Annotated in this window: 102 protein-coding genes (2 of these 102 running past the window's edge); 70 read left to right on the top strand and 32 right to left on the bottom strand. The window is 39.2% G+C overall.

The features are described 5' to 3' along the window. A protein-coding gene (locus IV512_RS04895; RefSeq protein ID WP_209401226.1) for a gliding motility-associated C-terminal domain-containing protein crosses the window boundary here: on the bottom strand, positions 1-2,003 show its 5' portion. The gene continues 256 nt to the left of window position 1, outside the view; 2,003 of the gene's 2,259 nt are visible here — the first part of the coding sequence; it begins with the start codon at positions 2,001-2,003; the stop codon falls past the left edge of the window. Between the two features lie 217 nt (positions 2,004-2,220). On the opposite strand from IV512_RS04895, the gene IV512_RS04890 reads away from it, so the two are divergent. The 4 genes from IV512_RS04890 to IV512_RS19855 all read left to right on the top strand — a co-directional run bounded on the left by IV512_RS04890 (position 2,221) and on the right by IV512_RS19855 (position 5,134). Then, on the top strand, positions 2,221-3,903 hold the full coding sequence (locus IV512_RS04890) for a glutamine--tRNA ligase/YqeY domain fusion protein (RefSeq protein WP_209401225.1): 1,683 nt from the start codon (positions 2,221-2,223) through the stop codon (positions 3,901-3,903). Between the two features lie 332 nt (positions 3,904-4,235). After that, positions 4,236-4,568: a YtxH domain-containing protein gene (locus IV512_RS04885; RefSeq protein WP_209401224.1), complete on the top strand. Its 333-nt coding sequence runs from the start codon at positions 4,236-4,238 to the stop codon at positions 4,566-4,568. Positions 4,569-4,571: 3 nt separating this feature from the next. Further along, a complete protein-coding gene (locus tag IV512_RS04880; RefSeq protein WP_209401223.1) occupies positions 4,572-4,922 on the top strand; it encodes a phage holin family protein in 351 nt (116 codons plus the stop codon). Continuing rightward, on the top strand, positions 4,919-5,134 hold the full coding sequence (locus IV512_RS19855; RefSeq protein WP_245224677.1) for a DUF6327 family protein: 216 nt from the start codon (positions 4,919-4,921) through the stop codon (positions 5,132-5,134). Before IV512_RS04880 ends, IV512_RS19855 begins: the two co-directional genes overlap by 4 nt. A 55-nt stretch (positions 5,135-5,189) precedes the next feature. Here IV512_RS19855 and IV512_RS04875 read toward each other — a convergent pair whose 3' ends face one another. Together IV512_RS04875 and gltX are read right to left on the bottom strand one after the other, a co-directional pair. Beyond that, a complete protein-coding gene (locus IV512_RS04875; protein ID WP_209401222.1) occupies positions 5,190-6,125 on the bottom strand; it encodes an SPFH domain-containing protein in 936 nt (311 codons plus the stop codon). Positions 6,126-6,265: 140 nt separating this feature from the next. Continuing rightward, positions 6,266-7,765, bottom strand: coding sequence for a glutamate--tRNA ligase (gltX, locus tag IV512_RS04870; RefSeq protein WP_209401220.1), 1,500 nt, complete (start codon positions 7,763-7,765; stop codon positions 6,266-6,268). 157 nt (positions 7,766-7,922) lie between these two features. Between gltX and IV512_RS04865 the strand changes: the two genes are divergently transcribed. From IV512_RS04865 to IV512_RS04835, 7 genes are all read left to right on the top strand, one after another. Then, the gene (locus tag IV512_RS04865) at positions 7,923-11,375 is read left to right on the top strand and encodes a hypothetical protein (RefSeq protein ID WP_209401218.1); all 3,453 of its coding nucleotides are present in this window, start codon (positions 7,923-7,925) and stop codon (positions 11,373-11,375) included. Next, on the top strand, positions 11,368-11,787 hold the full coding sequence (gene ybeY / locus IV512_RS04860; protein ID WP_209401216.1) for an rRNA maturation RNase YbeY: 420 nt from the start codon (positions 11,368-11,370) through the stop codon (positions 11,785-11,787). Before IV512_RS04865 ends, ybeY begins: the two co-directional genes overlap by 8 nt. A 19-nt stretch (positions 11,788-11,806) precedes the next feature. Continuing rightward, positions 11,807-13,675 carry a tRNA uridine-5-carboxymethylaminomethyl(34) synthesis enzyme MnmG gene (gene mnmG, locus IV512_RS04855; protein WP_209401214.1) on the top strand — a complete coding sequence of 623 codons (1,869 nt, stop codon included), beginning with the start codon at positions 11,807-11,809 and terminating at the stop codon, positions 13,673-13,675. Between the two features lie 35 nt (positions 13,676-13,710). After that, positions 13,711-14,148, top strand: a complete 438-nt coding sequence (locus IV512_RS04850) for a hypothetical protein (protein WP_209401212.1) — start codon at positions 13,711-13,713, stop codon at positions 14,146-14,148. A gap of 214 nt (positions 14,149-14,362) precedes the next feature. Then, positions 14,363-14,851, top strand: coding sequence for a hypothetical protein (locus IV512_RS04845; RefSeq protein ID WP_209401210.1), 489 nt, complete (start codon positions 14,363-14,365; stop codon positions 14,849-14,851). Beyond that, positions 14,829-15,659, top strand: coding sequence for a class I SAM-dependent methyltransferase (locus IV512_RS04840; RefSeq protein ID WP_209401208.1), 831 nt, complete (start codon positions 14,829-14,831; stop codon positions 15,657-15,659). Before IV512_RS04845 ends, IV512_RS04840 begins: the two co-directional genes overlap by 23 nt. A gap of 293 nt (positions 15,660-15,952) precedes the next feature. Continuing rightward, on the top strand, positions 15,953-16,459 hold the full coding sequence (locus IV512_RS04835; protein ID WP_209401206.1) for an OmpH family outer membrane protein: 507 nt from the start codon (positions 15,953-15,955) through the stop codon (positions 16,457-16,459). A gap of 54 nt (positions 16,460-16,513) precedes the next feature. Here the strand turns inward: IV512_RS04835 and IV512_RS04830 are convergent, their stop codons facing one another. Both IV512_RS04830 and IV512_RS04825 read right to left on the bottom strand, forming a co-directional pair. Then, complete coding sequence (locus tag IV512_RS04830) at positions 16,514-16,909, bottom strand: DoxX family membrane protein (RefSeq protein ID WP_209401205.1); 396 nt, start codon at positions 16,907-16,909, stop codon at positions 16,514-16,516. A 63-nt stretch (positions 16,910-16,972) separates the two neighbouring features. Continuing rightward, entirely contained in the window at positions 16,973-18,124 is a 1,152-nt protein-coding gene (locus IV512_RS04825) for an ATP-binding protein (RefSeq protein ID WP_100870322.1), read from the bottom strand. 192 nt (positions 18,125-18,316) lie between these two features. Here IV512_RS04825 and pgk point away from each other — a divergent pair, with 192 nt between their 5' ends. The 3 genes from pgk (at position 18,317) to IV512_RS04810 (ending at position 22,324) form a co-directional block, all read left to right on the top strand. Beyond that, entirely contained in the window at positions 18,317-19,507 is a 1,191-nt protein-coding gene (pgk, locus tag IV512_RS04820) for a phosphoglycerate kinase (RefSeq protein ID WP_209401203.1), read from the top strand. Positions 19,508-19,662: 155 nt separating this feature from the next. Beyond that, positions 19,663-21,315: a LysM peptidoglycan-binding domain-containing protein gene (locus IV512_RS04815; protein ID WP_209401201.1), complete on the top strand. Its 1,653-nt coding sequence runs from the start codon at positions 19,663-19,665 to the stop codon at positions 21,313-21,315. A gap of 13 nt (positions 21,316-21,328) precedes the next feature. Further along, a complete protein-coding gene (locus tag IV512_RS04810; RefSeq protein WP_209401199.1) occupies positions 21,329-22,324 on the top strand; it encodes a DUF4837 family protein in 996 nt (331 codons plus the stop codon). A 79-nt stretch (positions 22,325-22,403) separates the two neighbouring features. On the opposite strand, the gene IV512_RS20015 is transcribed toward IV512_RS04810, so the two are convergent. The 5 genes from IV512_RS20015 to tatA form a co-directional block, all read right to left on the bottom strand. Next, complete coding sequence (locus IV512_RS20015; RefSeq protein WP_371743258.1) at positions 22,404-22,571, bottom strand: DUF6747 family protein; 168 nt, start codon at positions 22,569-22,571, stop codon at positions 22,404-22,406. 259 nt (positions 22,572-22,830) lie between these two features. After that, positions 22,831-25,332, bottom strand: coding sequence for an OmpA family protein (locus tag IV512_RS04805; RefSeq protein ID WP_245224676.1), 2,502 nt, complete (start codon positions 25,330-25,332; stop codon positions 22,831-22,833). An 11-nt stretch (positions 25,333-25,343) separates the two neighbouring features. Then, positions 25,344-26,267: a type IX secretion system membrane protein PorP/SprF gene (locus IV512_RS04800; RefSeq protein WP_209401198.1), complete on the bottom strand. Its 924-nt coding sequence runs from the start codon at positions 26,265-26,267 to the stop codon at positions 25,344-25,346. A gap of 10 nt (positions 26,268-26,277) precedes the next feature. Then, complete coding sequence (locus IV512_RS04795) at positions 26,278-34,671, bottom strand: gliding motility-associated C-terminal domain-containing protein (protein ID WP_209401197.1); 8,394 nt, start codon at positions 34,669-34,671, stop codon at positions 26,278-26,280. Between the two features lie 329 nt (positions 34,672-35,000). Continuing rightward, a complete protein-coding gene (tatA, locus tag IV512_RS04790; RefSeq protein ID WP_100872276.1) occupies positions 35,001-35,183 on the bottom strand; it encodes a twin-arginine translocase TatA/TatE family subunit in 183 nt (60 codons plus the stop codon). Between the two features lie 175 nt (positions 35,184-35,358). On the opposite strand from tatA, the gene IV512_RS04785 reads away from it, so the two are divergent. The 15 genes from IV512_RS04785 to IV512_RS04715 all read left to right on the top strand — a co-directional run bounded on the left by IV512_RS04785 (position 35,359) and on the right by IV512_RS04715 (position 50,908). Further along, on the top strand, positions 35,359-36,225 hold the full coding sequence (locus IV512_RS04785; protein ID WP_209401196.1) for a M23 family metallopeptidase: 867 nt from the start codon (positions 35,359-35,361) through the stop codon (positions 36,223-36,225). Positions 36,226-36,302: 77 nt separating this feature from the next. Next, positions 36,303-37,799, top strand: a complete 1,497-nt coding sequence (locus IV512_RS04780) for a GH3 auxin-responsive promoter family protein (protein WP_209401195.1) — start codon at positions 36,303-36,305, stop codon at positions 37,797-37,799. 136 nt (positions 37,800-37,935) lie between these two features. Further along, positions 37,936-39,618, top strand: a complete 1,683-nt coding sequence (locus IV512_RS04775) for a hypothetical protein (protein WP_209401194.1) — start codon at positions 37,936-37,938, stop codon at positions 39,616-39,618. A 4-nt stretch (positions 39,619-39,622) separates the two neighbouring features. After that, on the top strand, positions 39,623-40,624 hold the full coding sequence (locus tag IV512_RS04770; protein WP_209401193.1) for a hypothetical protein: 1,002 nt from the start codon (positions 39,623-39,625) through the stop codon (positions 40,622-40,624). Positions 40,625-40,632: 8 nt separating this feature from the next. Further along, positions 40,633-41,661: a dTDP-glucose 4,6-dehydratase gene (gene rfbB / locus IV512_RS04765; protein ID WP_209401192.1), complete on the top strand. Its 1,029-nt coding sequence runs from the start codon at positions 40,633-40,635 to the stop codon at positions 41,659-41,661. 7 nt (positions 41,662-41,668) lie between these two features. After that, a complete protein-coding gene (gene rfbA / locus IV512_RS04760) occupies positions 41,669-42,523 on the top strand; it encodes a glucose-1-phosphate thymidylyltransferase RfbA (RefSeq protein ID WP_209401191.1) in 855 nt (284 codons plus the stop codon). Positions 42,524-42,535: 12 nt separating this feature from the next. Then, positions 42,536-43,105, top strand: a complete 570-nt coding sequence (rfbC, locus tag IV512_RS04755) for a dTDP-4-dehydrorhamnose 3,5-epimerase (RefSeq protein WP_209401189.1) — start codon at positions 42,536-42,538, stop codon at positions 43,103-43,105. Next, complete coding sequence (rfbD, locus tag IV512_RS04750; protein ID WP_209401187.1) at positions 43,077-43,871, top strand: dTDP-4-dehydrorhamnose reductase; 795 nt, start codon at positions 43,077-43,079, stop codon at positions 43,869-43,871. The genes rfbC and rfbD overlap by 29 nt, the downstream gene beginning before the upstream one ends. A 1-nt stretch (position 43,872) precedes the next feature. Beyond that, positions 43,873-44,454: an acyltransferase gene (locus IV512_RS04745; RefSeq protein ID WP_209401185.1), complete on the top strand. Its 582-nt coding sequence runs from the start codon at positions 43,873-43,875 to the stop codon at positions 44,452-44,454. Continuing rightward, positions 44,454-45,548, top strand: coding sequence for a DegT/DnrJ/EryC1/StrS aminotransferase family protein (locus IV512_RS04740; protein ID WP_209401183.1), 1,095 nt, complete (start codon positions 44,454-44,456; stop codon positions 45,546-45,548). The genes IV512_RS04745 and IV512_RS04740 overlap by 1 nt, the downstream gene beginning before the upstream one ends. Next, positions 45,548-46,486: a Gfo/Idh/MocA family protein gene (locus IV512_RS04735; RefSeq protein ID WP_209401182.1), complete on the top strand. Its 939-nt coding sequence runs from the start codon at positions 45,548-45,550 to the stop codon at positions 46,484-46,486. The genes IV512_RS04740 and IV512_RS04735 overlap by 1 nt, the downstream gene beginning before the upstream one ends. 48 nt (positions 46,487-46,534) lie before the next feature. After that, on the top strand, positions 46,535-47,809 hold the full coding sequence (locus IV512_RS04730) for a lipopolysaccharide biosynthesis protein (protein WP_209401180.1): 1,275 nt from the start codon (positions 46,535-46,537) through the stop codon (positions 47,807-47,809). Further along, complete coding sequence (locus tag IV512_RS04725) at positions 47,796-49,046, top strand: O-antigen ligase (protein WP_209401178.1); 1,251 nt, start codon at positions 47,796-47,798, stop codon at positions 49,044-49,046. The genes IV512_RS04730 and IV512_RS04725 overlap by 14 nt, the downstream gene beginning before the upstream one ends. Beyond that, positions 49,015-50,292 (top strand): hypothetical protein, encoded by a 1,278-nt coding sequence (locus IV512_RS04720; RefSeq protein ID WP_209401176.1) that lies wholly within the window; start codon positions 49,015-49,017, stop codon positions 50,290-50,292. The genes IV512_RS04725 and IV512_RS04720 overlap by 32 nt, the downstream gene beginning before the upstream one ends. 289 nt (positions 50,293-50,581) lie before the next feature. Further along, on the top strand, positions 50,582-50,908 hold the full coding sequence (locus IV512_RS04715) for a D-glucuronyl C5-epimerase family protein (protein ID WP_209401174.1): 327 nt from the start codon (positions 50,582-50,584) through the stop codon (positions 50,906-50,908). 264 nt (positions 50,909-51,172) lie between these two features. On the opposite strand, the gene IV512_RS04710 is transcribed toward IV512_RS04715, so the two are convergent. Genes IV512_RS04710 through IV512_RS04695 form a run of 4 tightly spaced genes read right to left on the bottom strand, consistent with a single transcriptional unit; the run spans position 51,173 to position 56,244 of the window. Continuing rightward, complete coding sequence (locus tag IV512_RS04710; RefSeq protein WP_209401172.1) at positions 51,173-51,787, bottom strand: inorganic diphosphatase; 615 nt, start codon at positions 51,785-51,787, stop codon at positions 51,173-51,175. Between the two features lie 33 nt (positions 51,788-51,820). After that, the gene (locus tag IV512_RS04705; RefSeq protein ID WP_209401171.1) at positions 51,821-52,546 is read right to left on the bottom strand and encodes a VTC domain-containing protein; all 726 of its coding nucleotides are present in this window, start codon (positions 52,544-52,546) and stop codon (positions 51,821-51,823) included. Continuing rightward, on the bottom strand, positions 52,527-55,529 hold the full coding sequence (locus IV512_RS04700; RefSeq protein ID WP_209401169.1) for a hypothetical protein: 3,003 nt from the start codon (positions 55,527-55,529) through the stop codon (positions 52,527-52,529). The genes IV512_RS04705 and IV512_RS04700 overlap by 20 nt, the downstream gene beginning before the upstream one ends. A 25-nt stretch (positions 55,530-55,554) precedes the next feature. Next, positions 55,555-56,244 carry a DUF4956 domain-containing protein gene (locus IV512_RS04695; protein ID WP_209401167.1) on the bottom strand — a complete coding sequence of 230 codons (690 nt, stop codon included), beginning with the start codon at positions 56,242-56,244 and terminating at the stop codon, positions 55,555-55,557. 365 nt (positions 56,245-56,609) lie between these two features. On the opposite strand from IV512_RS04695, the gene IV512_RS04690 reads away from it, so the two are divergent. From IV512_RS04690 to purD, 5 genes are all read left to right on the top strand, one after another. Continuing rightward, positions 56,610-57,728 carry a glycosyltransferase family 4 protein gene (locus tag IV512_RS04690; RefSeq protein ID WP_209401166.1) on the top strand — a complete coding sequence of 373 codons (1,119 nt, stop codon included), beginning with the start codon at positions 56,610-56,612 and terminating at the stop codon, positions 57,726-57,728. Beyond that, entirely contained in the window at positions 57,729-58,817 is a 1,089-nt protein-coding gene (wecB, locus tag IV512_RS04685) for a non-hydrolyzing UDP-N-acetylglucosamine 2-epimerase (protein ID WP_209401164.1), read from the top strand. Continuing rightward, entirely contained in the window at positions 58,817-60,013 is a 1,197-nt protein-coding gene (locus IV512_RS04680) for a glycosyltransferase family 4 protein (RefSeq protein ID WP_209401162.1), read from the top strand. The genes wecB and IV512_RS04680 overlap by 1 nt, the downstream gene beginning before the upstream one ends. Positions 60,014-60,123: 110 nt before the next feature. Beyond that, the gene (locus tag IV512_RS04675; RefSeq protein ID WP_209401160.1) at positions 60,124-61,383 is read left to right on the top strand and encodes a glycosyltransferase family 4 protein; all 1,260 of its coding nucleotides are present in this window, start codon (positions 60,124-60,126) and stop codon (positions 61,381-61,383) included. 136 nt (positions 61,384-61,519) lie between these two features. Next, on the top strand, positions 61,520-62,791 hold the full coding sequence (gene purD, locus IV512_RS04670) for a phosphoribosylamine--glycine ligase (RefSeq protein ID WP_209401158.1): 1,272 nt from the start codon (positions 61,520-61,522) through the stop codon (positions 62,789-62,791). A gap of 54 nt (positions 62,792-62,845) precedes the next feature. Here purD and IV512_RS04665 read toward each other — a convergent pair whose 3' ends face one another. After that, on the bottom strand, positions 62,846-63,067 hold the full coding sequence (locus IV512_RS04665; RefSeq protein WP_209401157.1) for a uracil phosphoribosyltransferase: 222 nt from the start codon (positions 63,065-63,067) through the stop codon (positions 62,846-62,848). A gap of 41 nt (positions 63,068-63,108) precedes the next feature. Here IV512_RS04665 and IV512_RS04660 point away from each other — a divergent pair, with 41 nt between their 5' ends. The 3 genes from IV512_RS04660 to IV512_RS04650 are packed head-to-tail and all read left to right on the top strand — an operon-like array spanning position 63,109 to position 65,742. Next, positions 63,109-64,047, top strand: coding sequence for a hypothetical protein (locus tag IV512_RS04660; RefSeq protein WP_209401155.1), 939 nt, complete (start codon positions 63,109-63,111; stop codon positions 64,045-64,047). A 59-nt stretch (positions 64,048-64,106) separates the two neighbouring features. Further along, positions 64,107-64,709, top strand: a complete 603-nt coding sequence (locus tag IV512_RS04655; RefSeq protein WP_209401153.1) for a DUF4254 domain-containing protein — start codon at positions 64,107-64,109, stop codon at positions 64,707-64,709. Continuing rightward, the gene (locus IV512_RS04650; protein ID WP_371743256.1) at positions 64,696-65,742 is read left to right on the top strand and encodes a glycosyltransferase family 9 protein; all 1,047 of its coding nucleotides are present in this window, start codon (positions 64,696-64,698) and stop codon (positions 65,740-65,742) included. Before IV512_RS04655 ends, IV512_RS04650 begins: the two co-directional genes overlap by 14 nt. 5 nt (positions 65,743-65,747) lie before the next feature. On the opposite strand, the gene IV512_RS04645 is transcribed toward IV512_RS04650, so the two are convergent. Then, positions 65,748-66,398, bottom strand: a complete 651-nt coding sequence (locus IV512_RS04645) for a TetR/AcrR family transcriptional regulator (RefSeq protein ID WP_209401151.1) — start codon at positions 66,396-66,398, stop codon at positions 65,748-65,750. 682 nt (positions 66,399-67,080) lie between these two features. Between IV512_RS04645 and IV512_RS04640 the strand changes: the two genes are divergently transcribed. Together IV512_RS04640 and IV512_RS04635 are read left to right on the top strand one after the other, a co-directional pair. Continuing rightward, positions 67,081-68,601 (top strand): Do family serine endopeptidase, encoded by a 1,521-nt coding sequence (locus IV512_RS04640; RefSeq protein WP_209401149.1) that lies wholly within the window; start codon positions 67,081-67,083, stop codon positions 68,599-68,601. A 73-nt stretch (positions 68,602-68,674) separates the two neighbouring features. Next, entirely contained in the window at positions 68,675-69,451 is a 777-nt protein-coding gene (locus IV512_RS04635; protein WP_209401147.1) for a patatin-like phospholipase family protein, read from the top strand. A 3-nt stretch (positions 69,452-69,454) separates the two neighbouring features. Here the strand turns inward: IV512_RS04635 and IV512_RS04630 are convergent, their stop codons facing one another. Further along, positions 69,455-71,317 (bottom strand): SLC13 family permease, encoded by a 1,863-nt coding sequence (locus IV512_RS04630; protein WP_209401145.1) that lies wholly within the window; start codon positions 71,315-71,317, stop codon positions 69,455-69,457. Positions 71,318-71,456: 139 nt separating this feature from the next. Next, complete coding sequence (locus tag IV512_RS04625; RefSeq protein WP_209401143.1) at positions 71,457-72,506, bottom strand: ferredoxin--NADP reductase; 1,050 nt, start codon at positions 72,504-72,506, stop codon at positions 71,457-71,459. A gap of 142 nt (positions 72,507-72,648) precedes the next feature. Between IV512_RS04625 and IV512_RS04620 the strand changes: the two genes are divergently transcribed. From IV512_RS04620 to atpG, 15 genes are all read left to right on the top strand, one after another. After that, the gene (locus IV512_RS04620; protein WP_209401142.1) at positions 72,649-72,987 is read left to right on the top strand and encodes a PadR family transcriptional regulator; all 339 of its coding nucleotides are present in this window, start codon (positions 72,649-72,651) and stop codon (positions 72,985-72,987) included. Positions 72,988-72,989: 2 nt separating this feature from the next. Continuing rightward, positions 72,990-73,700: a hypothetical protein gene (locus IV512_RS04615; protein ID WP_209401141.1), complete on the top strand. Its 711-nt coding sequence runs from the start codon at positions 72,990-72,992 to the stop codon at positions 73,698-73,700. Further along, a complete protein-coding gene (locus IV512_RS04610; protein ID WP_209401140.1) occupies positions 73,697-74,407 on the top strand; it encodes a hypothetical protein in 711 nt (236 codons plus the stop codon). The genes IV512_RS04615 and IV512_RS04610 overlap by 4 nt, the downstream gene beginning before the upstream one ends. Before the next feature lie 56 nt (positions 74,408-74,463). Continuing rightward, on the top strand, positions 74,464-75,933 hold the full coding sequence (locus tag IV512_RS04605) for a DUF5687 family protein (protein WP_209401139.1): 1,470 nt from the start codon (positions 74,464-74,466) through the stop codon (positions 75,931-75,933). A 37-nt stretch (positions 75,934-75,970) separates the two neighbouring features. Beyond that, on the top strand, positions 75,971-76,684 hold the full coding sequence (locus IV512_RS04600; RefSeq protein WP_209401138.1) for an ABC transporter ATP-binding protein: 714 nt from the start codon (positions 75,971-75,973) through the stop codon (positions 76,682-76,684). A gap of 424 nt (positions 76,685-77,108) precedes the next feature. Then, on the top strand, positions 77,109-79,664 hold the full coding sequence (locus IV512_RS04595; RefSeq protein WP_209401137.1) for a hypothetical protein: 2,556 nt from the start codon (positions 77,109-77,111) through the stop codon (positions 79,662-79,664). Between the two features lie 3 nt (positions 79,665-79,667). Beyond that, positions 79,668-80,123 carry a polymer-forming cytoskeletal protein gene (locus IV512_RS04590; RefSeq protein WP_100870362.1) on the top strand — a complete coding sequence of 152 codons (456 nt, stop codon included), beginning with the start codon at positions 79,668-79,670 and terminating at the stop codon, positions 80,121-80,123. Beyond that, the gene (locus IV512_RS04585; RefSeq protein ID WP_209401134.1) at positions 80,101-80,325 is read left to right on the top strand and encodes an AtpZ/AtpI family protein; all 225 of its coding nucleotides are present in this window, start codon (positions 80,101-80,103) and stop codon (positions 80,323-80,325) included. The genes IV512_RS04590 and IV512_RS04585 overlap by 23 nt, the downstream gene beginning before the upstream one ends. Then, positions 80,326-80,724: a DUF6168 family protein gene (locus tag IV512_RS04580; protein ID WP_209401130.1), complete on the top strand. Its 399-nt coding sequence runs from the start codon at positions 80,326-80,328 to the stop codon at positions 80,722-80,724. Positions 80,725-80,814: 90 nt separating this feature from the next. Then, positions 80,815-81,999 carry a F0F1 ATP synthase subunit A gene (gene atpB / locus IV512_RS04575; RefSeq protein WP_209401127.1) on the top strand — a complete coding sequence of 395 codons (1,185 nt, stop codon included), beginning with the start codon at positions 80,815-80,817 and terminating at the stop codon, positions 81,997-81,999. Positions 82,000-82,037: 38 nt separating this feature from the next. Then, positions 82,038-82,226 carry an ATP synthase F0 subunit C gene (gene atpE / locus IV512_RS04570; RefSeq protein WP_013993139.1) on the top strand — a complete coding sequence of 63 codons (189 nt, stop codon included), beginning with the start codon at positions 82,038-82,040 and terminating at the stop codon, positions 82,224-82,226. Positions 82,227-82,312: 86 nt separating this feature from the next. After that, entirely contained in the window at positions 82,313-82,813 is a 501-nt protein-coding gene (locus IV512_RS04565) for a F0F1 ATP synthase subunit B (RefSeq protein ID WP_209401124.1), read from the top strand. 44 nt (positions 82,814-82,857) lie between these two features. Next, the gene (atpH, locus tag IV512_RS04560) at positions 82,858-83,397 is read left to right on the top strand and encodes an ATP synthase F1 subunit delta (protein ID WP_209401120.1); all 540 of its coding nucleotides are present in this window, start codon (positions 82,858-82,860) and stop codon (positions 83,395-83,397) included. A gap of 63 nt (positions 83,398-83,460) precedes the next feature. Next, positions 83,461-85,041, top strand: coding sequence for a F0F1 ATP synthase subunit alpha (gene atpA, locus IV512_RS04555; protein WP_209401117.1), 1,581 nt, complete (start codon positions 83,461-83,463; stop codon positions 85,039-85,041). Between the two features lie 67 nt (positions 85,042-85,108). Then, the gene (gene atpG / locus IV512_RS04550) at positions 85,109-85,969 is read left to right on the top strand and encodes an ATP synthase F1 subunit gamma (protein WP_209401114.1); all 861 of its coding nucleotides are present in this window, start codon (positions 85,109-85,111) and stop codon (positions 85,967-85,969) included. Between the two features lie 169 nt (positions 85,970-86,138). Here the strand turns inward: atpG and IV512_RS04545 are convergent, their stop codons facing one another. The 4 genes from IV512_RS04545 to IV512_RS04530 all read right to left on the bottom strand — a co-directional run bounded on the left by IV512_RS04545 (position 86,139) and on the right by IV512_RS04530 (position 89,483). Continuing rightward, positions 86,139-87,302, bottom strand: a complete 1,164-nt coding sequence (locus tag IV512_RS04545; protein ID WP_209401111.1) for a hypothetical protein — start codon at positions 87,300-87,302, stop codon at positions 86,139-86,141. Positions 87,303-87,611: 309 nt separating this feature from the next. Further along, positions 87,612-88,211: a hypothetical protein gene (locus IV512_RS04540; protein WP_209401107.1), complete on the bottom strand. Its 600-nt coding sequence runs from the start codon at positions 88,209-88,211 to the stop codon at positions 87,612-87,614. Between the two features lie 4 nt (positions 88,212-88,215). Continuing rightward, entirely contained in the window at positions 88,216-89,193 is a 978-nt protein-coding gene (locus IV512_RS04535; protein WP_209401103.1) for a VWA domain-containing protein, read from the bottom strand. A 146-nt stretch (positions 89,194-89,339) separates the two neighbouring features. After that, positions 89,340-89,483: a hypothetical protein gene (locus IV512_RS04530; RefSeq protein ID WP_209401099.1), complete on the bottom strand. Its 144-nt coding sequence runs from the start codon at positions 89,481-89,483 to the stop codon at positions 89,340-89,342. A gap of 157 nt (positions 89,484-89,640) precedes the next feature. Here IV512_RS04530 and IV512_RS04525 point away from each other — a divergent pair, with 157 nt between their 5' ends. The 7 genes from IV512_RS04525 to IV512_RS04495 all read left to right on the top strand — a co-directional run bounded on the left by IV512_RS04525 (position 89,641) and on the right by IV512_RS04495 (position 96,166). Beyond that, the gene (locus IV512_RS04525; RefSeq protein WP_209401096.1) at positions 89,641-90,105 is read left to right on the top strand and encodes a hypothetical protein; all 465 of its coding nucleotides are present in this window, start codon (positions 89,641-89,643) and stop codon (positions 90,103-90,105) included. A gap of 79 nt (positions 90,106-90,184) precedes the next feature. Further along, entirely contained in the window at positions 90,185-91,654 is a 1,470-nt protein-coding gene (locus tag IV512_RS04520) for a lipopolysaccharide biosynthesis protein (protein WP_209401093.1), read from the top strand. A gap of 61 nt (positions 91,655-91,715) precedes the next feature. Next, positions 91,716-92,150, top strand: coding sequence for a dUTP diphosphatase (dut, locus tag IV512_RS04515; protein WP_209401089.1), 435 nt, complete (start codon positions 91,716-91,718; stop codon positions 92,148-92,150). 42 nt (positions 92,151-92,192) lie between these two features. Beyond that, a complete protein-coding gene (locus IV512_RS04510; protein WP_209401086.1) occupies positions 92,193-93,137 on the top strand; it encodes a lipopolysaccharide assembly protein LapB in 945 nt (314 codons plus the stop codon). Continuing rightward, positions 93,134-93,976, top strand: coding sequence for a DUF4292 domain-containing protein (locus IV512_RS04505; protein ID WP_245224675.1), 843 nt, complete (start codon positions 93,134-93,136; stop codon positions 93,974-93,976). The genes IV512_RS04510 and IV512_RS04505 overlap by 4 nt, the downstream gene beginning before the upstream one ends. 103 nt (positions 93,977-94,079) lie before the next feature. Beyond that, positions 94,080-95,195: a murein hydrolase activator EnvC gene (locus IV512_RS04500; protein ID WP_371743255.1), complete on the top strand. Its 1,116-nt coding sequence runs from the start codon at positions 94,080-94,082 to the stop codon at positions 95,193-95,195. Between the two features lie 134 nt (positions 95,196-95,329). Next, a complete protein-coding gene (locus tag IV512_RS04495; RefSeq protein ID WP_209401083.1) occupies positions 95,330-96,166 on the top strand; it encodes an aldo/keto reductase in 837 nt (278 codons plus the stop codon). Between the two features lie 2 nt (positions 96,167-96,168). Here IV512_RS04495 and IV512_RS04490 read toward each other — a convergent pair whose 3' ends face one another. Both IV512_RS04490 and IV512_RS04485 read right to left on the bottom strand, forming a co-directional pair. Next, positions 96,169-96,684 (bottom strand): acyl-CoA thioesterase, encoded by a 516-nt coding sequence (locus IV512_RS04490; RefSeq protein ID WP_209401079.1) that lies wholly within the window; start codon positions 96,682-96,684, stop codon positions 96,169-96,171. A 90-nt stretch (positions 96,685-96,774) separates the two neighbouring features. Continuing rightward, on the bottom strand, positions 96,775-97,740 hold the full coding sequence (locus tag IV512_RS04485) for an SPOR domain-containing protein (RefSeq protein ID WP_209401075.1): 966 nt from the start codon (positions 97,738-97,740) through the stop codon (positions 96,775-96,777). Positions 97,741-97,845: 105 nt separating this feature from the next. Between IV512_RS04485 and dprA the strand changes: the two genes are divergently transcribed. The 3 genes from dprA (at position 97,846) to IV512_RS04470 (ending at position 100,512) form a co-directional block, all read left to right on the top strand. Then, positions 97,846-98,949 (top strand): DNA-processing protein DprA, encoded by a 1,104-nt coding sequence (gene dprA, locus IV512_RS04480; RefSeq protein ID WP_100870380.1) that lies wholly within the window; start codon positions 97,846-97,848, stop codon positions 98,947-98,949. 208 nt (positions 98,950-99,157) lie between these two features. Then, a complete protein-coding gene (locus IV512_RS04475; RefSeq protein WP_209401072.1) occupies positions 99,158-99,973 on the top strand; it encodes a helix-turn-helix domain-containing protein in 816 nt (271 codons plus the stop codon). Between the two features lie 158 nt (positions 99,974-100,131). After that, positions 100,132-100,512: a VOC family protein gene (locus tag IV512_RS04470; protein ID WP_209401888.1), complete on the top strand. Its 381-nt coding sequence runs from the start codon at positions 100,132-100,134 to the stop codon at positions 100,510-100,512. A gap of 93 nt (positions 100,513-100,605) precedes the next feature. Here the strand turns inward: IV512_RS04470 and IV512_RS04465 are convergent, their stop codons facing one another. Together IV512_RS04465 and IV512_RS04460 are read right to left on the bottom strand one after the other, a co-directional pair. Beyond that, positions 100,606-103,056 (bottom strand): outer membrane beta-barrel family protein, encoded by a 2,451-nt coding sequence (locus IV512_RS04465; RefSeq protein WP_209401068.1) that lies wholly within the window; start codon positions 103,054-103,056, stop codon positions 100,606-100,608. A 79-nt stretch (positions 103,057-103,135) separates the two neighbouring features. Continuing rightward, positions 103,136-103,480: a DUF6249 domain-containing protein gene (locus IV512_RS04460; RefSeq protein WP_371743268.1), complete on the bottom strand. Its 345-nt coding sequence runs from the start codon at positions 103,478-103,480 to the stop codon at positions 103,136-103,138. A 195-nt stretch (positions 103,481-103,675) separates the two neighbouring features. Between IV512_RS04460 and IV512_RS04455 the strand changes: the two genes are divergently transcribed. After that, positions 103,676-104,239, top strand: coding sequence for an RNA polymerase sigma factor (locus IV512_RS04455; protein WP_209401061.1), 564 nt, complete (start codon positions 103,676-103,678; stop codon positions 104,237-104,239). Then, entirely contained in the window at positions 104,226-104,645 is a 420-nt protein-coding gene (locus IV512_RS04450; protein ID WP_209401058.1) for a hypothetical protein, read from the top strand. Before IV512_RS04455 ends, IV512_RS04450 begins: the two co-directional genes overlap by 14 nt. A 38-nt stretch (positions 104,646-104,683) precedes the next feature. On the opposite strand, the gene IV512_RS04445 is transcribed toward IV512_RS04450, so the two are convergent. Together IV512_RS04445 and trpS are read right to left on the bottom strand one after the other, a co-directional pair. Continuing rightward, the gene (locus tag IV512_RS04445) at positions 104,684-105,640 is read right to left on the bottom strand and encodes a M28 family metallopeptidase (RefSeq protein WP_209401055.1); all 957 of its coding nucleotides are present in this window, start codon (positions 105,638-105,640) and stop codon (positions 104,684-104,686) included. Next, positions 105,640-106,608 carry a tryptophan--tRNA ligase gene (trpS, locus tag IV512_RS04440; RefSeq protein WP_209401052.1) on the bottom strand — a complete coding sequence of 323 codons (969 nt, stop codon included), beginning with the start codon at positions 106,606-106,608 and terminating at the stop codon, positions 105,640-105,642. Before trpS ends, IV512_RS04445 begins: the two co-directional genes overlap by 1 nt. A 71-nt stretch (positions 106,609-106,679) precedes the next feature. On the opposite strand from trpS, the gene IV512_RS04435 reads away from it, so the two are divergent. Beyond that, positions 106,680-107,420: a 1-acyl-sn-glycerol-3-phosphate acyltransferase gene (locus tag IV512_RS04435; protein ID WP_209401049.1), complete on the top strand. Its 741-nt coding sequence runs from the start codon at positions 106,680-106,682 to the stop codon at positions 107,418-107,420. Positions 107,421-107,579: 159 nt separating this feature from the next. After that, the gene (katG, locus tag IV512_RS04430; RefSeq protein ID WP_209401047.1) at positions 107,580-109,826 is read left to right on the top strand and encodes a catalase/peroxidase HPI; all 2,247 of its coding nucleotides are present in this window, start codon (positions 107,580-107,582) and stop codon (positions 109,824-109,826) included. A gap of 97 nt (positions 109,827-109,923) precedes the next feature. Here the strand turns inward: katG and IV512_RS04425 are convergent, their stop codons facing one another. The 4 genes from IV512_RS04425 to recA form a co-directional block, all read right to left on the bottom strand. Next, positions 109,924-111,492, bottom strand: a complete 1,569-nt coding sequence (locus IV512_RS04425; protein WP_209401045.1) for an outer membrane beta-barrel protein — start codon at positions 111,490-111,492, stop codon at positions 109,924-109,926. Positions 111,493-111,552: 60 nt separating this feature from the next. Beyond that, positions 111,553-112,119 (bottom strand): RNA polymerase sigma factor, encoded by a 567-nt coding sequence (locus IV512_RS04420; protein WP_209401024.1) that lies wholly within the window; start codon positions 112,117-112,119, stop codon positions 111,553-111,555. Between the two features lie 38 nt (positions 112,120-112,157). Next, positions 112,158-112,583 carry a hypothetical protein gene (locus IV512_RS04415; protein ID WP_209401022.1) on the bottom strand — a complete coding sequence of 142 codons (426 nt, stop codon included), beginning with the start codon at positions 112,581-112,583 and terminating at the stop codon, positions 112,158-112,160. Positions 112,584-112,754: 171 nt separating this feature from the next. Continuing rightward, positions 112,755-113,762: a recombinase RecA gene (gene recA, locus IV512_RS04410; RefSeq protein WP_209401019.1), complete on the bottom strand. Its 1,008-nt coding sequence runs from the start codon at positions 113,760-113,762 to the stop codon at positions 112,755-112,757. Positions 113,763-114,165: 403 nt separating this feature from the next. Here recA and IV512_RS04405 point away from each other — a divergent pair, with 403 nt between their 5' ends. Together IV512_RS04405 and IV512_RS04400 are read left to right on the top strand one after the other, a co-directional pair. Further along, a complete protein-coding gene (locus tag IV512_RS04405; protein ID WP_209401017.1) occupies positions 114,166-115,197 on the top strand; it encodes a rhodanese-related sulfurtransferase in 1,032 nt (343 codons plus the stop codon). A 120-nt stretch (positions 115,198-115,317) separates the two neighbouring features. Continuing rightward, positions 115,318-115,343 carry the beginning of a regulatory iron-sulfur-containing complex subunit RicT gene (locus tag IV512_RS04400; RefSeq protein ID WP_209401014.1) on the top strand. It continues 1,231 nt past the right edge of the window, so the window shows 26 of its 1,257 coding nt (coding positions 1-26); it begins with the start codon at positions 115,318-115,320; its stop codon lies off the right edge, out of view.

The following is a 115,343-nucleotide window of genomic DNA, read 5'->3' as shown; positions in this document are numbered from 1 at the left end:
TTAAAAAGATCTAAGTAAGCCACCGTAATGGGTTTCGCAACTTGACAATCATCTACATTGGCAACCAAAGTATAGCTGCCCTCGGTTGTAAACGTAAGAGAGTTGGTGCTTCCTATTTCGATATTGTTCGCATCAAACCATCTGTATGATGTACCACCGTTAGCAGTCACTGTTTTTGAGCTGCCTTCTGGGAAAATCACATCTCCATCAACATCTAATGTGATTAGTTCAGGATCTAGCGGCGCAACGGTTATTTCATTGGAGATAAGTTGGCATGAGCCTTTTCTTACTACTAAACGATAAGTTCCTGGTTCCGATACGTTCAATGATATATCAGTAGTACTTATGATATTACCATCTTTTTCCCACTCGAAGTCCTCGCCGGTCAAATCAATGGAGGCTTCTATGGTAATTGCATCTTCAGCACTACAATATACGGTACTTGTACTAGTAATGGTTAGGCTTGCGTTACTAGATAATTGAACGGGCAAGGTGTTCGAAGTACTCGCCATTGAGGCAAAAGTGCCCTCAACAGAATATGTTCCGTTTTCATCACTGCTGGTCAAACTGATAGATTTTGCAGACTCTCCACTTACCGCTACCCCATCTTTATGCCACTGATAGCTGAAAGAAGTTGCAACATCGTTCGTAACGTCAATTTCGCTAGAGTCGGCAAGAATGGCGTAAATATTTGCGGTTTCAAGTACAATGCTTGATTCTGTACATTCGCTATACGGGGTAGCATAATCTAGTTCTAATCTAAATTCTGTAGGGCTTACGGCTATGGTGTTTTCTGAGTTTATTGTAGTTGAAGAACACGTACCGCCTGTTTGTGTTACAGAAACATAATATGTTCCTGCTTGTGATATGTCTAGCGAGGCTGCATTGGTAGACGGTATTGCTGTTCCGTTTCTATACCATTGGTAAGTTGGGCTATTTGCATCTGTAGTTACGCTTAAGGTTTGTGTTTGACTTGGTAAGACTACCAAATTTTCGCTATTGTTTCTATTTACTGTAAATGCACCCGCATTAGTTATGGTAACTGCTTGCGATGTTTCGGTACAAATACCCGACCCTTTTACCTCAACCGTATAATCACCGATAAATGATGGATTATTTGTGTCAATCGTATAGGTAAATGCACCCGCCTGTTCTGCTTGAACAATTTCACCATTTTTGTACCAGGTATATGAATATGAACCGTTTTGAACATTGGCTTCTAACGCCGGTGCAGATTCACCAGCACATAATGAGGTTGATGCAGGGTTGTTAATCGCTATACCACTACTAGTTCCTGAGTTGATTATAATGTGATTTGATTCCGTATTGGCGGAACCGGTACAATCACCATAATCAATGTAGACAAAATACTCTCCATCTCCACTAGTTTCTATTGAGGGTCCGGTACCAATTGGTGTTCCGCTCCTAAACCATGAATACTGATAGGTATTTAAATCTGATGACGGCACATTGTCTACGCTTAAAGTTACATTGGCCCCTCCACAAACTTGTAGGGTGCCGGGTGTCGAACCATCACCATCAGGACTCATATGTAAGTTGTTCGTAAAACCTAAGTAGTACATGGAGTAGGCTGATGAAGCAGGGCTAATTGTTGCTGGATTCGTACTCCTGACTCTCATACGATATCCTGTACCTTGTATGTCTGTTCCAAGGGCAAAACTTGTCAGAAATTCTGAGTTACTATTTTGATCCGTTATCGTGGAAAGTACCGTGGGCGAACTAAACGAACCTGAAGCGTTTGATAGCTCTAGAATAAATTGATTGTCAGAGTTTGCACTACCCGCCCATTTGATGGTCACGAAATATTCGTTGAACGTTGATGAGCCGCATGCCTTATCCCAAGGGGAGTTGCCTCCGATATTGGGATTGTCGGCAGGCTCTGGGGCTTGTAATGCTATGGCCTGAGCGTTAGTAGAGAAGCTTGATAATAGCATTAATGCCACGACAAGCGTTGTTCCAGTTGTAAAGAGTGCTTTTTTCATAAGTAGTGGTAGTTTTGGGTTTACTACACGTTCGAGGCTAGATTTGGGGTTCAGCAACTAACGATAAACAAATATGCTACTTTAGATACGCGTAAGGAATTTTATGTTGTATCGGACGGTAAATGTGTTGTGAAAAGCCACAATTTGATAGGAAAGAATTTTCATTCGACGGCTATTAATGCATTTTAACTACCTTTGTGCCTTTAAAAAAACATCTATGGGCGAGGCGTCAGAATCCCTGAATTTTATTGAACACATTGTTGAAGAAGACCTTAAAAATGGCTTTTCTAAAGATGATTTGCGTTTTCGTTTTCCACCGGAACCTAACGGCTATTTGCATATTGGGCATGCGAGTTCAATATGTCTAAATTTTGGACTTGGATTGAGGTACCAAGCACCGGTTAATTTGAGGTTTGATGATACTAACCCGGCAAAAGAGGAGCAGGAGTACGTAGACGCTATAAAAAGAGACGTAGAATGGTTAGGTTTTAAATGGGATACCGAAAGGTATGCTTCCGACTATTTTCAACAGTTATATGATTGGGCGCTTCTCTTAATTGAGCAAGGTAAGGCGTATGTTGATAGTCAATCTTCTGAGGATATGGCCAATCAAAAAGGAACACCTACACAAGCCGGAATCGACAGTCCATTCAGAAATCGTTCTATTGAAGAGAATCTTGCTATTTTCAAGGAAATGAAAGAGGGTAAACATGATTCGGGCACTCATGTATTAAGGGCAAAAATAGATATGTCTTCTTCCAATATGTTGATGCGAGATCCCATAATGTACCGAGTGTTACATAAAGCGCATCACCGCACAAATACCGAATGGTGTATTTATCCGATGTATGATTGGACCCATGGTGAAAGCGACTATATAGAGCAAGTTTCCCATTCTCTGTGCACACTTGAATTTGCTATGCATAGGGAGCTTTATGATTGGTTTTTAGACCAGGTTATTGACGAGCAAAAGGTGCGTCCGAAACAGCGTGAATTTGCCCGAAGAAATTTGAGCCATACCGTTGTAAGTAAAAGAAAATTGTTACAATTGGTCGAGAATAATGTCGTTGACGGATGGGATGACCCCAGAATGCCTACCATTTCTGGCCTGAGAAGAAGAGGGTACACTCCTAATGCTGTTCGAAACTTTGCCGATACAATAGGGATAGCGAAAAGGGAAAATTTAATTGACGTGTCTCTTCTAGAATTTTGTGCTAGGGAAGATTTGAATAAAACAGCGCCAAGGGTAATGGGTGTTCTAGACCCATTGAAAGTCGTAATAACAAACTTTCCTGAAGGTGAAGAAGAGTGGCTAGAGATTGAAAATAATCCTGAAGATGAAAATGCGGGCACTCGTCAAATTCCTCTTTCCAGAGAAATTTTTATTGAAAAGGCCGATTTTAGAGAAGAAGCTAATCGCAAGTTTTTTCGATTAAAATTGGGTGGGGAAGTCCGATTGAAGGCCGGTTATATTATAAAGGCAGAAAGTTGCACTAAAGATAGTGAGGGTAATGTAGTTGAGGTACAATGTACCTATGACCCTAAGAGCAAGAGTGGTAGCGGTACAGAAGAGAGTCTTCGTAAGGTAAAAGGCACATTACATTGGGTTTCCTGCAAACACGCCAGAAGTGCTGAGGTAAGGCTTTATGATAGATTGTTTACACATGAGAGTCCAGATACCCAAAAGGACAAAGATTTTATGGAGTTCGTCAATCCGAATTCTTTAGAAGTAATCACTGCCTATGTAGAACCTAGTCTTGAAGACGCTAAAGTTGGGGATAGGTTTCAGTTTCAGAGGATGGGGTATTTTTGTGTTGACCCCGATTCAAACGATGATAAATTAGTATTTAACAAAACCGTTGGACTCAGAGATACTTGGGCAAAACTCCAATCGAAATAATTTTGAGTAGTTTCTACTTTTCATTGGATTTTAGGAAACACACTCCCATAAGAAATAATTATTAATCTTTCTTTTTACATCATTTTTTTTGATTAAAAACGAATGATTTTCTTGCTGTATATGGCCATTTCAAATTAGGGCAGGGTCAATCTATTCCGTTTAGATAAATATGCCATTACATCGGCTTAAACGGTTAAATCTGTCTTAAATTCGTAGGAAAGTCAATTTTTACTTGGATTGGGGCAACTACTCGGTAAGCGTGAGCATAATTTTGTATTTGTAGAGGAGATAAAACCATCTTCTGAAATTAGTTATTAATTAAAACAACAATTATGTCAAACGATAATAGTGGAAATATTCTAATCGCCATTTTAACAGGGGCGATTATCGGAGCAGGAGCAGGAATTCTTTATGCACCAGAGAAAGGTATTAAAACCAGAAAAAAAATCAAGAAGGGCGCATTAAAGACCAAAGAAGATATTACCCATAGAATTAGTCAAGCGGCTGATGAGCTTACTAAAACCGCCGAAGAGAAAAAAGTTGATTTTGAGCAGAAGTTAGAAGATACAATTTCTAATATGAGCTATAAAGCCGATGATATTATCTTGACCTTAGAAAAGAAACTTGAGGATTTGCGACAAAAGAATGCTCAATTACAAAAGTAATCTATGGCTTTTGAAGAAATAAAAGAGAATTTCTCTGAGGCAGAGGCAAGTGCCAAATCTTATGTAGACAGTAGTGCTCAGTTTTATAAGCTAAAAGGGTTTAAAGTGATGATGAAGGCCATCGTCATTTTTGCCAAAATAGCTTTGGTCTCTGTTATGCTGTTACTTGCTTTGTTATTTTTATCTGCCAGTACTGCCTTTTGGGTCGGCGAAGCCTTAGATAGTAATGCACTCGGGTTTTTAGTTGTAGGTGGGTTTTATATACTGGTAGGTCTAATTTTGTTTTTACTCAGACAACGACTGAACAAACCTCTTTTAAAGAAATTTTCTGAATTTTATTTTGATGAAATATGATTCCCAAACAATATACATCTTTTGAACAAATTGACCAGGATCTTAAGATTCTAAAACTACAACAAGATATAGATCGAGAGAATCTCAAGTTGAAATTCAATGAGACAAAGACCAGTTTATATCCCACCAATTTGCTGGGAGGAGTAGGTGGGGTAATTCAAAAACTAGTTATATCACTCATTGCTAGTAAGTTTATGAAGAAATTCCATTAATAAAAATGCCCGCATCGATGCGGGCATTTTTATTTTAAAATCTAAGCTACATAAGCTACGTCTTATCTTTATCTTTTTTGTTGCTGGCTTCCTTCATCTTTTCACCGATCATGTTACTCGCGGTAAAAGAGGCGACCATGTTGTTAAGCATATCACTACCGGCCTGAGGTGAGTTAGGTAACAGAATCAGGTTGGTGTTGGTTTCTTCACCAATCGATTGTAGGGTATCATAGTGTTGTGTTACTACTATTAGCGCAGATGCCTCTTGAGAGTTGATACCTACTTTATTCAAAACTTCTACGGATTCCTCTAGGCCACGGGCAATTTCCCTTCTTTGGTCGGCAATACCTTGACCTTGTAGACGTTTGCTTTCTGCTTCCGCCTTGGCTTTTTCAACTATTAGTATCCTCGCGGCATCACCTTCGAACTGAGCTGCTATTTTCTCTCTTTCAGAGGCGTTGATACGGTTCATGGCATTCTTTACTTGGGCATCGGGATCAATATCTGTCACCAGGGTTTTAATGATATCAAATCCGTAATCGAACATAGCTTCTTGCAGTTCGGTCTTTACGGCTATAGCGATATCATCTTTCTTCACGAAAACATCGTCTAGCTTCATTTTAGGAACCTCTGCACGCACTACATCGAATACGTAGGAGGTAATCTGCTCGTGAGGGTATTCTAGCTTGTAGAAGGCTTCGTAGACCTTATCCTTTAAGACCACATATTGAACCGATATTTTAAGCTTTACAAATACGTCGTCTAAGGTTTTGGTTTCAACAATCACATCTAACTGCTGAATTTTGAGGCTTAAACGACCGGCGATACGGTCAACAATCGGAATTTTCATTTGCAAGCCTGAACTGCGTATGCTCTGAAATTTACCGAATCGCTCTATGGCAACGGCTGTTTGCTGCTTAACGATAAAGAAGGAAGAGAAAAGAATAACGAGTCCGAAGAAAATAATCGGTATCAATAGAAATTGTCCCATATGATTTAGTTTTAAGTTGCACGGCTGAATATACTCAGACTTTGGTATATCTGTAGCTATTTACTTATAATTGTTACAGAATCGTGTATAAAAGTACACTTTGAGCATCTGCACGTGACTACAATGGGTTATCCGACATCTTAATCTAAGGCTTGAATGGCTTTCTCTATTCTCTTAATACTTTCTTCTTTACCGATCATGCTCATAATATCAAAAAGATGTGGCCCTTTCATATCGCCTACGATAACTAGTCGAAGAGGGGGCATTACCTTGCCAAATGAAAGTTCTTTCTCGCCGATCCAACTTTTAATTTGGGTTTCTACGTGTTCTGAAGAGAAATCGTCGAATTGTTTTAATAATGATACCACTTGGTTCAAAATATCTGACGTGCCTTCTTTCCATTGCTTTTTCACCGCTTTTTCACCGTAAGATTCCGGTGCTTTGAAAAAGTAGTCAGAAAGTTCCCAAAAGTCTGAAACAAAGGTTGCACGCTCTTTAATGAGCGCCACTACTTGTTGAATATAATCTAAAGTGGAGTTAACGCCTTTATTCTTTAGCTTTTCAGCGAATAGTGTGGCTAAAAATATATTATCGGCCTCTTGAAGATAATGTTGATTATACCATTTGGTTTTGTCTGGGTCAAATCGGGCGCCCGATTTGTTTACACGTTCCAATGAAAAGTTTTCGATTAGCTCTGGTAGACTAAACAATTCTTGTTCCGTTCCCGGATTCCAACCCAATAGGGCAAGAAAGTTAACTACCGCCTCTGGAAAGTAGCCCGCTTCTTTATAGCCTTCAGATTCTTTCCATGACAATGGAAATACGGGGAAACCCATTTTTTCACCGTCACGTTTGCTAAGTTTGCCTTTGCCGACCGGCTTCATGATTAAGGGCAGGTGGGCAAATTTTGGGGCATTCCATCCAAAGGCATCATATAACTGTTGGTGCAGAGCCAAAGAGGGCAACCATTCTTCACCGCGAATTACGTGTGAAATTTCCATAAGATGGTCATCTACTATATTGGCCAAGTGATAAGTGGGCATACCATCACTTTTGAACAAGACCTTATCATCTAGGGTATTGGTGTCTATTTCGATGTGGCCCCTTACAATATCTTTCAGTTGCAATTTTTCATCTGGCGGGGTTAAAAAGCGAATAACATAATCTTCTCCGGCATCGATTCTCTTTTGTACTTCTTCCGGCATCAAGGAAAGCGAATTGTCTAATTTTAGACGGTTATGCCAATTATAGATAAACGTTTTGCCCTTTGCCTCATGATCTTTACGATGAAAATCTAATTTTTCCGAAGTGTCGAAAGCATAATACGCTTTGCCATTCGCGATAAGTTCAAGTGCATACTCTTTGTACAGGCTTTTACGCTCACTTTGTCTATAGGGCCCATATTTGCCCTCTTTTCCTGGCCCTTCATCGAAGGGAATATTACACCAATTTAACGATTTAACGATATAGTCTTCCGCACCTTCAACATAACGATTCTGGTCGGTATCTTCAATACGTAAGATAAAGTCGCCACCTTGGGCTTTAGCAAATAGATAGTTGAACAATGCGGTGCGAACACCCCCTATATGCAAGGGCCCTGTAGGGCTAGGAGCAAAACGAACACGAGTTTTAGTGGCCATAGCAGTAATTTTTCTGGGCCAAAGATACACATATGTTGATTTAAATGTCATGACTATTGCCACCTACATTTTTATGGAATTACATATTGTTCACTTCAACCGTCACTGTTCTAGTTAAAACATTGATGGTCTAGTTTTTGACTATCTTTGTTAGTGCATGAATAGCTATCAAAACATACTGGCCAAGCTCAAAGCTTTTACAACGAAATACTACACCAAGATGCTGATTAAAGGCACTTTGCTGTTTATTGCTTTAGCTACGCTATTCGTTTTGACGGTTTTAGCGATAGAGTATTTCTTTTGGCTAAGCTCTACTTGGAGGCTAATGCTTTTGATACTGTTTACTGTGGTATCGGGCTTGTTGGCTTTTGTGTATATTCTAACTCCCATTTTTTACTTGATTAAGTTAAAACAAGGGATTAGCGAACGTGACGCCTCAAAATTGATTGGAAAACACTTTCCGGAAGTAGGGGATAAGCTATATAATTTATTGGAATTGGCTGATAACGAGAAGCGCTCAGATCTTGTTTTGGCGAGCATAGAACAACGTTCCGCAAGGTTAGGCCCTGTGCCGTTCAGTCGCGCTATTGATTACCGCGACAATTTAAAATATACCAAGTACCTCTTTTTTCCTATTGTTATTTTACTCTTGATTTGGCTGAGCGGCAATCTTTCTCCATTTTTTGGTTCGGCGGATCGGGTTGTCAACTACAAACTGGCTTATGAGCCCCCGGCACCATTTAGGTTTCAATTGGTTTCTGATAATTTGGAAGTTTTAGATAACCAAGCTTTAACGGTAGCGGTGACAACAATAGGAGATGTTAAACCTAATGAGGTTTTTATTGCGGTGGAAGGGAAGAACTACATTTTACAAAAGATTAACGGAAGGTATGAACATACCTTTTCTAGTCCATTTGATGGTCAAGAGTTTTACTTTAACGCTAACAATGTTCGATCTCGCACCTATTCCCTGGATGTTAAGAAGACTCCGGTTATTGAAGATTTTAAACTTCATTTAACTTACCCTAATTATTTAAATAAAAGTCCTGAAACCGTAGATGGTACGGGTAATGCGACGTTCCCGGAAGGCACTCGGGTTTCGTTGCAAATTGAGGGTTTAAATACAAGCGCGGTTAGCTTTATTACTAAAGATACCATAAGGTCTTTTGAGAAGAAAGAAGACAGTTTCAATTTTGTTAAACGTATTTATTACAGTTTAGATTACGAGATAGCTACATCAAACAAAAATGTTGATAATTTTGAGAGATTGGCTTATCGGTTTGAAATTATTAAGGACCAGTACCCGACAATTAAGGTAGAGCAGCTGAAAGATACGCTTAACCCCAATATTTCTTATTATACCGGCCAAGCTACTGATGATTATAAACTGAATAGTATAAAACTGGTTTGTTATGAAGAGGGCACTCCAATGAACAAACAGGTGATTGATATAGCGCAACCCGCTTCTAACTTTAATCAGTTCTATTATACATTTCCATCAGGGTTAGATTTAAAAGAGAATGGCATGTATAGTTTCTACTTTACGGCGACCGATAATGATGGTAACCATGGAGGAAAACAGGTCAAAAGTCAAATATTTTCAATGTCTGTGCTTAACGAGAGCCAATTGCGAAATGAAGACTTGAAGTCTCAACAATCATTGATTCTCAATCTTGACCGCTCTTTAGAAACTTTCAAAGAGCAGAAGAATTCACTTAATGAAATCAACCAAAATCAAAAGGAGAAGGGGGAGCTTAATTTTAACGATCAAAGTGAGGTAAATGATTTTCTTCAACGTCAACAGCAACAAGAGCAGCAGATGGAAAAGTTTAGCAAGCAACTAAGCGAAAACCTGAATAAGGGAGATAAGAACGACCCCTTGAACAAAATGTTGCAAGAGCGCCTAGAGCGACAAGAGATTGAGGCCAAGAAGAATCAGAAGCTATTGGAAGAGCTCGATAAAATAGCAAAGAAGATTGATAAGAACGAGTTAGCGCAGCGTTTGGAAGAGTTAGGTAAAAAACAACAGAACAGCGAGCGTAATTTAGAACAGCTACTTGAACTCACTAAGCGCTATTATGTTCAGGAAAAGGTGGAACAATTGGCGAACGACCTCGATTCTGAAAGTAAAAGACAAGAAGTGTTGTCAAAATTGAAATTGGGTGAAGAGTTCTCTACTGAAGAACAAAAGAAGCTGAACGAAGCGTTCGATAAGATTGCGAATGAACTCGACGAACTAAAAAAGGACAACTTAGCCCTTAAGAAGCCTCTTAAGCTTGATTTTTCTAAAGAAGATGCTGACGCTATAAAGAATGACCAAAAAGACGCCTTAGAGGAGATAAATAAGCATCAGGGTGAGGATCAGTCCTCCGATAGCCAAAACAGAGAGAAAATAGCTCAAAATGCATCTAAGAAGCAAAAATCTGCAGCTCAGAAAATGCAAGAGATGAGTAAAAGCCTTTCACAGTCTGCCTCCTCTGCCAGTACCGGGTCAAGCGATACTGAAGATGCCGAGATGTTACGACAGGTGCTAGATAACTTGATTACGTTTTCTTTTAAGCAAGAAGCGCTCTACGATAAGCTAGAGGGTTCAGATAAGGACAATGCACAATTTTCGAGCACCATTCGTGAGCAACAAAATTTGCGTGATTTATTTGAGCATGTTGACGACAGTATTTTTGCCTTGTCTTTGCGCAGGGCCGAACTGTCAGAATTCGTTAATGAACAAATCACAGAAGTTTATTATAATATCGATAAATCTTTGGAGAGCATAGCGGAAAACCAAGTATATCAAGGCGCGTCTTATCAGAAATATGTGCTGACCGCTTCGAATAGTTTAGCAGATTTTCTGGCTCGAATTTTAGATAATATGCAACAGAGCATGATGCCCGGCCAAGGACAAGGACAGGGGGAAGGTTTCCAATTACCGGATATCATCAAGGGCCAAGGTGAATTAAAAGATAAGATGGAGGGTATGGGCCAATCAGGAAAAGGTAAATCTGAAGAGGGCCAGGGTGAAGGTGAAAGTGGTAAAGGGGAAGAAAAAGGAAAAGGGGAGTTTGGCTCGGAAGAAGGAAATCGAGGTTCTAGTAGTAAGGGAGAAGGCCAACAAGGCAATAAAAGCGGAAAAGGCAATAACGGAAAGGGTGGAGAAAATGGTCAGCAAGGTGGTCAGGGCCAACCAAGTGAAAGCGAACTCAGAGAGATTTATGAAATCTATAAAGAGCAGCAGATGCTCCGTCAAAAATTGGAAGCCCAACTAAATGATTTGATAAATTCCAATGACAGAAAATTGGGCGAGAAATTGGCAAAGCAGATGGAGGATTTTGAGAATGATCTTCTGGAAAATGGGATTACAAAAAGGGCTCTCGATAAAATCAATCGAATTCAGCACGAGTTGATGAAACTTGAAAATGCTTCTTTAAAGCAGGGAGAGCAATCAAAACGTGAAAGTAACACAAACAAAGCCTCGTTTGTAAACCCAATTACTACTAAACCTTCAGTATTAGACAATTATCGTAATGAGGTTGAGATTTTAAATAGACAAGCCTTACCTTTGCGCCAAAATTACCAAAACAAGGTGAAAGAGTATTTTAAAGGCGATGATTGAATTACACTATGAGACCGATTTTAAGGTAGATGATGAAACCAAGTTTTCCGATTGGATAAGTAGGATAATAGACTCCGAAGATAAGTTGACGGGAGATATCAATTATATTTTTTGTACCGATAGTTACCTTTTAAATCTGAATCAAAAATATTTATCCCACGACACCCTGACCGATATTATAACCTTCGATTATTCAGAGGGAAATATTCTTTCTGGGGATATTTATATTTCGATTGAACGCGTGAAAGATAATAGTAATCTATTCAATGTCGATTTTTTTGAGGAGGTGTTAAGGGTTACAGCACATGGTGTTTTGCATTTGGCGGGGTATAAAGATAAATCGGATGCTGAAGCTTCGGAAATGCGTAACAAGGAAGATGATAAAATTGAAATGTTCCACGTGGAACATTAAATGCTAAGAAGAGAAATATATGTTTCAAGAGAAGTATGATGTTATAGTTGTCGGAGGTGGTCACGCAGGCGCAGAGGCCGCTGCCGCTGCCGCGAATATGGGTTCGAAAACATTATTGATTACAATGAATCTTCAAACGATCGGACAAATGTCTTGTAACCCTGCCATGGGTGGTATAGCTAAGGGTCAAATAGTTCGCGAGATTGATGCACTTGGTGGTTATAGCGGTATTGTTTCCGACAAGTCAGCTATTCAGTTCAAGATGTTGAATAAGTCAAAAGGCCCTGCGATGTGGAGTCCGCGTGCGCAGAATGACCGTATGCGATTTGCTGAGGAATGGAGGTTGGCTTTAGAGAATATTCCTAACCTTGATTTTTATCAAGAGATGGTGGGCGGACTACTGATTGAAAATAATACTATTGTTGGTGTTAAAACCTCTTTGGGTATTGAGGTAAAGGCTCGGGCTGTCGTGCTGACCAATGGAACCTTTTTAAATGGATTAATTCATATTGGAGAAAAACAATTCGGTGGTGGCAGGGCAGGAGAAAGGGCTGCTACCGGCATTACCGAAGAATTAACTTCATTGGGCTTTGAATCAGGCCGAATGAAGACGGGTACACCCCCGAGAGTAGATGGGCGTTCTTTAGATTATACGGTTATGATTCCGCAACCCGGTGATGAAAACCCTGAAAAATTTTCTTATTTAAACACGCCAAAGCTAACTACCCAGCGTGATTGCTTTATGACCCATACTAGCGCAGAAGTACATGATTTACTGCGCGAGGGTTTTGACCGTTCGCCAATGTTCAATGGCAGAATTAAAAGCATTGGCCCCAGATATTGTCCTTCTATAGAAGATAAAATAAATAGGTTCGCCGATAAAGATAGCCATCAGATTTTTGTTGAGCCTGAAGGGTGGGATACCGTAGAAATTTATGTAAACGGGTTTTCTACCTCCCTTCCAGAAGATGTTCAGTTTAAGGCCTTGCGCTCCGTCAAGGGTTTTGAAAAGGTTAAATTTTTTAGACCGGGCTATGCAATTGAATATGATTATTTTCCGCCTACCCAGCTCAAACATACGCTTGAAACCAAGTTGGTTGAAAATTTATACTTTGCGGGTCAAATTAATGGTACCACGGGTTATGAAGAGGCTGCTTCACAAGGCTTGATGGCAGGAATAAACGCGCATTTAAAACTGCAGGAAAAAGATGCTTTTATTCTCAAACGTGACGAAGCTTATATTGGAGTTTTAATCGATGACTTGATTACAAAGGGGACCGAAGAGCCCTATAGAATGTTTACTTCTAGGGCCGAATATAGAACTTTGTTAAGGCAAGATAACGCTGATTTAAGACTGACGCCTATGAGTTTTGAGCTTGGGTTGGCTGGTGAAGAACGAATGAAAAGAATGGAAGAAAAGAACGGTAAATCCCAGTCTTTTTTACAATTTTTTAAAGAAACCAGTTTTCAGCCTAAGGAAATTAATCCCATTCTTGAAGAGATTAATTCCTCATTGGTAAAGCAACCGGATAAGATGTTTAAAGTGTTGTCAAGGCCCCAAGTTACCATGGACCATATGATGCAATTAGACACCGTTTCAAGTTTTGTTGATGATAATAATCTGGATAGGGAAGTGTTAGAACAAACCGAAATTCAGGTAAAATATTCAGGATATATAGAGAAAGAGAAAGTAAATGCTGATAAGATGCACCGTCTTGAGAATGTTCGTATTCCTGATAACTTTGACTACTCCAAATTGAAGTCACTTTCATACGAGGCAAGAGAAAAACTTAAGGCTATACAACCCGTGACGATTGCTCAAGCTGCTAGGGTTAGCGGAGTGAATCCTTCAGATATCAGTGTTCTTTTGGTTTATTTGGGCAGGTAATGAACAGTGTTTCTTTTACTCAGAAAAAACCAATTGTGGCAAATATCCTCGGCGCGTTTCTTCTTATATTATTCATTCATAATACTTGGAGAGGTTTAGGTGGACTAAATCAAACGATTGGTTTAGTCGCATTCTCCGCTTTATTATTAAGCTATTCTATAGTTTATGAGGTCGACTCCCAAGGTCATTTTTATACGCTCTATTGTTTTTTGAAAGTGCCAGTCTACCGGAAAAAGTTAAATATTTTCTATCCTGAATACGTATCTGTATTCCCGATGCGTTCCGGAAAAAATTCTGATTGGGGCCCGGTTTCGGCAATGGGAAAAAGGAGTAATAATGATGAATTTTGTGTTCGAATTTTTGATGACAAAGAGAAGTTTACCCTAATAAGAACTTCAAATTCTAAGCTTGCCCTGCATAAAGCCAAGGCGCTTTCAGTCCTTTTGAAAATAGAACTCATCAATAAAATTTAGATGGTGTTCCACGTGGAACACCATCTAGGTAATAGCCGTGCAAAGTTGGCATTTTGCTTAAGGCCCTAATTTAATAGAGTTCATCTACGAGTATAATGTTACCGAATTGGCGTAATTTTTGATACATAATTTTTTGTTGAATCTCAAGATTATGCGGGCTGTTTTTCTTTCTATCTTTTTATTGTTGTGTTGCATTTCATGCATTCCGATTAGGGTGGCGCCAAATATCGAGAACTATAAAATCTCAAAGGGCAAAAAGTTCAAGCGTGAACTTTCAAAAAGGAAGTTTTTCATCTTTGAAGACCCAAAAGAAGCTCAACATTTTTACAATTTTGTAAATACAAAATTTCAGTTGAATCACTCGAATGTATATGATGATGTTCCTTTTCAAATAGATGGCCATCATTTCTTTTTTGTTTTTTATGAGATATCCATTCCAGACAAAACACTGAATTTTTTACCTGCTATTTTGAATGCTTCGATGAACCGCGTTTTAAAAAGTGAAGATGAGGAGTATATTGATGGTTCAGATATATTAAGAAAAGATAATTGGTATGTGGCAATCGAAGTTTATAGCGATATAGAAAAAGATTGTTTAGACCAAAATTCACTTTCTAGAGATGCAGTTTTAATGTACCTTCGAAATCTCAAGAAGGAATACCTGACCACTCACAATTACAATGAAACTGTTTTTAGAAACTAAAGATTTTTCTGTTAGCGGAGAAGATTTTAAATTACTTCACGACCCGGAAATGGATATGTTGGTTACAGATCCACAACCAAAAAATTTATCTCCCTATTATCAGAGCAGTTCTTATATTTCGCACACCGATTCAAATAAATCTTTGACCGATAAATTATATCAAGGGGTAAAGCGCTTCAGTCTTCTTTCTAAAACTATGTTGATTAATAAATATGTGAATGGTAATAAGACGCTTCTTGATGTTGGTGCCGGTACGGGAGATTTTTTATTGACGGCAAGAAACAACGGATTTCAAGTGATGGGTGTAGAACCTAATTTGGATGCAAGACTTCGTTCTAGAGAAAAGAAAATGGAATTGCTGTCAAACTTAGATGATTTGCCAAAGTCTAAGTACAAGGTTATTACCATGTGGCATGTACTTGAGCATCTTCCCGATTTAGATGATCAGATCAAAAAGCTCAAATCATTTTTAGAGGAAGACGGGGCCCTGGTGGTTGCAGTTCCTAATTTTAAATCTTTCGATGCAGAGCATTATAAAGAGTTTTGGGCCGCTTATGATGTGCCGCGCCATTTATGGCATTTTTCTGCAAAGGCTATTGAAAGCATTTTTGCCAAGCACGATATGCAATTAGTAAAGAAGAAACCAATGTGGTTCGATTCGTTTTATGTTTCGTTGTTGTCAGAGAAATATAAGACAGGTCAGCAAAATTTTCTTAAGGCCTTTTATATTGGTTTACGATCTAACCTTATGGGGCTGCTTACTCGTGAGTTCTCATCTTGCATTTATGTGCTTAAAAGAAATAACTAGCGTATTTTGCCTCTAAACGATTTTAAAAGGCTTTAAGCAACTTAAAGCCAGATAAAGACTTTTGGTTCGCTTTTGTAAAAGTAATTCGTCAGAACTCGTCTGTGAGCTTTGTTGTTGATAAACTTTGTTGATTCATAAAGAGCTTCTTAATAAAGAACATCTATAATCTGTTTTTAACAATATTTACGGTTGATGCACAATTCGAAATTTAAATATTAGGGATTACAAAAAGCTTTCCTATTTTTGCGCATCATCAAAAATTGGGATGAATAAATTTTAGAAAATAGTTACTTATGAAAAATATAGTTTGGGCAGTTTTGGTTTTGGCATTTGTTTCCTGTAAACAAGAAAAAATCGGATTCGTTGATAATGTAAGGTTGATGGAGGAGTATCAAGAAAAAATTGATATTGAAGCTGACTTCAAGACTAAAGTCGATGCCTTGGCAAAAAAGAGAGATAGTATTTCTCAAACTTTCCAGATGGAGGCACAGGCATTTCAAGAAAAGGCTCAAAAAATGTCTCAACAAAAAGCACAAGAAGAATATGGCCAAATGCAGCAGAAGGGTCAGTTAATCGGTCAACAGCTTCAGCAAGAAGATCAACAATTGCAGGCTTTGGGCCAAACGGAAATGGATAGTGTGGTGAGCAAGGTGAAAAAAGAGATAAAAGCTTATGGAGAAGCTAACGGGTATACTTATATACTAGGTGGTGGTGATGGCGGTAGTGTTCTTTACGGTACAGATGCCAATGACCTTACCGATGAAATTGTAAAACTACTTAACGATAAGTACAAGAAATAGTCTACTTCACTGTAGAGATCGAATCCCGATAAGAAAAATCTTGTCGGGATTTTTTTATTGAAGCAAGTAGACTAGAAAAATAGCAGGTATAAAGTACACGGCTATAGTCTTCGCTCCCTCATAATCTTTTGCCATGCGTTGGCCAAACAACAGCATTAAGAGCGTAATACAAGAAAATATCGCCCCATATAATGCAAAGGTGGTTTTTCCTAAAACTATAATTTCATAAAGGCCCACGGCACAAAACACACCGGAAACCACTTCGATTAGTAAAATAGTAGTTAGAAGAAAGGGTACCAAAGTTTGCAACGGTGTATTTGCAAAATGTTCTTTAAGCCATGAAACGTTTCCTTTCCAATCGAAAATTTTATCGATTCCACTTTGAATAAAGGTGATGATTAAAAAAAGAAGGAGAAGAATTTGTGCTGCAAAATCGGTTAAATTTTCCATGGTCAAGGTTTTGTTTAAAATTAAGTAAACCTAAAGCAATGTTCACAACACTTTCTAGGGGGGTCAGGCTGCTTTTTTGTGCAATAGGCGCGTCAATCGAATAGAAAGATCGGTCAATATTATTTTAGAATTGCCATTACGCTCGATGTGGTATATAGCGTCTTCCAGTTCTTGTACAATAGTAACGATGTTGTTCTCATGTATAAACGGAGCAAACTTTTGCAGTTGAAAACCTTCGACATGAATTCTCATAAAGGCCAATTGATCTACATTGTAATTGATAAGTAGTGCTTGTCTCATAACGGCAAGGCAATAATTCAAAAACTTCTTCTGTGTTTCTCGGCCCGTTTTTGAGACTTCATCGCTCCATAAAATTAGTTCGTGAATGGCACTTTTATTTCCCTTGGCCTTGAATGCGCTTCTTACCCACTGAACGAACCATTTCTCGAAAACCAAATCTTCAGAATCGTTGTTCATTAGGTCTAAAGCCTTATTAAAGTTTCCATCGGCTTCATGGGCTATGCGCATGGCTTCTTCTCGAGAGAGTCCCTTTGCTATTAAAGCGTCGGCCATGGCGTCTTCCGCCAAAGGCGGAAAGTGTAATACTTGACATCGCGAACGAATCGTTTGTATTATTTGTTCTTCATCTTCGGCAATAAGTAGAAAAACAGTTTTGTTGGGAGGTTCCTCAATAAGCTTTAATAACTTATTCGCCGCTGCATTGTTCATCTTATCGGCCATCCAAATAAGCATTACCTTATAACCGCCCTCATAAGATTTTAAACTCAATTTTTTAACGACATCCAAAGCTTCGTCAACACCGATCTGACCTTGCTTTTTTTCAATTCCTATGAGTCGGTACCAGTCGAAGAGGTTGCCGTAAGGCTGCTCTTTAAAAAACTGCCGCCACTCTTCCATATAATGGTCGCTAACGGCATGGCTTTTTACCTTGTCAGAGTTCGAAACAGGAAATGCGAAATGCATATCGGGGTGAGAGAGCGAGCCGAACTTCATGTTGCACGATTGATTGTCACCTGTATTTTCGCCGCCATGGTTTCCACAGATAATGTATTGCGCATACGCCATGGCCATAGGTAGGGTGCCACAACCTTCAGGGCCAACAAACAATTGAGCATGGGGTATGCGTCCGGCATCGGCGCTCGTGGCGAGATGATTTTTGATATGATTTAATCCTAAAATATCCTTGAACAACATGCTTCAAAGATAGTTTTTTTAGGCAAGTCGGTGGAGATGGTCTATTCTTAAAAGCCCTACAACTTCAGTTTTCAAAACAAATTTTAACACGATAACGCAACAGAGTCTTGCTTTCTGGTTCAAAAGTCTTATTCATACGACCTTACTCTTGCGCCTTTTTATTTACATTTGCGATTCTCAAAAACCTTATTCATGAAAACAATCGACGATTTTGATTTTGAAAATAAAAAGGCACTTATACGCGTAGACTTCAATGTTCCGCTGAATGAAACATTCGAGGTTACTGATGCCAATAGAATAGAGGCGGCAAAGCCGACGATTATAAAAGTATTGGAAGACGGTGGAAGCGCTGTTTTAATGAGCCATTTGGGAAGACCCAAAGGCCAAAAAAACGCTGACCTATCGCTACAGCATATCGCTAAAAAGGTGTCTGATGTAATTGGCGTAAGCGTTAAGTTTATCGAAGATTGTGTTGGTCAGGTTGCCGAAGATGCCGTTGCGGCCTTAAAGCGGGGTGAAGTTTTATTACTTGAAAATCTTAGGTTTCATGCAGAAGAAGAAAAAGGCGATGAAGCTTTTGCCGAACAGTTATCAAAATTAGGAGATGTTTATGTAAACGATGCTTTCGGTACTGCTCATAGAGCCCACGCTTCGACCACGATAGTCGCTCAATTTTTTCCGGACAATAAATGTTTCGGATATCTGTTGGCCAAAGAGATTGAAGCTATCGAGAAAGTGATGCGCACAGGTGAAAAGCCCGTATTGGCAATTTTGGGCGGAGCTAAAGTTTCTTCTAAGATCACCATTATCGAAAACATTCTTGACAAAGTAGACCACTTGATTGTTGGTGGGGGAATGACCTATACGTTTATTAAAGCGCAAGGTGGCAAAGTCGGTGATTCAATTTGCGAAGACGATAAAATGGACCTGGCCATGAATATTTTAAAACAAGCGAAAGAAAAAGGGGTGCAGGTACATATACCTGTAGATGTTTTGGCAGCCAATGATTTCGCCAATGATGCCGAGACCAAAGTGGTAGATGTAAATGAAATACCTGATGGATGGCAAGGATTGGATGCAGGCCCAAAGACCTTGGAGAACTTTAAAGAAGTAATTTTAAAGGCCAAGACTATTTTGTGGAACGGCCCTGTGGGCGTTTTCGAAATGGAAAGTTTTGCCAAGGGCACAATTGCAGTTGGAAATTTTATTGATGAGGCCACTCAAAACGGTGCATTTTCACTGGTAGGTGGAGGAGATTCCGTAGCTGCTGTAAAGCAGTTCGGTTTTGAGAAAAAGGTTAGTTACGTTTCAACAGGTGGTGGCGCAATGTTAGAAAGTTTAGAGGGCAAGACCCTTCCGGGTATTGCTGCAATAATCGGATAATAAGCCCGTTATCGATAAACGGAGGTAATTATAATAAAGTGTTTTAACTGGTCAAAATTTTATTTTCCCAGAAAAATATGCGATTTTAGTGGGTATGCGGTTGGCCGCCCTACTAGAATCGCATTAATGTTATTTCCTGTTACACACGAATATCTATGATTAGAAAACGATATGATTTTTTCGTACTGCTCGCAGGCGCTTTTTTCTTTTTACCACTGGCGGCCCAGCAGAAAGACTCTTTACTTACGGTACAGAAAGATTCTTTATTGGCCTTAAAGCAAGAGGTTGGTAACGACACCTTGGCGATGGACATGAACGGCGTAGAACAGATGGAGCAAATGGTTTCAGACTCTACGGAGCTTGCAGATATGAGCCTGTCACTTATAATCGATAAGGTTAGTAGTAAATACAATTTACTTGACCATAGCGATGCCGCGCGTTACGATAGCCTTTGGATGAAAGAGCTGGCTAAGAACGCTTCTTTGTCAGATGAAATGTTCCGGGAAGTGGAAGGGTTGGACTATCAAAAAACATATCCCACATCATTACCGACAGATACTTTAAAAGCCAGATTGGCGAGGCTCAACGCGAAGACCCCGTTTAATGTGGAATATAATCCTTCGTTAGAAAATGTTATCAAGTCATTTCTTTTTAGAAAGCGCGATTTGATGGAAAAAATGTTGACGGCAAGTCAGTTCTACTTTCCTCTATTTGAACAAGAGCTTGACAATTACGACATTCCGCTCGAAATGAAATACCTCTCAATCGTGGAGTCGGCACTCAACCCTCGGGCACGTTCAAGGGTGGGGGCAACAGGTCTTTGGCAATTTATGTACGGTACGGGCAAGCAATATAAACTTAGCGTTTCTAGTTATGTAGATGAACGTAGCGACCCTATCAAATCGACAACTGCGGCATGTCAGTTTCTTTCAAAACTTTATGAAATTTATGGCGATTGGGATTTGGCCTTGGCGGCATATAACTCAGGCCCCGGTAATGTGAACAAAGCTATCAGGAGGTCTGGGGGGCAAAAAAATTACTGGAATCTTCGACGATTTTTACCTCGGGAAACCGCAGGTTATGTTCCTGCATTTTTGGCGACCATGTACCTGTTTGAATATGCTGAAGAGCACGGTATCAAAGGTAAGAAAATCGAGCGGCCATATTTCGAAACCGACACGGTTCATGTAAAGGCGCTCATAACATTTGATCAGATTGCCGAATTGGTGCAAGTAAGTAAAGAAGAACTTAGGTTGTTGAATCCTTCTTATAAATTGAATGTGGTACCTTTTGTGGAAGGAAAAACGCATGCCTTAAGACTGCCAAAAGATGCAGTCGGAAAGTTTGTAGCGAACGAGGAGGCTATTTACAACCATGTTAAAAAAGAGCTGGAGAGCAAAGAAAGTCCTTTACCGCAATTGGTAAAGGAGGCAGAGCAAGATAGAATTCGTTATAAAGTTAGAAGTGGAGATTTTTTGGGTAAAATCGCCGAGCGATATGGGGTAGGCGTAAGTCAGATTAAAAGATGGAACGGTCTAAGCAGTAATGATCTTCGCATCGGGCAGAGGCTAACTATTTTTCCTAGAAAAAGACCTAGTACAGATGTGGCAAGCGCTTCTAAGTCGGTCGCGCAGCAATCTTTTCCTCCCGGCACAAAGACCCATACCGTAAGGAGTGGAGACTCTTTATGGACCATCTCTAAAAAATATCCTGGAATTACTGTGGATAATTTACGAAAATGGAACGGTATTAGTGGTAAAAACCTAAAACCAGGCACAAAACTTAAATTGTGCGAATGTTCATCGTAAACCAATTACCACAATGAAACACACAGGAACACTTTTTTTACTGCTCACATTACTATTCTCATCTTGTAAAGAATCTAAAGAACAAAGCTATTTACCTTCTTCTGTAGGCGCCATCAACTCTCTGGTAGTAGTTACGGAAAACGCTTTGTGGCAAGGGCACATTGGCGACAGCATACGCAAGCATTTTGCCGCACCTATCGTCGGTATGCCTATGGACGAGCCCCTGTTCAGTATCGACCAGATCGACCCTAAATTTTTTACCGGATCTATTCGAAATACAAGATCTCTACTGTATGTAATGAAAGACAGTTTGAATATCGCTCATGTAAAGAAAGATATGTACGCATCACCGCAAAGGGTAGGCGTTATCAAGGGCACTACCGAAGATGAGATATTACAGAATATTGACGAGAAGGCAGATGAAATAATCACATCTTTTAGAGATATGGAAATTGAAGCCGCTCAGCGGCGTTTTGAGCGCTCTTTAAACAAAGAGAGTGTCTTGGGCGATAAATTCGGGATAACGCTTAAAATACCCTCTATATATAAGGTAGGCAAGCAAGAAGATAACTTTGTTTGGATCGATAGAGAAATTCAAAAGGGAACGGCGAATATTATAGTATATGCAATGCCGGGCAATAGTTTCGATGATGAAGAAACTTTAGTAAAAGATATAGTTGCCATGCGTGATTCTATTGGTGAAAAATATATTCCCGGAACAACTGTGCCAGGTAAAGTGACGCATATGCGTACAGAGCCTGCCTATGCGCCAGCTATTTTTCCGACCGAGATTTCCGGATTGAAGGGGGTAGAAGTTCGTGGTATTTGGGACATTAAGAACTATCCCATGGCAGGGCCATTTTTGACCTATATACTTAACGATAAAGAGAACGATAGAAAATTGGTACTGGAAGGCTTCGTATTTGCCCCTGCAACAGAAAAGCGAAACGATATGTTCGAGCTTGAGGCCATTCTTAAAACCTTACGGTTCGGCCAAGTGGAGAATTAATCAAAGAACTATACAACAGTAATAAAATAAAGGCGCCCATCGATATCGATGGGCGCCTTAGTTTGGTTGGAGATTGACTTTAAAACGCAAAGCCTGTAGAGACTCTATAAATGAACGCGTACATAACTATTAATAGTAAAGCAAAACAAAACCATGAATAGACTTTAAAATACTTCTTTAATAATCTATAGGTCCAATCTTTAAAAGCCTCAAAATAAATCTCCTTAACAAGTAAAACTTTCCTCATACCTTCAATTTTAATATCCAAGACAAAGTTGCGAACTCTTAAGGGAAGCCACACATATTTTGGATGAAGTGCACGTGATTCTAGATGGAGGAGATGTCTTATTGTCAACTTTCGACAATCAGTTTGTTTTCTTCGATATATCGCTCATTGAGCTGACACTCTCTCAATAACTCAAACCTTCGATTGATAAATTCTTATAAAAATCAAAAAACCGCTACTTATAAAGCAGCGGTTTCAAATTATGTTGGTTTTATTAGACTTACATTTTTACGATTATAAATTCAGAACGCCTGTTAAGTACATGTTCGGTTTCTGTACAACTTACTGTACCATTACACTTGTTGATCAATCTACTTTCACCGTATCCTGTGGCACTTTCGATTCTATCGGCTTCAATACCCTGTGAAATAATATAATCTCTTGTTGATTTAGCTCGTTTATCAGAGAGGTATTCATTGTAAACCCTACTACCCCTTGAGTCGGTATGGGATTCTATTTTAATGACCATACCAGGGTACTCTTTCATTACGCTGACCAATTTATCTAACTCTTTAGAAGCATCGGTACGTATGTACGATTTATCAAAGTCGAAATAAATCATTTCGGTCTTAATTTTCTTGATGCCATATTCAAGGGCAATCATTTCTTCAAGACGTTTTAGGGCGATATCAACTTCAATACGCTCATTTTCGGTTGTCGCTATAGGCATTTCATTTTCTACAAACTTGTCTTTAACTGTCCTAAGCGTGTATTTAGTAGAACTATCTAAATCTTCGAAAACAAAGCTACCGTCATCTTCGGTCACCATTTCTTTAAGCTTTATGCCGTTTTCATCAAGTAATTGAACCAGAGCTTGTGGCATTATATCACCAGATGTCAATTCGGTAACCACACCCGCAATGGCATTTTCAATAACAGGTATTTCTTCTATCGTTAACCTTTTAAATGAATATATATCGTCATCCCCTTTTCCTCCTTCTCGGTTAGAAGCGAAAAACCCTTGCTGATTCTCTTCGTTGACAATATATGAGAAGTCATCTTTATTACTATTGATCGGTTTGCCCAAGTTTTTCACTTCTTGAAACCCTAGTTCTTCGTCATACTCGGAAGCATAAACATCTAAGCCCCCTATCCCGGCATGTCCATCCGAAGAAAAGTATAATTTTTTTCCGTTAAAGAATGGAAACATTTCTCTGTGCTCGGTATTTATTTCTTTACCCAAGTTTCGCGGTTCGGAAAAACTACCATCTTCCAGAACATCGACAACGAATAGATCGGTTTGGCCCAAACTGCCCGGCATATCTGAGACAAAATACAATTGTTTGCCATCAGGACTCAAAGCCGGGTGGCCCGTAGAATAATTATCACTATTAAATGATACTTCAACAGCTTCCGTCCACTCATCACCTTCTTTAACAGATTTATATATTTTCAAATGATTTACCCCCTTCTTATCTCGCTTGAGCTTTTTGCCGTAATTGTTTCGGGTAAAATACATGGTCTTGTTATCGGGTGAAAAACTGACCGATGCCTCATGATACTTGGTGTTTATTTCTTTTGAGAATTTAATAGCATTCTTTAAATCTTCAGATTCTTCATTAATTTTTGCCACATATAAATCAAGAAAGGGCTGGTTGTTCCACTTATATTTTCGAGTAGTCAAAAATGACGAATCTTTGGCCGATGCAAAAACTACTTGACTAGAGTCTAAGAACATGGGCGAGAAATCGGAATATTTTGTGTTGATAGCCAAATTCTTAAGTTCATACTCTTGGTCTGAGGTAAGAATATTATCAAGGGCGATCTCATTGCGAGGGCGAACATTTTCAGAGCTGACATTATCTTTCATCTTTTTATTATAAAGCTTCATCAACCTTTTGGAGCGGGCATATTTACCTGTTCCCTTTAGAGAATGTGAGTATTTGAAAATATTGTCGGTAGACATATCTTTTCCATAATTTTCATAAAGAACGTTATACCATTCGTAGGCCTTTTCCATATTGGTATTGAAGTAATAGGCATCAGCAGCTTTTTGAATAATATCTTTAGAGTAAAATTTATCACCTTTAGACAAGGCTTGCTCATAGAGCTCGGCAGCTTCTACGTACCACATTTTATCAAAATAATGATCCGCTTTTTGAATCAGTTTACTTTTGTTAGTGGTTTCATTGATAGTGCGTTTGATAATCGGTTCTTCAACCTCGTCATCCTCGAACATATTTGAGGGCTCTAATGGCTCTTCTTTATTTGAATCGGTAGATTCGATAGCCTCGAGTGCGATGTCATTTCCCCCAATATCCATGCTATTCTCGACCTCGAGAATCCACATATCTCCCGAATATTTTCCATCTAGTTTTGAAACGCAGGCGTCGACCGCTTCAAGACCGAAAGGATAATAATCTAAATAGATATAATTAAGTCCGTTATTCTTGTTGGTTATTGAGCCCGCATTGTCAAACCCTTGACGATTCAATTTTTTAATGGTTCGCTTAAGGTTTTTAGACTTGCTGAACACCCCTGTAACGATATAATAACCATTTTCTACACCTTCTAACCCACTGAAACTTCGGTAAGCTATTTCATTTTTTTCCGCAGCCTCTTCAAAAGTGTCGCTAATAGCAACAGGCGGGGAATCATAAGATGTAATCATAGATGCGCTAGGAGAATCTGTTTGCTCCGATTCAAAACTAAGGTCTTGAAAATCTTGCGCATAGAGCCCTAAACAAAAGAGCAAGATGTAAGTGGTAAAGAGTTTTTTCATGATTTGGGGTGTTAGAAAAATCTAGGGGATTTCAATCTGTTAAGCCTCGATATGAATTGATATCGAAGAAATATTTCATGGGTTCCTGAATTATAATTATTTAGGTCGCTTGTGGTGTAATCGTAGGCATAGCCAATATTAAATTGGGGCGAAATCTGAAGACCAAAAATGCCAGCGACAGAATCGTTCCATCTATAATTAACGCCTAGATTTAGCTTTTCGTATAAAAGGAAATTACCAGAGACATCAACGGAAACGGGTGCTCCGATAACTTGTTTTACGTAAAAAGAGGGTTTGAATTTTAATGATTCGTTCAAATCAATAACATAACCACCAATCACGTTAAAATGTACTTCTTCATCGGCCCTTCTTTCAATTTCACTGTCAAAATGCTCTGATGGAAATAGATTAGGCACGGAAAGACCAAAATACGCCTTGTCGGAATAGAAAAATGCACCTACACCCACTGAAGGCAATACTTTGCCATTTATATTTTCATTAAAAGCAATATCATCTTGCTCACGTCTTATACCTTTTGAGAAATCAAGACTGAACAAACGCACTCCTGCTTTTAAACCTAGACTCAAACGATGACCCTTTCTATTCAACACCAACTGGTGGGCATAATTTCCATCAATATAAGTTTCAGTGGCAGGCCCCAATTCATCTTGAATAATGGAGAGTCCTAGTCCATCAAACTTGCCGACAGGAGTGTCCATACCGAACGTTATGGTTTGAGGCGATCCTTCTATACCCTGCCACTGGCTTCGATAGAGGGTGAGCATTGTCAAATGGCCTCGCGAACCTGCGTAACCGGGGTTTACGGTAAGTGGGTTGTATTGGTATTGAGTGTACTGTGGGTCTTGTTGACCAAATGAGGCCGTCGACGCAAAAAGCACACAGGCTAAAATTTTATATATACTAAATGGTTTCATGCCAATTTTCTTATCTACTGATGTACAGCCAACCTGATTTAGGTGTTGTGCTACCGTCGCCTGGATCTAGTGTATAGTAATATGTACCGACCGGTAGTTTTTCAGTCGAGTTCAATGTTGATTTATTAATCGACTTACCATCCCAACTGTTATCATATCCATTCATTGAGAATACCATGGCACCCCATCTGTTGTAAACCGAAATTGTGTTGTTCGGAAATTGTTCGATACATTCGATATAGAAAATATCGTTGGTGCCGTCATCATTCGGTGAAAATTCATTGTAAACGGTCAAACATTGTGACTGAGTAATTTCGGGAGTTGCTTCGGCTCTGTCATTCGAAGTGTTGGGGTCAATCTGATCAACATACATTAATTCTGCAATGTTCGTGTATTGCCCATTTTCATTGACTGTCACGGTCATCTCTAAAGTTGCAGTCTGATCAATCTCGATTGCAGGAATATCCCAAGAGAAAATACTTTCGTCATATTGACCTAAATCGGAAGTATGAGACACTAGAGTATATCCGCTCGGCAAAACATCTTCTATACCAACATTGGTTGCCACATATTCGCTATTATTGGTCACCGTTACAGTAAACACAACGGTATCACCATAAAAAGTCTGATCTTTGTTCACTATTTTGGCAACTTCTAAGTCTACCGTAGGAGCGTCAATCGTATAGTTTGTTTCATCATCTTCACTTTGGTCGCCATCATCATTGTTTGGCGTAGAATCAGGATCAAATTGGTCCATCGCCATAACTTGGGCGGTGTTATCATATTCGCCAATTGCATTCGTCGGTGCATTCAACGTTACTTCATAACTCACGGTTTGGCTTCCCACTGCTAATGTAGCGATAGGCCAGGTAATGGTATTTCCGGAAACGACCCCAAAGTTATTTACCGTACCCAATGTATAACCAACGGGCAACACATCTTCTATGGAGACATTGGTAGCGATGCCAGGACCGTCATTGGTTACCGTCACTTCAAATGTGACCGTATCGCCTGCATTTGGTGTTGGGTTTGATGCCGCACTTAAATTTTTCGACAAGCTTAAATCCGCTGGAATCAATACAATTTCAGCATTGTCTTCGTCATCTTCGCTTTGATCACCATCGTCATTATCCGGACTAGAATCCGGGTCTAATTGGTCAACTGCCGTAACTTGTACCGAGTTGAAATATTCGCCATCGGTATTCGTAGGCACATTGATAGTCACTTCAAAAGTTACCGTTTCGCTCGTACCACTAGGTACTGTAAGTCCGTTCCAGCTGATGGTATTTCCAGTTTGGATTCCTCCATTGTTAATGGTCGTTACCGTAAATCCGGAAGGCACATAGTTTTCAAGTGCAATGCCCGTAGCATCATCGGTGCTGTTATTGATAATCTCAATGGAGAAAGTTAACGTATCACCAGGGTTTCCAGAATCTGGGTTTACCGTATTCACAATTTCCAAATCCGAAGATTGTAAACGCATGGAAACCGCATCCTCATCATCTTCACTCTGATCACCATCGTCATTATTCGGTGCAGAATCTGGGTCATACTGATCAACAGTTGTCACCTGAACCGTATTTAAATATTCGTCTGCTACGTTCGTGGGATTATTTACCGTAGCTTCATAAGTTAATGTCGTTGTTGTACCATTGGGAATAGTCAACCCTGACCAGGTGATGTTATTTCCACTTTGCGTACCCGCATCGTTTACCGTAGTTACGGTAAAACCAACCGGAACTATATTTTCTAGGGAAACGTTCGTAGCATCGTCCGGACCACTGTTTTGAACGGTTACCGTTAACACCACTGTGTCGCCTGGGTTTCCGCTAGATTGAGAGATGGTATTCGTTACTTCTAGATCTGCCACTTGTGGAACCACTTCAGCAGAAGCCTCATCATCTTCACTTTGGTCGCCATCATCGTTATTTGGCGTAGAATCAGGATCGTAATTGGTTGCCGAAGTCACCTGCGCGATATTCAAATATTCGTTAGGTGTAGCTGTTGGGGCATTTACCGAAGCAGAAATATCGACAGCTACTGAACTTCCATTGGTCAATGCGGGCAACGTCCAATCTCCCGAAACCGCATCATACGTTCCATTACCGGCGCCACTGGTATCACCTGTATAAGTGTATCCCGAAGGAAGCAGATCATTTATAACCGTTCCGCCGATATCATCACTGGGCCCGTCATTATAAGCCGTCAACGTAAATGTTACCGTATCGCCCACATTAGGCGCAGCATCATCTACTATTTTTTCAATCCGAATATCGGAAGTCGCATTCACCGTAATCGTAACGCTGTCTGTATTTTCACAACTGTTGCCATCGGTACCGATTACGGTATATGTTGTTGTTGCCAACGGATACACCGTATCACCATCGGTTACGCCATTATCCCACACATACGAAGTAGCTCCTGAACCCGTCAAAGTAACCGGTTCTCCTGCGTTTATAGTTGTGTTAGTCGCATTTGCCACTACATTTGGCAACGGATGGATCGTTAAGGAAACCGCTGTTCTATTGAAACTTGTACAAGCCGAAGTATCGTCACTGCTTTCTGCATAATAAGTGACATTGCCCACCGTATCAAGAATTGGGGTGGCTACAATAGTACCGCCAGTTGGGGCATTGTACCAAACTATACTTGATCCCGCAGGCGCAGTTGCCGTAGCGGTCAAAGTCTGTGTCGGGTTGGCATCACATTCAACCTGATCACCTCCGCTAATAGGGTCTGCCGGAGTTGCTTCAATGGTCAAAGAAACAGCTGTTCTGGTGCTACTGATACAGTTGGTTACGTTTTCTACACTTTCCGCATAGAAAATAATTGTGCCTACAATAGATAAAGAGGGGTCACCAACAACACTGCCGCCTGTTGGCGCATCGTACCAAACTACAGTGGCATCTGTGGGAGGCGTGGCCGTTGCGGTCAATGTTTGAATCGGATTTTGCTCACATTCCGTTTGATCACCTCCGCTGATTGGTGCATCGACAACAGGACAACTACAATCTGGAGCCGTAACAGCTAATGTTTGCGTACAGGCATTTGGTGCCGTGACCGTTAGCGTAATATTGTTTCCGGCAGTAACTCCTGAAATCGTCCAGTTATTTCCACCATTGTCTACTACTGTACCTTCGGTAGAAGTCACTGTGCCTTCACTCACATCAACAGAAACCGAATAGGTCAATAGATCAGGAGCACAGGTTGCCGCAGTTGAAACCGTAATATCCGGTGTATCTTCAATGGTTAAGCTCACCGGTGTTCTGGAAAAACTGGCACAAGAAGTTGAATTATTTTCACTCTCAGCAAAGTACGTAACAGAACCTACCATGTTCAATGTTGGGCTGGCTACAACGTTTCCACCAGTAGCCGCATCATACCAAACTATACTTGAACCGGTAGGTGCAGTTGCGGTAGCGGTCAAGGTCTGAATAGGGCTCTGCTCACATTCCGTTTGGTCTCCTCCGCTAACGGGCACACTTGGTGCAGGCTCAATAGTTAGGGAAACTGCCGTTCTCGTCAAACTCGTACAAGAAGTCGTACTGTTTTCACTCTGTGCATAGTAGGTCGAAGTTCCAACAGTGTTATGGGTTGGGCTAGCAACAATATTTCCTCCCGTAGGAGCGTCATACCATATCAAGGTTGAACCTGCTGGTGCAGTTGCCGTAGCGGTCAATGTTTGAATCGGGTTTTGTTCACATTCCGTTTGGTCACCTCCACTTGTTGGGGCAGTTGGCGCTGCATCGATAGTTAAAACAACCGCCGTTCTAGTGCCACTCACACAGTTGGTCACGTTATCACGACTCTCCGCATAATAGGTTGCTGACCCCGTTGTACTCAAAGAAGGGTCCGTAACTACGCTGCCACCGGTTGGCGCATCGTACCATACCACAGTTGCATCTGCAGGTGGAGTTGCCGTAGCGGTCAATGTTTGAATAGGATTTTGTTCGCATTCCGTTTGGTCGCCTCCACTTGTAGGAGCGGCAACTATCGGGCAACTACAGTCGGGTGCCGTAATATCCAAAGTTTGGGTACATGCATTTGGTGCCGTAACCGTTAATGTAATATCGTTACCTGAAGTAATACCCGAAATGGTCCAGTTATTACCTCCATTGTCTACTACCATACCTTCGGTAGATGTCACCATGCCTTCGCTGACATCAACAGAAACCGAATAGGTCAATAGATCAGGAGCACAGCTTGCCGCAGTTGAAACCGTAATATCCGGTGTATTTTGAATGGTTAAGCTCACCGGAGTTCTAGTGAAACTAGCGCAAGAACTACTATTATCACTACTTTCCGCGAAATAGGTCACCGTTCCAACTGAATTTAAGTTTGGACTAGCAACGATATTACCACCCGAAGCAGCATCGTACCAGACCACACTAGAGCCAGATGGCGCCGTGGCTGTAGCGGTTAGCGTTTGAATTGGGTTCTGCTCACATTCTGTTTGGTCACCCCCACTTGTTGGCGCGGTTGGTGCGGCATCAATGGTTAAATTCACAGCAGTTCTTGAGTGGCTTACACAATTGGTACTATTATTTTCACTTTCCGCATAATAGGTTACAGTGCCGACGGTATTTAAAGTCGGACTGGCCACAATGTTTCCGCCAGTAGCCGAATCGTACCAAGTAACAGAAGTTCCTGGTGCGCTAGAGGCAGTGGCGATCAAGGTTTGAATCGGATTCTGTTCGCACTCTGTTTGGTCGCCTGCACTGGTAGGAGCCGTTGGAGCCGGTTGAATCGTTAGGTTAACAGCTGTTCTTGTTGTACTTGTACAACCATTTACATCATCAACACTTTCGGCATAATAGGTGGTTGATCCAACTGTATTCCATGTCGGGCTCGAAACCACATTTCCACCTGTTGGTGTATCGTACCATACCACACTTGCTCCTGCAGGAGCAGTTGCCGTCGCCGTCAAAGTTTGAATCGGGTTCTGCTCACATTCTGTCTGGTCGCCTCCACTTGTGGGAGCATTTACCGTTGGGCAAGCACAATTTGGCGCATTGATGTTGATAACATCCGTACACGAATTTGCATCTGTAACGGTCACCGTTATATCATTTCCGGAAGGTATTGCAGAAATCGTCCAGTTATTTCCTCCGTTATCGGTTACCGTACCTTCGCTTGAAGTTACCGTACCTCTATCCACATCTACGGAAACCGAATAGGTCGTAAGGTCAGCGGAACAGGTTTGCGAACTAGGTGTAACCGCAATTGTTGGGTTGGGGTTCATGGTTAGAGTCACAGGCGTTCTCGTTTCGCTCACACAACCACTACTAGTAGTTCTGCTTTCCGCATAGTAGGTTACGGTTCCGATGGTATTCAAGGTCGGACTTCCCACCATACTGCCGCCCGTGACAGTTGTATACCATACTACGGTAGAACCGGATGGTGCGGTTGCGGTGGCGGTCATGGTTTGTGTAGGGTTTTGCTCGCATTCCGTTTGATCTCCACCACTTGTTGGCGCCACCGGAATAGCATCTATAGTTAAGGTTACCGGAGTTCTTGAAAATGAAGGACAGGAGGTAGTGTTGTTTTGACTTTCGGCATAATAAGTAATTGAGCCTACAGTGCTCCAATCAGGGCTGGCCACAATATTACCTGCTGTAGGAGCGTCATACCAAACAAGGGTTGAACCACCGGGAGCTGTTGCTGTGGCGGTCAAGGTTTGAATCGGATTCTGTTCGCATTCTGTTTGGTCACCTCCACTTATCGGAGCCGTTGGCGCGGCCTGAATTGTAAGTGAGACGGCTGTTCTGGTTAAACTGGGGCAACCTGTTGCAGTATCTTGACTTTCGGCATAATAAATTTCAGTTCCCAAAGAACTCCAATCCGGATTGGCCACCAAATTACCACCGGTTGGCGCATCGTACCATACCAAAGTTGAACCAGAAGGCACCGTTGCTGTTGCCGTTAAGGTCTGAATGGGATTTTCTTCACATTCGGTTTGGTCGCCACCACTTATCGGAGCAGCTGGTGCAGATTGAATCGTTAGGGTAATCGCGGTTCTACCAGTACTTCGGCATCCGTTTACGGTATCACTACTTTCTGCATAATACGTTTCAGTACCAACAGTATTTAATGAGGGGTCAGTAACGACATTACCTCCTGTGAGAGCATCATACCAAATAACGCTTGCCCCTGAAGGTGGTGTGGCGGTAGCTGTTAAGGTTTGAATCGGATTTTGCTCACATTCTGTTTGATCACCTCCACTTGTAGGAGTCGCAGGGGCAGGGTTTACTGTAAGCGAAGCTGTGTTCGATATAGCATTTGCGCAACCACCCCCAAACCCTTGGGCAACCAATCGATATTGGTTTCGCGGGGGGTTACCTGTAATTGTCAAGGTGTTGGTATTTGCATTGCTATAAATAGCGTCATCTGTAATGTTGTCCCAACTAGACCCATTGAAATACTGCCACTGAAAACCAGAAGTATTTGAGGCATCTGCAGTAAAAGTAGCCGTACCTCCATCACACATCTCTTGATTTGTAGGTTGAGTCGTGATTACAGGCGGATTATGTACTATTATAGTCAACCTTCTTCTCGGCCCCTCACAGTTTGCGGAAGATGTGGTTTGAGAAACCCAATATGAGGTGGTGCCTGCAGAAGAAGTACTAGGTACGGTTGTACCAGGCACTATGTTGCCACCTGTTTCCGCATCATACCACGTGGGGTTAGAACCTGATTGAATATAATCGTCAAGTTGTTGTGCCGAATCACCTATACAGTAATTTACGGTATCTTGAACTAGGGTCGGTGCAGTCGGCAGGTCATAAACTACAACGTCTATCTGGGTTCTTTCGCTCTCACAACCTGTACTATCATCAATTTGACTTACATAATATGCAGTTGTACCTGCGGCGGACGTACTTGGAGTAGGTGCGGTATTACTTGCAGTGCCACCCGATGCCGCAGTATACCATTGTAAGGTATGATTTGATAATTCAGATGCAGTTAAGGGGCCTGCTGTTTCACCGATGCAATACTCTACTGGAGAATCTGCGGCGGGAGGAGCTGGTCTTGGTATTTGGTATAAGTTTATAGATAGAAAGTCTTCACTAGAACAACCATTGGAATTTTGAGAATAAACTAAGAAATTCCGAAAAAAATCTGGACTGGCCGGCGGAGTGTACGTTGTTGTATTTGATGCAACTAAATCCCCATCATTATTATACCAATTGGCCGATTCGCCCGCAGCGGTGTCGACTGTTACGGTCATGGTAGGTACTGCTTCACCTTCGCAATAAATATACTCGTCTGAACCAGACGGGGGGTCTACGTCGTTTTCAACTGTTATATTAAATGACCTATCCGTAAAATTACCTGCGGCATCTCTTACGGTATACTCTATTGTGGTAGTGCCCACATCAAATTGGTCACCGCTATTTAGCCCTGTTCCATCACTTCGGAACATAACATATTCCGCTAAATCGCAATCTGTATTGTTTACATTGGTTACAATAGTACCTGGTATTAGCAAATCATCTAGATAAGCCTCTAGACCGGTTCCAAAAGGCCTGGTAGCTGAATAGCTAATCTCTAGCTGATAATTACCGGTAAGATTAAATGGAATAATTTCTTGCTGAACACCAGTGTCTGTATAGACCTCAGTATAATAATCAGAAACGACGACATTTCCATTTTCGTCTAAGACGTCTAGATGGATGGAAGGATTGTCATTTAGTGCATTGATACTATGAAAGAATGTAATTTCTCCAAAACCGTTGAAATAGAATACGGGAGTAGTCAAATAACTTGTAAAACCTGGAATACTGGATATTGAAGTAGTTCTCAGGTTTCTGGTCCCGTTGATTTCACCATTGTTGCTAATAGTGCTTCGTGTAAATGTGTAGCACTGATTGATGGCAGATTCAAAATCTTGCAAAACAGGTGCTTCGCCCTCTCCAGCGGGGCAGTTATCAGAGACAGTTGGCTCTGCCCATGAATGGGGTGCCGTACAAGTATTAGGGTCAGCAGTTAAGGTTACATCACTAGGAAAAGTGTCAAAAACAGGATTTTCGCTATCTTCTACCGTTACATTAAATGAACAGGTAGCAATATTACCCGATGCATCTTCCGCCCGGTAAACTACTGCGGTTGTTCCTGGCAAGAAAGAATCACCTGGGCTATAATTACTGGTTACATTAATAGCATCAGCAGAAGCAGTTGGAGGCGTCCAAGTTACTGTGGCCCCACAAACCCCTGGGGTATAAGAAGCGTTAACATCGCTAGGAGGACAATTCGAAAAACTTGGAGGTAAGGCCGGTAAGGCAATATCTAACACCGACTCAGTATCGAAATGCGAGAGTGAGACTTCATGGTTCTCATTTGGGGAGAAACTTGTAAAGCTTGCCATTATTGAAAACCCAATAAGCAGTTTGAGTAAGCTTTGCATAGGCGTATTAGAACTTTCGATAGACCAATGTTTCTTCCAAGAAGAGTTTGATACTACCTTAATTATTGTATTAGCTAACGCAAAGGTTGCCAAAACTATATGCGAGCTAAGATTTTATGTTGTGAAACCAATAGAATTTGTAGTGTGGTGAGGAAGAATTGATGGCAAAAGAGTTGTTGAGTTCAATAAACATCAGCTCCAAAGCCCTTAAAATGGATAAATTTTCGTCAGAAAAATACCAAAAGGTTTGTCAAATTTTATCTTCTAGATACAAAAAAACCCTTGCCATCGATGGCAAGGGTTTTTTGAGTGTCGGAATTTTTAATACCTTATTCTTTTTTGTCTTCTAATTGATCGTCTTCTTTAGAAGCATCTTTAAATTCTTTTATTCCACTTCCAAGGCCACGCATTAGTTCAGGAATCTTTTTTCCTCCAAACAATAGAAGTACCACTAATACAACAATGGCAATTTGCCATGGACCTATAGCTAAGAAAATCTGTAACGCTGTCATAATTTCCATCTTAATTGAACAACAAATGTAATAAAAAACTAAGAATGGCGGTGTTAATCTTATTACAATGATTGGTAATTTCATTTGAACGTGGTGAAAAGACATTGCCTATGTACTTTATAAATTTTTTAGAGAACCGGCCGAGTATACATTTGCATACGTATATTTGTGTATTATGGCCAAAAAAGTCAAGAAGAGAAAAGAGATTAAAAGAAAGCTGCTGCACAAGTATCGCTTGGTCATTCTTAATGAAAGTACTTTCGAAGAAAAGATTTCTTTTAAACTAAGCCGTCTCAATGTTTTTGTAACAGGGTCGCTCTGTATAATTGGTCTTATCGCGTTGACAACACTTTTGATAGCATTTACGCCTCTGCGTGAATATATACCTGGGTACTCATCAACCAAATTAAAAAAACAGGCAACCGATCTTACTTATAAGACTGACTCATTGGTAGCAAACCTCAACAATACCAATAGGTATTTAGAAAATATCAGAAAGGTTTTGATTGGTGATATTGAGAATAATGAAATAAATAGAGATTCATTAAGAGAACAATTTAAAATTGACCCTTCTAGTGTTGACCTTACCCCCATTAGAGAAGATTCTGTTCTAAGGGCAGAAGTTGCTTTAGAAGATAAGTATAATTTATTTGAAAGAAACACTAGTGGTTCATCTCTAGTGTTATTTCCGCCTCTGTCAGGAGAGATTTCAAATGGTTATAGTGTTGAAGATAAACATTATGCTGTTGATGTAACGGCTCCGACAGGTACACCTGTGAAAGCAGTTGCAACGGGCACGGTTATATTTTCGGAATGGACTGCTGATACGGGTTATGTGATTATACTTGAACATAAAGAAGGTCTGCTCAGCGTTTATAAGCATAACGGTTCTTTGAACAAGGGTCAGGGTGAAGTGGTCAGGGCTGGAGAAGTTGTTGCTTCTGTTGGTAATACCGGTGAACTTACGACTGGTCCGCATCTGCACTTTGAATTATGGAGCAACGGAAATACCGTTAACCCTCTAGATTACATCGATTTTTAACCGAAACCATATTAATACCTTTTGGTTTAAAAAAATTCTGATATCTTTCAAGATAGTTTAATCACGAACAATAATCAATGTCTTTAAAGTCATTTGCTGCTAAAATTTTTGCTCGACACATTGTTAAGACAACTGCAAAGTGGAGGGACAATCCGTTAAAAGCCCAAGAGTCGGTTTTTGAGAACCTGATTGAAAAAGCAACATCAACCCAATTCGGTATTGATCATAACTTTTCCACTATAAAATCTCATTCCGATTTTGTAAAAGAAGTTCCTATTCGCGATTATGAGGAATTAAAGCCCTATGTAGAAGAAGTAGTGGGCGGCAAAGAAAACATACTCTGGCCGGGCAAGCCGATTTATTTCGCTAAAACATCGGGCACCACTTCTGGGGCCAAGTACATACCACTTACGAAGACCTCTATCAAACACCAAGTAAATGCCTCTCGCGATGCGATTTTGACTTACATCAACGAAACGGGTAATTCAGCGTTTGTAGATGGTAAAATGATTTTTCTGCAAGGAAGCCCTGAACTTCACGAAAAGAATGGAATAAAGCTAGGCCGATTATCAGGTATTTCTGCGCATTATGTACCCAACTATCTTCAAAAAAATCGACTGCCAAGCTGGGAAACCAACTGCATCGAAGACTGGGAGACCAAAGTGGACACTATTGTAGATGAAACGATGAACGAAGATATGACCGTTATTGCGGGTATACCTTCTTGGGTTCAAATGTATTTCGAACGCCTACAGGCTAAGTCAGGTAAAAATGTAGGTAACTTATTCAAAAACTTTCAACTTTTCATTTACGGAGGCGTAAATTATGAACCATACAGGGCCAAATTTGAAAGGCTTATCGGAAGAAAGGTCGATAGTATCGAACTTTTTCCTGCCAGTGAAGGGTTTTTTGCCTATCAAGATTCACAATCGGAAAAGGGCATGTTATTGCTTCTTGATTCAGGAATATTCTATGAATTTGTCAAGGCTGATGAGTTTTTCAATGAAGATCGACAACGCATTACCATTCATGATGTGGAAGTGGGCGTAAATTATGTGATGATTATATCTACCGATGCAGGCCTGTGGGCATATAACCTCGGAGATACCATTCAGTTTATTTCTTTAAGGCCTTATAAAATAATAGTTTCAGGAAGAATAAAGCACTTTATTTCGGCGTTCGGTGAACATGTAATAGCTAAAGAAGTTGAGGAAGCTATGAGGCTGGCTATTTCAGAAACTCATGCTAGAATCAATGAGTTTACGGTGGCACCCCAGATTACTCCGCAAGGTGATGAGTTGCCCTATCATGAATGGCTGATAGAATTTGAACAGAAACCGACCGATATGAACAAGTTCGTTCAGATATTGGACAAGAGTCTTCAGAAACAAAACAGTTATTATTTTGATTTAATGGAGGGCAAAATACTTCAGTTGCTCAAAGTGACGATCATCAAACAAGGTGGGTTCAACGAGTATATGAAGTCAAAAGGTAAACTGGGCGGTCAAAATAAAGTTCAACGATTGGCCAATGACCGAAGTGTTGCGGACAAATTATCTCAATTTAAAGAATAATTATCAGCTTGACCTTATAATTTATCGATGGAGTATCATGTTATGCTTATGATAATTACCTAAACCTTGATTTTCTAAGAAATTTGAGATTGACAGTTTTACAGTATTAAATTGTAATTTTGTTTGAAATTTAATTATGGGCGAAGCAACTACTACCACACGGGCTCAAGAGTCGACCAACGCGATTGAGCGCTTATATATTACGATGAGACACTTATTTAACCGTGGTTTTTACAAACCTGCAGGTGTTTCGGGCGAGTCTCTTAAAAATGCCCTTTTACAACTTAGACCTGAAATCTATGGGTCGATTTCCGAAGATAAAGCCGAACTGAATGGGTTGACCTACGTTTTAGAAAGGTTGCCAAAGGGCATTGAACAATGTCGCTTTATCAATCTTACCTCAGATGAAGGCTACGGCCACACCCATTTCAACCCAATTATTCCGCCTAAACGTAGAAGAAATTGTTATCGAATTGATGATGAGCAGATGAATATAGAAATCACTAGAGGGCGATCTGATATATATGATATTCTTACCCACTTGACCTTTCTGTTCATTGAATCGGAAAAAATCTGCAAAAAGGTCTTAATAGAAGAGACGAATAAAACCACACGTGATTGGAAAAAGCTTGAAGGGGCAGTTCAAAAAGACGAATTAAGTCAAGAAGAAAAGGAAGTAGCATTAATTCATACAGCCAATATCTTGGGCCGCCCGTTTGTTGAAATCATGGGTATTTATAAGCAGTTTGCGACCGAAGAAGAGCCCGAACGATTCTTAGAGATTATCTATTGGCTAGGTAAATTGGCCATTGAGGAGGAAATTACGGGCGAAAAAAGAGCGATAACGTTTAGCTTGCTATTACGTGAGCGTTTGGGGCATCATATTCATGGAGAAAGATGGGCAAATACGATAAAAGAAGAACTAAGTAAAAATGGACTTTTAAGAAGGCCGATTCACATAATTAGTGCTAATATGCATAGTGTGATGAACTCTCTTTTCGCCAAAAAAACGCTCGCCAAAGAGTTTCCAGAGGCGGAGTCTTTAAAAGTGTACGAAGCGCTGAGCTCTTCCGTAAATAATCAGCTGCGCGAAAAAGTGACAGCCATTGCCAAGAAAAACGGAATGATTGCCATTGATGATTTTTCGGGCACTAATATTGATGTGCAAATATTCGACACCGCAAAAATGGGCGACGAAGCATGCTGCTATGATTTGCCTGACCTTCCCGATGATGAAAAACCGATTATATTTGTTATGGATTATGCCTTTGGAGAGCAGGCTTTCGAAACCATAGACGAATTATTAAAACCTCATACTGAAAAGGGTAAGGAGCCCGTCTTTATGAACATAGCATCCATATCCATCATGGGAAAAGCAGGTATTTTAGAAGGCGGCAAAGGAGATTTGATGATTCCTTCGGCACATATTTTTGAGGGTACCGCAGATAATTATCCCTTTAAAAATGAACTTTGTTCAGAAGATTTTGAAGGATACGGTCTTAAGGTCTTTGAAGGTACCATGGTCACAGTACTGGGAACCTCACTTCAGAATAAAGATATCTTAGAGTTCTTTTACAATTCAACCTGGAATGTCGTTGGCCTAGAAATGGAAGGTGTTCATTACCAAAAAGCAATTCAATCAGCGTCAAAAATTCGCAAGAGCATTCGTGAAGATGTCAAAGTGAGATATGCTTATTACGCATCAGATAACCCATTGGTAACAGGTAGCACTTTGGCCTCAGGAGGTCTTGGTACTACAGGTGTAAAACCCACCTATTTGATCACGGATAAAATTTTACAACAAATATTTAATTCATAATACAATGGCAGACCAAAACGCCCAAGGCAAATCATCGAATGACGAAATAGATTTGGGCCAGTTACTGAAGATGATCAGCAATGGTTTTAACCGGCTAGGTATATTCTTTTTAAGGGTTTTTCTCTACTTGAAGAAAAATGCGCTAAAACTCTTAGGGCTCATCATTTTAGGAGTTGCCATTAGCTTTCTTCTAAGCACTATGGTGGACAAAAAGCTGAAGACGGAAACTATAGTACAGCCGAATTTTGACGGTGAAGACTATCTCTATGACGTAATAGATGAAATTCAGGCCAATATATCCTCAAAAGATAGTGCTTTTCTTAAAACTATAAGCTTATCAAAAGACGATGTTAAGGGGTTTAAAGTTGAGATTCAACCCATCGTCGCTAAGGAAGAAGTTAAAGAAGAAGTTGAGCAAGAATTACAATATCTAGAGCTCTTACAGAGCTTTAAAGACGAAAGTTTTGCTATTGATATCATGAGGTCAGAGCTTACTAAAAAAAGTATAGTGCCCCACAGAATTACTTTTACCTATACCGATTCGGAAAAGGGAAAAATGATAGTGGAAAAACTATTGGCCTATATTAACAATAACGACTACTATCAAAGCTTGAGCTCAGTTTTTCGAGACAATGCTCAGTTGCGAATTGACCAAAACAATAAGTTAATCGAACAAATTGACGATTTGGTGAACAACTACACAAAAACATTATTACAAAAGGAACAGGCACCTACATCTGTTTATATGGAAAATGAGAGCGCCTTGAACATTAGCTCCTTGCTTATTTTGAAAAATAGGATGATAAAAGAAATCGAGGAAAAGAAAGTAGAGTTGAACAGTCAATCACAGGTAATTAGCATTCTGAATATGGGCAAGACCCAAGCGGTGAGAAAACCATTTTTTAATAATAAGTTCTTTTTGTTACCCCTTGGGTTAATCATTTTGTTCTTTATCGTATCCTTTCTAGGTTTTATGAATAGAAGAGCCAGTACGTTGAAACCTTAAACCGAATAATGAATCAAAAATCTATTCTAGTAACAGGTGGTGCAGGTTTTATAGGTAGCAATTTCATACCTTTTTTCTTAGAGACACATACCGATGTTAAAATAGTTAATCTAGATAAATTGACTTATGCGGGCAATCTTCAAAACCTAGAAGAAGTTGAAAAGAACGACAGGTATATTTTTGTTAATGGTGACATATGTGATAAGGAACTTGTAGATTCTTTATTTCAAGAGTACCAATTCACTACAGTTATAAATTTTGCTGCAGAATCACATGTTGATAACTCGATTTCAAGTCCTGATGCATTCATAGACACAAATATTACTGGAACCTTTAATCTATTAGAAGCAGCAAGAAAACATTGGCTATCTTCGGCCAACGAGGCTGAACCTCTTTTTGAAAAAGCAAAATTCATACATATATCTACAGACGAGGTCTATGGGTCTTTAGGGGAAAAAGGGTTTTTTACTGAAAATAGTCCGTATAGACCCAATAGTCCATACAGTGCTTCAAAAGCATCTTCCGATTTTTTGGTCAGAAGTTATTTTCATACATATGGTTTAAAAGTGCTCATCAGTAATTGTTCAAATAATTATGGACCAAAACAACATAATGAGAAGCTTATTCCCACTATAATAAGAAAAGCTTTGGAAGATAGTCCTATTCCTATTTATGGCACAGGCAAAAATGTTAGGGATTGGTTATATGTTCTTGATCATTGCAAGGCAATCGATGCTATCATTACCAATGGCAAAATTGGCGAAACTTATGTTATAGGTGGTAGTACTGAGAGAGATAATCTCACCATAGCCTCTAAAATATGTGATATCTTAGATGAAGTGGAACCAAAACCTGAAGGAAGTTATGCCGATCAAATCACTTTTGTTGACGATAGACCTGGCCATGATTTTAGATACGCTATCGACGCTTCCAAAATAAAGAAAGATTTAGGCTGGTTACCCGAAATGAATTTTGATAACGGGCTTAAAGAAACAGTTTTATGGTATAAGAAGCGGCTTCGTATAAAAAATACCTAATGGTTTTATGAAAGGAATTATACTTGCGGGCGGTTCGGGCACACGATTATTTCCACTTACTTTGACAGTGAGTAAGCAATTGATGCCTATCTACGATAAACCAATGATCTATTACCCTGTGGCGACATTAATATCCGCGGGTATCCGAGATATATTATTCATTACAACCCAGAGAGACCTTGAAATTTTCAGAAATCTTCTTGGGGATGGAAGTCAACTAGGATGCAGTTTTCAATACACAGTACAAAATAAACCGAATGGTTTGGCGGAAGCCTTTATTTTGGGCGAAGAATTTATTGCTGATGAAAAAGTAGCCTTGATTTTGGGGGATAATATTTTTTACGGATCAGGTTTAGCAGATCTTTTACAGATGAATAATGACCCTGATGGTGGAATAATTTACGGGTACCATGTACAAAACCCAAAAAGATATGGTGTGGTCGAATTCAATGAAAATGGCCAAGCGATATCAATCGAAGAAAAGCCAGAAAACCCGAAATCTAATTTTGCGGTTCCGGGGATATACTTTTATGATAACGAGGTGGTAGAAATTGCCAAAAGTATAAAACCCAGTCATAGAGGTGAATTAGAAATTACCGATGTTAACAAGGTTTATCTTAAAAAAGGAAAATTAAAAGTTTCAGTTCTAGACCGTGGTACTGCTTGGCTCGACACGGGTACTTTTGAGTCATTAATGCAGGCCTCGCAATTCGTTCAGGTGATAGAAGAGCGTCAAGGCCTTAAGATTGGGGTAATTGAAGAAATCGCTTACAAAATGGGCTATATCGATAAAAGTCAGTTGCATTCTTTAGCAGAACCACTTTTGAAAAGTGGTTATGGAGAATATCTTTTGAAATTGTAATTAAATGAACCAATGGAAATAATTCCGACCAAAATCGCCGGATGTTTTATTATTCAACCTCGATTGTTTCATGATGACCGAGGCCTTTTTTATGAATCGTATAATTCTGAGAGGTTCAAAGACAAGAGTGGTGTTAGAACAAATTTTGTACAGGATAATATTTCTGTATCGCAAAGAGGGGTTCTACGCGGACTCCATTTTCAAATTGGATATGCTGCACAGTCTAAATTGGTCAGTGTGTTAAAAGGAGAGGTTTTAGATGTAGTTGTCGACTTAAGAAAAGACAGTATAACATTTGGAAAACATATTAAGGTTAGGTTGTCAGAGTCGAATCGAAAGCAATTGTTCATACCGAAAGGTATGGCTCATGGGTTTTTGTCATTGGCCGATGAAACTATATTTTCATACAAATGTGATGCGTTTTATACGCCCTCAGCGGAATCAGGAATCGTATACGATGATCCTGAATTAAATATAGACTGGGAGTTTTCGAAAGAATCTCTTATAATTTCAAAAAAAGATTTAAAATTACCTACATTAAAAAAGGCTCTACATGATATCAGTATTAGTGACCGGGTCTAATGGTCAATTAGGTATGAGCTTAAGAGACCTTGAACTTGCTTATTCTCAAATACAATTCGAGTTTAAGACTTCAAGCGAGTTAGATATTACCGATAAGCTGAATATTAAAAAGGTATTTACTCAGCAGAAATTTGATTATTGTATCAACTGTGCTGCTTACACAAATGTTGAACAAGCTGAAAAGGAACCAGACTTGGCTTTTAAAGTTAATGCCGAAGGAGTCAAAAATCTAGCTCAGGCTTGTCTTACCAACAATACCGTTTTGATTCATATTTCTACGGATTATGTATTTGATGGGGAGAATAGCGACCCCTATACAGTTGACGATGTGACCAACCCGATAAATACATATGGACGGTCGAAACTGCAAGGGGAAATTAATGTGCGTGAACTTTTATCAAAATATTTTGTTGTTAGAACTTCATGGCTCTATTCGAAATATGGAAATAATTTTTACAAGGCCATACTCGGTAAAGCAAATAGAGGTGAAGAAATGTCGATTACCGATTCCCAAACCGGATGTCCGACGAATGCAAAAAATCTTGCAAATTTCTTAATTTGGTTAATTCAAACACAAAATCAGCAATATGGAATACATCATTATACAGACGGAGAAGTTCATAGCTGGTATACTTTTGCTCTTAAAATCCTAAAGGAAAACAATCTCTTAGACCAAGCAAAAATTCAGAAAGTGAAGAATTATCGTACTTTTGCTAAGAGACCTAAATACAGTGTTTTGAAAAACACAATTATCCAACCAAAATGATATGTCCGATAAAGATTTCTTTGCCCACGAAACCGCAGTTATAGATGATGGCTGTGCTATTGGTAATGGCACTAAAATATGGCATTTTTCACATATTATGCCAGATTGTACCTTAGGTGAAAAATGCAATATAGGTCAAAATGTGGTTGTGTCTCCTCGGGTAACCTTAGGCAATAATGTAAAGGTTCAGAACAATGTTTCCATCTATACCGGGGTGGTCTGTGAAGATGATGTTTTTTTGGGTCCGTCAATGGTTTTTACAAACGTAATCAATCCTCGAAGTGCGATAAATCGTAGAAACGAATATGCATCTACAGTTGTTAAACAAGGGGCCTCTATCGGTGCAAATGCTACAATTGTATGCGGAAACGACATTGGAAAGTACGCTTTTATTGGAGCGGGTGCTGTTGTAACTAAAATTGTGCCAGACTATGCCCTATTAGTCGGCAACCCCGCCAAACAAATCGGGTGGGTAGGAGAATATGGCCATAGATTGGAATTTAACGATAGGGGTAAGGCAGTTTGCCCAGAAAGCAAACAGGAATACCAATTGGCAGATAATAAAGTAATTCGAACTAAATAATGAAAATAGATTTCGCACATCTTCCAAAAGCATTTGAAGAACACAAAGCCGAATTTTTAGAAGCTACTAATGAGGTTATGTCCTCGGCTCGATATATTTTAGGGAAAGAGACTGATGAGCTCGAAAGAGGTTTAGAGGGTTTTACCAATTCCAAATACGCTCTTGGCGTTTCTTCGGGAACAGATGCACTTCTTTTGTCAATGATGGCATTGGGTATACGTGCCGGGGATGAGATAATTACCACCCCCTTCACTTTCATAGCTACAGCGGAGACTATAGCTTGTCTAGGGGCAATCCCCGTTTTTGTAGATATAGAAGAAGACACCTTCAATATCGACGCATCTCTTATCGAGAATGTAATTACTGAAAAGACCAAGGCCATTATGCCGGTATCCCTTTATGGGCAAATGGCGGATATGGACAAAATCAATACCCTTGCACATAAACATAATTTAGCGGTTATTGAAGATGCAGCCCAAAGTTTTGGAGCTTTATACAAGGGGCAAAGAAGTTGTTCTGTTTCTACCATTGGTTGCACCAGCTTTTTTCCTGCAAAACCCTTAGGGTGCTTTGGAGATGGAGGTGCTGTTTTTACTGATAATAACGCCCTTTATGAGAAAATGAAAGCGATGCGTGTTCATGGACAGGTTGCGAGATATACCCATAAGTATATCGGTATGGGCGGACGGCTAGACAACCTACAGTCAGCCATACTGAATGTAAAGCTTAAACATTATAATGACGATATCGCACGCAGACAGGGGGTTGCTCAACTCTACACTGAGCACTTGGGAGATGAGGTCAGTACTCCAACAGTTAAAGCAGACCGTACTTCAGTTTGGGCCCAATATACAATTAGGGTCAAAAACCGCAAGTTGTTGCAAGCGAGCTTGAAAGAGAAGGGTATTCCCACTGCGGTTCACTATCCTATTCCAATGCATCTACAAGAATGTTTTGAATATCTTGGATATAAAAAAGGAGATTTTCCAATAAGTGAGATGTGTGCTGATGAAGTTATGAGTCTACCTATGAATCCATATTTATCTGAAGAAGAAATCGAATACGTAACAACTAACATACTAAAATTGGTTTAATGAAGAATTTTGCATTAATCGGGGCTGCGGGGTATATCGCACCTAGGCACATGAAAGCTATTAAAGATACAGGAAACAATTTACTTACTGCCTTTGATAAGGGAGATAGCGTAGGTGTAATCGACTCGTATTTTCCTGATGCAGATTTCTTTGTTGAGTTTGAACGTTTTGACCGACATATTGAGAAGCTCAAATATGAAAAGGAAACTTATTTAGATTATGTAAGTATATGTTCACCCAACTACTTGCACGATGCGCACATTCGATTTGCACTTAGAAGTGGGGCCGATGCCATCTGTGAAAAGCCATTGGTTTTAAACCCGTGGAATGTCGATAAATTGAAACACGTAGAAGAAAAGACTGGTAAAAACATTTTTTGCATTCTGCAGTTAAGGGTTCACCCAAGTATTATTGCATTAAGAGAGAAGGTTAGAAACGCCAAAAAGGACACCAAATTTGAGGTAGACTTAACTTATCTAACTTCAAGGGGCCATTGGTACCATACCTCTTGGAAAGGCGATAAAACCAAATCTGGCGGTATAGCCACCAACATAGGGGTGCACTTTTATGATATGCTTTCTTGGATTTTTGGTGATGTGCAAGAGAACATCGTTCATGTTCACGAGCATGACCGAGCAGCTGGCTACCTAGAGTTTGAAAACGCAAGGGTAAAATGGTTTCTTTCCATTAGCTCAAAATATTTACCTCAAGAAATTAGAGATAAGGGGCAGACCACTTTCCGTTCTATAACAATTAATGGTGAAGAGCTTGAATTTAGCGGTGGTTTCACCGATTTACATACTATGGTGTATAAAGACATCCTTGCTGGTAAAGGTTATGGGGTAGATGCAGCCAGAACTGCTATAGAGATTGTACATGATATTAGGGCAGCAAAGCCCGTGGGATTAAAAGGGGATTATCATGAGTTTTTAAAATAAATTTTTCAATTTTATAGTCCTGTCTAGTATAAAGAATCTGATATTAATTTGTTCAAAAAGATTTGGTATAGGTTTTCGAGCTCAGAGTTTTCCAAGAACGTTTCAACGCAAATTTTCGGCACGGGCTTGGCTCAGGCCCTGCCTTTTTTAGCTACACCTATACTCACCCGCTTATTCAGCGAAGCCGATTTTGCATTATATACTTCTTTCTTTGCGGTAGCAAGTATATTTGCAGTAGCCGTTGGGGGAAAATATCAGATGGCGATTGTATTGCCCAAAGAGAAGAACGACGCAAGTAATATTTTTACTCTCAGCATTTATATAACTATTGGCTATAGCCTATCTATAGCTATATTATTTTTTCTGTTTTTTGAGTATTTGTTTACAGATTTGGGTGATTTGCTCTATTATGTCCCAATATACGTTCTATTTTTTGGTGTCTGGAGCTCGTTTACCAACCTGTCAATTAGGCATAAAACATTTGCTCATAATGCTATAGCTAAAGTGCTTCAGTCTATAGGCTATATTTTCATCGCAATAGGGCTGGGTTTATCAAGGTTCGCGCTTTACGGTTTGGTCTTGGCGAAAATACTTGGCACCCTTATCTCGTGGTTGTTTCTTTTTAAGAAGTCACTTGTAAAGTTACAATTGATTGGTATTAAGGAGTTGGGTTATGTTGCAAAAAAATATATTGATTATCCCAAATATGGGGTGTTCCCCGCTTTTTTAAATACAGTATCATCTCAAGCACTGATTCTCGTACTTACTAAATTTTATACAACCGATGATTTAGGCCACTTTGGTCTTACATATATGGTTCTAAGTGCTCCGCTAGGTCTTATAGGCACATCTTACAAAGACGTTTTTTTTCAGAAAATAGCGACTCAGATAAATGAAGAAAAATTTACTGGAGCCTTAAATTTCTTTAAAAAATCGGCATGGGCTCTGTTCTTTATGGGTCTCCCCATTGGTCTAGTTCTTTACTTCTTTGGTGAAAACATTTTTTCTTTAGTTTTTGGAGAGAAATGGGGAAGATCAGGAGAGTTTGCGGCAATATTGGCTTTTAGTTTCATGATTAAGTTGGTTGTAAGCCCATTGTCATCGATTTTTAACGCTACCAATCGATTGAAAACTTCTTCACTTTGGCAAACATTCTATTTTATCACTACTTTTTTAACTTTAGGCCTAAGTTCATATACATTTGAATGTACGGTAGATGAACTATTGTACATTTATGTAATCCATGAGTTAATACTTTACAGCCTATATTTTCTATTGGAATACAGAACTTTGTGGAAATTTACCGGCCATGTCAGAACTTGATTTTAATAAACTACATTATTATGGTGCCCTGTTATATGTCTTTTTAGCACCTTTTCATCAAGTTGTTGCTACAGTAGCTATGGTTCTCTGGGCTTTATTATCATTGGTGACATTCAATAAAAAGGAGAGTCAGAGAAACAAGTATCTTTTTATATTACCAATACTCTATTTGTCATATGGTGTGGGTATATTTTACGCAGAAAGCTCTTCTGTACACTTTTTAGAACACAAACTATCTTTTTTAATCTTTCCATTAATCTTTTTTCTACACCCTTATTCAGAAGAGAAACGAAATAAGGTGTTAAAGTTTTTTGTTTATGGGTTAGTAGTATCGTCATCGGTTTGCCTTGGGGTGGCTTTGTTTCGGTCTATAGGTTTAGAGAATGGTGAAATTTACTTTAGGGCAAATGTTGAAGAGAACAAGGCTTTTATGGAGTCGATACTCTATGGAGGTAATTATTTTTTTGGTCGCTATTTTTCCCTGTTTCATCAAACGGTATATTTTGCGCTTTACCTGTCTATAGGAATTACAATATTGTTATTTCACCCTACTTTATTAAAAAATAAAATCCGATTAATTCTAATAGGTTTTTTTCTCACTCTAATTTTCTTAGTTTCTAATAAGGCCAGCTTTATAGCACTGGGATTAATTTTTATAGTACGTTTGATAACCTCTCGATACGCACTCAAAAAGAAGCTGCTGGGGTTTTTATTGTTCCTGTTTATTATGTCTTTGTTTATCTCTATAAACCCTAGAGCTAGAGAAAGTTTGTACAAGGTTGCTGCCGGTGAATTGGTGTTGAATAAGGATGCGCGTTATGGCTTTGCTACACGTCTTCTTAGTTGGGATGCTTCCCTAGAACTTATCAAGGCAAACCCCATCCTTGGATATGGAGCAGGAGACGCTCAATCTATATTAAACCAGATGTATGCTGAAAAGGAATATATACATCCTCTAAAAGAATCATACAACGCCCATAACCAATGGCTGCAAATCTGGTTAGAAAACGGCATACTCGGCTTACTCATTTTATTTACAATTATTTTATTGCTGTTCAATATAGCTTTTAACGGGGGGCAAAATTTGGGGTTCTTTCTGTCAATTGTATTAGTTCTATGTATAAACTCTATGTTCGAGAGTGTTTTCAATCGATTTTCGGGTATATCGTTTGTCTCTTTTCTAATTTGTTTTTTCTTTACGTATAATGCAAGCAAAAGAAAAAATATTGAATCTTAAATCTACATTAGGTACGGTCGTCAGCTTTTACTTTTTCTTATTAATGGGCCTATACCATTTTAAGATTAAATATTACCCTTATTGGAGCTTTATAGCGTTCAATAAAGAATCATCCTTTGACTTTTCTTTTGTAAGATTTCTGTTTTCGCTTTCTATCTTCGCTATAGACCTTTATATTCTTTTGGCCCTGAATAAAAATAAGTTCTTTTTTACGGTTATCGCCATATTCTTTTTACTACTTACCGTTCCCTCATTGATTGCATTTACATCTGGCGAAATGTATCCAGTAAATTTGTTAGGCTACCATCAGGCTTTATTTATAGGGCTCACGCTATTTTCAAAAATCAAAATAGATTTCACGAAGTTTCCGGTGTTAAATAAGAAACAAGCACTATATATGTTTTTTGTATTAATAAGTATCGGTATTATGCCATATCTAGTGGTTTACGGCCCTTATTTGAATTTAAAAAACTTAATACTGTTAGATGTGTATGAAACAAGAAGGGCAATAAGTGCGCTTTCCAACCCCTATTTTGGTTACACTTATTCTTTATTTACAAAAATTGTAATACCGCTCTTTTTGATTTTCTCTTTAGAGCTCAAGAATAGAATTATGACGGGCTTTGCCGTAGTTTATCTTTTACTTTTTTATTTATTTGGCGCACATAAAACGGTATACGCGGGCCTGATCGTGATTTTTTTATTTTATGGTTTGGGTTATTATTCTGCTATTAGAAAAATTTTAAAATGGTCAAATGTTTTAATAATTATAGCAATGTTTTTGGCAATTGTAGGTTTTGACCTATTATGGATCTATTCCTTTAGAAGGGTTCATTTTATACCCACGCTTTTAGACATCTGCTATCTTGATTTTTTTAACGATAATTATCTTTACTGGTCGAATTCAGTTCTCAAATCTCTTTTTGATTACCCCTATGACGTAACACATGCCCATTTAATAGGGGAGGCCTATTTTAATAGTCCAAGCATGGATGCCAATAATGGCTTGATTTCCGATGGGTTTATGAATTGGGGCACTTGGGGGGTTGTCATAAACATTCTTATTGTCGCTTTCTATTTCATGATATTAAATAGCTTGCGGATACCGGCAAAATACTTTGGCATTTATGTGCTGATTATTTTCTCATTTATCAGCTCATCGACATCAACTGTAATGCTTACACACGGGGCATTGGCATTACTCTTAATATCAATTTTTGTTCTTAATAAGAGTAAAAGCACCTAATAGAAAAGTTTATAAGTTATGATTCGGCAAAAACAATCTTATTTTATAGTTTTAGCAGATATGTGTAATTAAATTTGTTCAATGGTAAGAAAATTTACTTTTTTTTATTTCGGTCATAGCAGTTTTATCTTTTATATCTTGTTCTTCTAAGTTAGAACAAAGTCATATAAAGCCTATTATATGGGGGTGTACACTGCTTTCTACAAAACAAAAATTACAAGATTTTACTTCAGCAAGATAAAATCTCACCCTCTTGGACTTAGGGAGGTATTTGTTCTATGGAACACACATGTTCAAAAAAACGGATGATACAATTTATTCAAACCTGGGTGAGCAATACTTAGAACTGATAGACAAATTATATGAAGACCCTACGTATTTTAATAATGGTAGCTTTAATTATAACTTTCCTCATGGTAAAATAAAGCCAGGATGGTGGTCGGGAATGGGGAATTCTGCTTTAGTGGCAGGCCTTACTTATGCCGATAAGGTCTTTGAAACCGATAATAGTAAGATTATAGAAAATTTAGTTGTAAACCTTTCTACAAGTTATAGAAAAGAAGGCGGCTTGAAAGATTATTCCAACGGCTCAAGCTGGATTCTCGAATACGCCTGAGGTGATATGAACGAAGAATCTATAAAGTCTGTTTTAATGGGTTTGTATTTTCATTAGTATGTTTGGAAACTGCAAACCAACTTGCCCCAAACGGCAAATTGGATAAATTGGTGAAAAGCGGCTTAAACGGCTTGCAAGATGAAGCTGAAAATTTCAATTTTAAAGATGTAATACGGACAAAGCACGATTAAGTTTTTGATAGTCTAATCCCCGTGTTATATAATTTCTAAAGTCATATTGTCGAAGTCTTATATTAATATAACGCTATCTGGTCTTTAGATGTCTCTTGATTTCTTGTGCAGCCTCCTTTTCGTTACCCCAGCCTTCAACTAAGCTCACATCGTTTTTATTGTAATTTAAAAACCAAAGCTCTAAAATTTTCAACAAATTCGGATAAGTTGAAAGCATCTCTTCAAAGCTTATGGCATTAATTACTCGTGCTTTTTTGTTTGCCGGAACAGCTATTACCTTATAATCGATTTCTCCGTCGTCAATCAACTTTAAAACAGCTATAGGAATACTTTCTATTGCTGTTCCGGTCGCTAGAGCTTCTGAGATAACCAGTACATCCAGAGCGTCCCCGTCCCCGCCACCATCTTCTTTAGATATTGTAGATGGAATAAAGCCATAGTTTGCGGGGTAAGGCAAAAAATCGATTATGCGATTTTGACTATTTTCTTGATCTATGACAAACGTATTTAATGTTGGGTTATACTCATATTTTTTATTTGTTCCTGCGGCAATTTCTACAACACAATTAACAGTGCCCTCATTTACAAATGTAGGTAGCGAATAGTAACTAATTGCGCTTTTACAGGCGTGAAGCAGAACAATACAAATGGTGATGGGAATATAAAATGCTTTTTTTGTCACAATCATAGATAATTAGCATATAAAATGAACTTGTCTCTACTATAAAAGCTGTGGGTGGTACAAGAGGTTAATTCCGGTAACGTACTTTGAGTTTTTAGATAGTCTAGCATCAATTTGTTGAGATACCGTTCTGGCCTCATGATCGTCTTGCGTAGCATACTTTAATTCAAGCACGGTATCATTTATACGTATCTCGCTGTTCTGGTAAGTAATATAATTTGGATTGTAAAACTTTTGGTTGTAATCTACAGTAATTCGGTAGCGGCCACAGAAGGATAAAAAATAACGCCGCTCATAAGTATTCAGCAATGTTGGATGCACCGTTTCAAAAGAATGTCTAATAGACATCAATTCCTTGGTTTCACCAAGTAGTATTGCCTGAATTTCATGAGGTTTTTGTTTACCTAAATCAAATGATATGCCCTTTAATTTATAAGAATCTTTATCACCTACCTCACCCATCTTCTTCTTAACTTCAAGAGTGGGGCCTTCAATTTTACAAGTATCATCACCATACCATCGCAATCTTAGTTTTTTTCGACTAGCGACTCCTGAAACATTCTGTTTGTAAAAATTATAGTTGCCATCATCAAAATAAATATTATTCACCTTTCTCTTATAATAAATTTCATGGAAGCCGAAAGCGTTGTTATGCACGCGTTGAATAATAGTTTCAACTGGTGTATTTGCGTAGTGAAATTTACGCTCATAGCGCAAACTCGATGCAGTCTGAGGCTCTAGAGGTTTATCTGCTACTTTTGCCATATTCGTTTCCGTACATTTTATCGATTACCCCTTCTACTTTTTCCTCCACAGGTATATTGTCAAGAATAAACACGGATTCAGGGGCAATTAGATGGGCCACCTCGTTCTCAGAGAACAAGATGTTTTTTAAAACTATTTTGCCAGGACCGTATTCGCTCTTTTTTTGAAAACAGGCAATGGCCAATCTTGTATTTTTAATCGCAATTTCCGACAAATCTATTTCCGACAGATCTTTGCTCACTACTCCTATTTCTCCCCCATTAATTGTTACAGAATTTCCTGTCATAGTGCTCCCTTCTCCTGCACTGAGTCCTTTATCGGAAGGATTGTTAATTACAATATTTTTAAGAGCAATTGTTGAACCAGAAACATCTATACCATCATTTCCTGAATTATTGAAAGTAGAGTTTGATATACTGCCCTTTACAAAGTCACCGTCGAAGGAATCTGAAAAAGTATTTTCAAAAGTAGATGAATCTAAGGTGAATGTTGAATTGATAATATTTAATGCATCTTCAGAACGATTGTCGGCGAACAGACAATTATTTATATCCACATGAGTTTCATTAAAATTTACCGAGCCCGAGAGTTCCCAGTATTTCAAGCTGGGAACCGATAAATTTTTAAAGCTAGTATGTGAAATTGTAGATGAATCAGTGGCCGATGATATCAGTATTCCCCCTCCCGTACCATCTCTTGAATAAAATTGTATAGGTTCCTCTTCGGTGCCAACACAGGTAAAGGGTGAGTCTGATAGAATTGATCCCTGATTGCGAAGATCAAGAGAAAAACCTTTCTCAACGGTAACATGATGTTGAGGGGGTATTACAATTACTCGATCAAGTACAAAGTGCCCAGATTTGAACGTTATGCTTTTATTCTTCTCATCAAATAGAACGAAATCGAATTCATTATAATTTTCTGTCAGTTTTGTTTTATTAATTACTTCCTCATCTAAATTTGAAGGAAAAGCTACAATTGCACTACGATAAGTATAAGAGGATCCCAGAATATGGTGGGTAATTTGAATCTTATCCAAGTCTTTCGGGTAACGAAACCCTCCTTCTTTATTTTTTTTAGAAACGAAGGCATTATTGAATGATTTCTTTAAAGAGAAGCCCACCGTAGCGGTATCTTTGGGTTGAACAATGATATTTTGTTTTTTTTGGTTCAAAGACTTCTTATTCGATAAAATTAGATTATTAATAACTACGGGAAATTCTGAAAAATTTTTTACTTCGACACTAATGCCCTTATCATCTTTAGAGATGAATGAAATATCTATGGGAGTATTAGGTCGAATTTTCTTTTTTATAAGATTGGCATTATGCTCTAACACGCTAAGGTCAAGTTTGGCATCTTCGAATTCTGTTGACAGGTTATGGTATAAACTATTTAATTCTTTTTTGTATTTATTCAGAAAACTGTCTATGAATTTTGTTGAGGAAACTTTTTCATAATTTTCCACTAATTTTTGCGTGAATAGTGGGTCATGGACTCCAACTGGATATTCTCTAAGTGAGGTTACCTCATACCCAGAATTGGAATCAAATGATACAGGTTCCAGTTTGTTAATAACGGGATTATAATATAGCCTTATGTTTTCCATATGAAGACCATGATGCCCGCCGAAAAGATTAGAGAGAGCTATATATAAGGTTAGTTTGTCTATGTCGAAAGCGTCTGACAGATTTAGCTTTTCATCCCTTAAGCCGACTAATAAATTTTTTGCCGTGATGAACTGCTTTTTTAACACGGGAGAACTCAGGGTTTTGTTCTGGTTGTAGACTTTAATGGGCAATTCTTTAGTATTAGGTACGTCGGCATCCTTGGGGTAGGTTAATAACAGATCTCTCACCTGCTTTCTTTCATCCCAAAGTTTAGATTCATCAAAGCCTAGAATGAGGCCCTCCCTTCTTTTATTGTTCTCAATTAAAATTTTATCAAAACTCTCTTCCATGGCCATGATACCCATAGGCACGACAGAATCTTTATCTATAATATTCATTTGAACATCTAGAAATTCGTACCGTAGACCAACAAGCCCATTATCCTTTACTACCTTGTTAAATAGCCATTCCCAAATATAATTTCGCGATTTAGGGTGTTGCACAGAGAATTTACGCATACGAAAAACTGTTTCTTCACCATCTGGAACGATTCGATATGACCATTTGGTGGGGTGTTCGAGATGATCTGTCCAATCTCCTTTCAACCGAATTTCAGCATTGATGTTTTTTTGCTCTAAAGTACTTATATCGGCTTTTACAAAATCGTCATCATTGGTTACTAGTATTCCCGACTCTAGGGCTTTGTTTCTTTTGCTCGTTATTTTAGTTAAATCTTTCGACTTTAGGGCAATTTGAAGCGTGCTTAGCGCAGTGGTTTTTTGCTTAATTAAAAGGTCGGGATGAACTGTGATTTTTGCCTCTTCAAATCTACCTGTTACTTCAGTTTGTCTAACAAATTCAATTGCTTTCAAATTTTCGAAGTCGAAATGAGAATGCGTTAAAGGAAATTTGAACACACTATGCTTTTCGTCAGCTATTTCGATTTCAAATGGGGTCAAAGATTTTTTGTGTAGTATAATATGATCATGCCTTTTATTGACTTTCTTCCAATCGTAAGGGTCTTTGAGAAATAGAAAAACATAAAACCCACCGGTTCGTTGCTGTGTTGAGAGTTCTTTAGGATAGTCTATCAAAAGATATGGAACTCCAAAATGGTCTAGCAGGTATAATGAAAATGTATCGCTGTTGTATATCTCATTAGTTTTGTTCGAGATTTGTTCTTTGGCAACTAAAGAATTTAATACGGTAGGAGTATTTATTACTTTCTGCTCATCTTTTTCGGTAGAGGCACTATCAAAAATTTTTGAATTTGATTGGGCTAAAATTTTTAATAGAACAAGAAGTATTACGATTAAAGTAATGACAGCAATTATTTTACCTCCGCGATATTTTTCTTTTGAATGAATGAGCATTGTCGTGCTTTAAATATAAATTAGATTATATGGTCATGTTTTGGCTATCAATAAACGTTATTGACATATTTTCGTCTAAACGGGTCAAATCATTAGTAATGGTGTTTACATATTCATAATTTTTTAATACAACCAAAAAATTAAAATCAAGGCTGTGGGTATCAATATTAAGCCGAATCAATTCGGTTCGGGACGAATTGTTGGTAATTATGTCCGTAATTTTTGATTGAATCTCTACCCTAGATGACATGTCGGCATTTTTTAGATTAATCAGAAGGTTTTGACTGGTAGTGTTTTTTGTTTTTTTAAAGCTAGACAAATAAATAATAACGAATAAGACCAAGGCACCTATTACGGTAGGTAATAATTGATTCGCACCAAAACCAAGTCCAATGGAAATTGCTATGAAAAAGTAACCTAACTCTTCAGGTTCTTTTATTGCTGTTCTAAATCTAATAATGGAAAGAGCACCTACCAGACCTAACGATAAAGCCAAAGAAGATTTGACGATACTAATAATTATAAAGGTAGTAACACCTACCACGATTAAGACCTTCGAGAGCTGGTTTCTGTTTGAAAGTGATCGGCCGTACTTTACGAAAATCAAAGAGAGAATAAATAATAATGCCGAACACAGAATAATGTTTATGCAGTAGTTCAGCACTGAAAAGCTTTCACCCGACTCAAAGCTAAGTTGGTTAAATAGGTCGTTCATGGTAATGTTTATTAAATGTTTTATTAAGGTTAAATTAACGCAAAGAAAACAAACTATTACGGTATAAAAAACAGATGAAAGTTTTTTCTTATATAACATACCGCTTCGCAATTGCTTTTTAAGTTCAAATCTGATTTAACATAAGTTCGACTTCAATTGTTAGCCAATATTAATTTTAGAATTCTTAAATTTTAAAGACTTTCGGAATAAATCTTGTAGTAATGGATAATTACTTACATTTTAAATAACATTAATTCCCACTTCACAACCTGACCTCGAAGGATAAGAGAGCATTTTTAGTAGAATGTGGGTTGTAAATGATACTTTTGTGACTATTCTTCTAATTAAGGTAGTTGATGGATATTTTGGTAAATGAAAAAATGCGTAAAGGCAAAGTCTGCCACTTGACCTCAGTACATCCTAGGTATGATACCCGAATTTTTATCAAAGAGTGTCAATCTCTGGAAAATAATGGCTATGACGTATGTCTAATAGTGGCTGATGGGCTGGGGAATGAAGTAAAAAACAATATAAAGATATTTGATGTAGGTAAGCCCAGAGGACGATACGATAGGTTTTTAAACATTTCCAATAGGGTTTTGAAGAAAGCACTAGAGCTTAATTGTGATGTTTATCATTTTCATGACCCAGAATTAGTGTTTGTTGGTTCTAGATTACTTAAAACAGACAAAAAAGTAATCTACGATGTGCATGAAGATGTACCTCGTCAAATCTTGACCAAACCATATATCCATTTTGTCTTAAAGAAGGCTATTTCCTTTGTAGTTGAAAAAATCGAATGCAGAATTGCCAAAAAATTCACTCATGTAATTACTTCAACGGAACATATTCAGAAGAGGTTTCTCCTTGTAAATATCAACACTACAAGCATTCATAATTATCCTTTTTTAAAAGAATTCCCTAGTTTAGATACGAATTGGGAGGAAAAAGAAGATGTGGTTTGCTATATTGGAGGTATTTCCGAAGTACGTGGAAACTATGAAAACATTGAGGCTCTTGCACTAATCGAGAAAAGAATGTTGTTGGCAGGGGTTTTTTTACCGGTGACGTATAAGAGTAAATTGATTAAAAATAAAGGGTGGAAATTTGTAGATTTCTTAGGCTTTTTAAATAGGGAGGAAATAATAGATGTACTTGGCAAATCAAAAGTGGGCTTAGTGACATTGCACCCTACAATAAATTACTTAGATTCTCTACCGGTAAAAATGTTTGAATACATGGCCGCGGGGATACCAGTAATTGCCTCTGACTTCAAACTTTGGAAGACTATTATAGAAGACGAAAAATGTGGGGTCTGTGTTGATCCATTGAATGTTAAAGAAATAGCTAGCGCAATGAAGGAGTTGATTGAAAATGATGAGAAAGCGCAGTTAATGGGGGCAAATGGCAGAAAGGCGATTAAACAAAAATATAATTGGGAATCAGAACAAGAAGAATTATTGAAAATTTATAAAAATCTATAAATGAAAATAATCACTATAGTAGGTGCAAGGCCCCAATTTGTTAAAGCGGCCGTTGTCAGTAGAGCTATTGAAGAATATAATAAACATAACGATTCAAAGATAACGGAACTAATTGTGCATACGGGCCAACACTTTGATGAAAATATGAGCTCAGTATTCTTTGATCAGATGAACATACCAAAACCACATTATAATCTTGAAATCAACAGTCTTTCTCACGGCGCAATGACAGGTAAAATGTTGACGAAGATTGAAGAGGTGCTAGTTGAAGAAAAACCTGACTGGGTCTTGGTCTATGGTGATACCAATTCAACCATTGCGGGTGCACTGGCGGCAAAAAAAATGCATATTAAAGTAGCTCATGTAGAGGCGGGTTTACGTTCTTTTAATATGGATATGCCTGAAGAAATCAATAGAATATTGACCGATAGAATTAGTGATATTCTTTTTTGCCCAACTGACACGGCCATAGAAAATCTTAAAAAGGAAGGGTATTTTAATCTCGATATTACGCAAATTAAATGTGGCGATGTAATGTACGATGCTGCACTCTACTATACCGATCGTGCCGAGCGTCCAGAAACAGTTACGGCAGAAGCCGACTTTATACTCTCTACTATACATCGACAAGAGAATACGGACGATAAGGGAAAGTTGACGGAAATTTTTGATGCTTTGGCAGAAATTGCAAAGCAAAAAAAAGTTATACTACCATTGCACCCGAGAACCATTAAAAAGCTTAATGAGTTCGATATTGTACCTGGTAAGGATATTCAGATTTTAAAACCTGTCGGTTACTTTGAAATGATTTGGCTTTTAAAGAACAGCAGCTGTGTTATTACTGATAGCGGCGGTTTACAAAAAGAAGCATTTTTCTTTAAAAAGCCATGCATTACGGTCCGAGATGAAACCGAATGGGTAGAGTTGATACAGAACGGGGTCAACTTTTTAACCGGCTCGAACAAAAATCGCATATTGGCTGCATTCAATGATTTAGAAAACAAGGGTATTGATTTTAACATCAATCTTTATGGACAAGGTGATACTGGTAATATTATTGTTGAAGAATTAGTTGGGCATACTACATAATGAGAATTCTTTTTTTAACCGACAATTTTATACCGGAAACCAATGCACCCGCACATAGAACCTATGAACATTGCCGGGAATGGGTTAAGCAGGGAGAAGAGGTAACGGTGATTACCTGTTTTCCAAATTTTCCTTATGGTAAGGTTTATGAGGGGTATAAGAACAAGTTGTATCAAGTAGAGTGGGTAGAAGGTATTCGAGTAATTCGAGTATGGTCTTTTATGGCAGAGAACAAAGGTTTTGTTAAGAGGATCTTTGATTTTCTAAGTTATATGATTACCTCATTTATTACGGGTCTTTTTATCAAGACCGATTTGATAGTTGCTACTTCACCTCAGTTTTTTACTGCCGTTTCAGGCAGATGGCTGGGTTTTTGGAAGCGAAAAAAGTGGGTCATGGAGGTTCGGGATCTTTGGCCTGAATCGGTAAAGGTTGTCGGTGCGATGAAAGACAATGCGGCCATTCGTTTCTTTGAATATTTAGAGCATAAGCTTTATAAAAGTGCATGGAAAATTATTACGGCAACCGCTTACATTCGCAAAGAAATAATTAATGAGCACCGCATAGCCGAAGAAAAGGTGTTGGTAGTAAGAAATGGTGTAGATTTTGATCAATTTTATCCTGTGCCAAAGGACGATTTTCTAACCTCTGAATTAGGTTTACAAGATAAATTTATTATTGGTTATATTGGCACACATGGTATGGCCCATGCTTTAGATTTTATTCTAAAATCGGCTGCAAAAATAAACAATCCAAAAGTTCATTTTCTTTTCGTTGGGTCCGGTGCGGCCAAAGATGGTCTTTTAGAGCTGAACAAAGAATTAGGGTTAACAAACACGACATTTATAGATCCTGTGCCAAAGGCAGATGTAAAGCGATATATTTCCATTCTTGATATGGGCTTGGTAAATCTTATTGATTCCCCAGTTTTTCTTGGGGCTTTACCGTCTAAAATGAATGAACTGGTCGCGATGAAAACACCGATTTTATTAGGTGTTAAGGGTGAGGCAGAAGAGTTCGTAGTAGAAAATCGATTAGGTATTACATTTATGCCAGAAGATATGACTAGCTTTCTCTCAAGTGTTGACCAAGCTCTTTCTGAGACGAGTAATATTCAAATAGATTTTCAACAGGTTCGAGATATTATAGACAGAAAGAGTTTGGCGAATAGTATGTTACAATTCTTAAAAAACTGAAGTATACACTATAGTGTTTTAGTGGTATTCTTAATCTAAAACGCTGAAAATTTAGCTTGTATAGTTCAATAGTTTAAACATTTACTACTTTTGATTAAAATACAAACCTTTTGTTTTTTCTTGAAACTGCCATACTAGTATTTATAGGGGTTTTTCTCTTGACCTATTTGACCATACCTAAGATTATCAAGGTGGTTGAGTACAAGCGCCTGATGGATGACCCCAATCAAAGAAGCTCACACTCTACGAGAACCCCTACTTTAGGGGGAGTAGCATTCTATTATACTCTAATTTTAGCCCTTTTCTTTATACGAGGGCGAGATGTTTTTGATGAGACCATGTATTTAATACCAGGATTGACTATTCTTTTTATTATAGGACTTAAAGATGATTTGGTAGTCATATCACCAGGCGCAAAACTCTTAGCACAGGCTTTTGCGATAGTCTTTATTTTGGTCAATCCCAGCTTTACCATCCATTCATTAAATGGATTTTTAAACATCAACGAAATTCCTTACTATCTGTATTTGATTATTGGGGGGTTTATGATGTTGACCATTATTAACTCGTATAACCTAATTGATGGTATTGATGGATTGGCATCGGTAGTAGGTATGGTTATAATGGTGATTTATACGACTATTTTTTACATGACCGAAGAATATTTCTTTGCCTTGTTAAGCATCACCATGAACGCTAGCTTAATGGCTTTTCTAGGATTTAATCTATCTTCCGACAAGAAAATATTTATGGGAGATACCGGCTCTCTGATAGTAGGCTTCATCATTAGTATTTTAACATTAAAATTTTTAGCGCTGAGACCTACAGCCTATACTGACTTACCTTTTTTGCTGGAAAACGCTCCATTGATAGCAATAAGTATACTAATCGTTCCCCTATTCGATACCGCAAGGGTATTTGCCATCAGAATAGCTAATAAAAAGGGCCCTTTTTCACCAGATCGCAATCATACTCACCATGTTTTAATTGACTATTGGGGCCTTACGCATAAACAAGCCAGTTTCATTATCGGCTGCTTCAATTTGATGTTTGTGATGCTTTTTATAGTTTTAGGAAGCACCGCCAAGAATTTAGGTATGGTCATCATGTTGGTTTCAGTAGTTATCCTCCTAGGTTATATCTTTTTTAAATACAATTATAATTTCGCAACGCTAAAACAAAAAATACTACTTAAACGAAAAGTTGAGAAAATAAAGTCGAGAGTAGAAGAGAAGGGAAGCTTAAAAAAGAAGGATAGAAAAAATGCCATGGGCGAACCATCTGGTCAAAAGAATGATTCCTTAAATGGTGAACCCATGATTAAACCTAAGAAAAGTGATAAGGCGAATTCTATCAATGGCGAACTTTAACCATATTTAGCTGAACTATTTCTTATACAAGAGTGAAATTACACTAAACCTTACTTAGATCTAGTTTTTACTTCTAATTATTTCACAAGTGCCTTAAAATTCCTGTTCAAAGCGTATTTTTGCACAAACTTTAAGCATGAATATTCTTGTACTAGGCTCTGGCGGTAGAGAGCACACCATCACGTGGCAACTAAGCCAATCAAAACACAGTCCGAAACTTTTTGTTGCGCCGGGTAACGCGGGAACGGCAAAAATTGCCACAAACATACCAATCGGTGTAAACGATTTTGATGCCATAAAAGCAGCTACATTAGAAAATAATATCGATATGGTCGTGGTTGGGCCTGAAGACCCATTGGTCAACGGAGTTCATGATTATTATTTAAATGACCAAGAAATTAAACATATTCCTGTTTTGGGTCCTCAAAAGGCAGCAGCAGAACTTGAGGGTAGTAAAGAATTTGCCAAAAAGTTCATGATGCGCCACGGTATTCCTACAGCCGCATATCAAAGTTTTTCGGCTGAAACATTAAGTGAGGGCTATTCATTTCTGGAAACATTAAATGCTCCATATGTACTAAAAGCTGATGGACTTGCAGCAGGAAAGGGAGTTTTAATTCTTAATGATTTAAACGAAGCCAAAAGAGAACTTAAAACGATGTTGGTAGATGAAAAATTTGGTTCGGCCAGCACAACTGTGGTTATAGAAGAGTTTTTGTCGGGTATAGAATTAAGTGTATTCGTCCTTACCGACGGAAAAGGTTACAAAGTGTTACCAACAGCTAAAGATTACAAGCGTATCGGTGAAGATGATACGGGTCTCAATACAGGAGGAATGGGCGCAATCTCCCCAGTTCCTTTCGCGGATAAAGAGTTCATGAATAAAATACACGACCAGATTGTCAAGCCCACGGTAGAAGGCCTTAAAACGGATAACCTGCCTTACAAAGGTTTTATCTTCATCGGTCTAATAAAAGTTGGTGATGATCCTAAGGTCATTGAATACAATGTTCGAATGGGGGATCCAGAAACCGAAGTGGTGATGCCTCGAATTAAAACTGATTTGGTAGAGCTATTTCAGGCCGTAGCGGATCAGAAACTTGATGAAATCGACTTAGAATTGGATAATCGTACTGCGGCCACCGTTATGTTGGTTTCAGGTGGATATCCGGAAGCATACCAAAAAGGAAAAGAAATGAAGGGCTTCGATGCTATAGAAGATTCATTGGTCTTTCACGCCGGGACTAAAATTGATGGTGACAAAGTAGTAACTGATGGCGGTAGGGTTATGGCAATTACTTCCTTCGGAGATAATTTTGAGCAAGCCCTTGAAGTATCATACAAAAATATTCATAACATCACTTTTGACGGTATGAACTATCGAAAAGATATCGGATTCGATTTGTAGAAAACCAAAGAAATCAGCTATTAAGGATTCCTTTCGCAGGGAATCCTTAAAGGCTTACAAGTAAGAATGTGAACTGATCGTCTTATCTTCTTCGTTATTGTCGTCGTATTGCTTCAATTGCAACATCCAATAGACAAATCCGGCGAAGCCGATCAACATAAATATCCAGTTCAAGAAATTGGCGCCCCACCAACTCTCCATAAAACGAAGTTGGTCCAATGGCCAAAATAGATGGTTTACAAATAAATCCTCTATTCCTTTAAAAAATGAAGTCATCTTATTACCTATATTTACCTGCAAAAATATAAAAAGTCGGGATGATTTCAATCATTTTTGGCAAAACAAAGCCAATTAATTACATTATTGTTCTCTCATTCTTGTTCGTTTTTTACTGGCTGGTACATTTCTCCCTTTTTCATAAAATTTATGCGCCTGACCAGTTGATTGGGCAAGTATTGATACTGGCGGTTTTGTTCTTCAGCATATTCGTTGTCAATTTTATTGTAAAGAGAAACAAAATTACGGGTACAAATTCTTTCCCGATTTTATTTTATGCTTTGTTGACTGTCATTTTTCCTGAAACTTTGGCAGACTCCAACGCTATTTTTTGCAGCTTCTTTCTTCTTTTGGCATCAAGAAGATTAGTGAGCATGAAATCTCTAAAAACAATCAAGTTTAAGTTGTTCGATGCCACATTATGGGTATTGGTCTCTACTCTTTTTTATGATTGGGCAGTTCTCTTCTTGATTCTGGTTTTTGCTGCTATATATTTTTACCAACCCAAAGTAACTAAAAACTGGTTGGTGCCCATAGCGGCCGTTTTCACTTTCTTTATGATTACCGAATGCGTTTTGGTGCTATCTAACAATACTGATTTTTGGATGCGCCACTACCAATTCAAATTTTCACCTAACATGGTATACTTCTCGTACTGGGGCCATAGTACGAAACTTATATTCTATACATTGGGTACTTTGATAATCGGACTTTTAGCCATCATAAAGTTGGGTAAGGGAAATATCGGACAGGTTATCAATATGCGATTGATAGCCCTCTCATTCGTGCTTGGTATTATCTTGAATGTCTTAAAGCTTTCAGATAACGTTTATCCAATTATGGTCACATTTTTTCCGGCCGTGGTATTTTTTACGAAATATATTGAATCGATAAGACGCGCGAATATTAAGGAAATTATACTCATGGCAAGTATTGCATTACCATTTATAGTTTTTTTCAGTAGCATGGCTCTAAAATAGAATTGCCTAAAACCGACCAAGACCTTAGTAATTGATAACTTTGCCATAAAATACACGATATGTTCACTGACTTTGCCTATAAAATATTTGAAGAGAGTATTCAGAAATATCATATAAAAGATACGGTCGACCAGACCTTTGTTAACCCCTACGCCCAAGATGATATTGCAAGACTTTTATTTAGAAAGAATTGGATAGATACGGTTCAATGGCATTACGAAGATCTTATTCGTGATCCCGAAATCGAGCCCAATGCTGCACTTGCGTTGAAAAGAAAAATTGATGCGAGCAATCAAGATCGAACAGATCTAGTAGAATATATCGACAGTTATTTCTTGGAAAAATACCAATCGGTAGAACCGCTGGATGATGCTAGTATCAATACCGAGAGCCCTGCTTGGGCAATTGATCGATTATCAATTTTAGCTTTAAAGATTTATCATATGCAAGAAGAGGTATCTCGAAAAGATGCCTCATCTGAACACGTTCAAAAATGTAGCGCTAAACTGAATGTGCTGTTAGAACAGCGTAAAGATCTTTCAACTGCAATCGATCAACTCTTATATGACATCGAAACCGGAAAAAAATACATGAAGGTCTATCGGCAGATGAAAATGTACAACGATGAAGAAATGAACCCCATACTCCGTGGACAAAAATAAAAGACCCCACATTTTGGTCATTCGTTTATCCGCTATGGGTGATGCTGCGATGACCGTACCCGTACTTGTGGCGTTCGTTGACAAATACCCTACCGTACAAATTACAGTGTTGACCAGAAGTTTTTTCAAGCCGATGTTCTCTCAACTCAAAAATGTTGAAGTTTTTGAAGCAGACGTTAAGGGAAGGCATAAGGGGGTGTTCGGTTTATGGAAGCTCTACAAAGAACTCAAATTATTAAAGATTAACGCAGTTGCCGATTTACACAATGTCTTGCGTAGCAAGGTTTTGAAACGTTATTTTGGTTTTGATAAAACTCCTTTCAAACAGATAGACAAAAATAGAGCGGGCAGAAAAGCCCTGACCCGATCAAAAAACAAAGTTTTCAAACCTTTGACATCTACCCATCAACGCTATGTTGATGTTTTTACGGCCTTGGGGTTTCCTTTCGAATTAGAGTCCAGTCACGTTCTGGCCAAAGAGAAATGCCCCGAAAAAGTAAATAATTTAATTGGTCAAGATGCTAAACAGTGGATAGGTATAGCGCCTTTTGCCGCCTTTGCTGGCAAAATGTATCCACTTGAGCTTATGCAACAGGTGGTCGACGAATTAAATGCCTCTAATAAATTTAAAATATTTCTTTTTGGTGGAGGTGTCTCCGAAAAAGAAAAATTGAAAAAATTAGAAAGCTCATATGAAAACGCAGTTAACGTGGTGGGTAAATTATCATATTCCGAAGAGCTCGCATTAGTCTCTAATCTAGATTTAATGGTTTCAATGGATAGTGGTAATGGCCATCTGGCTGCGATGTATGGGGTGCCAGTCGTCTCTATTTGGGGGGTCACCCACCCTTACGCAGGTTTTTATCCGTTCGGTCAGCCGATTAAAAATGCACTTTTGGCCGACCGGGACAAGTATCCGTTAATACCGACATCGGTTTACGGAAATAAAGTGCCAGAAGGTTATGAAAGGGCCATTGAGACAGTATCACCAAAGCAGATACTATCTAAAATTTATAAGACATTGGATAGATGATGGCATTAATTATAGGTTCCGTATCCAGAAGATTGGTTCACTGCATTTTCAGACTTGGGCTCCATTGATTTGAAGTACTGTCTTAATTGTGACATAAAACGATATTTACGGGCACTCGGTGCTGTTTCTACCATTAAGGTTCGCACCCCTATATAAGCGCTCATCAAATAAACCGCCACACCCTCGCTATCTACATGTCTATCAATATGACCATTGAATTTACCTCGCTGAATGGCTGACACCAAATTGGCTTCCCATATTCTAAGAATATCGTTAAGGTGCTTCATGATTTTTTCATTCTTACCATTGAATTCGTTTATGAAGTTACTCAGAACAAATCCGAAGTCAAACTCATTGTGAACAGCCGTTTCCAAAGCTTCTTCAAAACAGTTGGTTATCATGTCCAAAGTGTTTTCATGACCCTCAATAGGTTCTATAAGCATGCTGTACATCTTACGCACAAGTAGGTTTTCTACAATCTGAATGAAAAAATCTTCCTTTGAATCAAAATGGTAATAGAAAGCCCCCTTTGAAAGGGATAGTTCCTTTAAAATATCATCTACACTTGTGTTATAGTATCCTTTCTTGTAAAAAAGCTCGAGTCCTGTGACCTGCATACGTTGCATGGTGGCCATGCGTTTTAATGTCTTGTTCATAATATCAAATTTGGGTTAAACCGACCGTTAAGTCTCATACAAAGAACCCACCGATTGCACTTTGGTTGAATCTAATTGGTTGTAAGAACATAAAATATCGCCAAACTGTCACAATCTCGACGTACGACCCTCTTTTTACAAAAAGTAACCGACCGCTTAGTCGGTTTAAAGCATCTTTTTTTGGGATTAAAAGCCGCTTAAATTCTAAATAACAATCAAATACGGCAGAGAAGGTAAAGTCTAACATGATGATATTGAGCGTTCATTCTTATATAGGCAACAGTAGATGTTAGACTTTTTGAATCGACCTTATACCCTATCACCCATTAAACATTTAAATATTTTTTAGGATTTTACCTCCTTCGTTTGGCACAAGAATTGACAATTAACAATCGTAAAATTGTTCTTAAAAATTTATATTAATATGGATTACTTAACACTTGCTTTACTAATAAGCGCATCGGTTTATACTATTTTTTTGGTTTTAACCATTAAGACCGTTTGGAGGGATGCTTTTCCCAAACGCCCAGTTTTAATTCCTGTAAAACAAAAAAGAGATAGGTTGAACCGCCGAGGCTAGAAATAGTTTGATGAAAGTTTGTCGTACGGACAAATTGACATTCGTTCAGTCAAGCTGCTTCATGTAAGACGTACAAGTTTAATTTTAAATAAGTTTAGAAAAATGACAAATAACAGAAAAACCGTTCAAGGATGGAGAATCTACCTGTTCTCCGCCCTAATCGCCCTTGGGGTGAGTTTTGCCGTAGTAAAAGGTAGTCAACTTACTAAAGACGAATCGGCTAATATAACAAAGGTTAGTGGGTTACAGGGTCAGCATGCTTTGTTTACTGCGGATAACGAAGGCAATATTAAACCCCTCGATTTTACCGACACTAGTGAAAAGGTGTTGGATGCCGTAGTACATATTAAATCAATTCAAACAAGGGCACAAAATAATGGCAGTGCTCGCGAACTTCCGGATCCTTTTCGTGAGTTTTTTGGTGATATGTTCAAGAACCAAGTACCCCAAGGTGGCATGCAACAACAGCCAATGGTGGGCACAGGCTCTGGGGTAATCATTAACGAGAAGGGTTATATTGTTACCAATAATCACGTTATCGACAATGCCGATGAGGTAGAGGTTACCTTGTATAACAATCAATCTTACAAGGCTACGGTGGTCGGTACCGACCCAACTACCGATTTAGCTTTATTGCAGATTAAGGCTGACGGATTGAAAACAATGGCCTTGGTTAATTCTGATGATGTGGAGGTAGGTGAATGGGTGTTGGCCGTTGGTAACCCAATTGGGCTTAATTCAACTGTTACGGCCGGTATCGTAAGTGCCAAAGCCAGAAGCATTCACATCAATAAAGAAAAATTCGCGGTCGAAAGCTTTATTCAGACCGATGCCGCTATTAACCCTGGTAATAGTGGTGGTGCCTTAGTAAATTTAGAAGGAAATCTTATCGGAATCAATACGGCCATCGCAAGTAGAACGGGTAGTTATACCGGTTATGGTTTTGCGGTACCCAGTAATATCGTCACCAAAGTGGTTGAAGATTTATTGAAATATGGCAACGTGCAGAGAGGTATGTTGGGAGTAAGCATTCGTACAATGGATGGCAGTTTGGCGAAAGAAAAAGAGGTGAACTTCTCTAAAGGAGTTTGGGTCGAAAATGTCGGTGAAGAAAGTGCGGCTGATAAAGCCGGAATCGAGTCAGGAGACATCATAACCAAAGTTGACGACATATTAGTAGGTACATCACCACGACTTCAAGAAATTATTGCGAGTAAGAGACCTGGTGACAAGGTGGTCGTTACGGTAAAGAGAAACGGCAAAGAAAAAGAGTTTGATGTGGTTCTCGAAAATGCCAATGGCACCACTGACATTGTTAAGCGTGAAAAGAAGGAGGTATTGAACTTATTGGGTGCCGATTTCGAAGTGCTCGATGATGAAGTTGCAGAGAAGCTTGACTTAGATGGAGGCGTAAAAGTAGCACGCCTTTATCCGGGCAAGATTCGTAAACAGACCCAAATGAAAGAAGGCTTTATAATCACTCATATCGACGGAAAAAAGGTGAAAGATTTGGATGATATCAGTAAAGCTTTGGAGAATAAGGCAGGCGGAGTAATGCTTGAGGGGGTCTATGAAGGCTCTAAAACTAAATATTACTATGCTTTTGGAATGGATTCGGAATAAGCCTATTCAATTTAAGTAACTTAGATGCCGCATTGAGATTGTTCAATGCGGCATCTTTTTATGTTAAGCTTAAATGAGTGATATTCTTAAAAAATCGATTGGTTTGGTTCTTTCAGGGGGAGGTGTGCGGGGTATGGCACATATTGGACTGATAAGAGCGATGAACGAATATGGAATATCGGCTGAAATAGTCAGCGGTAGCAGTGTGGGCGCACTCGTTGGTGCCTTATATGCCAATGGAAATTCAGTGACCGAAATGCTTTCTTTCTTTAAGGAAACCCCACTTTTCAAATATAACTTTTTGACCATTGTTAAACCGGGTTTTATCGATACCGATAGATATTTCGATGTATTCCGGGTTTATTTTCCTGAAGATAGTTTTGAAGCCTTACAGCGCAAATTACATGTTGTAGCCACCAATTTACAAGATGGTGAACTTTCTTATTTCTCAGAAGGAGAACTTATAGGGCCATTATTGGCGTCAGCTGCTTTGCCTCCGGTTTTTAGTCCGGTCGAACTGAACGGCAAATTTTATGCCGATGGGGGCATAATGAATAACTTTCCGCTCGAACCGATTGCTGATAAGGTCGATTTCGTTTTAGGCAGCAACGTGTCTGTGGTAGCCCCCTTAGAAAGAAATGCCTTAAAGAATTCGTTGCAGATTACCGGTCGTGTCACCGGTCTCATGATATATGCCATCAACAGGTCTAAATTGCAAGCCTGTGATTTTCTTTTGGAGTTTAAGGAGTTAGAGAATATTGGGGTTTTAGACCGAAAGGGTATCGAAAAGGCTTACCTCATAGGTTATGACCGTTCCCGTAGTGCTCTTGATGCTCTGTTGTCTGAATAAGGCTTACAACATGGCACTTAACAATAAAGTGGCAACAACCCATAAAACTACCGAAATCACCCCGCCGATAATCAAAAAATGTTTGAACTTATAGATGCCCATGCTGAAAATGAGGGCATTGGTTTGGTAGCCGAGGGGTGTGAAAAAACTAAAATTTGCAGCGAACATTACAGAAAGTATAAAAGGTTTCACATCAAGATTTAAACCATTCGCTAAAGAAATACCAATGGGTGCCATTATAATCGCAGTGGCATTGTTAGAAACCACACTGCTCAATAACATGGTCGTTAGAAACAATAGCCCGATGATAATCATGGGCTTTTGCCCGGCCATTAGCCCCAAAAGCTCTTGCGTAATAAATTCATCGGCTTTGGCATTACTCATTGCGATACCCAACGGTATCATACCTGCTAAAAGAAATATAATTTGCCAGTTGATTTTTTCATAAATGTGATTCAGTTCTATACACTTGAAAAGCAGCATGGCCAAGGTGCCGGTAATAACGCTGGTCATTACCTCAAATACTCCGGTAGCCGCTAATATTATTGTACTCAGTAGTATTAGAATGGACAAATTTCTTTTATATACCGTTGTCGGTGGCCTACCTTCGAACTGGTTTAAAACGGCCAAATTATTACTGTTCTCGAAGTTGGGTACATATTCGGCATCGGTCTGTATCAACACCCGATCCCCAATTTTCAAACGGGTAAATTCTTTGTTACTTTGATAAAGTCGGGTTTTTAAGTTGGTTAATTTCTTACGTTTGTTAACAGCAAGAGGTATGGCCCTCGGTACGATCATCCGCTTTAATTCGGTAATGGTTCTACCGACAAATCGGGATCCAGGCAATAACAAAAGTTCGAGTAGAACCGATTCTCTATCTCCTTTTTCTTCTTCTTTTTCTGAAGCTTTTTTATTCTTCTTGGCCGTAGCGCCTACCTTTTTTATTTGTGTACCTTTAGTTGATTTAAGCTGATCAGCTTCCTCGCCTTCGATATCAAAATAACCTTCACTTCGCATCTGTTGTAGATTGTCAAGGCTGCAATGCAACAGAATAACATCGTGGGCCCTAATACTCATATTCTTGTTCAAGATATTTTGGTCCCGCCCGTTTCTGGTGATTCGTAAAACGGTTATATCAGATTCTTTGAACATAAATGAATCACCCAGTTTGATATTCACCAGAGAAGAGTCGGGCTCAACATCTATGGTCAGTAAATACCGATCAAGATCATAATTATCCGAAAGGTCACCGGTTTCTTGGGGCAAAAACTTGTAGAAGAGAAGTATAATAATAACGGAAACGATCAAGAAGATGGCACCCATCCATGTAAATTCAAAAAAACCGAGTCGCTCTCCTGTATATCTTGCTGAAATATTATTGACCAGTAAATTGGTAGAAGTACCCATGAGTGTGCAACTTCCGCCCAGGATACTTGCAAAGGAAATGGGCAATAGCATTTTGCCGGGGGGCATTTGATATTTCTCTTTGAGCTCCGCCACTATCTTAATGAAAACAATGACCACGGCTGTTGAGCTAACGAAGGCCGATATACTGCCTGCAATTAGCATAATGGCCAACAAAGCGAATACCATTGGCCAGTTTTTAAGAACTTTAAGACCTTTGGCCAACCAAGAAATGGCCCCATTTTCTTCAAGGCCGATAGCCAAAATCATTAAACAGAGAATGGTAATAACCGCTTTGTTCGAAAACCCGCTTACGGCTTCTTCGGGAGATACCAGACCGGTCAGTAGCAGTGCTGCAATGATGCAGAACGAAATTTTATCCATGGGAAATATCTCAAAGGCGAACAGAAAGATTACTGCGCCGATGATGAGAAAGACCAAAATAATTTCCCAAGTCATAATTAGGGTTAATACGCACAAATATATTGTAAACGACGAATGCAACTACCCCATTCGAAATTAATGCGGATGCTAAAAACAGAAAGGCCCACCAATTGGAGAGCCTTCAAGTATTAATTTTTTAAAAATAACCTAACACCTAAACATCATCATAATCTACAATTAGCGTAGGCGTAAGTGGCAGGGCTTGACAGGTAAGAATAAAACCATCTTCGATTTCACCATCGGTCAATATTTGGTTTTTCACCATTTCAGCCTTTCCCTCTTTGACCCGGGCGATACAGCTACTGCATACGCCCCCCTGGCAAGAATAGGGTGCGTCGATATTTTCTTTGAGTACAGCGTCAAGAACCCGCTCTTTTTTGTCCATTTGAAATGAAAACTCCTCTTCATCAACTATAACTTTCAGTTGTGTCTGACCCTCGGCGTCAACCGGCATTTCGTCTAAAATTTCGGTGGTGGTGAAAAGTTCAAAATGAATTTTTTCTTTAGGGATATCATTTTCTTGAAGCTTATCGGAAACCAGATTGATCATGGCTTCTGGTCCACAGAGGTAGTACGCATCAAATTCGGTGTTTTTGTGTTTGTTCTTTAAGGCGTAATTCACCGTTGATGCATCGATTCGACCGAACAGCGAATCATCTTCTTGGGTCTGACTGGTTATAAAATAGGTGAAGAATCTATCTGGGTGATTCAGTTCTAATTTTACCAGATCGGTATAGAACATGGTGTCTTTGTACGACTTGTTGCCATACACCAACACAAACTTGCTTTTCGGGTCGCTTGCCAAAACGGCTTTCGCAATACTCATAATCGGGGTAATACCGCTACCGGCGGCGAATGCGGCGATATTTTTGGCCTTTCCTGAAGAATTAAATGTAAAACGACCTTCTGGCGGCATAACTTCGAGAACATCTCCAACGGCTAATTTGGTATGTGCGTAATCGGAAAACCCGCCTCTATCTACTTTCTTTACCCCAATGGTAAAACAGTCACTTTTTGGAGAAGAACAGATTGAATAGGCCCTTCTTAACTCTTTGCCTTTTATTTCTTTTTTTATGGTGACATACTGCCCAGGTAAAAAATCGAAAGTTTGAATAAGGTCTTTAGGTATGGTAAGTGTTATGGCCACCGAATTTGGTGTTAACGGTTTGATATGTTTTACCGTAAGGGAATGAAATTTACTCATGAGATGTGTTTATCGCAAATAGGGTGCTAAATTAAGCATTGATGGGCCCATTTGAAACGGAAACAACAAAAAAAGGCATCTAAAAAAAATATATACATAAGAAAATTATGTATATTAGATGAGATAATCTGTTGTAGTGACTATGGCTAATTCGAAACTTTATAAGGGGAGCTTAAATACTATCATATTGAAGCTGTTGGATGAAAAGGGAAAAATGTACGGGTACGAGATTACTCAAAAAGTGAAAGAACTTACCAAAGGCGAATTAACGATTACTGAAGGCGCCCTTTACCCGGCCCTGCACAAGTTGGAGGCAGAAGGTTTGTTGGATGTTGAGGTGGCTAAGGTTGATAATCGTATACGAAAATATTATAAACTCACGGAAGTTGGGGAAAAGGAAACGGTAAACCGTCTTGCTGAGCTTGAAGAGTTTATAAGAAGCATGCAGAATTTGGTGAAACCTAATTGGAGCATTCAATAAGGGTGAAACTAACAAAAAATCACATACAAGAACTATATAAGTTTACCCGTAGGCGATTGGTGGTGCATTACGACCTACAGGCAGAATTGGTAGATCATTTGGCCAATGGTATAGAACAACAATGGCAGAAAAACCCAAAGCTTACTTTTGACGAAGCCCTAGAACGGGAGTTTAAGAAGTTCGGTCATTTTGGTTTTCAATCCGTAATTAAGTTTCGTAAAAAGACAATGAAAACCAAATACAATACCCTACTCTTTAAAGAATTAAAACAATGGGTTTCTTGGCCAAGAATTCTATGGGTTTTGCTTTCTATACTATCTTTAGTGATGGTTCTGAGGGCGCTCCCTCAAGAATATAAGTGGATTATTTTGGCCGTTTTTCTTTTACCTGCTGTAGCTTACTTTATGTATGAGGGCCACAAGGTTCAAAAGAGGTTTCGTAATAAAATTGGGGTAGCCAAGCGTTGGCTGTTAGAGGAAAGACTTCATTCGGTTCAAGGAGTGTCATTGAGTTTTTTGAATATGTTTCAGATTATCAATGGCATTGCCATATTTTCCAAACCAACGGACATCTTGTTTTTAGACCTTATCATTAGTATTTTAATAGTTGCCGGAATTCTGATTAATTATGTGGTAGTTAAAGTTCTCCCAAGTCGTACAGAACTGATTTTGACCCAAACCTACCCGGAGTATAAATTAGTGTCCAAATCATGAAAATCGCCCAAGACCATATACAAGAACTGTATAAGTTTACCCGCAAGCACTATGTGGAGCATTACGACCTACAAACCGAACTGGTAGATCATTTGGCCAATGGTATTGAAGAACAATGGCAAGAGAATCCAAATCTTTCTTTTGAGGACGCTTTACAGAATGAATTTAAGAAGTTCGGTGCCTTTGGGTTTATGGATGTTGTAGAGGAAAAATCGGCGGCAATGCGGAAGAAATACCTAAAAGTTGTTCTAAGCTTCTTAAAAGAATTTGTTAAGTTTCCCAAAGTTTTGCTCACCATGTGTTTGGTGGGTTTAATTACGATTATGTTATGGAACATACCAATCGGTTTTAGGCATGGTTCTGTTTTAGGAATTCTGTTCGCCCACGTTTTTGTTGTGTTTTACCTCCTCTTCAAAAACAGAAGCAACAACGAACTGGAAATGGTTAGGCATGGTAAAAAGTGGCTGCTCAAAGACCAAATTTATAGTTATGGCCATTGGGTTAATTTTCTGAATCTTCTCCCAATTATTTTAAACCTAAAATTTATAAGAGAACAGATTTCTATGGATAATTCACTTGTGCTTTTAGCTTTTGCCTGTCTCATTGTTCTTAGCGCATTTTTGACAGTAACCATTCTTATTGTGGTTCCCTCCAAAGCAGATGAACTATTGTCCAGTACCTATCCGGAATACAATTTTACCAACTAACTGTAACATTTCTTCCTTTTCTTACACCCATGCATAAAACTTGAAACCCTGATTCTATGTTCAAGCACTTCACCAAGTTACAGTGGCAATCATTCTTTCGATCCTCTTCATTGGGAAAAACCTTGGGAGTGAAAATTTTAATGGGCTTCTTTGCGATATATATGCTAGCCTCATTAGCTATGGGCGGGGCCGGTATTTTTTTCATGCTACAAAAGGTATTTCCAGATATAGACCCACTGGTCTCGGTTAACCGGTTCTTGGTGTATTGGATTCTCGCAGAGCTTTTTTTGAGGTATTTTATGCAGAAACTACCAGTTATGGATATCAAGCCCTTTTTGAGCCTCCCCATTAAAAAGAGTAGTTTAACACACTACGTTCTTGCGCGCTCCACGGTTTCCTTTTACAATTTATTGAGTGTATTCTTTTTTGTGCCCTTCTGTATCGTACTCTTAACCAAAGGTTATCCGGCTTTAAATGTATCCCTTTGGTTTCTGTCGATAGTGGCAATCACCTTAAGCATAAACTACATTAATTTTATAATCAATAAGAACGACAAGGCCTTGATTCTTGTTGGCGCTCTCTTGTTGGGCTGCTATGCCTTAGACCGATTCGACATTTACCCAATAACGGAACACATAGGCAATCTCTTTTATACGCTATATGAAAACCCTGTTTGGTTAATCTTGACAGTACTATTTGTAGGCTGCACCTACTACATCAATTACAACTATCTTAGAAATAGAATTTTTTTAGATACCACCTTAAAAAAGAAGACCAAGCAAGTGGTTGCTTCCGATATGAAATGGACCCGTCGCTTAGGGCATATTGCACCTTTTCTTCAGTTAGATTTAAAGCTGATATGGCGTAACAAGCGTACAAAAACGCAAGTATTTTTATCATTGGCCATGATATTATACGGATTGGTTTTTTACACCATGGATGATTTCGGCTCTACCTCGCCCATGCTCGTTTTTGTCGGGATTTTTATGACTGGAATTTTCTTGATGAATTTTGGGCAGTTCATACCTGCTTGGGATAGTGAGTATTATAGTATGATGATGTCTCAGAACATTCCGCTCAGAAATTATTTAGAGTCTAAGGCAGGTCTTATTTATGTGAGCATTGTGGTGATGTTCTTATTATCTGTACCTTATGTCTATTTTGGATGGGAGGCCTTGGCCATTAATTTTAGTTGTGCACTTTACAATCTAGGCGTAAATGTGCCTATAATTCTTTTTTTTGGCTCGATGAACAAAAAACGTATCGACCTAGGAAAAAGTGCGGTGGCCAACATGCAAGGGGTCAGTGCGGTGCAGTTCTTGGTGGGCATTCCTCTTTTTGGTATACCTATGATTTTGTTTACGGTGCTGAATTATTGGGTCTCGTTTCAAGTGGCTATTATCACCTTGAGTGCTCTTGGCGTTGTGGGTTTTGCTTTGAGAAACAACCTACTCGATATGATTACGCGACTATATCGAAATAAAAAGTATCGAATGATTGCCGGTTTTAAAGAAAAGAACAGTTGAAAATATTCGAGCTTATTTCATTTTTAAAAATAAACACATGATTTCAGTACAAAACCTAACTAAAAACTATAGTGGACAAATAGTTTTGAACCTTGAAAGTTTAGAAATACCTAAAGGACAAAGTTTTGGGCTAGTGGGCAACAACGGCGCCGGTAAGACCACATTTTTTAGCCTCTTGTTAGATTTGATTCAACCGACTACCGGGCATATTATTAGCAATGAGATTAGAGTAGATCAAAGCGAAGCTTGGAAAACCTTTACCTCTTCCTTTATTGATGAATCTTTTTTAATAGGATATTTGACCGCTGAAGAGTATTTCTATTTTGTTGGAGAACTTCGGGGTCAGAACAAAGCTGATGTCGATGCCTTACTTTCTACTTATGAAGATTTCTTTCATGGAGAAATTTTAGGTCAAAAGAAATATTTAAGAGACCTGTCGAAAGGAAACCAGAAAAAGGCCGGGATCGTGGCTTCGTTTATTGGTAATCCGGAAATAGTGATACTCGACGAGCCATTTGCCAATCTTGACCCTACCACCCAGATTCGCTTAAAAGGTATTATTAAAGATTTGGCCGCGCAACAGGGTGTTACGGTGTTAGTTTCTAGTCACGACCTTATTCATGTTACCGAGGTATGTGAACGAATAGTAGTCTTGAACAAGGGCGAAATTGTAAAAGATATTGAAACCTCTACGAAAACCTTGAAAGAACTAGAAGAATTCTTCTCGGGATCGACATCTACCATAGCTTAAATAGCAAAAAAACTGTGCTTCAAGGGTTTTGAAATGAAACCACGCCTTAATTGCACTGAAATACCAAAACTGACCAATGAGTTGGTTTTAGTTTTTTCCATTCGTTTTTGAATCATATAGTTGTCGACATGGGGCAGATAATACCCGTGAACGTTCCGTTGGCTCAAGTTTGAGATTCAGTTTTTTTATTTACAGACCATATAGTTTGTAAATTGTAGATACAGATTGTTTCTCTTTTTCTAAAACTCATAGTTAAATGACCCTTTCAACTTTCTTTTTCTTTAAAACTGAGTTTGTATAGAGATACTAGCATTATTTAGCACGGAAGCTTGTTTTTCAGAGACGGCTAATTAATATTTTATCGATGAAATACATAATAATCCGGTTCTTTTTCAGTTAGAGTTACGTACACAGATTTACAATTTTGAAACTACATAATAAACTGGTTCTAATTTCGGTTCTGGGGGGCATCGTTCTAAGTGCATGTTCTACCAAAAAAGACACGTTCGTCAATCGAAACTGGCATGCCCTGAATACGAAGTACAACACTTTGTATAACGGCAATATCGCTTTTGAAGAAGGCCGTGAAGAATTGAACAACACCTATAAAGATGATTACTGGGAACTACTACCGGTAGAACGTCTTGAGGTAACCGAAGAAATTAAACTAGATTCAGAAGATAACAATCCCAATTTTATAATTGCCGAAGAAAAGGCAACAAAGGCCATACAAAAACATAGTATGGATATTCGGGACGAGGAGCGCAATCCTCAAACCGATGAAGCCTTTCTACTCTTGGGCAAAGCGAGATATTTTGATCAGCGATATATTCCCGCTCTAGAAGCCTTTAATTACATTATCAACAAATACGAATACAGCGACAAATTGGCCGAGGCACGTATTTGGCGGGAAAAAGTAAATATTAGGTTAGAAAACGAGGAGTTGGCCATTAAAAACCTAAAGTGGTTAATGAAGTATGAAGACCTTAAAGAGCAAGAGTATGCCGATGCCCGGGCCATGATGGCCCAAGCCTATATTAATCTAGGGGTAAGAGATACTGCGGTACAACAACTTAAAATTGCTTCCTATTACACCAAGAAAAACCCTGAAAAGGGACGCTACTATTACATCATAGGGCAACTCTTTAATCAAATGGGGCATAAAGACAGTGCCAATTATGCGTTTGACAAAGTAATCGATCTCAACCGAAAATCACCACGGGTCTATATGATCAATGCTGAGGTCGAGAAAATAAAAAATACAGAGGTTACCGAAGCGAATAAAGAAGAAATGTTCGAGTACCTCACAGATTTGGAAGAGAATCGTGAGAACAGGCCATTTTTGAACATCATTTTTCGTCAGATCGCTGAATTTCACCTTCAGCAAGAAAACGATAGTGTGGCTTTAGCGTATTTTAACAAATCACTACGGGCTACTCAAAACGAGCCTAAGCTGAACGCCCTTAACTACGAAAATCTTGCGGTCTATAATTTTGACCGAAATGAATATAAATTGGCAGGGGCGTATTACGATAGCGTACTTCCCAATCTGAAAGAGAACACCAAAAAATTCAGGTCGACCAAAAAGAAGCTAGATAACCTCGAAGATGTTGTTAAGTACGAAGACATCGTTCAACACGCAGATAGTGTAATTACCTTATATCAATTGCCCAAAGAAAAGCAGATTGCCTTTTTTGAAGACCATATCAATACATTGAAGGCAGCGGAAGAAGCAGCGGCCAAAAAAGAGGAAAAAAGACAAAATGCCGGTTTCGCCCAATTTGCCCAGAGCAAAGGGGGAAAAGAAAATAAAGGCAAGTTCTATTTCTATAATGTGACCAGCCTTGGTTACGGTAAAAACGATTTTACCCAACGTTGGGGTAAAAGAGAATTGGCCGACAACTGGCGCTGGAGCGATAAGAGCAGGGCGCTTCCATCGGAGGCTACCGGAGATGCTGTTGCCGCCAGCGCGACCGAGGGGTCAGATGCCGGCGTTGATGATAAAATGTCCCTTGATTTTTATTTAGATAAAATTCCGACGGATGAAGGTTTTATAGATAGTTTGCAAACCGAGCGCAACTTTGCCAATTACCAGTTAGGCCTGATCTATAAAGAAAAATTCAAGGAAAATATGTTGGCCGCAGAAAAGCTAGAAGATGTATTGGCCTCCAATCCTGAAGAACGGCTAGTGCTTCCTTCAAAATACAATCTGTATAAAATCTATGAAGAAGAAGGTAGCCCATTGTTGGCTTCGATGAAAGCCGATATTCTCAAAAATCATGGCGATTCCCGCTACGCGGAAATCATTCTTAACCCAAGAGCTGTTCTTGAAGACGATGCCGACAGTCCTGAGGCACGCTATGCAACACTTTTTAGAATGTATCAGCAACAACAGTTTCTGCGTACGATTACTGGGGCCGAAGAAAACATCGAAAAATTTACGGGCGACCCTATCGTTCCAAAACTAGAAATGCTAAAGGCAAATGCCATTGGCCGTTTGAACGGTTTCGAACCCTTTGAAGAATCGTTGAACTATGTGGCCCTCACCTATCCGAATACACCCGAGGGCAAGAAGGCCGAAATGATTGTTTCCGAACAATTGCCGAAACTTGCCGTGACCGAATTTTCACCCGAGCAGGGCTCAACGGGAACCAACAATTGGAAAGTTGTTTTCCCATTTAGAAGAAGCAACGACCAAATTGCATTGCGCGTAATGAAAGAGCTCGAAGAGGCAATTAAAGACTTACGCTATAAAAATATAGTATCTAAAGACATCTATACATTAGAAGAGCAGTTTGTCGTTGTACACGGTTTCAAATCTAAAGATTATGCTTTGGGCTTTGCCGAGCTTATAAAATTTAACAAGGATTACCTTATTGACAATGAGAATTTTGTAATTTTATCTGACAACTACAAGATTGTGCAAGTGCACAAAAACCTACAAGACTATAAAAATCAAATTTTAACCCCAAAACCATAAAAAATGTTTTCCGATAACAAAAAACCTAGAACTATGAACGAAATTGGCGCACAACCGAACAGAATATCAAAGCATACAAAAATTAAAGGTGATATCATTTCTGAAGCTGACTTTAGAATCGATGGAAAATTAGACGGTAATGTAAAGACTACCGGTAAAGTTGTCATCGGTAAAGATGGCTACATTCACGGCAAAGTTGAATGTGTAAATGCAGATATTGAAGGAAGTTTTAATGGTGAGCTTTTGGTATCTGACTTGTTGTCTCTAAAATCTTCAGCAGTAATCGAAGGCACGGTTTCTGTGACCAAATTGGCTGTAGAGCCAGGGGCCACTTTTAATGCTTCTTGTACGATGAAAGGTAAAGGCGGCGCCTCTAGCGCAGGCTCTTCAAACAGTTTTAATAAATCAACACTAGGCAGCAGTGCTTCTTCTGCAAATGAGCCAGCAAAAGCCTCGTGATAACTCGCGCCTAATTCGCAATGCGGCAAGCCTATCGGGTATTGCCATTCAAATGGGGGCCACTATTTACTTGGGCAATCTTTTGGGCGCATGGTTAGATGTCAAGTTCGAAAAAACCTATTTCGAAGATACGGTAACGCTAATTGCCGTATTTTTGTCGATGTATCTGGTCATAAAAAAGGTAATGAATTTGAATAAATAGATGGCATTGTTAAAAACAGTACTATTATATATAGTCGTGTTCACTTTAGTGGGCACGACTTCTTATTTTCTACATAACTTTCTTTTGAATGGCGAAGATGAAACCTTCATTTGGTTATTGAGAAATACATATCTTTTTCATGGTATTTTCTCTTTGTCGGTGATAATTGTCTTTAATCTATTGGCACGAATTAATTCTGTTTTTCCGCAACTGGGTTTTATTTATATGGGTCTATTGGTGTTCAAAATTATGGTCTTTACCATGATTTTTTATCCGCAACTGATGGGAGATCAGACCATATCGCGTTTTCACAGGGCTTCACTTCTTGTTCCTATTGCCATTTTTCTAATATTGGAAGTGGTTTTTGTTATAAAAACACTGCGCAGTAAAGAATCATAGAATTTTCTGTGCTAAAAATGGTTTGAATTAATCAAAGAATAACTACTTTTGCGCCAAATTTTAGGAGCTTAATTTTATGATAAAGAACTAATGAAGGAAGTATCAAGATCGGTCGGAACTCTATTACTACTTTTTACACTTTGCTTTTCACTCCAAGGTTTTGCGTCTTCAGAATCAGACGATAAGGCAGAAGGTGCCGTTAGCACCAAAGAAGAGATTGACGCATATATACAGCACCATATTAAAGACGCCCACGATTTTCACTTGTTCTCTTACACGGCAGATTCAGGTGAACGTAAGCATGTTGGTTTTCCATTGCCGGTGATCTTGTGGTCAAGTAACGGTCTGGTCACTTTTATGTCTTCTGAATTTCACCATGATGATTCAGGTGAGGTCATTGTAGAAAAGGGCGGCTCTAGTTTTGTGAAGCTACACGGCAAAATATATGAATTGGAAGCGGGTGCTAGCGAAGTTAAGTTTGATGAGGCCCATCATGCGACCAATGCTTCGAAGATGTTAGATTTTTCTATTACTAAAAGTGTTTTAGGTATTCTATTGGTAGGTCTTTTAATGCTTTGGGCATTTTCAAGCTTGGCCAGGCAGTACAAGACCAAAAAAGTACCATCTGGTTTTGGTCGTGTTCTAGAGCCATTGGTTATTTATGTTAGAGATGAAATTGCTAAGCCGAATATCGGAGAAAAAAAATACAGAAAGTTCACAGGTTACTTGTTGACCGTATTTTTCTTTATATGGATTTTGAACTTGTTAGGTTTGACTCCGTTAGGTTTCAACGTTACTGGCCAGTTAGCGGTTACTGCGGCCTTGGCCATATTCACTCTGGTTATATATACATTTAGTGGAAACAAAGATTATTATATGCACATGCTGTGGATGCCTGGTGTGCCGGTGTTGATTCGCCCTGTTTTGGCAATCATAGAATTGGCAGGTGCATTTTTGATCAAGCCGTTTTCGCTATTGGTTCGATTGTTCGCCAATATTTCTGCGGGCCACATTGTGGTGATGAGTTTGATTGCCATCATGTTCACTTTAAAAAATAGTTTAGGGGTTGCCGGGGCGACAGGCCTTTCATTGGTTTTATCATTTTTTATTACCCTTATCGAGGTCTTGGTCGCCTTTTTACAGGCCTATATTTTCACCATGTTATCAGCACTTTTCATTGGTATGGCCGTTGCCGAGCATGACCATGACCATGAGCACGATACCCATGGGCATGAAGTTTCCGACGCAGAAGATGTGCGCGAGAATTTCATCTAGAATTGAGTTTTTTTATTTAATATATAAATCAATTTACTATGTACAATTTAATTGGAGCAGGTTTAATCGTAATCGGAGCAGGTATCGGACTTGGTCAAATTGGAGGTAAGGCAATGGAAGGTATTGCCCGTCAGCCAGAAGCGACAGGAAAAATACAAACTGCGATGATTATCATCGCTGCACTTTTAGAAGGTTTGGCATTTGGTGCCTTGTTCTTGGGAAAATAAGAACAGCAAAACCTAAAGGCATTTTCCTGTAACGGTTGGTTGCAGGAAATGCTTTAATTCATTTTCAGCATTTTAAGATATTATATATGGAAACTTTAGTAAATGATTTTTCGCCAGGTTTGTTCGTTGTACAGACCATTCTTTTATTAGGTCTTATTTTTCTTTTGGTAAAATTCGCTTGGAAACCCATCTTAACTTCATTGAATGAACGAGAAGAAGGTATTCAAGGTGCTTTGGAAGCTGCTGAAAAGGCGCGTAAAGAAATGCAAAACCTTCAAGCCGATAACGACAAGTTGTTGAAAGAAGCACGTGCCGAACGCGAGACCATGCTAAAAGAAGCGCGCGAGATTAAAGACAAAATGATTGCCGACTCTAAAGAGCAGGCAAAAGTTGAAGGAGATAAAATGTTGAAGCAGGCGCAGGCCGCCATCGAAAGCGAAAAGAAGGCAGCTGTTGCCGAGATCAAGAATCAAGTTGCCGAGCTATCCATCGAGATTGCGGAAAAAGTATTGAAAGAACAATTGTCCAATAAAGAGCAGCAGCTTAAGCTTGTTGATAGTATGTTGGGTGATGTTAAATTGAATTAATAGAATAGAAAGTTGAAGTTTCGACTTCCTAATAAGAACAAAAAATGAGCGATTCTAGAGCAGCCATACGTTATGCTAAAGCCGTTTTAGACCTTGCGGTCGAAAAGAAAGTGGCAAGTGCCGTTGAGGAAGATATGCGTTCGATCGTAGCTACGGTTTCTGAGAGTAAAGAGCTGCGCAATATGCTTCAAAGTCCTATTATTGAAGGGGAAGCGAAGAAAGAGGCGTTGAAAGCTATTTTCAAGGGCAGCAGTGAAATCACAATCGGTTTAATCGATACTTTGGCATCTAACAAACGAATTGCACTTTTGAATGAAGTAGCTTTAAAGTACATTATACTTCATGAAGATTTGAAAGGTGAAGGTGTAGCCCAAGTAACCACGGCCGTTCCGTTGACGCCCGAATTAGAAAAGAAAGTTCTAAAACAGGTTGCACAATTGACCGGTAACGAAGTTACCATAAAGAATAATGTCGATGAAAGTATCATTGGCGGATTTGTGTTGAGAGTTGGTGATTTGCAGTATGATGCGAGCATAGCGAACAAGCTCAACAATTTGAAAAGAGAATTTACGAATAGTCTATAATAACAACTAAGACACTGGGCGTAGCGAAAAACGGTCACTGTCTAAAGTCTAACGTTTGAACAAATGGCAGGAGTAAAAGCCGCTGAAGTATCAGCAATTTTAAAGAAACAATTATCAGGATTTGAAGCTACCGCTACTTTAGATGAAGTGGGAACCGTATTACAGGTAGGTGATGGTATCGCCCGTGTATACGGACTATCCAATGCCCAGTATGGAGAATTGGTGGAGTTTGATGGTGGTCTCGAAGGTATCGTTTTGAACCTTGAAGAAGATAACGTGGGTGTGGTTCTTTTAGGCCCATCAAAAGAAGTTCGTGAAGGTGCCACCGTTAAACGTACGCAAAGAATCGCCTCTATAAAAGTTGGTGAGGGTATTGTAGGTCGTGTTGTTGATACTTTGGGAACCCCTATCGATGGAAAAGGCCCGATTGCTGGCGATACTTACGAAATGCCATTAGAGCGTAAAGCACCTGGTGTTATTTATAGAGAGCCGGTAACCGAACCGATGCAATCTGGAATCAAAGCGATCGACGCTATGATTCCTGTGGGTCGTGGACAAAGAGAGTTGGTAATTGGTGACCGTCAAACAGGTAAGACTACTGTTTGTATCGATACCATCTTAAACCAAAAAGAATTTTACGATGCCGGTGAGCCGGTATACTGTATTTATGTTGCTATTGGCCAAAAAGCTTCTACGGTTGCGGCAATTGCCCAGACCTTAGAAGATAAAGGTGCACTGGCTTATACGACAATTGTAGCCGCTAATGCTTCCGATCCTGCGCCAATGCAGGTATATGCTCCTTTTGCAGGTGCGTCTATCGGTGAGTATTTTCGTGATACAGGCCGCCCTGCATTGATTATTTATGATGACCTTTCCAAACAAGCTGTTGCATACCGTGAGGTTTCCCTTCTTTTGAGAAGACCACCGGGGCGTGAAGCATATCCTGGCGACGTTTTCTTCTTGCATTCGAGATTGTTGGAGCGTGCAGCAAAAGTTATCAATGATGATAAGATTGCTCAAAGTATGAACGATTTGCCAGAGGTATTAAAGCCCATGGTAAAAGGTGGTGGTTCATTGACCGCTCTTCCTATTATCGAAACACAGGCAGGTGACGTTTCCGCATATATTCCGACTAACGTAATTTCAATTACCGATGGTCAGATTTTCTTAGAGCAGGATCTTTTCAACCAAGGTGTTCGTCCGGCGATTAACGTTGGTATCTCCGTATCTCGAGTGGGGGGTAATGCCCAGATTAAATCTATGAAAAAAGTAGCAGGTACTTTGAAACTGGATCAAGCGCAGTTCCGCGAATTGGAAGCGTTCGCCAAGTTCGGTTCTGATTTAGATTCGGCTACTTTGAACGTCATTGAGAAAGGACGTCGAAACGTTGAAATCTTGAAGCAAGCTCAAAATGACCCATTCACAGTAGAGGATCAGGTAGCCATTATTTATGCAGGTTCTAAAAACTTGTTGAGAGATGTGCCGGTTGAGAAAGTGAAAGAATTCGAAAGAGATTACCTAGAGTTCTTGAATGCTAAGCATAGAGGTGCCCTAGATACATTAAAAGCAGGTAAATTAACCGATGAGGTTATCGATACCCTGACCAGTGTAGCAAAAGAACTTTCAAGCAAGTACAGAGGTTAAGAGTACTAGGTATGGAGGTTAGATTACACTATTAACTAACCACTATTAACTAATTACTAAAAGAGAAATGGCCAATTTAAAGGAAATACGAAATAGGATTTCATCAGTATCTTCTACGATGCAGATTACGAGTGCCATGAAAATGGTCTCCGCTGCTAAGTTGAAGAAGGCTCAAGATGCTATTACGGCAATGCGACCTTATTCAGATAAGCTTACTGAGCTTTTACAAAGCTTAAGTGCTAGCTTAGATGGTGACTCTGGGAGCAAGTATGCCGATAACCGCGAGGTGAAAAAGGTCTTGGTTGTTGCGGTTACTTCGAATAGAGGTTTGGCCGGTGCTTTCAACTCGAATATTTTGAAACAGACGAGCCATCTTATCAATGAGACCTATGCCGGAAAGCAAGTAGATTTCGTTACAATCGGGAAGAAAGCCAATGATTTTCTAAATAAGAAGTCAAACGTGATTTCAAACCATAGTGGAGTATACGATGATTTGAACTTCGATGCCGTATCGACTATCGCTGAAGAGTTGATGGAGCAATTCGTATCGGGCAATTACGATCGTATCGATATCGTTTACAACAAGTTCAAAAATGCGGCCACCCAAATTGTGATGACCGAGCAGTTCTTGCCAATTGTGCCTGCGGAAGGTGGTGAGTCAATAAGTACCGATTACAAGTTTGAGCCTTCTAAGGCTGAAATTGTGGAACAGCTGATACCTAAATCGCTTAAAACACAATTGTACAAAGCCATTAGAGATTCATTTGCCAGTGAGCACGGTGCTCGTATGACTGCTATGCATAAAGCTACTGACAATGCTACCGAGCTTAGAGACCAGTTGAAACTTACCTATAACAAAGCTAGACAAGCGGCTATTACCAATGAGATTTTAGAAATAGTTGGTGGAGCAGAGGCTTTGAATAACTAATAGTATCAGTTAGAGATAATAGATAAAAACCTCGCAGTCATGTGAGGTTTTTTTGTTGTACTTAACAAAAAACATACACTTTGAAATGTTGAGTATTAAGATTATCGCTTGTGCCATTATGTATGAATTCATCAGTTTTCAAAGGTGAGCTAATAATCTACTAATTTTCTCACTCTTTTGAATGGAAGTACCGAAACCCTGATAACTCTCTTATCGGATATTCATAATCCTCTCCGAAAATGAATAAATTATCTTCAGTAACTACATTTGATCGCCATAATAAGCGGCCCTCACCTTTATCATATATATAGCTAAACGGACCGTTTTGATTTTCACCCTCATAAGTATATTGGACTTGAACAAGCTGTTCTTTTTCAGAATCGTAAGACCAAGTGCCTGTGGTTTTTACTGTTTCCATAGCATCAGTTGTATAGACAGGTTCGCAATTAACTTCAGATTCTTTTCCAATAACATATTGCCCATACGATTCTGAAATGCGTTCATAGGTGCCATCTGCATTATAAGTTACTGTCAAAAAAAGCCAGCCATGACAGTTTGAATACTGAAATGAACCCCCTTCAGCACAATACCAAGTTCTGGGTTTATAACAAAGATTTGATCCAACAATTCTTTCTACTGTACCCCAATCCGTATAGTTTCTTACATCTTTGTAATAATTCCAAGTTCCAACAAGTTCGTCATTACCTCCCCAGTTTAAAACCGTGACACAAATTTCTTCAGCTCCACTAATATTTCCGTCTTTATCAAAAACACAAATAGAGTAGCAGAATTTTCCCGGTTCAATATTAGAATTAAAATCAACGTCTATTGAGAAAGAATTTTCTTTAAATGAGAGCTTCTTGGGAATGTCAAATTGTTTAAAGGAAACATCTTCGAAATTAGTTGTGTCAATTGACATATTGTGTTCAAAATTTACTTTGTAGTAGCTCTTAGATAGGCCTCCGTCTTTCGTTTTGAACTGAATGTATGCCCCAACTATATCAGCATTAGAGCTTACAGGAATATTAAAACCTTCGTTTAAAAATCCTTTAGAATTAACCTCTGAGACATCCAACGTAATAGCTTCATTTGGTGTTGGTAAGATTCCATCAATTTTTTCACTTCCTTTAATTATCACATTATTTGAGATAGTACTGGCTGCATCAGAATATTCAGGTTGATCTATTTCTGGCTGCTCTTGGTTTGTAGATTCATCTTCAATAATTTCTTCATCATTATTTTGTTCAACTTCGACCGGTGAAGAATCACTTTTACTACAAGAATAAATCAGAGTTAATGTTAAAATTAAGGGTAGTAATCTGCTCAGTTTCATATGGTGTTTGGTTTGTAAACGGAAAGTATTAATCAATGAATTGTTAAAATCAGTCAATCGATAAAAGACATAAAATATTTGTTGAAGGGCAATCGGTCTATTATATCAATTGGTAAAGAACAATCAATGCAACTCTACCTCACCTCCAAGGAAGCAATTTGTAGAGGTCCAACCCTACTTTTAAACGGCAATTAAGAAGTATGTATTAGCTTTACGACCTTTTAAAGGTTTTTAATAGAAAAGGGTTCGAGGTTTTAGCCCAATCTTATTTGACATTTGATAAAACACTGGCACACCTACTTTTTGCCACTACCTTTTCTCAAAATGTATTTCTACGTCGAACTGATCGGGTGTTCTCCAAAATATCTGAAGTTCACTATCTGTAAATGATATTATTTTCCAAGTAAATTGATCTATGTCAAAATCCTCTCTGGAGTATTCTTCTCCATAATTCAATAGTTCTATTAATACATAAGTTTCTTCAAGAACAATTTCATTGTCTCCGGAAGTATAAGACCAAGTGCCTTTTGCCGTACTCTTAAAAAAATCGTTTTCAAAATATGTGATTTCGCAGTTGTTCGAATCGATGCTCGCACTTTTTTCAGGATTGTACTCTATACGTTCGTACAAGTTAAGTTCATCAAACCTAATACTAAATTCTTCCCAAACCCTGCACTCTTCTACCTCTGTTCCAGAGCAGTTTCCAGAAAAAGGAAGGTCAGAAGAATCTTTGGTAGAGCAATATTCTTGACCAATAACATTTTCCCCATTATCAGTGGAGAGCTTTGTTGCGAACCAAGTGCCTAATAAATTTTGCTCGTTAAGATTTTCTGAGATGTTTTTATCCTCAGATTTCGAGCATGCCAGTAATACTGAAAAGACTAGGGAAACTGTAAATATTCTTTTCATAAACTTATTGTATAATTATTGTTTTCTCGGAAATGTCGGTAAAGCTTCCCCCACCTGCGGTATAATTTGTGGTTATTTGAACGGTCAGTTCGGTGCCCGATGGGTAATCTATTTCCCATTCTAAAATGTAGAGCTTTCGTAGCTGTCCATTTATTATCTGATAGAGATCTGCAATGTCACTACCTGTTGGGGCATAGTAAAATCGCCCCCCCGTTTCTTCTGCCAACGTCTGTAGTGACTCTTGTCTAGCATTACCAAACCCAACGGTATAAACAGGTATGCTCAAGTTCTTTGATTTGGTGATTAGGCCCGACAAGGATATCGAAGACGCGTTATCGCCCCCATCGGTAAAGCCGATGACCAACGGTAGCACGTTACTTAATTCATTGGCTTTTTCTAGACCAAGATCACAGGCACTGTAAAATGCCGTAGAGGCACCTATAAATGGATCAATTTCAATTGCCGCGTTTAAAAGCGTAGTGTCGTTAGTAAATTTCTGTACCTCTTCTACCTGTGACCCAAATTTTATTACTGATAATTGATCGGATGGGGCCTTTAGAGCTATAAAGCTGCGAAGGGCGTTCTCCATATCAAGTATATCTCTGCTCGACATGCTTCCCGAATAGTCTAGCGTCGTTGCAGCCGCGAGAGGGGCAGTATTGCTCTGGTCAAAAACCGAAAGGGCAATCTTGTTTTGACCGACCATTTCTACATTTGAATTTTCAATCATTTCAACATCATAATTTCCCAACGTAAATTCTTCAAGAGGAATGCCATCTTGGTCTGTTACCGATAACAATACTTTTAAGGTAGTACCTGATTGAGAAATTTCTACCCTAGGTATCGTTGTTTCAATTTCAGCGGTGGTGAAATCATTTAAATTTTCGAAAGCTTTCTCTGCCGAAGGTCCATCATCTTTCGAACATCCGATTGAAATAAGTGCAATAAACAGAGCGAGAGTGAACAGTAATTTATTTTTCATAATAGTGTGGTATGGTTGTAATTAAACTTATCAAAAACGTATAAATACACCTATGGCCATTTAGTAAGCGTAAGCATTCATTTATTTTACGTTTATATTTCTAGGTTTTGAGATTTTTAATTCTTTCTATTATTGAGAACCTGATATCAAAGCGTTAGAAATTCATCTACAAATTCAGCCCATACCCTTTTGTTTTTCTTACTGAACTTGCCATCAAGATGTAGTTGATGATTGTCTCTTTCTTCAGCTTCACCTGACTGGTGTGAGTCTAAAACAATTCTAAATTCCACTACATCCGATTGATTGATTTCATTTAACTCTTCTTCGGTTAAAGGGTATCTGGCACTAGCTTTTGAAGAAGAATCAGAGAAATCAAAATCGGTATTGACCGAATAATATAGTCCCGTCTGTCGCTTTATCCGTATCTATTTTCGTAAAGAACCCATTATGAAAATTAGAATTGTTGTTTTATTGGTGTTAATACTTTCATTAAGTGCCTGTTCCTCCACTAAAAAATTAGAGTCCACAGCTCCGTTCAGTTTGGGTGAAGCTTATGCTCAAGAATGGACTGTAGAAGAAGATGAAAAAAGTGGCCATGAGGTGGTCATACCGATTCTAAGTTTAGAGAATGAGAAGGCCATATTGAAAAACTTATACTATAGGGGAAAAATGACTCCTGTACGTATAGAACTTACCGAAATGGGTAATGTGGCAGTTGCCGAGTTCGGTAATCAAGATACTGCCGAAGTATCTACGGGCGGTGACTCTGAGCTATTTCCTTTTGATTTGTCAGAAACTCAGGCCGTAATCAGCTATGTGAGCAACGAAAAGGTCAGATATTATAAAATCAATGGCATTCGTCGAAACCTGGCAGTTAGTTATCCTACGCTCACGGCAAAAAATGAACGATAGGGACTTAGTATTTGGCATGTAGTAACAATACTTTGCCACATCCCTATAAATGGGTACTTTTGAGTATTAAACTTCATACTTGAATCCGCTTAAAAAACTCTTTCAGCAGACGGCAATTTACGGCTTGGCAACGGTGCTTCCGCGCATGATGTCATTTCTTTTGCTGCCATTGTATACTGGTGTGCTTGAGACGGCAGGTTACGGAGAGATATCTGTCATATTCGCTTGGTTCGCCATATTCAATGTGCTTTTGGCCTACGGTATGGAAACTGCTTTTTTCAGGTTTTATAATGGTGCTGAAGACAAGCACAAAGTGGTTTCGACCTCATTGGTGTCCATATTGGCAAGCACCCTGTTATTTACGATGTTAGCGCTACTGCTTCAAAACAGTTTAGCTACCTCAACGGGTATTGACACCGAGTTTATTCGGTATACTATATTTATCATTGCACTTGACGCTTTGGTCATTATACCTTTTGCTTGGTTGCGGGCCAATGAAAAGCCAATGCGCTATGCTGTGGTGAAGATTTTGAACGTAGCTGTAAACCTGGGCCTCAACCTGTTTTTTCTGCTACTACTGCCAAAAATGGTTCAAGAAGATTCCGAAACCTTCTTTAATTGGATGTATAGGCCCAATTTTGAAATATCCTATATATTCATTTCTAATTTAGTTGCCAGCGCACTCACCTTGTTGCTGATGTTAAAACTATATATTAGAAAAAGTTATACTTTCGATACAGAGCTGTGGAAACGTATGATGCGCTATGCATGGCCAGTTTTGGTTGCGGGAATTGCCTTTACCATTAATGAGGTTTTCGACCGGATTTTACTCGAAAGTTTATTGCCCGCCGATATCGCCAATAGTGAAGTAGGAAAATATTCGGCCTGCTATAAATTGGGGCTTTTTATGACCTTGTTCGCCACGGCCTTTAGAATGGGTATCGAACCTTTCTTTTTTAGCCATGCGGGTACTGAAAATCCGCAGAAGGCCTATGCACAAATAACCAATTATTTCGTGGTTTTGGGCAGCATTATTCTTCTCGCCGTAATCGTCTTCGCCGATATCTTAAAAGAATTGTTCGTACGAGATGAATCGTATTGGGAAGCTATGGATATCGTGCCTCTAATCATTCTGGCCAGTTTCTTTCTCGGTATTTATCATAACCTTTCTGTATGGTACAAGGTTACTGATAAAACTAGGTACGGGGCGTTTATCTCGGTAATCGGTGCATTTATAACAATTGGTATAAACTTTTTTTTTATCCCCCACATCGGGTACATGGCTTCTGCTATCGCCACAGTTATGGCATACGGCAGCATGATGGTGCTTTCTTATTATTTAGGTAAATCACGTTACCCGATTCCATATAACTTTAGAAAAATTACATTTTACCTGGGCGTTTCCATTTTATTTTCTGCCTTATCCTTTTATGTATTTGATAGGAACTTGATTATCGGCATCGCCTTACTTTTGTTGTTCTTGGGCTTGGTTTATAAACTTGAGAACGATAAATTGAAACAGATTTTCTTGAGAAAGAACCCACAGTAGACCTTTTTATTTATTCAAACAAATTGTACTAATACAAGCCTAACTGGCCTAGAATTAATTTATGGAAATTAAAATAATCAACAAATCAGCTCATGCATTGCCCAACTATGAAACGGGTGCTTCTGCGGGAATGGATCTTCGTGCCAATATTTCAGAACCCATTACGTTACAACCATTAGAGCGTTCGATTGTTAAAACAGGTTTGTTTATAGAGCTTCCGGTTGGTTTTGAAGCACAGGTAAGACCTAGAAGTGGTTTGGCGGCCAAAAAGGGAATTACGGTTTTAAACGCTCCTGGAACCGTAGATGCCGACTATCGAGGTGAAATTGGCGTTATTTTGGTTAACCTTTCTAACGAGGCGTTTACGATTGAAAACGGAGAAAGAGTGGCACAATTGGTGATTGCTAAACACGAAAGGGCCGAATGGGTAGAAGTAGAAACTCTTTCTGATACCTTACGAGGTGCCGGTGGCTTTGGCAGTACGGGCGTTAAGTAAACTTTCGCAGTCTGTCAACTCCGAAAAACAGGGTGTTTTCATATGATAAAAATAGTATACATACTTTGGGTCTTAACTTGGGTGTTTTGTGCACCTCATAAAGTTTGTGCACAAGAAGAGGCGCCTGAAATTGATGTCGAGAAAAGTGCAGAGCTCTTCTTAGAGAATTATTCCGACGATTTTCAAGAGAAGTTTTTTGAGGCTCTTAAGCAAAAGGGAATTGAAAATTACGACAAGGCTATTAACCTTTTATTGCAATGTAAAAATATAGACGTCGAAAATACGGTCGTAGACCATGAATTGGCCAAGCTCTATATCAAAGAAAAACAATACCCCATTGCCCAAGATTATGCTTTGGTCGCCCTGAAAAACAATCCCGAAAATCTGTGGTATGCCGACACCTTCGTAGAAACATTGAGAAAACAGGGCAAAACTTTTGATAATGTCAAGAGTCAACTACCTGCTGTTTCAAAGGCAAACGAAAACTTAGCGTTGGCGTATTTCAAAAAGAAAGATTACGATACGGCACTTAAAATCTTAAAGCAGACTAAAAAATCGGATTTTACAACTGAACTTTCATCTAAAATCAATACCTCTATAGAGAAATCGAAAGAATTGGTTACCAGTAGCTCATTTTCGGTATCGGCTTCCAATAATAATTCGGATGCGGGATCCTATAATCGGTACAAGATAAGGCTTCAGGGCTTTCTTAGAACAGACAATATTATGATGCTAGAGCAGGTTTCTGAAGAAGCATTGGAGAGTTACCCATCACAACCATTTCTATACTATGCATTGGGTTATGCGCTACAGAGAAAATCTAAATCCAAAGAGGCCATTGAAATGTTGGAGACCGGTCTCGATTATTTGGTAGGTAATGTCTCTTTGGCAAATAAATTCTATCAAGAGCTGGCTGACGCTTATAATTCCATTAACAATTCAGTCAAGGCAAATATGTATCTTCGTAAGATAAAACCTGGTTTTTGAGTAAACGTACTCAGAAAAAGGTTTGTAATACATCTGCGTTTATGATTACACCTATTCGATTAGCCTCTCGTTTTACTATACTCATCGTTTTTGCCCTATTAGCGTTTTCTTGTAAATCAAAAAAAAACCTTGGCGACGGTACAGCTAAATCTAGCCTAACCGCAAAAAGTATCATTAAAACACATTATCAGAATACGCTTGATTTTAAGACCATCAGTGGTAAAATGCGTATTGATTATTCCGATGGTGAATCTTCGCAAGGGGTTTCCGTAAATCTTCGTATGGAAAAGGATAAAGCCATTTGGTTTAGTGCCCCTTTCGGTATGGTAAAGGCTTATATTACCCCAGGTAGAGTGTCTTTTTATAACAAACTGCAAAACGAATATTTTGATGGTGATTTTGCTTATCTAAGTAAATTCTTGGGCACTGAACTTGATTTTGACCAGGTTCAAAATCTATTACTTGGCGAGGCATTATTTGACCTGAACGATACAAAGTATGAGACGACGGTGGTAGGTGAAAATTATCAGTTAAAACCCAAAAAGGCCATGGACCTTTTCAAGGTGCTTTTTGAAATTGAGCCTAAGAATTTCAAAATGGCGTCTCAACAATTGTCGCAACCCCTAAAAAAACGACTACTACAAATTAATTATTTAGGCTACCAGCAAGTAAACAAGTGGATTTTACCTAAAAAAATTGCGGTGGCCGCAATTGAGAATGAAGAGCGAAATACCGTAGATATTGAATATCGTAATATTGAATTTGATCAAGAATTGAGGTTTCCGTATAGTATACCCAAAGGTTTTAAAGAGATTGTTTTGAAGGATGATGCAAGGTAACAAGCCATATTTCATTGTTCTATTATTCCTTATTTTTTTGGGATGTTCTCAACTCAATGCCCAAACTAATGAGCAAGAAGCCTTAGAGGCCAAACGCGAACAATTGCAAAAAGAGATTGAACAAATCAATCATTTGCTGTTCGCACAAAAAGAGAAACGAGGCACTGTTTTAGACCGTATGGAAGGTCTTGAACAGAAAATAAAGGTACGTCAACGCTTGATTAGTGTGACCAATGAACAATCGAATCTACTCAACAGAAAAATCAATACGAACATCAATGCCATATCGGCTCTAAGAAAGGAACTCAACGATCTGAAAGATGATTACGCCATGATGATTCAAAAGGGTTATCAGAGCAAAATTCAACAAAGCAAGTTGATGTTCTTGTTATCTTCCGACGATTTTTTTCAGGCCTTTAAAAGACTTCAATACATCAAACAATACACCGAATTCAGACGACAGCAAGGTGAGAAAATTGTGGTGAAAACAGAAGAGCTTACGGTGCTCAATCAAGACCTGACCGAACAACGAAAAGAGAAAGACCGATTGATTGCCGCCAACCGAAAGGCTAGAAATGAACTCACCTCCGAGAAAAAGGCGCAGCAAGATTTACTGGGTTCAATTAGAAAGAACGAAACCAAATATGCCGCCGAAATTCGTGACAAGCAGAATCAGGCAAAACAAATTGACCGTGAAATAGAGCGTTTGGTACGTGAGGCGATAGCCAATGCCAATAAAGATGCGGGTAAGGCTTCCGATGATCCAAGCAAGTTTTTGATGACACCGGAGGCGGCCATTATCGCGAACAGTTTCTCGGCAAATAAAGGCAGGTTGATCTGGCCAGTTGAAAAAGGGTTTAAAAGTCAAGGCTTCGGTGTGTATAGCGATGCTATCTATCCAGGTATTAAACACCAGAGCAATGGTGTAATTATCACCACTGATGAGGGTGCAAGGGCCAGGGCGATTTTCAGGGGAGAGGTAATCGCGATTCTCTCTATCCCTGGGGGTAATAAAGCGGTGCAGCTTAAACATGGTAACTATATCAGCACCTACTATAATCTCACCAATTTATATGTAAAAAAGGGGGATAGAGTAGATGCAAAGGCAGAACTGGGCGACATTTATACCAATCGGTCTAGTGGGCAAACGCGTTTGAAGTTCTACCTACATCAGAATACTTCTAAGCTTAACCCTGAAGATTGGGTTTATCAATTGTAATCGCTATCAACCCTTAAGATTTTATAAAAATTTTAATGGTTGCCGATATTTCTCAATGAGCCATATTTGGTAACTTACCGAATAAACACAATCAGATTAGAGGCAAACTGTCTAGAACAAAATAAAACACAAGAATGAGTAAGATTACAGATATTCAAGGGACTTTTACATTAAACAACGGGGTTGAAATGCCATACTTCGGCTTAGGCACTTATCAAGCCGATAATGATCAAGAAGTGGTCGATGCGGTCAAATTTGCTTTAGACCAGGGGTATCGTCACATAGATACCGCAGCGGTCTATAAGAATGAAGTAGGTGTCGGCAAAGCGATAAAAGAGAGTGCCGTGGCTCGGGAAGACATTTTTCTTACCACTAAGGTATGGAACAGCGATCAGGGCTACGAAAGCACCTTAAAAGCTTTTGAGGCCAGTCTGGAACGATTGGCAACCGATTACGTAGACCTGTATTTGGTGCATTGGCCCGTAGTGGCGAAGTATAAAGATACTTGGAGAGCTCTTGAAGAACTGTATAAGCAAAAAAGAATACGAGCCATCGGCGTAAGTAACTTTCTGCAGCACCATCTAGAAGACCTATTACAAAGTGCCGAGATTGTACCTATGGTCAATCAAATGGAGTTTCACCCTTATTTGGTGCAACAAGATCTGTTGAATTTCTGTACTGACAAGGGCATTCAGTATGAGGCATGGTCCCCGTTTCTTCAAGGGAAGTTGTTCGAATTGGACATTACCAGAGATTTAGAGGAAAAGTATGGTAAATCTGCTGCACAGATCGTACTGAGATGGAATCTACAGAAAGGGGTTGTGACCATACCAAAATCCGTTCATAAGAATCGTATTGCTTCGAACTCTGAAATTTTTGATTTTGAGTTAAACGATGATGAGGTGGCCTATCTTGATTCGCTCCATAAGGGAGAACGCACTGGCCCTGACCCTGATAATTTCGATTTCTAAGATTAACCTTCCATAAATAAAGCCCTTAGTTCAGTAGCATCTTTGGGCTGCATTTTTCCCGCAAGCACAAGACTTAGCTGTTTTCTGCGCAAGGCCGCGGCGTAGCGCTCTTTTTCCAAATCGGTCTCAGGAATTAATGGAGGTACTTCCGTAGGTCTTCCGGTATCATCAACGGCTACGAAGGTGTAGATGGCTTCATTTGCTTTTGAACGCTCGCCGCTGAAACGATCTTCCATCCAAACGTCAATATAAACTTCCATAGAAGTATTGAAGGCCCTTGAAACCGCTGCATCGACAGTTAAAACGCTTCCTACAGGTACAGATTGGTTGAATGCAACATGGTTGACCGAAGCGGTCACCGTAATTCGGCGGCTATGGCGTCTGGCAGCAATACTGGCAGCACGATCCATTCTGGCTAATAATTCACCTCCAAACAGGTTATTTAGGGGGTTGGTCTCACTGGGGAGAACCATATCGGTCATGGTAGTTCTAGAATCTCTGGGTTTTTTGCCCTCCATATCTAATTTTTGGGCAAAGATACACGCATATCTAGTTTGAGTCTAACATAATCCGAAGGAATAATGAGATTTCGCTCAGTACTTAAGCAATTACTTTACCGATTTTAACCAAGCATCTTTTTGCGTAAGCTTGATTTCTCGAAGTGCCACTAAAGCTTTATCGGTATCGGTAAAACTATCATAGGCCACCATATAAAGTCCGAATGGGTTGGTACCAATATATGAAGGGTTGTAACCTTGATTTTTAAGTTGGGCAATTTTTCTATCGGCATTCGTTCGATATCTAAATGCGCCAGCGATAATGTGATGTACTTTTTGACCAGATTCAACCTTTGTTGCTGTTGTCTTTTTAGAAGTCTTCAGGGTAATTGCAGGCAATTCTAGAGGTTTCGTGTCAAAAAAGGTAGCTTCTTGAATGCGTTTCGAAACTAGTTCTTGTGCTTCTTCTCTAGCCAGTTGTTGGTTGGCTTGATCGGTCTGGTAATATTTATACCCGGCGAAACCGGCGGTCAACGCCAATAAAACTACCGCAGCATATTTGAGATAAGGTCTTACGCCTAAACCCTCCCTTTTTTCTGGGGTAAAGGTTATAGGCATTTTCTCTTCCATCTCGCTTACTTCGGTCTTCAAGATTTCTCGGGTAACCGGAGCGGAAACAAATGAGGTCATACCAAATGATGAAGTCAGGTAATTTACACTACCTATGGGCTGAAATTGTATTTTTCCTTCGGCGTTTGTCGAAAGAGAACCTATTTCAGAAAGTTTGAGATACTCGCCTTTTTGTAGTACTGCTTCCCATTCCGCGACTTCCTCCTTAGTCTGCTTCAACATTTCTTCGAAAGAAATATTCTGAGCCTCCGCAGCGTAGGAAACTAAAAGTCCGTCATTGGAGACCAGTTGCTGATTGAACGAAACCGTCTTGGTCGGTGGGTAGAAGGTATTGGTGCCTTCTTGAATGATCGCAGATTTTTCTTGAGTGAGAAATGCCCCGAAACCAGGCACGATTACGCAATTGTAGCGATAGAGTAAATCTTTTATATAGTGTTCTAAGCCCATACACCGCAAATTTTATAAAAAATAGAGCGTCAAAACAGGGTTGGCATAACTTTTTATTAACATTATATTTTGTGTATTTTGTGGATAACTTTTACTCGATTATATATGACTACAGATGAATTGCTTGCGGTTTTGAGACTTCAACATACACCAAATATCGGCGATGTAACGGCGAAGAAACTTATAGCACACTGTGGTAGTCCATCGGAAATATTCAACACAAAGAAAGCCGATTTATTGCAAATTGAAGGAATCGGAACCCATGTTCTTCGCGGTATTTACGATGCCGAACATCAAGAAGCAGCTGAAGACGAGTTTGCCATTATCGAGAAAAAGGGTTGGCGGTACAGTTATTTTGCCGATTCTAGCTACCCTCAATATTTAAAGCACTGTATCGATAGCCCAATTCTTTTGTTCAAGGAAGGCGATATCGATTTACAGAACAGAAAAATCATTAGCGTTGTAGGCACACGCAAAATCACCAGTTATGGGCAGGCATTTTGCGATAGGTTCATTGAAGATTTGGCACCTCTGGATCCGATAATTGTTAGCGGCTTTGCCTATGGTGTTGATATTGCAATACAACGGGCGGCCATAAAGCACGGTCTTCAAACCATTGGGTGTTTGGCCCACGGCCTGAATCAAATCTATCCGAAAGTGCATGCTAAGTTTGTACCCGATGTAAATAAAAATGGAGGTTTCTTCACCGAGTTTTGGAGTACGAGCAAACCTGACCGGGAAAATTTCCTGAAACGTAACCGCATTATTGCCGGTATGAGCGAGGCGACGATAGTCATAGAATCTGCGGAAAAGGGGGGTAGTTTGGTTACCGCGGATATTGCCAATAGCTATAACAGAGATGTTTTTGCCGTACCTGGAAGGTCAAATGACAAGTACAGTAGCGGTTGTAATAATCTTATCAAGCAACAACGGGCGCATATGCTCACCTCTGCCGCTGATTTAGTTTATTTATTGAATTGGGATGTAAGCGAAAAAGAAACCAAGAACGTGCAAAAGCAACTTTTTGTGGAGTTAGACGATACCGAGAAATCGATATACACCTATTTACAGAAAGATGGGAAACAGTTGTTAGACAGCATTGCTTTAGAGTGTCGGTTACCGATTTTTAAAACTTCATCGACCTTGTTGAACATGGAAATGAAGGGAGTGATACGACCCTTGCCCGGAAAGCTGTTCGAAGCTATTTAAATGGGCAACTCGTTTACTGCTATAGCACTTTGCTTAACCGACCAGCTGGTCTGTAATTCGTCGATAATGGCTGTAGTATTTGAATTTAGGGTAGGTAATCGATAAAAAGCACCTTGAAATCTGTATTTTTTGAATTCTAGGTTAGAAATTAGATGTCAACAACCGACCGTTGGGTCGGTTTCAATAAATTTCACGATAGATTAAAAAAATGGAAATTTTCGAGTCGATTAAAGACCTTTATATGCCGGTGCAACCTACCGTAAGGCAGTCCGCTCAAGATGTAGTTTATCGAGAAATGCTACCTGATGAAAGTTTGCGTAATGTCATCTATTGTTATTGGGAGTTGAAGACAGTTCATGCATTAGAAGGGCAGTTTATCTATCGGGTCGTATCCGATGGTTGTATCGATATCTTTTTCGAATTGAATAGAGCAGATGAAATTTTTGTTATGGGCTTTTGCAAGAAGTTTACCGAGTTTCCCCTAGAACATAATTTTCATTATGTAGGCATTCGATTTCTCCCGACGATGTTCCCTCAGCTGTTCAATATCGATGCAACTATATTGAGTAATAGATATGCAAATCTTGAGACGGTACATAAGAATACGGCTATCTTTCTTTCAAAAACTATGAAAACAAATCACAACCTTGAAGAGATAATGCCTGAGCTTGACAATTATTTTTCAGAGCAAATAAAACGGGCTGATTTCAATACCGATAACCGACTCTACAAAGCCATCGGCATCATATTGCAAAATAGGGGCGTGGTCAATCTTGCCGATGAGCTTGATATCGGTATCAGTCAACGCCAACTGCGTCGCCTTTTCAAATTTTATATTGGTGATACGGCTAAGACATTCAGTAATGTGGTACGGTTTCAAAATATTTTAAGGGCGAAACCTTCGGTTCAGAGCTTGAAAATGAACAAACTATTCTTTGATGTAGGGTATTATGATCAGGCACATTTTATAAAAGAGTTCAAAAATCATTACGGGGTAACCCCTTCTCGTGCTTTCAGAGGGTAATTATGTCCGATTTTTACAATGTTTCCTTTCCATAAGAATTGAAATTTGATTATTGAAATTTATGGGATATGAATCGAACAGTAAACCTAGTTTGCCTGCTCTGTCTGACGGCTTCTATTTTCGGACAGGCGGGAAAACCTCTAAAAAAACGAATAAACATGAAACTGAATGCCGGAGTAATTACCGAAAAATTGGCCGAAAGCAAGAAATTTTATTCTGAAATTCTTGATTTTGGAGTCACCTTTGAAAACGAGTTCTACCTTTTGATGCATACCCCTAACCGAGAAGCTGAAATAGGATTTCTCTTACCCGACCACCCTTCACAACAGCCGCTTTTTCAAGAAAGATTTTCAGGTAAGGGAATGTATTTGACCATCGAGGTTGAAAATGTAGACGAGCTATATGGCAAAATAAAAGAGAAGAATGTTGATATTAAGATTCCCATTCGAGATGAACCTTGGGGAGACCGCCATTTTGCGATTGAAGACCCCAATGGCATAGGCATAGACATTGTAACTTATTCAGAACCCGACGAATAAATTGAATTTTTAAAAACCATTCGGTCGGTTTATATAAACATCTTAAAATTTAGTTAAGTTACAGAAGAGAAGTAATCCAAGCCTTTCAAATAATTAATACAGCCTGTTTTTCTCCTCTTCCGCACCACCTTTTTTATCGGTCGATTTCAATTTGATATTACCAAATTTATAGGATACGCTAAAGCGGACGACAGTACTGTCAAAATCCGTATCTATGTTATAACCACTGCTGGTCAAATTACTGAAAATGGTTCTTTTGCCCCAAGTATTGAAAATATCGCTTAAGGCCAATTTAACGTTCAATTTATTATCAAAAAATTGCCTGCTAACGCCCATGTCGACCGTGTACCGCGATTTTATATTGAATACCCCGTAAACGTTAGGAGATAAATAGGTAGCACTCAGTTCGGCAGAAGTGCGGTTATCGATGGTAAAGGTATGGTTCGTGCTTGCCTGCCACGCCAGTTTTTCCAATTGCAGCAGTGCGCCCTCAATCTCGTTGGATCTGTACTGGTTATAGTAAACCGATACGTTATTATAGGTGCCCCACCAATTAGTAACCTTGATTGGAGCGTTAACGTTCAAACTGTACGAACTGAAGCCGTTAAGGTTAGCATCCGTTTGGGAAATCGATCGGGATTCGGGGTCGGTCAATATGATGTAGGCGATTGCATCCTTAGTATTGCTATAGCTCAAATCGAATTTATACTTGTTCTTGAGCAGGTATCCGATGCTGTAGGAATCGGTGTATTGGGGTTTTAAAAAGGGGTTCCCGAAACGGAAGGTGTATTGGTCGATATAATACACGAATGGATTCAACGAGGAATAATTGGGCCGATCGATCCGTCTGCCATAACTGGCATTTATGACATTCAAATCGTTGATTTTTTTCTGGATGAACAGCGTTGGAAATAGATCCGTGTAGGTTCTGTCCACAACATTTTCATCCGTTATCGAGTTTCCGGTCGATACGGTTCTTTCCGCACGCAACCCGGTCTGAATGTCGTACGATCCCAATTGAATGTTGTAATTTATATAGGCAGCACCTATTTTCTCCGTATAGATAAATTGATTGCTCCTTCTTTCATCATTGACATAACTGCCATTATCCTGTAATATGTCGTATTGAAGTATGTTGTCCGTTTCTACCGAACTGTATTTTAAACCGGCCTCTATCTTTGAAGTTTCGGTAAAAGGATGCGTGAAATTCACTTTTCCGACATAAATATCCGCATCCTGAGGGGTCAAGTTCCTGAAGTTTTCGTCAGGGCGGTATTCGTTCCGGTTTTCGTCCAAGAAACGATTGCTGAAATCAAAACCTTCATTTCTTCGTGAATTGGAATAGTCGTAGCTAAGTCTCAGGTCGGTTCCTACGGTGTCCAGTTGCACCTTATAGTTCAGGTTATAGGTAATGTATTTATTTGGATATTTTCCGACTGTCGCTCCCAAATTGGTCGAATCGATTTGCTCTGGCCGGCCCCCTATATCGGTTGTAGCCACAATCCTAGAATTTCCGTTGACGAAATTACCGCTGATGATGAAACCCAAAGTACTTTTTGGGGAAAGGTCGACGTCGGCTCCCACTTTAAAATTATGGATTTTGAACCTATTTTTTTCGAAGGAAGAAGAATTGAAAAAAACGGTCTGCCCCGAAACTGATGTCGAGCGGTCGATATCGATGGTTTGAAACCTTTGGTTATCCGAATAATCGTAATTGGCGAAGATATTCAGCACCTCGTTTTTATGGTTTAAGGCTACTCCCCCGTTGGTTTTTATGTAGCTGCCCTGCCCATTGCCTAGGTTTACGCTTACGTTCGTTCCGGCATCCCGGTTTTTTTTCATTTTGATATTGATGATTCCCGCGTTGCCGGCTGCATCGTATTTTGCCGAAGGGTTTGTCATTATCTCGATGGATTCTATGACACTTGATTGTGTGGAATCCAATAGGTTTTGCAACTGTTCCGGGGACAAATAGGTCTGCCTACCATTTATCAAAATAAGTACATTACTTTTTCCTATCAAGCTAAGTACGCCGTTATCAACGGTTACGCCCGGAGCTTTTTGTAAAATATCCATAGCGGTGTTCCCTGTTGCGAGTACACTATTTTCAATATTCAATACGACCCTGTCCACTTTATTTTGAATCAACGGTTTTGTGCTTGTTACAGTTACTCCTTCCAATTCAAAACTCTCTTCTTCCAATTGAAGTGTACCGAATTCCTTTTTCTCATTTGGTGCGATTTCAAAAATCGCAGAATTATAGGTTTTAAAACCCAATATACTTGCCGCAACATAATACGTTCCGGCGGGTACTTTTTCAATCAGGAACGAACCTAAGTCATCGGACATTGCGCCCTTTACCATTGACGAATCAGATACTTTAAATATGACCAAACTGACGTAGGGCAAGGGTTCGTTCATAACGGTCGTTATCTTTCCGTCTATTTCTGCGGTCGCTTCCGATTGTGCTTTGGCAGGTGCGCCGAGCAGGGTTGCACAAAAGATTACTATTAGAATTATAAAGTTATTTTTATATGATTTCATTGCTTAAATTTTGACATGGGTTTTCTACCCCAAGAATTTTTCTTAGGTCAACAATACATTAATGAGTAAGTGGAAAATGCTATTTCACTGGCGAATCGTCACGATTCTTGAAGCGATTCTTGATGAGGAGATAGTATATCAAGAGTCCGATGGATAGGAATATGATAATCACTCCGTACGGTAGTATTGATTCGTCCATACTATAGGGAAGGAATTCTTGGATGACAAGACCAAGGCCGCCGAAAATTCCGAGCAACATCCATTTGAGTACGTCCTGCTCCCGTTCTTTGTTTCCTTTGGTCTCCAAAATGGCCTTGATTACATTTTCATCGTCCAGATTGGTTTCGATCATTCTTTTTCTTATCCTATATTTCAATAAATGGATAAACAAAAGTACAACCAGCCAGGTAATTATAATAATCATTAAAAAGGGTGCGATTTTGTATAACATGATAATTGGTTTTGCTAAGTAGACAATTGCTTATCGGATTAGGTTGCAGAAAAAGCAAAAAAAAATCGAAATTATTTTCATTTGCCTTTTGCGTAACCCATCAAAGTTGAATAATTCCCCGTTATTTTGCAACCTTATTTACATTTGTGTTGTCTACTTGATATGACTATGGTCGAAGAAAAGAAAATGATTGCCCAAATAATCAAAGGGGATACCAATGCATTTTCGTCATTAGTGGATAAATACCAAAACCTGATTTTTCATGTGGTAAAAAGGGTAGTCCCGGAACAGATGGATGCAGAAGATGTATCTCAGGAAGTATTTGTAAAGGTTTATAGAAGTATCGGTAGTTTTAAGCACCAGTCAAAATTATCCACATGGATTGCAAAAATCGCCTACTTGACCGCACTAAACCATGCGAAAAAATACAAAAGGAATTTGACCGAGGATTACCCTGAAGCCGTTGTGAGGCTAAAGAGCGATCAAGATAATCCGGCAGAACAATTAAGCAAAAAAAACACTTCGGAGCATCTCAATAAACTCATCGAACAATTGCCAGAACAATATAGGATAGTAGTAACCTTGTTCCATTTGGAAGAATTTTCGGTTGAAGAAATCAACGAAACTACAGGAATGCCGGAAGGCACTGTTAAAAGTTACTTGTACAGGGCACGTAAGATGCTAAAGGATAAGATTAAAGACCATTTAAAAGATGATTATGAAGAAAGATGAAGATTTTAGAATTCAGAAGCTTCTAGACCAAAAAATGAAGGGTATTGAGAATCAAGCTCCGGAAACAATCGATGCCGAAGATTTGGAAGCCTACGAAGTGCTTTACGGCCATTTAAAGGAAAAGCCCGGGCAAGGCCTTTCTCTTTCCTTCAAATCGAATGTTCTAAGAAAAATTGAGACCGAGAGAAAACAGGCAAGCGACACTAAGTTTTATTGGCTTTTGGGGTTTATGCTTCTTGCCGGAATGGTCGTAATCGCTTCCCTTTTCCTAATTTTCAAAGATGCCCTTGCACCGTCTTTAGGGGTTTTGGATAAATACAAAGGGTTTATACTTATAGGGGTTTCTGCAATAGTATCTTTTAATTTGGTTGAAAGAAAGTTGCAAAAACATGATCCAAAACAATAAAAATTTGAATGTTTTAAACTTTATTGTCAAAAGTTGCCTTAATCTTGGGCAATAAATGTAAGCGGATGTGCGGAGCTGGCCAAGGTAAAAATGGTCTGAAAAATATAGTCGCACACCATTTTTTCTCCTTTAAAATTGATGAGGTCAATGGTATCTTCTGGAGTATGATATTGTTTATGGCCACCGGTATGCATTCCCAAAACGGAAATATTCTTTTTATAGAATGAAACATGGTCTGATCCACCAACCGAACCTGCATGTACTACAGGGTTCAATCCCGCCTCTTTTCCCAATTTGGCCATAAGTTTTTGACCTTCAGGAAAAGTACCTGCCCCACCCATATAAATTTGTTTTTGCTCGTTCAGTCTCCCCACCATATCCATATTGATCATCAATTTCAGTTGAGCTAAGGGCACAGGCGAGTTTTCCACAAAATGTTTACTTCCTAATAGCCCTTGTTCTTCTGCGCCAAAGGCCACAAAAATTATACTTCTTTTCAACTGGCTTTGTATAGCCGATAATCTTTCTGCAATCTCTAGAAGGGCAGCTGTTCCACTGGCATTATCATCGGCCCCTGGGTGAACGGTATTAAGTTGGTCAGATTTTGAGCTTGGCCCTCCATGACCTAAATGGTCATAATGCGCCCCCAATACAATATATTCGTTTTGAAGCTTATGATCATTACCTTTTAGAAGCCCGATTACATTCCAAGTTTTCACCTCTGGCTTTTTATCGACATCATTTGAAACCCTTAGTTCTGCAACAAATTCTTGCCGGTAAGATTGGTCGAATTTCTCTAATCCAGATTTTTTAAAATCTTTAAAAATATATTTAACAAGTTTCTTATTGGTACTGCTGCCGGGGTACCGACCTTTATTAACTGTAGAGGTCAAAAATGAAATATGATCATACAGCTCATTGGTGGTAATTTCCGTTTGTGAAAAGACTGGGTAAAGATTGAAAAGTAAAAGAAAGCATAGAATTTTTCGCATCATTAATAACCCACCTTTTCTCTTACCCTTTCCAAAACTCCGGTAGCCACAGTTCTTGCTTTCTCGGCACCCTTGGCCAAAGCTTCATCGACCTCGGTAAGATTGTTGGTGTAATATTCGTATTTCTCTCGGGCTTCTCCGAACTTTTGCAAAATCACTTCATAAAGTTCTTGTTTGGCGTGGCCATACCCATAATTTCCGGCCAGATAGTTGGCGCTCATTTCTTCAATCTGCTCTGGGGTTGCTAATATTTTAAAGAGAGAAAAAATAGTATCGGTAGACGGGTCTTTGGGCTCTTCCATGGGTGTACTGTCCGTTTCAATACCCATAATTTGCTTTCGCAACTTTTTGTCGGTTTGAAAAAGATTGATCAAGTTGCCCCTACTCTTGCTCATTTTTTCTCCGTCCGTACCAGGAATATACATGGTCTCTTCCTGTACCTTCCCCTCGGGCAAAACAAAGGTTTCGCCCATTTTGGCGTGAAAACGAGAAGCAACATCCCTAGTCATTTCTATATGCTGTAACTGGTCTTTTCCTACAGGTACAATGTTGGCATCATATAGTAATATATCAGCGGCCATCAGCATGGGGTAAGAAAAGAGACCGGCATTTACGTCTTCAAGTCGATCGGCCTTATCTTTGAACGAATGGGCCAGGGTCAACCTCTGGTACGGAAAAAAACAGCTAAGATACCAAGCAAGTTCGGTAGCTTGGGGCACATCGCTCTGACGGTAAAAAACAGTTTCATCGATATCTAACCCAAAAGCAAGCCAAGTAGAAGCAATGGAATAGGTGTTTTTACGCAACAATTCTGCATCTTTTATTTGAGTCAATGAATGCATGTCTGCTATAAAAAGAAACGATTCGTTCTTGGGGTCTTGTGCCATTTGAATGGCTGGCATTATCGCGCCTAGAATGTTTCCTAAATGTGGCGTTCCCGTACTTTGTATTCCTGTTAAAATTCTTGGCATATCTTAGGTTTCAAAGAGGGCAAAGATAAAGAAATCGAGAAAAGCTGGGCTAAATTGTTACTTTTGATTTTATGGTCGCACTGCTTAAAAAAATAGGCTATACCCTGTACCGAATTTGGTTTTATATACTGGTCGCCTTACCTATTCTCATTTTCTTTCCTTTCCTTTTGATTTCAACACTCTCCGAGAAATGGTATCCTTATTTTTTTTGGTTGGCACGAAATCTCTGGGCAAAACCTATATTGTTCGGTATGGGTTGCCCCCCGAAGATAACTTGGCAACAAAAATTCGAAAAGGGTAGAAGCTATATGTTGGTGGCCAACCATACCAGTATGCTCGATATAATGTTGATGATGTATATCAGTAAGAATCCGTTTGTTTTCGTGGGAAAGAAAGAACTGGTCAAAATTCCCATCTTCGGATTTTTTTATAAGCGGGTATGTATTATGGTAGATAGGGCCGACACGAAAAGCAGAACTGGGGTTTACCGAAGGGCTCAGCGAAGGTTGAACCAAGGTTTAAGTATTTGTATTTTTCCCGAAGGAGGTGTGCCCGATGATGAAAGGGTTGTTCTAGACCCCTTTAAAGATGGGGCTTTCAAAATGGCAATAGCCCACAACATTCCCGTTGTTCCGATGTCTTTTCATGATAACAAAAAAAGGTTTTCCTTTTCTTTTTTTAGCGGAGGCCCCGGTGTTGTCCGGGCAGTTGTGCACCAGTTTTTTTGTACTAAAGGACTAAGCGAGACAGACAAATCGATGTTAAGAGAAGATGTTCGAACTGTAATTTTAACAGAGCTCTCAACTCGTTGATTGTCTATAGGCGAAAGTACACTTTATGGCCTATATTGATGATTGGCCATAACAATCATAAAGATTATCGATACTCGAATAATTTAAATCAAAATTGAGCAGGTAGTAGCCACGATGTTTTTTGGTAATTTTATAAGAACCTTAAAACAAATAAATATCATGGATACTAATCAGAATGCCCAAGGCGATGCTTGGGATGTGAATGAATCAAGTGCCGCAAGCTGTCCGTTTCTAAACGGAAGCCTCAATCAGGTCGCCGGAGGTGGTACGACCAATAAAGACTGGTGGCCCAATCAACTCAACCTGAACATTCTTCGTCAGCACTCATCGCTGTCCGATCCAATGGACAATGATTTTAATTATGCCGAAGAATTTAAAAAATTAGACTTGCAGGCAGTTAAGCAAGATTTGTATGATTTGATGACTGACAGTAAAGAATGGTGGCCAGCTGATTACGGTCATTATGGGCCTTTCTTTATACGTATGGCCTGGCACAGCGCGGGTACGTACCGTATCGCCGATGGTCGCGGTGGTGGTGGATCAGGTTCCCAGCGTTTTGCACCACTGAACAGTTGGCCCGATAATGCTAATCTTGATAAGGCAAGACTACTTTTGTGGCCTATAAAAAAGAAGTATGGCAAAAAACTCTCTTGGGCAGATTTGTTGATTCTTGCGGGTAACTGCGCCCACGAATCTATGGGCTTAAAAATGTTTGGCTTTGCAGGTGGTCGCGAAGACATCTGGCAACCTGAAGAAGACATTTATTGGGGCTCTGAAGGTGAATGGTTGGGTAATAAAGAGCGTTACGCTGATGAAAACAAGCTCGAAAACCCTCTTGGTGCGGCTCACATGGGTCTTATCTATGTGAATCCTGAAGGTCATAATGCAAACCCTGATCCTGTAGAAGCGGCCCATTATATTAGAGAGACTTTTGGTCGAATGGCCATGAACGATTATGAAACGGTGGCGCTAATAGCTGGTGGTCATAGTTTCGGTAAAACGCATGGTGCGGCAGATCCTGAAAAATATGTTGAGGCCGAACCGGCAGCAGCAGGTATTATGGAGCAGAGTTTGGGATGGAAGAATTCTTTTGGAACAGGTAAAGGTGAACATACGATTACCAGTGGGCTCGAAGGAGCTTGGACAGATACGCCAACACAATGGAGCCATAAATATTTTGAGAACCTATTTGGTTATGAGTGGGAGTTGACTAAAAGCCCTGGTGGCGCTTGGCAGTTCAAACCCAAAGGAGATGCAGGCGCAGGTACCGTGCCAGATGCCCACAATCCTGATAAAAAACATGCACCTTTCATGTTGGTGACCGACATGTCTTTACGAATGGATCCTGATTATGAAAAAATTTCGAGACATTTTCTTGAGAACCCTGATGAATTTGCTGATGCTTATTCTCGTGCTTGGTATAAATTAACTCACCGTGACATGGGTCCTATCGACCGATATTTAGGTCCTGAAGTGCCTAAAGAAGAGCTTATTTGGCAAGACCCTGTGCCGGCTGTAGACCATGAATTGGTGAACGAGAGCGATGTTTCTGATTTGAAAGCAAATATTTTAGCTTCCGGTCTTTCAGTTTCTGAGTTGGTTTCAACGGCTTGGGCTTCCGCTTCTACTTTTAGAGGTTCAGACAAAAGAGGGGGCGCCAACGGAGCCCGAATTCGTTTAGCACCCCAGAAAAATTGGGAGGTAAACAAGCCTCAGCAATTAAACAGGGTACTAGATACGTTGACTCGAATTCAAAAAGAATTTAACGACGCGCAATCTGGAAGCAAAAAGATTTCACTGGCTGATTTAATCGTTCTCGGTGGATGTGCTGCTGTCGAAAAGGCCGCTGCTGATGCCGGATTCAGTACGGGTGTTCTGTTTTCTCCGGGCCGAACAGATGCAACCGAAGAGCAGACCGACGCGGAAGCTTTCGATGCACTTGAACCTAGAGCTGATGGATTCAGAAACTACGTGAAAGATAAATATAATGTTTCAGCGGAAGAGATGTTGATAGATAAGGCACAGCTTATGACATTGACCGCTCCGGAAATGACGGTTCTCGTTGGAGGAATGCGTGTTTTAGATACTAATTACGATGGTTCGAAAAACGGTGTTTATACTGATAAGCCTGGTGTTTTGACCAATGATTTCTTCTCGAACATTCTTGACCTTGATACGGTTTGGAGTGCTACCGACGAGAACGAAACATCGTTCGAGGGTAGAAAACCTGGATCTGAAGCCGTTGTCGCTACGGGTACAAGGGTCGATCTCATATTTGGTTCTAATTCAGAGCTTAGAGCTTTGGCTGAGGTGTATGCTTGTGATGATTCAAAACAAAAATTCGTGAATGATTTTGTTACGGCATGGAACAAGGTGATGAATTTAGATCGTTTCGACCTAGCATAGCCATTTGATGTGATTTCTAATGGTTTTGGGTGATGCCGTTCTGGTATCACCCTTTTTTTATGCTTGTAAATGTAAGTTTTTAAAAGAAAAAGAAGATTTAAAATCTAAAGTTAAGCCCACTGTAAACCCCAACAGTGAAAGGTCTAAAGTCTCCCGAAACCTCAGAGAAGGTATTCAATTGATATTTAAAAACTGGCTCAACATTAAATTGAATTGCTGGCGTAAATTTGTAATTGACTCCAAAACCAATATTGGTACTGAAATTAATATCGTTGACGTTATTGGCTTCACCTACCTCGGTAGTAAGTTCTCCTGAAGTTAAGGTAACCATATTATCCAATAGAAAGAGAGAACTGATACCACCGACGATATTCACGCCAAACTTGCGGTCTAACAATGCGTAGTCAAGTTCTAGGGGAACTTCAAGATACCCTAATTGTTGCGCCATAGATCCGGTGCGAGAAGGTACACTGGCATTACTTACGTCTAGTGCTAAATCGTTTAAAGGTCTTGATAGACTTGAAAATGTGGCTATTTTACTATCTACAACTATATTTTTGGCCGTTGGGGTATAGTTGATGTTCTTGATCTGCTCGGAAGACGAGGCATCTGGAATAGAGGTGAAGGCCACATTATCAGTGTCATAGCCATAATTTACCTTGTGAATACCAGAGCGCACCTTCAATTTCTCGTTAATTTGATAGGCTACACCAAGTCCGTAACTCAAATTGGTATTTCCTGATTTGGAATTTTGGTTAAAAGCTGAATGTATTGGCGATCCATTACCGACCCCATTAAAATATACAGGTGCAACACTCGGGCCGGCAGACCATTTGCTGTGAGTCACCTCCGCAAGTGCTTCTTTTTCTTCATTTTGTTCTTCAATAGCATCTAATAGAGACTTTTTTTGATTGGCCTCTTCAAGTAATATTTCAGCTTCTTCATTTTTTGCAATTACCTGTTCTTCTGTATCAAATGACTTTTGCCTTGACTCCAAATCTTCAACAATATCATCTTCGGTTTGAGGTTTGGAAAATGCAACTTCTTTTCTGTCGGTATTTTCGTTAAACGAATCTTCATCAGATTTGGTTAAATTAGAATTGATGATGTCTGAATCCGTTTGGCTCAATGAATTTTGTTCATCGATAGAGCTGGCCAACTTTTCGCCTTTTTCCCTTTTTGGGTTAGATGAGTTTGATTGGGCCAACTGACTTTTTGTAGCGCTAGAATTTAGGCCCTGCTTAGAATTTGAAGTACTTTGCTTTATATTTAATTGGTCAACGTTTTGCTCAACCAGTGAATTAGCTCCATTGTTCAATTGTGAGTTGCTGTTTGAGTCTTCTAGCGGCCTGTCACTTTCAGTTAGGGTTGTATTCTCGATATTATCTGAAGTTCGTATAGCACCATTATTCTTGATTTTCCCGCTTGGCTCAGTAATTGTAACGTTCGGTATGTTTTCGTTGCCTTTCGTCAAAGGATTGAAAATCATCAGAGCTATTGCCAATAGAGCGGCAACTCCGCCTAAAGTCCACCAAAGTGGCACTACCCGTTTTTTCTTTCTTTTGTCTAAAGAAGCTTCGATAGCATACCAGACATTATCGTCTGGGGTTTCGCCGAAGTCTTTAAACCGCTCTTGAAAGAGGTTGTCTAAATTTTTTTTGCTCATTTTTCAATGTCTTAGGTGGTATTTTGGTGTTTTTTGATGTCTTATTTTTCATAGGCAGACCTATATAATCTTTTCAAAAAAGAAAAGTAGTAGGCCTATGATGGCTTGATTATGCGATGTTTCTATGCGTTCTTTTAAAATTTGCCTGGCCCTCGCCAAATTCGATTTTGATGTGCCTGTTGAGGTCCCCAATAACTCACTGATTTCTTTGTGCGAATATCCATCAAGCACATATAGATTGAACGTAAGCCTATACTTGTTAGGCAGTTCTTGTATATAGGCGAGCAAGGTGCTTAAGCCAATATCTGAATATCCTCCGTCTATTTCTTCTTCGGTTTCAGTGTTTTCGGTGACCAAGGTCATGTATTCTTCTTTTCTGTACTTCTGCAACACAGTGTTTACCGTGATACGTTTGAGCCAACCTTCAAAAGAACCTTTCGATTTAAATTGCCCGATTTTTTCATAAATCACCATAAAACTGTCATGCAGGTTATCTTCAGCCTCCGTTTTGTTGCGTGAGTACTTGAGGCAGATACCGAACAATGTTTTGGAATAGTTCCTGTACAGTTGTTCTTGGGCCTGCCTATTTCCTTTTTTACAGTTTTTTATGAGCTCTTCTAGACTCAAATTTCTGGTTAGATTATTAAAATTCGGAAAATGGTATGTTATTTCACTGGTATTTCGAATTCTATGAATTCAGGGTCTCCATTCGCATTGTCCCCAGTATAGAATCTAAAAATATAAGGTTTGGTATAAATCACTTCAAATTGAAACGAATCTGTTATTTCTTCTGCTAGCTCCTCACAGCTGTCCTTGTCTAGAACGATACCGATATGGGAAACAGTTCTTACGTTCGTTGAATCGGTCGTTGATTGTCTTACATCAAATCGATCTGCCAATGTGCAGTCATCTGGTCGTAATAAATCTACGTTAATATTATAAATTTGGCCATATTCAAAGGTATCCGGTACTTGAGCATTAACAATTTCTAGGGGAGCATAATGAAAATTGGCTCCATCGTCATCTAAACTACAAGAGGCGAAACCTACGGCAATGGCTGCCGAAGATAAAAGATAATACAATCGCTTCATAACACGTCAATTTTTATCAATAGATGAAAAAAAGACGCAATGGTTGCGTTTTTCGGGTGTTAGGGCCTCAAAATTAACTTCCCCTTAGTAGAATTGAAGTTGATTTGAACGTTAAAATCCGAAAATTCAAATAAAAAGGCTGAAACTAAATGTTTCGAAGGCGTGCTATGCCTATTCTGCTAGAGCTCCAATAGCTTCCCTGATCTTGCCGTCCAATTCTTCTAAAAGCTCAGGGTTGTCTAATAATAAAGACTTAACAGCATCTCTACCTTGCCCGAGTTTGGTATCGCCATAGCTGAACCAAGAACCACTTTTTTTGACAATTTCATACTGAACTCCTAAATCGATAATTTCACCAACTTTAGAGATTCCCTCGCCGTACATAATGTCGAATTCCGTAGTTCGAAAGGGTGGGGCCACTTTGTTCTTTACTACTTTCACACGGGTTTTGTTACCTTGTACATCACCGTCGGTATTTTTTATTTGCGTCGACCTTCTAATATCTAATCGTACAGAGGCATAAAATTTTAGTGCGTTACCACCAGTGGTGGTTTCCGGATTACCGAACATCACCCCAATTTTTTCACGCAATTGGTTAATGAAGATAACTGTACAATGTGTTTTACTGATCGAACCTGTCAGTTTACGAAGGGCCTGAGACATCAATCGGGCATGTAGGCCCATTTTTGAATCGCCCATCTCACCTTCAATTTCACTTTTTGGGGTCAAAGCCGCAACGGAGTCAATGACCACAATATCAATAGCACCTGAACGAATTAGGTTATCCGCAATTTCGAGCGCCTGTTCACCATTGTCAGGCTGGGAAATAATGAGGTTATCGATATCGACCCCTAATTTTTGAGCATAAAACCGGTCAAAAGCATGTTCCGCATCAATGAAAGCGGCTATGCCTCCCTTTTTTTGGGCTTCGGCCATAGCATGAAGGGTAAGGGTCGTTTTACCCGATGATTCAGGGCCATATATTTCTACAATTCTACCACGCGGATAACCACCTACTCCTAAAGCGATATCAAGGCCTAAAGATCCCGAAGGTATTACCTCAACATCTTCGACCACGCTATCTCCCATTTTCATTACGGCTCCTTTGCCGTAGGTCTTATCCAGTTTGTCTAGCGTTAATTTTAGTGCTTTAAGTTTAGCGTCTTTTTCCGAGCTCATATTTTTCAAATTAGGGACGCTAAATTACCATTTCTTTTTGCATTAAACCAGTCATGTACTACATTTTCTATGGCCTTGCTGTTTATTGGGATTAGCATGATTTTTATAAAATTTCTTCTGCTTAACGCAACCTTTTTAAGTTAATGTCATCTATAGTGTAAACACTATTCCGATTTATCGGGAACTAACTCAAACATCATTTCCCTTTCAGTGTAGGGAGCAACGATGGCCACTTCCTTTATTGTGTTTTCGAAAGAATGCTATGAAGAAGATGAACGGAATGGCCGATAAAGAGCCTTGATAGTCTATCGGGGCTCTTTTTTATTGGTTTAAAGCCTTGAATTGGTTAATTTTGCGACGAATTTTTGAATCCTTTTTAACAACTTAAAATCGTTCGTATAGCATGCAACTGTACAATACTTTAAGTGCTAAGGAAAGAGCTGCGCTAATCGAAGAAGCCGGGCAAGATCGCCTGACTATCTCTTTCTATCAATATGCACACATCGGCAACCCTGAAATTTTTAGAAATCATCTTTTCATCACATGGAACGAACTTGATGTTTTAGGCCGTATTTACGTGGCCCACGAAGGCATAAATGCTCAACTATCGATTCCTGCTGAGAATTTCGAAGCTTTTAAAGTACATTTAGACAGTGTCTCTTTTTTAGAAAATGTGCGCCTGAACATTGCCATCGAGCAAGACAATCTATCTTTTTTGAAACTGAAAGTGAAGGTCAGAAAAAAGATTGTAGCTGACGGACTTAACGACCATTCTTTTGATGTAACGGACAAAGGTATTCACGTTGGTGCTGAACAATTTAATGAGTTGCTAGAAGACCCCGATACGATTTTGGTCGATATGCGTAACCATTATGAAAGTGAAATAGGTCACTTTAAAAATGCGATTACCCCAGATGTCGATACTTTTAGAGCCTCTTTGGATATTATTGAAAAAGACCTAAAAGACCATAAAGAAGACAAGAAGCTGGTCATGTATTGCACGGGTGGTATACGTTGTGAAAAAGCCAGTGCTTACTACAAACACAAAGGTTTCAAGCAGGTTTATCAATTAGAGGGCGGTATCATTGATTACGCTAGACAAGTCGAAAACAAAAACCTTGAAAATAAGTTCTTGGGTAAAAATTTTGTATTCGACCACCGTAGAAGTGAACGCATTTCTGACGATGTTATCGCACAATGTCATCAATGCGGTAAGGCTTGTGATACGCATGTGAACTGTGCCAATGAGGCTTGCCATTTGCTTTTTATTCAATGTGAAGAATGTGGTTCAAAAATGGACAATTGTTGTTCCGACCCCTGTAAAGAGGTAAATGCGTTGCCCTTTGAAGAGCAAAAAAAGCTGAGAAAAGGTAAAGGTGCAAGCAACAAAATTTTTAAAAAAGGTCGTTCTGAGGTTTTAAAGTTTAAGCAATAGCATACTTGAATACCTAACTTTCTTCACAACGAGTTAAAAATTTGATACCTTTACATGTAAATTTAATATGAACCCCTTCCCGATATTCCCTTCGAAATAATCGGGATCAAGATATAAAATATGGGCTGTAGCAGTTGTTCGACCGG

This window comes from Pseudozobellia sp. WGM2, from assembly GCF_017810075.1.
In the GTDB taxonomy this organism is placed as follows: Bacteria; Bacteroidota; Bacteroidia; order Flavobacteriales; family Flavobacteriaceae; genus JADNYK01.
The sequence above is the reverse complement of the archived record's forward strand: the minus strand, read 5'-3'. Positions and strand labels throughout refer to the sequence as shown.

What these genes read in the sequence shown, in the direction of transcription:
- IV512_RS04890 (WP_209401225.1), top strand. Translation starts at nt 2,221, where the DNA reads ATGGGCGAGGCGTCAGAATCCCTGAATTTTATTGAACACATTGTTGAA.
- IV512_RS04885 (WP_209401224.1), top strand. Translation starts at nt 4,236, where the DNA reads ATGTCAAACGATAATAGTGGAAATATTCTAATCGCCATTTTAACAGGG.
- IV512_RS04880 (WP_209401223.1), top strand. Translation starts at nt 4,572, where the DNA reads ATGGCTTTTGAAGAAATAAAAGAGAATTTCTCTGAGGCAGAGGCAAGT.
- IV512_RS19855 (WP_245224677.1), top strand. Translation starts at nt 4,919, where the DNA reads ATGATTCCCAAACAATATACATCTTTTGAACAAATTGACCAGGATCTT.
- IV512_RS04875 (WP_209401222.1), bottom strand. Translation starts at nt 6,125, where the DNA reads ATGGGACAATTTCTATTGATACCGATTATTTTCTTCGGACTCGTTATT.
- gltX (WP_209401220.1), bottom strand. Translation starts at nt 7,765, where the DNA reads ATGGCCACTAAAACTCGTGTTCGTTTTGCTCCTAGCCCTACAGGGCCC.
- IV512_RS04865 (WP_209401218.1), top strand. Translation starts at nt 7,923, where the DNA reads ATGAATAGCTATCAAAACATACTGGCCAAGCTCAAAGCTTTTACAACG.
- ybeY (WP_209401216.1), top strand. Translation starts at nt 11,368, where the DNA reads ATGATTGAATTACACTATGAGACCGATTTTAAGGTAGATGATGAAACC.
- mnmG (WP_209401214.1), top strand. Translation starts at nt 11,807, where the DNA reads ATGTTTCAAGAGAAGTATGATGTTATAGTTGTCGGAGGTGGTCACGCA.
- IV512_RS04840 (WP_209401208.1), top strand. Translation starts at nt 14,829, where the DNA reads ATGAAACTGTTTTTAGAAACTAAAGATTTTTCTGTTAGCGGAGAAGAT.
- IV512_RS04835 (WP_209401206.1), top strand. Translation starts at nt 15,953, where the DNA reads ATGAAAAATATAGTTTGGGCAGTTTTGGTTTTGGCATTTGTTTCCTGT.
- IV512_RS04830 (WP_209401205.1), bottom strand. Translation starts at nt 16,909, where the DNA reads ATGGAAAATTTAACCGATTTTGCAGCACAAATTCTTCTCCTTCTTTTT.
- IV512_RS04825 (WP_100870322.1), bottom strand. Translation starts at nt 18,124, where the DNA reads ATGTTGTTCAAGGATATTTTAGGATTAAATCATATCAAAAATCATCTC.
- pgk (WP_209401203.1), top strand. Translation starts at nt 18,317, where the DNA reads ATGAAAACAATCGACGATTTTGATTTTGAAAATAAAAAGGCACTTATA.
- IV512_RS04815 (WP_209401201.1), top strand. Translation starts at nt 19,663, where the DNA reads ATGATTAGAAAACGATATGATTTTTTCGTACTGCTCGCAGGCGCTTTT.
- IV512_RS04810 (WP_209401199.1), top strand. Translation starts at nt 21,329, where the DNA reads ATGAAACACACAGGAACACTTTTTTTACTGCTCACATTACTATTCTCA.
- IV512_RS20015 (WP_371743258.1), bottom strand. Translation starts at nt 22,571, where the DNA reads ATGAGGAAAGTTTTACTTGTTAAGGAGATTTATTTTGAGGCTTTTAAA.
- IV512_RS04805 (WP_245224676.1), bottom strand. Translation starts at nt 25,332, where the DNA reads ATGAAAAAACTCTTTACCACTTACATCTTGCTCTTTTGTTTAGGGCTC.
- IV512_RS04800 (WP_209401198.1), bottom strand. Translation starts at nt 26,267, where the DNA reads ATGAAACCATTTAGTATATATAAAATTTTAGCCTGTGTGCTTTTTGCG.
- IV512_RS04795 (WP_209401197.1), bottom strand. Translation starts at nt 34,671, where the DNA reads ATGCAAAGCTTACTCAAACTGCTTATTGGGTTTTCAATAATGGCAAGC.
- tatA (WP_100872276.1), bottom strand. Translation starts at nt 35,183, where the DNA reads ATGACAGCGTTACAGATTTTCTTAGCTATAGGTCCATGGCAAATTGCC.
- IV512_RS04785 (WP_209401196.1), top strand. Translation starts at nt 35,359, where the DNA reads ATGGCCAAAAAAGTCAAGAAGAGAAAAGAGATTAAAAGAAAGCTGCTG.
- IV512_RS04780 (WP_209401195.1), top strand. Translation starts at nt 36,303, where the DNA reads ATGTCTTTAAAGTCATTTGCTGCTAAAATTTTTGCTCGACACATTGTT.
- IV512_RS04775 (WP_209401194.1), top strand. Translation starts at nt 37,936, where the DNA reads ATGGGCGAAGCAACTACTACCACACGGGCTCAAGAGTCGACCAACGCG.
- IV512_RS04770 (WP_209401193.1), top strand. Translation starts at nt 39,623, where the DNA reads ATGGCAGACCAAAACGCCCAAGGCAAATCATCGAATGACGAAATAGAT.
- rfbB (WP_209401192.1), top strand. Translation starts at nt 40,633, where the DNA reads ATGAATCAAAAATCTATTCTAGTAACAGGTGGTGCAGGTTTTATAGGT.
- rfbA (WP_209401191.1), top strand. Translation starts at nt 41,669, where the DNA reads ATGAAAGGAATTATACTTGCGGGCGGTTCGGGCACACGATTATTTCCA.
- rfbC (WP_209401189.1), top strand. Translation starts at nt 42,536, where the DNA reads ATGGAAATAATTCCGACCAAAATCGCCGGATGTTTTATTATTCAACCT.
- rfbD (WP_209401187.1), top strand. Translation starts at nt 43,077, where the DNA reads ATGATATCAGTATTAGTGACCGGGTCTAATGGTCAATTAGGTATGAGC.
- IV512_RS04745 (WP_209401185.1), top strand. Translation starts at nt 43,873, where the DNA reads ATGTCCGATAAAGATTTCTTTGCCCACGAAACCGCAGTTATAGATGAT.
- IV512_RS04740 (WP_209401183.1), top strand. Translation starts at nt 44,454, where the DNA reads ATGAAAATAGATTTCGCACATCTTCCAAAAGCATTTGAAGAACACAAA.
- IV512_RS04735 (WP_209401182.1), top strand. Translation starts at nt 45,548, where the DNA reads ATGAAGAATTTTGCATTAATCGGGGCTGCGGGGTATATCGCACCTAGG.
- IV512_RS04725 (WP_209401178.1), top strand. Translation starts at nt 47,796, where the DNA reads ATGTCAGAACTTGATTTTAATAAACTACATTATTATGGTGCCCTGTTA.
- IV512_RS04720 (WP_209401176.1), top strand. Translation starts at nt 49,015, where the DNA reads ATGCAAGCAAAAGAAAAAATATTGAATCTTAAATCTACATTAGGTACG.
- IV512_RS04715 (WP_209401174.1), top strand. Translation starts at nt 50,582, where the DNA reads ATGTTCAAAAAAACGGATGATACAATTTATTCAAACCTGGGTGAGCAA.
- IV512_RS04710 (WP_209401172.1), bottom strand. Translation starts at nt 51,787, where the DNA reads ATGATTGTGACAAAAAAAGCATTTTATATTCCCATCACCATTTGTATT.
- IV512_RS04705 (WP_209401171.1), bottom strand. Translation starts at nt 52,546, where the DNA reads ATGGCAAAAGTAGCAGATAAACCTCTAGAGCCTCAGACTGCATCGAGT.
- IV512_RS04700 (WP_209401169.1), bottom strand. Translation starts at nt 55,529, where the DNA reads ATGCTCATTCATTCAAAAGAAAAATATCGCGGAGGTAAAATAATTGCT.
- IV512_RS04695 (WP_209401167.1), bottom strand. Translation starts at nt 56,244, where the DNA reads ATGAACGACCTATTTAACCAACTTAGCTTTGAGTCGGGTGAAAGCTTT.
- wecB (WP_209401164.1), top strand. Translation starts at nt 57,729, where the DNA reads ATGAAAATAATCACTATAGTAGGTGCAAGGCCCCAATTTGTTAAAGCG.
- IV512_RS04680 (WP_209401162.1), top strand. Translation starts at nt 58,817, where the DNA reads ATGAGAATTCTTTTTTTAACCGACAATTTTATACCGGAAACCAATGCA.
- purD (WP_209401158.1), top strand. Translation starts at nt 61,520, where the DNA reads ATGAATATTCTTGTACTAGGCTCTGGCGGTAGAGAGCACACCATCACG.
- IV512_RS04665 (WP_209401157.1), bottom strand. Translation starts at nt 63,067, where the DNA reads ATGACTTCATTTTTTAAAGGAATAGAGGATTTATTTGTAAACCATCTA.
- IV512_RS04660 (WP_209401155.1), top strand. Translation starts at nt 63,109, where the DNA reads ATGATTTCAATCATTTTTGGCAAAACAAAGCCAATTAATTACATTATT.
- IV512_RS04655 (WP_209401153.1), top strand. Translation starts at nt 64,107, where the DNA reads ATGTTCACTGACTTTGCCTATAAAATATTTGAAGAGAGTATTCAGAAA.
- IV512_RS04645 (WP_209401151.1), bottom strand. Translation starts at nt 66,398, where the DNA reads ATGAACAAGACATTAAAACGCATGGCCACCATGCAACGTATGCAGGTC.
- IV512_RS04640 (WP_209401149.1), top strand. Translation starts at nt 67,081, where the DNA reads ATGACAAATAACAGAAAAACCGTTCAAGGATGGAGAATCTACCTGTTC.
- IV512_RS04635 (WP_209401147.1), top strand. Translation starts at nt 68,675, where the DNA reads ATGAGTGATATTCTTAAAAAATCGATTGGTTTGGTTCTTTCAGGGGGA.
- IV512_RS04630 (WP_209401145.1), bottom strand. Translation starts at nt 71,317, where the DNA reads ATGACTTGGGAAATTATTTTGGTCTTTCTCATCATCGGCGCAGTAATC.
- IV512_RS04625 (WP_209401143.1), bottom strand. Translation starts at nt 72,506, where the DNA reads ATGAGTAAATTTCATTCCCTTACGGTAAAACATATCAAACCGTTAACA.
- IV512_RS04620 (WP_209401142.1), top strand. Translation starts at nt 72,649, where the DNA reads ATGGCTAATTCGAAACTTTATAAGGGGAGCTTAAATACTATCATATTG.
- IV512_RS04610 (WP_209401140.1), top strand. Translation starts at nt 73,697, where the DNA reads ATGAAAATCGCCCAAGACCATATACAAGAACTGTATAAGTTTACCCGC.
- IV512_RS04605 (WP_209401139.1), top strand. Translation starts at nt 74,464, where the DNA reads ATGTTCAAGCACTTCACCAAGTTACAGTGGCAATCATTCTTTCGATCC.
- IV512_RS04600 (WP_209401138.1), top strand. Translation starts at nt 75,971, where the DNA reads ATGATTTCAGTACAAAACCTAACTAAAAACTATAGTGGACAAATAGTT.
- IV512_RS04590 (WP_100870362.1), top strand. Translation starts at nt 79,668, where the DNA reads ATGTTTTCCGATAACAAAAAACCTAGAACTATGAACGAAATTGGCGCA.
- IV512_RS04585 (WP_209401134.1), top strand. Translation starts at nt 80,101, where the DNA reads ATGAGCCAGCAAAAGCCTCGTGATAACTCGCGCCTAATTCGCAATGCG.
- IV512_RS04580 (WP_209401130.1), top strand. Translation starts at nt 80,326, where the DNA reads ATGGCATTGTTAAAAACAGTACTATTATATATAGTCGTGTTCACTTTA.
- atpB (WP_209401127.1), top strand. Translation starts at nt 80,815, where the DNA reads ATGAAGGAAGTATCAAGATCGGTCGGAACTCTATTACTACTTTTTACA.
- atpE (WP_013993139.1), top strand. Translation starts at nt 82,038, where the DNA reads ATGTACAATTTAATTGGAGCAGGTTTAATCGTAATCGGAGCAGGTATC.
- IV512_RS04565 (WP_209401124.1), top strand. Translation starts at nt 82,313, where the DNA reads ATGGAAACTTTAGTAAATGATTTTTCGCCAGGTTTGTTCGTTGTACAG.
- atpH (WP_209401120.1), top strand. Translation starts at nt 82,858, where the DNA reads ATGAGCGATTCTAGAGCAGCCATACGTTATGCTAAAGCCGTTTTAGAC.
- atpA (WP_209401117.1), top strand. Translation starts at nt 83,461, where the DNA reads ATGGCAGGAGTAAAAGCCGCTGAAGTATCAGCAATTTTAAAGAAACAA.
- atpG (WP_209401114.1), top strand. Translation starts at nt 85,109, where the DNA reads ATGGCCAATTTAAAGGAAATACGAAATAGGATTTCATCAGTATCTTCT.
- IV512_RS04545 (WP_209401111.1), bottom strand. Translation starts at nt 87,302, where the DNA reads ATGAAACTGAGCAGATTACTACCCTTAATTTTAACATTAACTCTGATT.
- IV512_RS04540 (WP_209401107.1), bottom strand. Translation starts at nt 88,211, where the DNA reads ATGAAAAGAATATTTACAGTTTCCCTAGTCTTTTCAGTATTACTGGCA.
- IV512_RS04535 (WP_209401103.1), bottom strand. Translation starts at nt 89,193, where the DNA reads ATGAAAAATAAATTACTGTTCACTCTCGCTCTGTTTATTGCACTTATT.
- IV512_RS04525 (WP_209401096.1), top strand. Translation starts at nt 89,641, where the DNA reads ATGAAAATTAGAATTGTTGTTTTATTGGTGTTAATACTTTCATTAAGT.
- dut (WP_209401089.1), top strand. Translation starts at nt 91,716, where the DNA reads ATGGAAATTAAAATAATCAACAAATCAGCTCATGCATTGCCCAACTAT.
- IV512_RS04510 (WP_209401086.1), top strand. Translation starts at nt 92,193, where the DNA reads ATGATAAAAATAGTATACATACTTTGGGTCTTAACTTGGGTGTTTTGT.
- IV512_RS04495 (WP_209401083.1), top strand. Translation starts at nt 95,330, where the DNA reads ATGAGTAAGATTACAGATATTCAAGGGACTTTTACATTAAACAACGGG.
- IV512_RS04490 (WP_209401079.1), bottom strand. Translation starts at nt 96,684, where the DNA reads ATGGAGGGCAAAAAACCCAGAGATTCTAGAACTACCATGACCGATATG.
- IV512_RS04485 (WP_209401075.1), bottom strand. Translation starts at nt 97,740, where the DNA reads ATGGGCTTAGAACACTATATAAAAGATTTACTCTATCGCTACAATTGC.
- dprA (WP_100870380.1), top strand. Translation starts at nt 97,846, where the DNA reads ATGACTACAGATGAATTGCTTGCGGTTTTGAGACTTCAACATACACCA.
- IV512_RS04475 (WP_209401072.1), top strand. Translation starts at nt 99,158, where the DNA reads ATGGAAATTTTCGAGTCGATTAAAGACCTTTATATGCCGGTGCAACCT.
- IV512_RS04470 (WP_209401888.1), top strand. Translation starts at nt 100,132, where the DNA reads ATGAAACTGAATGCCGGAGTAATTACCGAAAAATTGGCCGAAAGCAAG.
- IV512_RS04465 (WP_209401068.1), bottom strand. Translation starts at nt 103,056, where the DNA reads ATGAAATCATATAAAAATAACTTTATAATTCTAATAGTAATCTTTTGT.
- IV512_RS04460 (WP_371743268.1), bottom strand. Translation starts at nt 103,480, where the DNA reads ATGATTATTATAATTACCTGGCTGGTTGTACTTTTGTTTATCCATTTA.
- IV512_RS04455 (WP_209401061.1), top strand. Translation starts at nt 103,676, where the DNA reads ATGGTCGAAGAAAAGAAAATGATTGCCCAAATAATCAAAGGGGATACC.
- IV512_RS04450 (WP_209401058.1), top strand. Translation starts at nt 104,226, where the DNA reads ATGAAGAAAGATGAAGATTTTAGAATTCAGAAGCTTCTAGACCAAAAA.
- IV512_RS04445 (WP_209401055.1), bottom strand. Translation starts at nt 105,640, where the DNA reads ATGATGCGAAAAATTCTATGCTTTCTTTTACTTTTCAATCTTTACCCA.
- trpS (WP_209401052.1), bottom strand. Translation starts at nt 106,608, where the DNA reads ATGCCAAGAATTTTAACAGGAATACAAAGTACGGGAACGCCACATTTA.
- IV512_RS04435 (WP_209401049.1), top strand. Translation starts at nt 106,680, where the DNA reads ATGGTCGCACTGCTTAAAAAAATAGGCTATACCCTGTACCGAATTTGG.
- katG (WP_209401047.1), top strand. Translation starts at nt 107,580, where the DNA reads ATGGATACTAATCAGAATGCCCAAGGCGATGCTTGGGATGTGAATGAA.
- IV512_RS04425 (WP_209401045.1), bottom strand. Translation starts at nt 111,492, where the DNA reads ATGAGCAAAAAAAATTTAGACAACCTCTTTCAAGAGCGGTTTAAAGAC.
- IV512_RS04415 (WP_209401022.1), bottom strand. Translation starts at nt 112,583, where the DNA reads ATGAAGCGATTGTATTATCTTTTATCTTCGGCAGCCATTGCCGTAGGT.
- recA (WP_209401019.1), bottom strand. Translation starts at nt 113,762, where the DNA reads ATGAGCTCGGAAAAAGACGCTAAACTTAAAGCACTAAAATTAACGCTA.
- IV512_RS04405 (WP_209401017.1), top strand. Translation starts at nt 114,166, where the DNA reads ATGCAACTGTACAATACTTTAAGTGCTAAGGAAAGAGCTGCGCTAATC.